Source organism: Gordonia sp. QH-12 (assembly GCF_001578675.1).
GTDB lineage: Bacteria > Actinomycetota > Actinomycetes > Mycobacteriales > Mycobacteriaceae > Gordonia > Gordonia sihwensis.
On record NZ_KQ969284.1, the window covers coordinates 57,011 to 171,715 of the forward strand.

Here is a 114,705-nt window from a genome sequence, read left to right on the forward strand (position 1 = left end):
CCGTACGCGTCACCGTGGCCTTGGACGACCACGGCGATGCGGGTAGCGGATTTGGGAAATCGAATATCTCCCAACCGTTCTCGGTCGCGTGGCGACGGAGCGCCCTGTCTGGATTCACCACGGCGGGGTGGCCGACCGCGGTCAGCATCGGCAGATCGGTGCTCGAATCGGAGTATGCGTAACACTCGTCCAGGCGGTAGCCGCGTTCGTCGGCGAGTGACCGCATGGCGATCGCCTTGGCCTCGCCGAAGCAGTAGAACTCGAGTTCTCCCGAGTATCGACCGTCGACCACGCGCATGATGCTCGCCCGGACCACATCGGCACCGAGGAGGCGGCCGATCGGTTCCACCATCTCGATTCCGGAGGCGGAGATGAGCACGATCTCGTGGCCTGCGCGTCTGTGTTGTTCGATCAGGGCTGCGGCCTCGCTGAAGATCGCTGGCCGGACCACCTCCTCGAGTGTCTCGGAGACGATCTCGCGAACCAGGCCGGCGTCCCAGCCGGTGCACATGTCGGTCACATGTTTGCGGAGCCGCTCCACCTGATCGTCGCCGGTGGAGGCGAGCAGGAATTGCAGCTGCGCAACCGCCGACCTCAGCATTGCGCGACGGGTGAGCAGCCCGCCGTCGAAGAAGGGGCGGGTGAATGCGAGGGCGCTGGATCGGGCGATCACCGTCTTGTCGAGGTCGAAGAATGCGGCGATCCGATCCGATGGCGTCGAGGTCACAGGCCGAATCCTAGGTGGAATCCGACGCCCGGGGAAGGGTGCCGGGAAGTGTGACGTAGAAAACACTGGAACCAGATAGTTGGTATTGCAATGTTCGCGTCTACGCGTGTAGCTTGTAGTTATCCGGTTCACGCCGGTAGCTTTCAGCCCGACCCCCCGGGGCTGAAACGCTGATGACCCCGGCCTCCTCCCCCCTGGCCGGGGTCGTCCCATTTCTGCGGTCGGATCTTCCGTTCGAACTCCACCCAAGCGAGACGAACATCCTCGATTGTCTCACCACGGTGTGGGCGTCGCGGTAGCTTCAGAGACCAGTGCACCCCGGAGGCGGGTGCGTGTCGTCTAGAGTTTGGACCCTCATGAAGCCCTTCGGACGTCTCGTCCTCGCGATCTGCGCGGTGCTGATCGGTGCCACGGCCCTGGTGGCGGCACCTGCTCAAGCCGCCCCCGCCCAGCCCGAGAACTACAACTTCTTCGGCGGAATCCCCTACGAGCTACAGCACCCGGGCGGTTCGTTGCCCGGATCCAACGACTTCCGCTGCAAGCCGACTGCCGCACATCCGCGCCCAGTGGTCCTGGTGCACGGTACCGGCGGAGCACGCACCACCAACTGGGGAGCCTATGTCCCCATGCTCAAGAACCGCGGATACTGCGTCTTCGCACTGACTTACGGCGCCTTGCCGGGCATGCCGTGGCCGCTGACCGCGGTGGGCGGCATGGACCGGATCGAGGTCAGCGCGGGGCAATTGCAGAAATTCGTCGCACGCGTGCTGGCGGCCACCGGCGCGAAGACCGTCGACATCATCGGCCACTCGCAGGGAACCTACATGCCGGAGTACTACGTCAAGTACCTCGGCGGCGCCGACAAGGTGACCAACTACGTCTCCCTCGCGCCCCTGTGGAAGGGGACCGGGTCGGTGAGTCCGTCCATGAATCAGCTCGGTCGGTTGCTCGGCGACGTCCCGATGCCGATGTGCATCGGATGTGGCGGCATGCTTCGCGGATCGTCGATGAACAAGAAGATCTGGCGCGGCGGAAGCCCGTATGTGAAGGGTGTGCACTACACCAACATCATGACCAGGTACGACGAGTTGCTGGTGCCGTACACCGCGGGCTTCGTCCCCGGCCGCCGGGGCGAGTCGGTGGACAACATCGTGGTTCAGGACAGCTGCGCACAGGACTACAGCGACCACCTCGCGATCGCGGGATCCCGCCGGGCGGCGTACCTGGCACTGAACGCGCTGGACCCGGCGCACCCGGTCACGGTGCCATGCGAGTTCGTGCCGCCGTTCACCGGGCAGTCGTAGCGACTGCGCCGCCGGGACCTGTGGACAACGCGATTTCCTGACTCGGCGTCTGCGGGCACGCTCGGATCATGAGCGATGTGCTGCTGGTCCTGGCTCAGGAGTCTCTCCACGACGATCTCGCGCGGTGCAGTGCGGCCGCCGGCTTCGCGATGGTGGTCGGCGATCCGGCGCGCTGCAGACACCAATGGCTCAGAGCCGCCGCGGTCGTCGCCGATTCGGCGGCTCTCGACGTCCTCGCCGGGCAGGAGTTGCCGCGGCGCGACGGTCTGTTCGCGGTCAGCGGCGCCGGCGACGACGCGCGGCTGTGGCGGTCGGGCCTGGTTCTCGGCGCCGACGGCGGTTTCGTGCTCCCCGAGGAGGAAGCCGCACTGGTCGCAACGCTGTCGCGAGCCCGCGAACCGCGTCGGCATCCGGCGCGTGCGGTCGCGGTGGTGCCGGGGCACGGCGGTGCCGGGGCCAGCACACTTGCCGCGGCAGTGGCGCTCGTGGCCGCACGGACGACCGGCGTGCTGCTTCTCGACGTCGACCAGGCCGGTGCGGGTGCGGATCTGCTCTTGGGTATCGAATCGGAGCCGGGCCTGCGGTGGTCTGACGTCAACGGGGAGACCGGTTCCATCGGCGGCGCGGCGTTGCGGTCGGCCGTGCCGCGCACGCGCGGTGTGGGGGTTCTCTCCGCCGGTCGCGAGCAGCCCTCGAGTCTGCGCCCGGAGACCGTGCTCGCGGCGCTCGACGCGAGCCGCGGTGCAGGAGACGCGGTGGTGGCCGACGTGGGACGGGAACCGGGGCCGGTCACGGCCGGGATCGTCGACTCCGTCGACCTGACCGTCGTGGTGACCACGGCGACGGTCGCCGCCGTCGCGGCCACCCGCCGCACACTCGACCGTCTGCTCCGTGAGCGCGAACCGCTGCTGCTGGTCCGCGGCCCGTCGCCGAGCGGACTGACCGCCCCTCAGGTCGCCGATGCCGTCGGACTGGAACTGCTCGGCGGTTTCCGAGCCGACGCATCGTTGCCCGGTCGATGCGAGGCGGGCGGGCTCACGCTGCGCCGGTTCTCCCCGCTGACCCGAGCAGCCGAAACCGTCTGCCGTCGCGCACGAGTGGGTGCCCGGTGACCGGGGTCGACGCCGAGCTGCTCGAACGGGTCCGGCATCGTCTCGCGGCCGAGGCGGGGCCGGGAGCGCCGTCGCCGGGACCGGAGATGATCGCGTGTGCGATCCGTGCTGAGTCCGGCGGGCTGCTCGGCGACACCGACCTGCTCGCGGCGTTGCGTTACCTGCAGACGGAGATGGTCGGCGTCGGACGTCTCGAAGTGCTGCTCGCCGACCCCGCGGTGACGGACGTACTGGTGGTCGGACCGCGGCAGGTGTGGGCCGACCGCGGTGACGGTCCGCAGCTGACCGACGTGGTGTTCGACGACGAGGCGAGCGTGCGCCGCCTGGCCGCGCGGCTGGCGCTCAGCGCGGGCCGCCGGCTCGACGACGCCCAGCCGTGGGTCGACGGCCGGCTCACGGGAGTCGGCCGCAGCGGTTCGCATCTGCGGCTGCACGCCCTCATCCCCCCGCTGGCACCCGACGGAACCTGCATCTCGCTGCGCGTGCTGCGGAGTGCCACACACGATTTCGAGGCGCTCGTCTCGGGCGGCTCGATCGACGCCGAGGTGAGCGACCTGGTCGCAGGCGTGATCGCGGCTCGGCTCGCCTTCTTGGTCGTCGGAGGGACCGGGGCGGGCAAGACCACTGTGCTGGGGAGTCTGCTGGGTCTGGTCGACCCGAGTCAGCGGATCCTGTGCGTGGAAGACGCGCCCGAACTGGAGCCGTGCCACCCGCACGTAGTGCGCCTGGTGGCTCGCGCGGCCAACGTCGAAGGCGTCGGTGAGGTGACGGTCCGGATGCTGGTGCGGCAGGCACTGCGAATGCGACCCGACCGGATCGTCGTCGGGGAGGTCCGGGGCGCCGAGGTGATCGATCTGCTCACCGCGCTCAATACCGGGCACGACGGCTGCGCGGGCACGCTGCACGCCAACTCGATCACCGAGGTCCCCGCCCGGATGGAAGCGCTCGCGGCCCTCGGCGGGATGGCGCGCGAGGCTCTGCACAGCCAACTCGGTCCCGCGATCCAGGTGATCTTCGGAATGGCCAGGACCGCGGGCGGTCGACGGTCGATGACCGAGATCGGAGTGGTGGAACGGGATCGAGCCGGGCTGGTCCGGGTGGTGCCCGCGTGGCGGGCCGGAACCGGTTTCACCGACCGTCGGGAGACTCTCGTGCGGCTCATCGGGAGTCGGTCGTGACCGTGGTTCCGCTGCTCCTCGCGGCAGCGGCCGCCGTCTTGCTGTGGCCGGCGCCGCAGGCTCACCGCAGACTCGAGGAACTCTGCGGTCGTGCCGATCGGGGCTCGCGCCGGCGGACCGACCCCTGGCTGACGGTCTGGGCGCTGCCCGCGGGCGCGCTGATCGTGTTCGGCGTCGCACCCGGTGTCGCCGGGGCGCTGGTGGCCGGTGCGATTACCCGGCAGCGGAGGCAGACGCGACGGGACGCTGCGCGAGATCGCGACATGGGCGAGCTGATCGCCGCGCTCGGAGTGATGGGAGCCGAACTGTCGGTCGGTGCCCCTGTGGTCCAGGCGTGTCGCGCCGCGGCGTCCGACCTGCTGCAGTCCGGGTCGTCCGGACCGGTCGCGGACGAACTGGCCCGGATGGCGGCCCGGGCCGAACTCGGCGGCGATCCGGGACCACCCCCGTCAACCGCGTCGAACCCGGTCCGGCGTCTGGCGCAGGCATGGGCCATGTCGCTCGAGTTCGGGCTGCCCATCGGTGAGGTGCTCGCCGCGCTGCGGTCGGATCTCCTGTCGAGGCAGGACTTCGCCGCGCGGACCAGAGCCGGGCTCGCGGGGCCACGAGCCACCGCGGCGGTTCTCGCAGGTCTGCCGATGCTCGGACTGGTACTCGGACAGGCGATGGGAGCCGATCCGGCTCGAGTGCTGCTGGGCACGGGGACGGGCGGTGTTCTGCTGGTGATCGGCACGCTGCTGGCGGTCGCCGGACTCGCATGGGCCGGGCGGATCACGAATAGGGCGGTGGCGCCGTGAGTGCGGCGCTGGTGCTTCTGGCGGCGGCATTGCTCGCGTGGCCACCGCCCGGGTGGGTGCTCGCCCGGGTCCGGGAGTCCGAGCAGACCGGTGCGGGGGACGAGGCCGGAGGATCGCCGGATCCCTTCGACATCGCAGCGGGCTACGACACGCTGGCGGTGTGCCTCCGGTCCGGACTGCCGCTGGCGACCGCGGCGGCGGTCGCGGCCCGGACGTCGCCGCCGGTGCTGGGCAGGTCGCTCACCAGAGCCGCGGAACTCCTGGCGCTCGGCTCCGATCCGGACCAGGCCTGGGCAGCCGCAGAGTCCGACAGCCCGGAGTTCGCGGAACTCGCGGCGCTGATCAGGAGGGCATCGCGAGCGGGTTCAGCGGTGGCCGACGTGGTTTCGGGATTCGCCGACGGCACACGGCGGCGTGCGGAGAACGCCGCTCTCGAAGCGGCCGAACGTGCGGGAGTCAAGATCAGCGGACCGCTGGGGCTGTGCTTCCTTCCCGCGTTCGTATGTCTGGGCATCGCGCCGGTGGTGATCGGCCTGGCGTCGGGACTCCTCGCGGGCGTGTGACGGAGGCGTGCGCCGGCGCCGGGCGTCCCGGGTCATTCAGACGACAGAATTCGGTTCTGCCGCTCTTTCCTCTTCTCGCCCGGACGCGCACGCTTCGTACATGGATACACGTGCAGTCACCCGATGGATGGCCGTGGCGGCCGGAGCGGCGCTGCTGGCGGTCGGAGTCGCGTCTTGCGACAACGGCGACCGCGCCGTGCGGCAGAGCGCCTCGTCGACGGTCGTCACGGTCACGAAGTCGGTCGCGCCCGTGACCGACAGTGGGTCGCCCACGGTGACGGTCATGCCCACTGAGTCGACGGAGACGACCGAGGCGGCCACGGAGACCTCTCCCAGGTCGGATCTGTCTAGCTATTATGGGGAGTGGACCGGGCACGGACGGCAGATGACGCTGCAGCCGGATGGGACCGCATTGGTCACCCTGGCCTCCGGCGCCGCGAATGTGGAGAAGTGGACCGCCACGTGGGGAGCGCACGGCAACGGCATCGTCGTCACGCTGGACACCATGACCTGGCACACGGGCGAACCGCTCGGAAACCAGCCCGGCACGTCGTGGACCGCGGTCCTGGCGCCGTCGGCGGAGGACGGTGTCACGGTGCTCCACATGCCCGGGTTCGCCGACTGGTGCTCGACGAGATTCGGCCAGTCGGTGGTGTGCGGGGCGTGACCGGCCGACGTCGGCCTGCGCGCAGTTCTTAGCCGACACGCCCTACCGCCGCCGTCGGAACCGGTCCGGACTTTCGCGCGTCAAAGTGATGCAGGGTTTCATCGACGAAAGGGAGACGTCATGACGATTCCGGGGACCGCGCGGCAACGCTGGACGGAGATTCGGGAGTTAACGATCCGGCTCGCGGCCGAAGAGGAGGGCATGTCGACGGCGGAGTACGCGATCGGCACGATCGCGGCGGCGGCGTTCGGGGCGCTTCTGTACACGGTGGTCACCGGCGATTCGGTGCTCTCGGCGCTGACCGGAATCATCGGCAAGGCACTGAGCACGTCGGCGGGGTGAGCCGTGCGTGGCCGGACGGTCGCGCTGATCCGGCGGTGCGCCCGCGACGAGTCCGGGATGGTGACCGTGGAGGCGGCGTATGCACTCGCGGCGATAGCGGCGTTTCTGCTCATCGGCCTCGGAGCGGTGGCCGCGGTGTCGGCGCAGATCCGGTGCACCGATGCGGCACGCGAGGTGGCGCGGCTGACGGCCGCGGGGGACGACTCGGCCCGCAGCGTGGGCGCGGAGGTGGCGCCCGCCGGTGCGGGAATCGCGGTGTCCGGTGAGAACGACCGGGTGGTGGTCGAGGTGTCGGCGGACGTCCCGCTGCTTCCTTTCGTCAGAGTCTCGGCGAAGGCGGTGGCCGCTCGCGAGCCGACCGGCGATGAGGCGGGCGGACCGGGGCACGGCGATGAGCGTTCGGGGGACGGAGGGTGACGAGGGATTCTCGACCGTCGCCGGAGCCGCGGTGATCGCGGGGTTGGGGTTCCTGCTGGTGGCGATGCTGTATTCCGGTGCAGCGGTGGTGGCGAGGCATCGGGCGCAGTCGGCAGCGGACCTGTCCGCACTGGCGGCCGCTGCGGTGCGGGTCAGTGGAGACGGGGAGGCGTGTGCGGCCGCGCGGCAGCTGATGTCGAGGCAGGAGGGGGATCCGAGGATGACCGGTTGCGTGGTCGACGGCGACGACGTGCAGCTGTCCGTCGCGGTCAGGGTTCGGTTGGGTCGCTTCGGTATTCGTGAGGCGCGTGCGGTCGCGCGGGCGGGGCCGGTCGAGTCGCCGTAGGGCCGCGGGTCGGCCCGGAGCTACGTGTGCAGACGGCCGATCAGGCGGAGCAGTTTGATCGCGTGCTCCTTGTCCAGCGGTTCGTTGCCGTTGCCGCACTTCGGGGACTGCACGCACGACGGGCAGCCGGTGTCGCAGCCGCATGAGGAGACGGCGGCCTCGGTGGCTGCGACCCACTCGGTGAACGCCTCGTACCCGCGATCGGCGAAGCCCGCCCCGCCGGGGGAACCGTCGTAGACGAACACGGTCGGCAAGCCGGTTCCCGGATGCAGCGCGGTGGAGAGTCCGCCGATGTCCCAGCGGTCGCACGTCGCGACGAGCCCCAGCATTCCGATGGCCGCGTGCTCGGCGGCATGCAGTGCGCCGGGGAACTTGTCGAGTGCGATGCCGGCGTCGATCATCGCCTCGGGCGTGAGCGTGTACATCACGGCGCGGGTCTCGAGTCGGTGCTCCGGCAGGTCGAGCGGAACCGAGTCGAGGATCTCGCCGCTGAGCGACTTGCGGAGGAAACCGACCACCTGACTGGTGACGACGACCGATGCGAGAGCGACGGTGAGGGGACCGAACTCGCGGCGGTCCACGGTTTCGAGGATCGACACGTCGCTGACCTCGCGAGCCGACGTCGTCCAATCGGGTTCCTCGGGGTGACTCAGTGCGAGGCCGTCGTCGAGATCGAGTTCGTCGACCACGAAGCTCTCGCCCTGGTGCAGGTACACCGCTCCCGGGTACACCGAAGTCATGGCGCGGGCGGTGTCGACGGTGCCGAGCAGACGGGAGGACGTGACATCGACGATCAGCACCTGTCCGCCGATGCCGCCGCGCAGATCGATGTCGCCGTGCGGGTCGAGCCCGGGTGCCGCGTACCAGCCGGCCTTGCGTCGTTTGAGCTTGCCCTCGGCGGCGAGGTCGGCCACCACCTGCTCAGCGGAGAAGGCCGCGACTTCGGCCTCGGTGAGCGGGAACTCGGTCGCCGCGCACAGCATGTGCGGACCGAGGACGAACGGGTTGGTTGGGTCGGTGACGGTGGCCTCCACCGCGCGCTCCAGGAGCGCCTCGGGGTGGTGCACCAGATAGGTGTCGAGCGGATCGTCGCGGGCCACCATCACGACGATCGACCCCTCGCCCCGCCGACCGGCGCGTCCGGCCTGCTGCCAGAAGGAGGCGACCGTTCCGGGGTAGCCTGCCACCACCACGGCGTCGAGCCCGGAGATGTCGACGCCGAGTTCGAGGGCGTTGGTGGTCGCGACACCGAGCAATTCGCCTTCGGAGATGGCCCGTTCGAGCCGGCGCCGATCATCGGCGAGGTATCCGGCGCGGTACGCGGCGACGCGGTCGACCAACTCCGGTGCCGTCTCGGCCAGGATCTGCCGGGCCCGCACCGCGGTCACCTCGACGCCGCGCCGGCTGCGTACGAAGCACAGGGTGCGTGCGCCTTCGATGACGAAGTCGGCGAGCAGTCGTGCCGCCTCCGATCCTGCGGAGCGGCGTACCGGAGCCTCGTTCTCCCCGGTGACCTCTTCGAGGAAACCCGGCTCCCACATGGCGACGGTCCGTTCACCGTGGGGCGAGGCGTCCTCGGTGACGGCGACGACGTCCTCGCCGATCAGCCGAGACAGGGCCTGCGCCGGGTTCGACACGGTCGCGCTGGCCCCGATCACGACGGGGTCGGCGCCGTACTTCCGCGCGATCCGCAGTGCCCGCTGCAGCACCAGCGCGGTGTGCGAGCCGAAGACGCCGCGGTAGTGGTGGCATTCGTCGACGACGATGTAGCGGAGCTTCGCGAAGAACGGCCGCCATCGGGGATGGGTCGAGGTGATGCCGATCTGCAGCATGTCGGGATTGGTGAAGATCCAGCGGGAATGCTGCCGCGCCCACTGACGCAGCTCCGAATCGGTGTCGCCGTCGTAAGCGCACGGCTGCAGGTGCGCGAACTCCGGCCGGCCGGCGATCAACTGTGCCACGGACCGGAGCTGGTCGGTCCCGAGAGCCTTGGTCGGGGACAGGTAGAGCGCCGTCGAGTCGGGGTCGTCGGCGAAGGTGGTGAGCACCGGGAGCTGGTAGGCGAGGGACTTTCCCGATGCGGTGCCGGTGCAGACACAGACGTGGCGACCGCCGGCGGCGAGGCTCGCGGCCTCGGACTGGTGACGCCAGGGACGCTGCACTCCGCGTTCGACGAACGCCTCGCGCACCGCCGGGTGCACCCAGTCGGGCCAATCGGTGAACTCCGCGCCGCGGGGATCGATCACCGACATGTGCGTGAGTCCCGCGGTGCCCTCCGGCGTTCCCTCGAGGGTGCGGCCGAGAAGTTCGCTGCCGTAACCACGCTGCGACATGCCGTGTTCTCGCCTCACTGCCCTCAATTCGTCTTGCCCGAAGCACCCATGGTACGCAGGGACTTTGGCGCCTTCTCCGGCGTGTCGCCGAACGACCTGCCGAATGAGGGTGTCATTGGCGTGAGGAACGTGATTAGCTTAAGGCGGTCGCATGCTCCGATCTGATCGAAGTTCGTTGCGGCCGGTGTACTGCAGTTGGTTTCATCGCCCTACGGCGAGGCTTGTTGAAGTATGGCGGTCGGAACAGGCCCCCGTCGCGGCTCCGTTGCGATGGGTGATGCAATGCAATGTAAAGGAATGCAGTAAATGGCACAGGGAACTGTGAAGTGGTTCAACGCGGAGAAGGGCTTCGGCTTCATCGCGCCTGACGACGGCAACGCCGATGTTTTCGTGCACTACTCCGAGATTCAGGGCAACGGCTTCCGTACCCTGGAAGAGGACCAGCGCGTGGAGTTCGAGGTCGGTCAGGGCACCAAGGGCCCGCAGGCCACCGGCGTTCACGCCCTCTAGTCTTCTCTGAGCCCGCCAGGGTTCGACACAAGACTTCACCGGACTCCCGGACCGCTTCGGCGGCCGGGAGTCCGGTCTTTTCGTCCCGCGTCGGCCGGAGACCTCACTGTCACATTCGGGCCGTACCATGGTCGTGTGAGTCAGATGTCGCTGTTCTCTGCGGAGATCGAGGACCCGGCCATCGCGGACCTCGCCGGATTACTTGCGGCACAGGGTCAGTCGGTGCACACGAGTTGGGGTGCACGCGTCTCCGTGGTGGTCGGGGAGCAATGGCGCGCGGAGGAGATCTGCGCGGAGATCCGCGGCGCCGGTCTCGAAGCGGAGATCGTGACCTCCGAGGAGGGCCGCCCGATCGCACGGACCGAGGCCAATCCGCGGATCACCGCGCTGCACCGTGCATGGTCTGCCGGTGCCGTGAAGGCGGTTCCTGAGGGGTGGACGCCGACCCCGCACGCGCTGCGCCTGTGGACTCTCGCGTCCGGTCGCCCGGACGGCGCTCATTACCTGCTCGGCCTCGACCCGAGTGCCCCCGACACTCACGCGCCGCTGTCGACCGCGCTCATGCGGGTCGGCATCGCACCGACCCTCGTCGGAACGCGCGGGCCGCACCCGGCGCTGCGGATCTCCAGTCGCAAGCGGGTCACCCGGTTGCTCGAGACCGTCGGCATCGCACCGGACGGGGCTCCGGAAGGTGTGTGGCCTTCCCCATAGGCCGTGAGGTGCGGCGACCCCACCGGATGTCGTCCGTTCGGACTACCCGACGTGTGTCATTCGGGACCAACGTCCCGACCCCACAATCCGAGGTGACGTGCAGAAGACGCGTTATATAAGGTACAACGGCATCGAGCAGCAATTCTCTGACTGAAGGGCACCCGTGGCCGCCTCCGACAACGCATCCTCAGCCGTCCGGCGTCTCGTCATCGTCGAGTCGCCGACCAAAGCCCGCAAGATCGCGGGCTACTTGGGCGGGAACTACGTCGTCGAATCGTCTCGCGGCCACATCCGCGATCTGCCGCGCGGTGCAGCCGACGTCCCCGCCAAGTACAAGGGCCAGCCCTGGGCTCGCCTCGGCGTGAACGTCGACGACAACTTCGAGCCGCTGTACGTGGTGTCCGCCGACAAGAAGTCGACTGTCTCCGAACTCAAGTCGCTGATGAAGGACGTCGACGAGCTCTACCTCGCGACGGACGGTGACCGCGAGGGGGAGGCGATCGCCTGGCATCTGCTCGAGACGCTCAAGCCGAAGATCCCGGTGAAGCGCATGGTGTTCCACGAGATCACCGAGTCGGCGATCCGCGCCGCCGCCGAGAATCCGCGTGAGCTCGACATCGACATGGTCGACGCGCAGGAGACCCGCCGCATCCTCGACCGGCTCTACGGCTACGAGGTGTCGCCGGTGCTGTGGAAGAAGGTCATGCCGAAGCTGTCGGCGGGCCGAGTGCAGTCGGTCGCCACCCGGATCATCGTCGAGCGCGAACGTGAGCGCATGGCGTTCGTCTCCGCCGACTACTGGGACATCGCCGCCACCGTGGACGCCGGCGAGTCCTCGTCGCCGCGGACCTTCGCCTCCCGCCTGGTGAACATCGGCGACGACCGCGTCGCCACCGGGCGCGACTTCGGTGCCGACGGCCAGCTCAAGAAGGCCACCGGGGTCACGGTGCTCGATCAGGCGCGCGCGAGAGCCCTCGCGACCGCACTGGAGGGCGCGTCGCTCACGGTGACGTCGGTGGAGGAGAAGCCGTACACCCGCCGTCCCTACGCGCCGTTCATGACCTCGACGCTGCAGCAGGAGGCGGGCCGCAAGCTGCGGTTCTCGTCCGACCGCACGATGAGGATCGCGCAGCGGTTGTACGAGAACGGTTACATCACCTACATGCGTACCGACTCGACCACGCTGTCGGAGTCGGCCATCAACGCCGCCAGGTCGCAGGCCCGTCAGCTCTACGGCGACGATTACGTCCACCCGACGCCGCGTCAGTACACGCGCAAGGTCAAGAACGCGCAGGAGGCGCACGAGGCGATCCGCCCGGCGGGCGACTCGTTCCGCACCCCCGGCCAGGTGGCGTCGGCGCTCGACACCGATGAGTTCCGGCTCTACGAGCTGATCTGGCAGCGCACCGTCGCCTCGCAGATGGCCGACGCACGCGGTACCACCATGAGCCTGCGGCTGACCGGGCACGCGACCGCCGGTCCCAGCCCCAGCGGTGAACAGGTCACCTTCGCCTCGTCCGGCCGCACCATCACGTTCCCCGGCTTCCTGTCGGCCTACGTCGAGACTGTGGACGCGCTGGCCGGCGGCCAGGCCGACGACGCCGAGAACCGGCTGCCGAACCTCCGCGAAGGGCAGACGCTCACCGCCGCGTCGCTCACCGCCGACGGACACTCCACCAACCCGCCGGCCCGCTACACCGAGGCCTCGCTGGTCAAGGTGCTCGAAGAGCTGGGCATCGGCCGGCCGTCGACCTACGCGTCGATCATCGGCACCATCCAGGACCGCGGCTACGTGGTGAAGAAGGGCAGCGCGCTGGTTCCGTCATGGATCGCGTTCGCCGTGGTGGGGCTGCTGGAGGGCTACTTCAACAGCCTCGTCGACTACGACTTCACCGCGTCGCTGGAGGACGACCTGGACCAGATCGCGTCGGGCAACGCCGACCGCACCCGCTGGCTCAGCGAGTTCTATTTCGGCGCGGACGAGGCTCAGCACGACGACGACGGAGACGCGGCGGGCGCGATGGCCCGCGTCGGCGGACTCAAGAAGCTGGTCGGAGTGAACCTCGAAGGCATCGATGCCCGCGAGGTGAACTCGATCAAGCTGTTCGATGATTCGCAGGGCCGTCCGGTGTTCGTGCGGGTGGGCAGGTACGGCCCGTATCTGGAACGCAACGTCGCGGGACCGGACGCCGAGCCCGATCTGCAGCGCGCCAACCTGCCGTCGGACATGACGCCCGACGAACTGACGCTCGACGTCGCGGAGAAGCTGTTCGAGACACCGCAGGAGGGCCGTGTGCTGGGCGTGGACCCGGCCACCGGACACCAGATCGTCGCGAAGGAGGGCCGATTCGGCCCTTACGTCACCGAGATCCTTCCGTCCGAGGACGACGAGGACGAGGACCCGGGGACGTCGGCGCCCGTCCCGACCATTCCGGCCGGGCCGACACCGCGCGGCGGCGCGGACGAGGTGGTCTCGCTCGACGACGTGCCGAGCGGCGGATCGGGCGGTGTCGCGACCGCGACGACCACGACGACGGCCAAGAAGACCGCGAAGAAGACGGCGAAGAAGGCTGCCAAGAAGGCCGGACCGAAGCCGCGCACCGGCTCGTTGTTCAAGGGCATGGACATCTCGACGATCACGCTCGACGACGCCCTGAAGCTCCTGTCGTTGCCGCGCGTGGTGGGTGTGGACCCGGAGAGCAAAGAGGAGATCACCGCCCAGAACGGCCGGTACGGTCCGTACCTCAAGAAGGGCACCGACTCGCGGTCGTTGACCAGCGAGGAGCAGCTGTTCACGGTCACGCTCGACGAGGCGCTGAAGATGTACTCCGAGCCGAAGCGCCGTGGTCGTGCGGCCGCAGCGCCGCCGTTGCGCGAACTCGGCAACGACTCGGTCAGCGAGAAGCCGATGGTGATCAAGGACGGCCGATTCGGTCCGTACGTCACCGACGGCGAGACCAACGCCAGCCTCCGCAAGGGCGACGAGGTGGCGACCATCACACCCGAGCGGGCGATGGAACTGCTCGCTGACCGCCGTGCCCGCGGTCCGGCCAAGAAGACGGCGAAGAAGACCGCCAAGAAGACCACGGCCAAGAAGACCACAGCGAAGAAGACGGCTGCGAAGAAGACGGCTGCGGCGAAGAAGACCACAGCGAAGAAGACCACAGCGAAGAAGACGGCTACGAAGAAGACGGCCGCCAAGAAGACTGCGCCGAAGACCGAGGACTGAGCGGGGCCCGAGGCTGCCGGGGCCGGCCGATCGAGGCATTGCGACCCTTGGCCGGGACCGGTCGGCCGGGGGACACTGGACTGGTGGACTCCCGATCGACGCCTCCGGATCACAGTGCCCCCGACCGCGCTGCCCGACCTGCGACGATGCGGGTCTGGCGCGTGACCGACACCGGCCCGGTGTCGACGACGTCGCCGATCGAATGGACGCGGGAACCGGTCCCGACGCCCTCACCGGGCGAGCTGCTGATCCGCGTCGACGCGTGCGGCGTGTGCCGCACCGACCTCCACGTGGTGGAGGGCGATCTACCGGTGCACCGACCGCATGTCGTGCCCGGTCACGAGGTCGTCGGCACCGTGGTGGAGATCGCGCCGGGCACGACCACCGAGTTCCGGGTGAACGATCGAGTCGGGGTCCCGTGGCTGCACAGCACTTGCGGTCGGTGCGTGTACTGCCGGCGCGGAGCAGAGAACCTGTGCCCCGACTCCACCTACACCGGATGGGACGCCGACGGCGGATACGCCGAGTTCGCGGTGGTGCCCGCCGCCTACGCGCTGCGCCTGCCGACGGGCTACAGCGTCGACGAGCTGGCGCCCCTGCTGTGCGCCGGGATCATCGGCTTCCGTGCCCTGCGCCGCGCCGAACTCCCGCCCGGCGGGCGACTCGGTCTGTACGGGTTCGGCGGCAGCGCACATCTCGTCGCGCAAGTCGCGATTCATCAGGGTGCCCGCGTTCACGTTCTCACTCAGGCTCCCCACGCGCGTCGACTGGCCGCCGATCTGGGAGCCGTGTCCGTCGGCGGCGCCTACGACAGCCCGACCGAACCGCTCGATGCGGCTATCATCTTCGCGCCGGTCGGCGAACTGATCCCCACGGCACTCGAGGCGCTCGACCGCGGCGGAATCCTGTGCCTCGCCGGGATCCATATGAGTGCGACCCCGCCGCTGGACTACCGCAGGCATCTCTTTCACGAGAAGGAGATCCGGAGTGTGGAGGCCAACACTCGCGACGACGCCGTCGCCTTCCTCCAGTTCGCCGACGACCACCGCCTGCAGGTGACGACGAGGCCGTACCGGCTCGACGAGGCGCTGCACGCGTTGCGTGACCTGAAGGCCGGCCGGTTCGCGGGGGCTGCGGTGCTGCATCCGGCCGTCGAACCGGAGCCGTGACGCCTACGGGACGACGAGCACCGGGCACCGCGCGTGATGCACCAGGTTCTGGCTCACCGATCCCATGAACGTGCCCGCCACCGACCCCATCCCGCGTGAGCCGACGATCAGGAGCCGGGCGGACGACGATGCGCCGACCAACCCTCGTGCCGCGGACGAGTCGCCATACACGATGTCGACGTCCACCTCCGGGAACTGCTCGCACGCGGGAGCGATCCGACGCCGCAGCCGTGCGATCCCGTCCTGCTCCACCAGGCTCCAGTTGACGAGGTTGAGCGCGTATCCGGCGCCGATCATGGCGGCGGCCGGGAAGTAATAGGCGACGGTGAGCTCTTCACCGAGAGCCCGAGCCTGATGCAGAGCCACGGTCAGCGCGCGGTCGGCGTGAGGTGAACTGTCGTATCCGACCACCAGTCCGTCGCGATCACTGTCGGCGGGATCGTCCTCGCGCCATGCGAGGACCGGACACGACGACGATCGGATGACCCCCATCACCTGGCTGCCGAGCAGGACGTCGCGAATGGGACCGGACCGCGTCGATCCGATGACCACCATCGACGCCCCGGAGGAGTACTCGGCGACGTGGTCGGCGAGGGTGCCGCTGTAGACCTGGGTGGCGATGTCCAGGTCCGGTGCGACCTCGCGGGCAGCGGCCAGGGCTTCGGTGAGCACCTTGGTCCCGGCTGTGTTCGCCTCTCGGCGGAGCGCTGGGTCGACGCACATCGCGAACGGATCGTGGGCGGCGAACCACACATCGTCCGGAACGGCGTACACGAGCCGGATCGGAGACCGCGTGCGGGCACACCACTCCGTAGCCCATCGGGCGGCTCCGAGCGCGCGCCGGGACCCGTCCACTCCGACGATCACGGGTCGGTCGAGGGTGTAGCTCATCGACCCATCCTCGCGCGTCGAGTCCCATCGCCGACAGTGCCGAACAGGACCGGAGACCACGTGACCAAGGACTGCCACCCCGGGTGACCTCGGGCCCGCCCCGGAACTACTCCAGCGTGGACGTCGGCTCGGCGACGTCGATGTCGGGGCGGGCGAGGAGGGTCTCGATGCCGCGGCCGCGCAATTCGACGCCCTCGCCGATCCGCCAGTGCTCGGCCTCGCCCTCGCCGGCGAGGAAGACGGCGCGGGCGGAGCCGAGCACGCGGGTCGGCTCGTCCTTCGCCAGTTCGGTGAGGCGTGCCGCCTCGTTGACCGGATCGCCGATCACCGTGTACTCGAGCCGCTGCTCCGCGCCGATGTGGCCGGCCACCGCCTTGCCCGCGGAGACGCCGATACCCATGTCCACGTCGCCGAGCCGTCGCGCGAGCTCGACGCGCAGGTCGCGTGCGGCGGCCAGCGCCGAACCGGCGAAATCGTCCTGCTCGAGGGGCGCGCCGAAGATCGCCAGCGCGGCGTCGCCCTGGAACTTGTTGACGAATCCGCCGTGCCTGCCGACCACGTCGACGACCACCTTGAAGAATTCGTTGAGCAGTTCCACCACCTCGCGCGGCGGCCGGTTCACCGCCAAACGCGTCGACCCGACTATGTCGACGAACAGCACGCCGACGTAACGCTCCTCGCCGCCGAGTTCGGTGCCCGTCTCGATCGCCCGACGGGCGACGTCCTCGCCGACATAGCGTCCGAACAGGTTGCGCAGCTGCTGGCGTTCGCGGAGGTCGGAGACCATCTCGTTGAAGCCCGCCTGCAGCAGACCGAGGTCGTTGCCGTCGTAGATCTTCACCGCGACGTTGAGGTTGCCGGCGCGGACCTGATTCAGCGCGACGCGCAGCTGTTTCACCGGATCGGTGATGGACCGGACGAGGCGGGTGATCGCGAGCAGCCCGAACACCAGGGCGGCCGCGGCCATCCACAGGATGGGCCGCTGCAGGCCGACGGCGTCGGTGTCGATGACCGCCGTGCGCTGCAGGATGATGAGCGCGGCGATGATCGTCATCGGCACGGCTACCGACACCACCCAGAACACGGTGATCCGAGTGGCGATGCCGGGTGCGTTGGAGTTGTCCGGGTCGTTGGCCATCGCGGCCACGGTGATCGGCCGCAGTACCTTCTCCGCCTGCATGAAGCTCAGCACGCCCGTGACGAGGGCGCCGATCAGGCTGGCGATGATCACGACGACGAAGTCCTTCATCGACGTGCGCAGGTTGATGACCGCGAGGATCACTCCGCCGATGCCCCACAGGCCGAGGTTCACCGCGGTCAGCAGAGTCGGGAGGTTCAGCGCCCGTTTGCGTGCGGCGTCGTCGTCGAGTCTGGTCCGCCGACGGTGCCAGATCAGCACCGGCATGCTCAGCTGGATGGAGAGATACGCACCGACGATGATGGCGATGAACAGGTACAGCCCGAAGGCCACCTGATTCTGGGCGTTGAACTCGCTGATCGAGATCGAGTCGACGCGCGGCATGCCGAAACGCAGGAAGGCGAATGTGAACAGAGCGCCGATCAGGTTCGCGCGAAGCATATCGAGTGCGAGGACCGGCCACGGTGTGTGTGCCAGCCAGCGCAGGGTGTGCGCTGCTCTGGACAACCACGACCGTCGTCTTACCATGTCATCCAAGGTAGCGGCATGCTTGCAATTGTTAAACAGCGTGCGGGATGCGTGTTGTCTGAACTGGCCTTTAGGCTGGCTGATGTGACAAATGTCTTTGACCGGATGATCGGGCAGCAAGCGCTGATCGAAGAGCTTCTGGCGGCCGCGACGTCGGCGCGGTCGGTGGCCGCTCGACTCGACGAAGCGGACGCCGGGGCGGTGTCGATGTTCGACGAGGGCCCGGGATCCGAGTCCGAGGCGGGTCCGCGCGAGTCGATGACCCACGCCTGGCTGTTCACCGGTCCTCCCGGCAGCGGCAGGTCGGTGGCCGCGACCTGCTTCGCGGCCGCGCTGCAGTGTCAGGCGGCCGACGAGGTGGGCTGCGGTGAATGCCGTGCGTGCACCACCGTGCTGGCCGGGACTCACGGCGACGTCCGGCACATCGTTCCCGAGGGGCTCACCATCTCGGTGGCGCAGATCCGCGACATCGTCCAACTCGCGGCCCGCCGCCCGACCACCGGTCGCTGGCAGATCGTGGTGGTCGAGGACGCCGATCGGCTCACCGAACAGGGCGCCAACGCGCTGCTGAAAGCCGTCGAGGAGCCGCCGGACCGCACCATCTTCCTGCTCTGCGCGCCCTCGGTGGCGCCGGAGGACATCGCGATCACGCTCCGGTCGCGGTGCCGGCATGTGGGACTGACCGCGCCCGCGGCCGCCGACATCGCCCGCGTCCTGGTGGACCGTGACGGGATCGACGCCGACCGCGCGTCCTGGGCGGCATCGGTGTCGGGCGGGCACGTCGGCCGGGCCCGCCGCCTCGCCGTCGATGGGTCGGCACGCGCACAGCGCGACCAAGCGCTCGGCCTGGCTCGGGCAGCCACCCGCGATTCCACCGCGTTCGCGGCGGCCGAGACGCTCGTCAAGACGGCGACCGAGGCAGCGAACCAGATCAGTGCCGAGCGCGACGCCGCCGAGACCGAGGAACTGATGACCGCCCTCGGTGCCGGCGGAACCGGCAAGGGCACCGCACGGCCGCCCCGCGGAACGGCCGGTGCGGTGAAGGAACTCGAGAAGCGGCAGAAATCGCGCCGCACCCGGACGATGCGAGACGTGCTCGACCGCGCGCTCGTCGACCTCGCGGCTCTGTTCCGCGACGGGCTCTCGCTGTCGATGGGAGCACAGGTGACACTGATGCACCCGGACAAGGCTCAGGACCTGACCGTCCCGATGGCGCGGCACGCGTCTCCCGAACAGCTTCTGCGGTGCCTTGAGGCGGTGCTGGAGTGCCGTGAGGCACTCGAGACGAATGTGAAGCCCAAGTTCGCCGTCGACGCCATGGTGGTGCGGATCGGCAGGCAGCTGGCACGCCGCTGAACGCCCGAAGGCGGGCTCCACCGGAGCCGGTTTCTCCGGACCGGAGAAATTCTTCAGTCCTTTGACCAGCAGGTTATCCCGATTCTCGGATCCGGCGATTTCATCCGTCACGCGCGGGCGCGTGAAATGGTTGCATGCTCACTTGGGAGAACTTGGAGGACCGGATCGGCCGGAACTGGGCCATCGTGTCCAGGCTCGTGCTGGCCACAGTCCTCTATTACGCGGTCTCCGTCCTGTACCACGGGACGGTCGGCTACGCCGGCGGCGAGGTGTTCACTCGTCCGCTGACGGGGACTGCGATCTTCGCGGGCATCATGTGCATCCCGGCCGCGGCCGGGTGGTACGTGTCGCGACGGTTCGCTACGGCGGGGGACGCCTAGCGATCAGTCGTCGCCGTCGGCGGCTTCCGCCTCGTCGTGCTCGGCGAGCGGATCGTCGCCGCCGGCACCCTCCAGCACTGTCAGCTCATTGTCGATCGCCGCGGAGACAGCTTCGGCCTTCTCTTTGATCTTGTCGATGAAGTCGGGCATATGAGTCTCCTCGGACGGTGCGGAACCTGCCTCAACTATAGGTGCGCAGGGGAGAGGGACGAGGGTCAGCCGCCGGGGAGCAGCGGCCGGCCTGTCGGGGCTTACGCCCACGGCGCGCTATGAGAGGGGTTAGCGCGTCGGGGCGTGACGTCGAGGAGGCGTCGGAGAGACTGACGGTCGGCACACGACCGTCGGCGTGACGGCCGGTGTGCCGCTCGCACTGTCGGGGATGCGAGCGGCACGCCGGCTGTCGCGTTGAGCGAGCGTCTGGTTCTTAGGCCAGTTGGGTGAGCGTGTGGTTCTTAGGCCGCTTTAGTTCTCAGGCCGGTTGAGCGAGCGGAGCGAGTCGAAACACAGCCAGCGGGAGTTTCGACTCGCTTCGCTCGCTTAACAAGCCTGGGTGGTGACTGCTCGCTCAACGAGCCTGGGTGGTGGCTGCTCGCTCAACGAGCCTGTGCGACTGCCCGCTCAACGTCCGGTACCGGCAGGCAGAGGGCGCGGGTCACGCGGTGACGATGCTGCGCTTGGCCAGTCCCATCCAGAAGCCGTCGATCGGCTGCTCGGGTACGGCGTCGGCCCGGGTGGCGGCGCCGAGGGTGACGAACAGCGGCGCGAAGTGCTCGGTTCGCGGGTGCGCGTACGGCATACCGGGTGCGCGGTGCGCGAAGTCGAGGAGACCGTCGACGTCGCCGGCGGCGAAGCGTTCGCGTGTCCATTCATCGAAGTCGACCGACCACTGCGGGGGCGTCGCGCCGGGCGACGGATCGTCGAGGAAGGGCAAGCCGTGAGTGGTGAAACCGGATCCGATGATGAGCACGCCCTCGTCGCGCAGTTCGGTGAGCCGCTCGCCGAGACGCATGAGGCGCGCGGGATCGAGGGTCGGCATCGACATCTGCAGCACCGGGATGTCGGCGTCCGGGTACATGATCGTGAGCGGCACGTATGCGCCGTGGTCGAGCCGCCGCTCGGCGTCGCGATGCACCTGCTCGCCCGACGGCATCAGCCCGGCGACCCGATCAGCGAGATCGGGTGCGCCGGGCGATGGGTACGTCGTTCGGTAGTAGCGGTCCGGGAATCCCCAGAAGTCGTAGGTGAGGGGGACTCTCGAGTCCGTGGCTCCGATGGTCAGCGGTGCGGCCTCCCAATGAGCGGAGACCACCAGGATCTGCCGCGGTCGCGGAAGGTCGGCGGCGAGTCGTTCCAACTGGCCGACCCACCGTTCGTCGTCCACCAGGGGAGGAGCGCCGTGGCTGAGGAACAGTGCGGGCATGCGGTCGGCGGTCGGAGCGTTCATGGCTTCACAATCTCATCTGCGGTGTGACTGCGAATGGAACGTCGGCCGGCCGCCGGGTATTCCGCCCGCGTCAGCTGGCCGAGAGCAGGCTGAGGATGCTCGCGAAATCGGAGCTGCCGACGCCGGACTGCATCGCCAGGCTGCCGAAGTCCAGGACCGAGCCGATGCTGCCGATGCCGCTCGGGACGATCACCGGACGCACGGTGACGCCGACATCAGTCGGGTCGAGCAGGGTGCCCAAACCGCCGCACGTTCCGAGGAACAGGTAGACGCCGTCGCCGACCTTGACGTCCGTGGAGTTGCTGTTGGGTCCGGGACTGATCAGGTTGTTGCTCGCGGCGGGACCGAACCGCAGTCCGGAGTTCAGCATGATCTTGACGATCGTCCCGTAGTCGCCGGCGTTAAAAGCGACGAAGGCCTGCAGTGCCTGAGTGCCGTCGAGCAGCGCTGAGGTGCAGGAACTCCCCAGCACGGTGGCAGGGTTCGGATTGGTCAGTGTCAGCCGCACGTTCTTGCCATTGAACGAGCCCTGCTCCGATTTCAGGGTCGGACCCTGGTAGCGGTCGGCGGCGGCGGCCTCGCCGGGAGTCGCGACGGTCACACCGGCGACGGCCGTCAGCGCGACCGCGGCGGTTAGTACGAGAGTTCGGAGATTTCGGAGCATTCGGGGCACGTCCTGTCGGGTCCGGAACGGGGAGTTCGCCTGAAATATAGCCACCGAAGGCGGATTCGGCGTCATCGACGACGGTTCGTGGCACGGATCTGCACATGGCCGGAGAGTTTCGCGGAGCCGCCTGGCGTGTGAGACTGCGACCTCGGTGGCAGTGACCTCGACGCGGTGAGCCGATGCCACGATCGGGCATGACAACCGAAGACAAACGACTCGCGAAGGACCCGCAGGGCTGGCGCGCCGGGCTCACGAGCTCCCCGTCATCGCCCCGGAACGACCCCGGCAGTGATCACCGACCGAATCATCGCACTGCGCCGACAACTGACCGCCGAAGGCGAAGACGCCGGACCAGTGACCATCGGGTGGCACCGACAACCCGCGAACCCCCGGAAAAGCAATGAGTCGCGACATCGTGTGTAAACGATGTCGCGACTCATCACACGGAGCCGCCTGGGGGAATCGAACCCCCGACCTATTCATTACGAGTGAATGATGGGCTGCAGGCCATGGAATCGAAATACACTCTGACCAGCTGAGACAGTCTGTCAGAGACGGGTCGCGTCGGTGAGGAACGGCGAGTGTGCCGACACATCACCGACACGGAGTGACCCTTGCCTCCCAGAAAGATGACCGCCCGAGCCGTGCAGGGCGCGAGCGGTCAGAGGGAGACTGATATGTCTACGAACCAGCGTACAACTTGGCAGTTCGTCAGTGAACTGAATGACCCCGGTCCCGCACGAGCGGGCCGGGGTCGCGGACGGCCAGACTTCGAAGCCATTCGGACCCGGGCCGTCACTGACAGGCTAGCTGATGCCGCGGTGCAGTGTCTGTTCCTGCATCGAGAACTTGGGCACGTGTGTTTGAGGGCAAGGATTCGGGTCGCGCTAGCGACTCGGATTCGCGGCAGCCATTACGCGGTCGTGACCACGCGGGAACGCACGGCGCTGGCGCGGCTGCAGGGGACCGGCAGAGGCGCGAGCACGGGCGGAGCCCGCGCGCAGCGTCCGATGACGGTCCCTGCGCAAGCCTGCGGCTCGGGCCGGCGAGGCGGCCCCTTGGTACTACTCAGAATTAATGCAGCCGCACGAGGTCAGAGCGTTGCGGGGTGCGGACTGTGAACGTGTCGGACCCCGAGAACGAGCGTGTGACATATGTGGAACTCGACTTTGTGGAGCGTCGACGGATCAGATTCGGTGCGCGCGCTGCGCTCTGGGAGTCGTCTTCACTTAAGGCTGTCCGATCGTGTGGACGTTTGATTGCCGCCGACCAACCTGGTCTTGGGATGGAGGGCATGGCGCGCGAAGTCGCGGTGAAACTATCCCCTGGAGTGCGGCCGGTCGCTGGATACGGTGGACTAGCCACCTGTGGGTCGGTCTGGGCATGTCCTCGATGCTCGGCCGTGATCGCTGCGGAGCGTGCAGCTGCGATGGGTGAAGCCATTCGCACCTGTGTTGAGTCTGGTGGATCGGTGTACCTGTTGACACTGACGTTGAGGCACTCGGAACATGACGCTCTGGCGGATTTGTGGAATAGCTTGTCGAGCGGTTGGCGTTCCCTGTTTGGCGTTGTGGCGTGGACGGGGAAGCGCTCACGTGTTGAACGTGGAAAGCTCCGCCCAGCCCGTATTGGTGACGCCGACATCTTCCGGGTGGCGGGCTTGACACGAACGGTTGAGGTCACTGGTGGTGGTCCGGCGGGATGGCACGTGCACATCCACTGCCTGGTATTCACTGAAGCGACGTCGTGGTCCGGCGTGATTGCCGATGACTGGCAGGACCGACTGCGGTGGATGCTTCCAGGCCTCGAGTGTTCCCAAGATTCGGAAGATCGGTATCGCGACTGGCTTGCGGGCCTGGCGTTCGCGTCACGGTGCATGATTCGTTGGAAGAATGGGCTGGCGCGCAAGGGATTTGAGTGTGGATCGGCGGGCGTGGATGTACGTAGGATTGATGATGCTGGCGCGGAATTTCTAGGCGGGTATTTGACGAAGGCGACTTATGACGCTGCGTATGAGTACGACGCTGCGGATGAGGTGACGGCTGGGCAGACGAGGAAGTCGGGTCGTGGTGGCGGTCAGCCACCGTTCCGGATGCTGTATGAGGCAATGCTTGATGAGTCGGTGGCGGGGTGGTTCGTGCGGACCCCTCGCCGGTGGGACATTTTCCAGGATGAGGAAAACTCGGGCCTCTGGCTATTGGTTGACTTGGACACTGCTGAGGTAGTACCCGTTCAACCGCCGAAGGCCTGGCGCTTGTGGTGGGAATATGAGACTGCGTCGAAAGGGCGTCGACAACTCATCTGGTCGCGACGAATCAAGAACCCCGAAACCACCCGTCACGAACTGTGGAACAAAATCCTCGATGCACGAGGGATAGAGCGCGACGACGCCGACATCGCATCTGATGAGATCGGCGGTGAAGTGCTCGGGACTATCGCAGCGTCGTCGTGGTATCGCCAGATGGTGACCCGCCCGGTATGGCTCGCTGACGCACTAGAGGCCGCGGAAACTGGCGGAGCAGAAGGAATCTCATCCTGGATGGACGACCGCGGTATCGATTGGTCGCCGGCACACTCGAGAGATGTGGTGCGAGCGGATGCCCGGAGCTCATCCAGAGCTGCCGAACTCATTTGCCGCTGCGATGAGCTGGTTAGCGTCGACACTGCCCAATTCGCATTCTCGGAGAACACGAGCAGGCGAGCGGTCGCCCAGCATCGGATTCATTCCCTGGAACCAGGCCTGGACGGTTTGAATGGAGTCACGCCGGGAGGCCAAGACTACGATCTGGTAGGCAAGTTCGAGCCGGTGACGTGTCGCGCTGTCGAGTGTTGCAGTGCCATCGATCCAGGACTGAGCTGTCCGAGTTGACTTGGCTCCGACGACGTATGCCAAGAGTTTCGCGCCGAACAGAGTTCGGAGGTTGGCGGTCAATTGCTGATCGTCATACTTGTTTTCGTAATCAGGGTCATCCATACTTCACAGCCGTTTCGAATTGTTGTGCCGCAGGATGTCGTTATTGGTTGCGGACGACGAAGACGGCGTGGATCATGCGCGCTACGTGGTCGGGACTGCCGCCGCCGATCAGCCAATCTCTCGGGGAGACGGGTTCTCCCGCTACGGTCAGATCAGGGTGCACAGCGTTCATGAATCCTGCGACCGATACTGGATGTGCGCTCTCAGGGATTGTCGGCGCGATGCGATCCCAGCCAGGAAGTTCATCGCTTTCTGTGAACTGGAACGCCGGGAGGCGGAGCGCTGAACCGACGTGCATTGCAAATAGCGTTCGGGCGCGGAGTCTCTGCTGCACGTGACCTGGTGTGACGCCGAGGCGTCTGGCGGCCTCTTCTGCGGTGAGCACTGTAGCAACCAGGTCAGCGATGCGTTGGGCCGTGCGGGTCGAAGCGCGCCGTTCGATCGGCGGCATCTGGTCAACAAACGATCCAGCCGCCCGTAACGCTGCTTCCTGCTCGATGCTTAGAAGTTTTGAAGCCGACGTGATTCCGGTTGATGATTCAGTCGCGGTGGACGGGTCGATGGTCTCGTCGAGGTGGATTCGGGTGAAATCGGCCAACGTTGGGGTCTGCCCTCTCGGTGCTAGTTGTATTTCAGGCATCTCACTGCTGGAGCGGTTGACGCGTGTGGGTTGAGCCCCTCGAAGAACACTCTTGTGTCGAGCGCCGAAACACTAGAAACGTTTCGGCGTGTTTCGGCGCTGTACCGGTCCTGAGGGAGGACCTCTACGGGATGATTCGACCTTCGGCCACCGCGACATACCACGGATGGGGTGCTTCTCCTCGGCGTTCGGCGGCTGTAACGAGCAGTTGAGCACTGGCGCGTCGTGCCTTAGCTGAACGGCCGTACAGCCTGACGCCGGCGGGCTTTACAACACCGGACTCGGGCACTTTCTCGATCATGGCTGCTTCACCTCCTGTCATTCCATTGTCGCGCGTACGTCAATGCGTCGGTCCGCCGGCAGCCTGAACCCATGGGTTCGTACTCGGCGACAGCCTGAACCCATGGGTTCGAACCCACCAGGCATGGATGTGAAACCCACCCGAGAATTTCTGTTATGAAGTCGTTATAAACGCTGTCCATCGGCGTGTCGACGGTGGACACGCCTGGACAGCCGTCGAACTCGACGGGATTCTTGTCCCCTCGCAGGTCAGGGGCCGTTTTGGTGGTTGCGGGGCGGTGTGGGCGGGGTTACGGTCGGTGTACCGCCACGGAATGGCGATGAGCGCGGAATCAATTGCGCGACAGCAGAATTCAAATCTAAACCCCATGGGAAGGGGACTATTTGTCATGGCCGAAATGACCAGTTTTTCTGTGCCAACCACGCCCGAATCGGTGGTGATCGTGGGCACCGGTGGCAGCGGCAAAATCCGCGCCGCGTACGAAAACGGCACACGTGTCGGGGACCTGAAAACCCCGGGTGGGGAACCGATTTGGCGGCTGAACGGGGTGTCGATGTCGGTGGACGGTGTCGGCGTCGACGGCGTCACGATCGACACCTCGACCCCGCTCGAAACGGTTCCGGCCGGCGTCGTGTTCCGGGCGTCGGGTCGGGTGACGCTGACGCTCCGCGCCGACGGTCGACCGGGATTCGGTGACGGGGGCCCGCGCGGTGTGCTGATCGCGACGGCGTTCGTCGAACGGCTTGACCCGGTCGGCAACGTCGCCGACCTGCTCGCGGCCGCACCGACCGCGAATCGGAAGGCCTCGTAAAATGCACAATCTGGACAACATCCTTGGCATGATCGCGTGGGTTGCGGCGCATCCGTTGCGTTTTTTGTGGCTGAACGTTCCGATCGGACCGATGCCGTGACCGGCGGCGGGTACGTCGGCGACGCTGTGACGGCGGTCGACGCGGCGGCTGCCGAATTGCACCGGGCGTGTGATTGGCTGTTCGACGCCGTGGGGATCGAATCGATGGCGTTCAAATCAGGCCCGGCGGATCGGCGTTTCCGCCTGGATGCGGCCCGTGGTGCGCTCGATTTCCACCGGCTGGCGCTGCTGTCAATCGCGGCGACGCTGCGGGGCGTGTCGTGAACGCCGGTGATCCGCTTCGATCCGATTCGCCTGAACCGGATCGGATCGAATCGGATCGACTGTGCGAACAGTGCTCCGGCTCGATGGCTGGCCGCCGAACCGATGCCCGTTTCTGCTCGGACGCTTGCCGGAATTCCGCCGGTCGGGCGGCGCGTCGCGTCGTCCGCGACCATGCTCGATCTGTATCTGCAGGCCTTTCCGATCTCGCGGGGGTGGTGGCTGAGGTCGAGACTTCGTCGACGATCGTTGACGGGGACGCGGTGAAGGCCGCGGTTCGTGCCAACCTGGCTGCGGTGCTGAACGCCCCGACCGAGCGTTCAGTTCACGCACATCTGCTTCGGATCGAGTCGGACTACCGGAATGCTCTCGCGGCGGAACAGATTTCACACGAGGAGGCCCGGACAAAACTCCATGAGGTCGGCCTCGAACGGGACCGACTCGTCGCCGAATTGGACTCGACGAACGCGGAACTCGAGCGGGTGTGCGCTGACCTTCAGCGTCTCCAATCGGTCGATGACATTGCAGCGCAATTGAATTCGATGAAACTGGTCGTCGATCGCTTGGCAAGCTCTGGTGAGCATCTTCGACGTCGTGCGGCTCGTTCGGTGACGACGGGATACACGCGCGGCCGGCTTCGGGTGGTGTCGCTATGAATGGCGTCGGTAACAATCAGAAACGTTTCGGTAACGCCCGGAAACGTTTCGATCGTTTCGCCTTCCACCTGCCGCGCTGGGGCGAGCTTCGGCTTCCTGCGCGGATGACGGTCGCGACCCTGACGGTTGCTGCCTTGTTTGGCATCGGCGTACTGGCGGGCTTCCTGGCGGTGACCGTTGGCCGCACGGACGGTCCGGTGCCGGTGGCTAGGTCCGTCGTTGCGGTGCCTGCGGTGCGCGGATTCCAGCCTTGCCCGTTCGGGGCCGGTGACTGGAGTGACGGTCGACGGTGCGTACTGATCAACGTCGTGTCGTGCCCGTCCGATCCGGATCGGGATCAGCGGGCGTGGTTGGTGCGGGTGTTCGGCACTGAGGCCGAGGCCGGTTCGTGGTGGGTCCTGTGGGGTCCGACTGACGCGCCGATCCTCGGCTCCAACTGGTGCCAGCAGCAGGCTCTAAACGCAATTCATCTCGGGACTCCGCTTGTTTCCATGGCGAGCCCGATGTACGTGGAGGGATTTCGGAAGTGAATACACGTGATCTGGCCCTGATCGGGGCCTTGGCGAAGAGTGGCCGGCGTCCTCGCCGCGAGCGGGAACCACGCTACCGACTCCAGCGGCTCGCAACAGTCTTGGGCGACCGGATCGGTTGGACGGCATGGGGATTCGGCGTCGTGCTGCTGCTGTGGTTCGATGCCCCCGCATTGCTTGTGCTGATGTGGGTCTTGATGCTTGGTGTCCTGCTGTGGGTGCCACCGGTCCGGCTCGCGCTGCGGCGCTGGCGGCTACGACGGGTACAGGCTCGTTCGTGGACCGGTACTCCATGGGGTGTGCCGTCGATGGCGCAGGGGCTCGGGCTGACGACACCGGGTGGGCAGATTCCTCACCTGGCGCAGTATCGGTTCGCCGATTCGGGGCGACGACGGGACCTGACGTTCGTTTTGCCTCCAGGTCTGACGGTTGACGATTTTGCATCGAAGCGTTCAGCGATCGTCGACGCGTTCGGAGCGACCAGAGGGAAGGTCGGCCCCGCAGGGCCTGGGCGCGTAAAGCTTTTGCTCTTCGCTGTGGACCCGTTCGGTGAGACGAGCGACGTGGACTGGGCTAAGCCAGACGAGCCACGTGCCGATGATGTCCAGGCAGCGCATGTGGATCCAGCGGCGGACGCGGCACCGTGGTGGGACGAACCGTCGCCGACCCCTGAGACGGGCACGGATGATGGGAGCGACCGCGATGATTAGCGCGGATTCCATCGTCGTGAATGTGGGCGTTGACGAGTTCGGCGCTCCGATCAACCTCGATCTGCTCACGGGCGGACATGTTCTGATCTGCGGTGAGACACGATCGGGCAAGTCGGTTGCGACCTATGTTCTGCTGGGTGCGTTGGCGGGGCGCCCTGATGTTCGGGTCGTTGGAGTTGATCCGACCTCGTTGCTGCTGTCCCCGTTCCTTGACCGCCACCCTCATGAGCGGCTGATCGAACTGGGCACGAGTGACCCTGATCGGATGGTCGGTGTCCTCACCGACGTCGTTGCTGAGATGGATCGACGGCTCGGACTTCTTCGTGAACGAGGCTGGGACAAGTTCTCCAGAGTCTGCCCCGCGGAGCCACTTCTCGTGGTCGTCCTCGAAGAGCTTCCGGGGTCGATTCGCACTCTCGCTGGTGTCGACAAGGCGCGGGCATCCAAGCCCGCGGAACGCCTGGAGCCGAAGTTCAAGCTCCTGTTCGAGCGAATCGTGTCGGAGGCTGCGAAATGCGGCATCGTGGTCTGTTCGTTGGCACAGAGACCTGACGCCGATGTCCTGGGCGGCTACGCGCGATCGCAGCACCCGACCCGGCTGGGCTTCCGCGTCTCGAACTCCGAGGAACTTCGAATGATGTTCCCCTCGCTCGACCAGGACGAAGCGAAACGCGCGATGAGCCTCGAACCGGGCTGCGGATACGTACGGATTCCCGGCCCAGAAGGTCATCGAGCGTTCCGTGCGCACTTCGTCCCGTCATACACGCAGTACGTCGAGCGTGTTCGGGCGTTCCCGATCAAACGACTGGCAGGGATGGTGAGCGGCGATGAACTTCGATGAGGCGGTGATTTCGGCCCTGCGATCAAACCTGCGTGCAGCTGCAGACGTGGTCGAGCGCGACGGAGTTGGGGTCAGTGCAGCCCTTCGCTCGACCTCGACGATCGGCGTCGATCACTACGCGAACCGTGTGGTGTTGGGACGCAATGGGTTTGGAACCGAATGGCGACACGATCAGAAGCGCACATCAGATGAGTTGGCGGCAGTGTTGCGGACGGTGGAACCGACGATCGATGACGTGGAAGCTTTGGCCGGCACTTCTTGGCGGGAAGCTGCGGAGCTTGTACTAGCAGTGGCGTCCCTAGACGGAAACCAACTGGAGGCGATGGATGGGGATCGATCGATGTTCTGGGATCGAGCATGTTCGAACGCGTATGCCTTGGGTGAACAGGCGCAGTTGCCTCTTGCGGTGTCGGTGCGTCCTCCCTGGTGTGCCTGGCGAGGGGCAGCAGTAGCGGTACTCCTTACTCCGTTGATGTCGTTGTCAGGCAGCGTCTTTCGGGATTGGGACAGGCTGGTGTTGACTGCTCCAGCGTCACAGATGGGGTTGGTGTCATGATCTCCCAGTCTGGGCTTCTCGACGAGATTTCACCGGTCCTCGAGGACCTCCTGAACATTCACTATGAGCGTTCCGTGTCCTGGACACCTGCTCTGGTCGTGCCATGGGGCCGCGGTCGAGACTTCACCGACGATGAGCCTGACGTCGACTACACGACCGAGGAATCTGCGGTCGTGTCGTCGCTGATGTTGAACACACTGGCTGAGGACAACATCGTCTCTTTCGGCATCACCGCCGATCGTTGGGCCTCTCACGATGATGTACATCGGACGTGGGTCAACCGATGGGCAGCAGAGGAACAGCGGCATTCTTTCGCGCTGCGGTCCTATCTGTCGGTGTCCAGGCTCGTCGATCCGGTGTGGCTCGAACAGACACGGATGGCCGCCGTGTCAGCTGGTGTCAAGGCTGAGGACTTTGGATTCCAGTCGACTGACATCGACGCGGTCGGTATGCCACCGGGCGTTGTGAGTCTGTGGGTTTATCAGACTGTGCAGGAAGCGGCCACGCAGCTGTCCCACTCGCGGACGGCGAGACTCGCTCGGGACCCGTCGCTTCGGCGATTGTGCGGGCTCATGGCCGGTGATGAAGGTCACCATAAGCGGATGCTCAGCGGCCTGGTCAAGGCTTCGATGGAGATCGACCCGAACGCAACGATGCTGAGCGCCGAGGCAATCATTCGCCAGTTCCACATGCCGGGCATGGTTGGCGGTCTCCCAGGCACGAGGTCGCTCGTGGTGGAAGTCGCGAAAGCCGACATCCTTTCCCCGCGCGTCCACACCGATCTCGTGCTGGAGCCTCTCTACCGCGAATGGGAGCTCCTGACTGAGTCGGTTCACGGTGATGCGGCTCGCGCGCAGGACGAACTGGGGGAGTTTCTTGAGGGGCAGCGGCGGCGTCGGGACCGATTCGTGTCGCGACATCTGTCGGCGGATACATCGAGCGGTCATTTCGATACGGACTGCGCGGACATGAAAGGAAGATCATGAGTAGCTCGACTGCGAGCGCCGCAGACCCACTGTGGAACACGTCTGAGGCGAGCGGCTACCTGGGGGTAGCAGCCGCAACGATGAAGGACTGGCGTCTCCGAGGTCGGGGTCCTGAGTGGGTCAGGCTGACCGGTCAGATCGTGCGGTACCGAAAGTCGGCGATCGATAAGTGGCTTGCTGAGCAGACGGTAGAACCGGTGCGTCGGTTCGGTCGACGGTGATTGAGAAGCTCCCGAGCGGCAAATGGCGGGTGCGACTGTACGCGGGATCGGACTATGTAGCGTCTCGTACTTTCGCGCTGAAGCGCGACGCTCGAGACTGGGAAACACGCCAGAACCTACTGATCAAGTCTGGTTCGTGGAGCCACCCCGACGATGCATCGATGCTCTACCGCGACTGGCTCGATGAATGGCTGGCGATGCAAGGAGGGGCAGGCAAGACCAGGAGCAAACGGAAGTGGGCGGCCGGGTATGCACGCGACGCACTCGGCCGCCTTCCGCTGTCAGCGGTATCCCCCTCGCGCGTGAAGAAGACAGTCGCGGCCATTCGCGATGAGAAGTCACGAGACACCGCGTACCAGGTACTCGTCGTCATTCGGGGTTCAATGCGAGCAGCAGTCGATGAGGGGCTTCTGCCCCGGGATCCCACCGCGACAGTCAAGCTGCCCAAAGCCAGGCCGAACGAACCTCGACCACTGTCACATGTGGAGCTGTGGCGTCTATCAGAGATGATGTCGACTGAGGCCGACAGGATCATGATTCTCACGATGGGCTACTCAGGTCTGCGTTGGGGTGAGATTAGCGCTCTGCGGCCTGACCAGGTGTCAGAGCGCGGGTTGCGTGTGACTCACGCCTACTCAGAGGTCGACGGCAAACTGATTCTCGGCGACGTGAAGGACCATGAGGCTAGATCGGTCCCGCTGCCCACCCGAGTGCGTGACGAACTGCTTGTATGGGCTGACAAGCGTTCACGTCGTGATCTGCTGTTCGTGACCTCGCGAGAGACGCCGTACTACAACGGTAACTGGACTCGGAGCAAGCTCCGGCCGGCTGCAGCTCGTGCGGGACTGCCGAAGGTTACGCCGCATAACCTGCGGGACACCGCCGCGTCGTTGGCAATCGATGCTGGGGCGTCGGTGATGGCTGTCTCGCGGATGCTCGGACACGAGAACGCTTCAACCACGCTCACGCATTACGCGAGCCTGTTCCCCGACACTTTCGAAGGTCTGATCACTCGGCTCGACTCCGCGATCGAAGCGACATTGAGCTTCAAGGATGAGAACGGTGGTGAGCGGAGACAAGAGAAGGCGAACTAGACGACACATCCCCGACACGAACCCGTGCCGGGGACCATCGGGAGACAAGGTCGAAACCGTGTCTGACCTGCGGAGCCGCCTAGGAGAATCGAACTCCTGACCTATTCATTACGAGTGAATCGCTCTGCCGACTGAGCTAAGGCGGCGTGCCGTCTGACGACAGCGCTCATGATGGTACCGAGTCGTCAGCCTCGCAGGCAAAACGGGTGCTAGGAGGCCGATTCCGCGATGCGTCGGGTCTCCGCTGCGATCACCGCGCGACAATAGTCCGGGTCCAGGACCACGCCGAAGACGTCCGCGAGCAGGACCGGGAGCTCCGCGGGTTCGACGTCGCGGACCTGTGAGAGGCCGTCCGGTTTCTCCGTGGTCCAGGTGACCCCGTCGAGGGTCTCGTGTGTGCGTTCGTCGAAGCGCTGAACGAAGGATCGGGTGACGAACGGTGACCGGGGTGAAGTGGAGACGAAGTGATTGCCGACCGCGTAGTCGATCGGGAACTGCGGATCGAACGTGAACGCGTTGCGAGGGATCCACTCTTCGGCCCGCTGGGCGAGGACCCAGCGTGCGGTACCGAACAGGTCGCCGACCGGTGAAGAGGTGAGGCGGAAACCCCAGCCGTCCTGCTCCACCTCCGCGCCGTTCGCCAACGGGATCGGCTCGAGGGGGCCGCGGCCGAAGCCGACGTCACACAGGTATCGACTGCCGTCGTCGAACTCGACGGCGAGGAGCGCATGCGTCGCAGGCCGCGTCTCGGGGTCGCCGCCGAGAATCACCCGCCCGGACAGGGCTGTGAAGCGAAACCCGAGGCGTTCGAGTGCGGCGGCGAACAGCGCGACGTGCTCGAAGCAGTAACCGCCGCGCGCTTGCTCGACCAGCTTGCGCTGGACGGCAGCGATGTCGAGCGGAATCGGTCGGCCGACGATGATCTCGAGGTTCTCGAACGGGATGGACGTGACGTGGGCGCGATGGAGCTCGCGCAGCGCGTCGAGCGTCGGTACGGGCGGTGCGGCCGCACCGATCCTGTCCAGATACGCCGTGAAGTCGAGGCCGTCGCTGCACCAGAGGGACATGCGCCCCAGTCTGCCGGTGCGGCGACGGCCTCGGCCAGTGGATTTCGCTATCCGGCGACGCCCTCGGCGCGGGCCGCGGCGGCGACGGCCGCGGCCACAGCGGGAGCCACCCGCTCGTCGAGTGGGCTGGGCACGATGCGGTCAGCGGCCAGATCGTCGCCTACCACCGAGAGGATCGCCTCGGCGGCGGCGATCTTCATGCCCTCGGTGATACGGCGGGCGCCGGCGTCCAGCGCTCCGGCGAAGACGCCGGGGAAGGCGAGGACGTTGTTGATCTGATTCGGGAAGTCGCTGCGTCCGGTCGCGACGATCGCCGCATACTTGGCGGCCACGTCCGGATGGATCTCCGGGTCGGGATTCGACATCGCGAAGACGATCGCGTCGTCGGCCATCGAGGCGATGAGCTTCTCGTCGACGGTCCCCGCGGAGACGCCGAGGAAGACGTCGGCGCCGTCGAGGGCTTCGGCGACACCGCCGGTGAGCCCGCGCGGATTGCTCCATGCGGCGACCTCGTTCTTGTACTCGACCATGTCGGTGCGGTCGGTGCCGACGATGCCCTTGGAGTCGAGCACCACGATGTCATCCACGCCCGCGGCCTTGAGGATCTTGGCGCACGCCACCCCGGCCGCGCCGGCGCCCGAGACGACCACCTTGAGTCCGGCGAGCTCACGGCCCAGGAACCGGACCGCGCCCTTGAGGGCGGCGAGGACGACGATCGCCGTGCCGTGCTGGTCGTCGTGCATCACCGGGCAGTCGAGCGCCTCGATGACGCGGCGCTCGATCTCGAAGCAGCGCGGCGCGGAGATGTCCTCGAGGTTCACCGCGCCGAAGCTGGGCCGCAGCCGGACGAGCGTCTGGACGATCTCGTCGGGGTCGGTGGTGTCGAGAACCAGGGGGATGGAGTTCAGGCCCGCGAAGGTGCGGAACAGGGCGGCCTTGCCCTCCATGACCGGCAGCGAGGCGCGCGGGCCGATGTCGCCCAGCCCCAGGACGGCGGTGCCGTCCGACACCACCGCCACCAACCGGTCGGTCCAGGTGTAGTCGTTGACGAGTTCGGGTTCCCGGTGGATCGCGCGCGATACCTGCGCCACGCCGGGTGTGTAGGCGATCGAGAGATCGCGCTGGGTGGCGATGGGGGCGCTCAGTTCGACGGACAGTTTGCCGCCGCGGTGCGCGTCGAAGATCTCGTCGTCGGTGATGGGCATGTCGGTGGTCTCCGGCTCGCTCGGTGCAGCGATCGTCTCGTCTGCCGTACTGGTCACTGTCTCTCCTCGATGCGGACGCCGTTGTCCGTTGTCAGATCTGCTCCGCGGATGCTGCCGACACGCGCAGAGGTGAAGGGCGCCGCGGAGTGTGTGCAGCGTATTCGTCTCGGCGGCACGGTGGCGCCGAACAGTCGCGTCGTCGCGCAAGTCACATCGCGGGGAGGGTCGCTCGGCCGTCGACGGTGGCGGTGACGCCCGCGTCGAAGAGGATGGAGCCGACGCGGCACGGATGAGATTGTGCCATCGGCGCGCACGACCGGTGCACGCGCCTGCGGGGTCGCCTCCCCGATGCGGCCGTCGAGGCCGCCGAGTGCTAACATACAACTTGTGTCTATGACGTATTCATCTGCGGACCGAGTGTACGACGAGGTCAAGGAATTGATCCTGACCTGCGACCTTCCCGGCGGGGAGATGATCAGCGAGGGCGAGGTCGCCACTCGGTTCGAGGTGAGTCGCACACCGGTCCGCGAGGCCTTCCTACGGCTGGCCGCCGAGGGCTGGATGCGTCTGTACCCGAAGCGCGGCGCGCTCATCGTCCCGATCGGCGAAGGCGAGGCCCGGGACGTCCTCGACGCCCGTGTGCTGCTCGAGACCCACGCGATGGAGTCAGTGTCGGGCGACACCGTGGCCATCGCCGCACTGGTCGGCCGACTGGAGGACAACCTCTCGCAGCACCGGCTGGTGGATCCGGCCGACGCGTCGGAGTTCGCGCGGCTCGACGCCGAGTTCCACCAGCTGATCGTCGCCGCCGGGCGCAACGGGCTGTTGGCCGACTTCTACGTCTCGCTGGGCGAACGGCATCGTCGGATGACGGCCGAGCGACTGCGTCACGATCCCGGAATCACCGAACGCATCGTGGCCGATCACGCCGACCTCGCGCAGGTGGTCGGAGCGGCCGACGCCGCCCGTTTCGCGTCGCTGCTGACCGCACACCTCACCGGTGTCCACGGCACGGACGGAAGCGCGGCATGAGCGCGGCCGAACGCGCACGCGGCGCGGTCGCCGGGTGGCCCGCGGTCTCGCTGGCGGTCTTCACCGCGGCATTGGGCGGCAATGAGTTCACACCGCTGCTGGTCATGTACCGGACCGCATCGCAGATGTCGGCGGTGGTGGTGGACGCCCTGCTGTTCCTGTACGTGTTGGGCATCGTCCCGGCACTGCTGGTCGGCGGACCACTGTCGGATCGGCTCGGCCGCCGCGCGCTGATGCTGCCGTCGCCGGTGATCGCGGCGGCCGGGTCCATCCTCCTGGCGCTCGGCGAGCACTCGGTTCCGCTGTTGGCCGCCGGCCGCGTCCTGAGCGGTGTGGCGCTGGGTCTGGCGATGGCGGTCGGCGGAACGTGGATCAAGGAACTGTCGGACCGGGCGGGCGATCCGCCGTCGGCCGGTGCCCGACGCGCCGCGTTGAGCCTGACCGCGGGCTTCGGGGGCGGTGCCGGACTGGCGGCCGTGCTCGCGCAGTGGGCTCCGCTGCCGGGACAACTGTCGTACCTGGTCAACGTCGCACTCGCGGTGGCCTCGCTCGGTCTGATCCTGCGGACGCCGGAGACCCGGCCGCGTGCCTCGGACGGTCGGCTGCGGGACGCGATGCGCATTCCCTCGGCGATGAAACCGCGGTTCTGGCTGCTCGTGGCGCCGGTGGCGCCGTGGGTCTTCGGCGCCTGCGCGATGGCTTATGCGGTGATTCCCGCGATGATGACCGAACACACGCCCGGGACCGCGATCGCGTTCGCCGGCCTCTGCTGCGTCGCGGGACTCACGGCGGGCTTCTTCATCCAGACCCTCGGCAAGCGGATCGACCGCCCGGGGTCGGTGCGCACCCTGCTCGTGGCACTGGGTCTGGTGGCGGTGGGGATGGCGCTGGCGATCGTCGTCGTGCTGCACCCGTCGATCGCGCTGGCGGTGGTGACCGCCATCGTCCTGGGCTGCGGCTACGGCATGGCGCTCATCTCCTGCCTCATGGAGGTCCAGCGTCTCGCCGGACCCGACGATCTCGCCGGGCTCACCGCCGTCTTCTACACCCTGACCTATCTGGGATTCGCCTCGCCGGCTGTGATGGCCTGGGTCGTCGAGCGTTTCCCGTCGATCAGCTACCCCGAGATGTTCGGAGCGGGAATCGCGATGACCGCACTCGGGGCCGCGGTGGTCTCCCTCGCGAACCGCACGCGAGCGGCCGGTCCGCAGACCGTGGAGCCGGCCGAGCAGACCGTGGACCTCGAACGCGTCTGAAGCGGCTCCCGTACCCGCCCCGGGAGAGGGGGTGACATGATTTCGCGCATGGTTCCGACCAAGATCACCGGACCGCTGAACGCGGTGCTCGCGCGTCTGCCGGAGAGCGCCGCAGATCACCTCGTCCTCGGGTACCGGATGGTCCGCGCGATAGCGGTCAGCAATGTCAGCGACCGTGCGATGACCCTCGCGGCGCAGGCGTTCACCTCCATCCTCCCGGTGCTGTTGCTGCTGACCACGATTCCCGGAGACGGCGTCCTGGACCGAACGATCATGATGTTCAGCCTCGACGGACTCGTCCTGGGACACCCGGATTCGCCGGGGTCGTACGCGTCGTTCGGCATCGCGGGCGCCTTCATGACCATCGTGTCCGCGACTTCGCTCGCCCGCGCCCTCGACCGCATGTACGTCGGCGTCTGGGGTGTGCGGTCCACCGGGCTGCGCGGCTGGTGGCGGTGGCTCACCGTGGTCGCGGTACTCGCCCTCGCGACCACGGCGCAGGCGGTCGTCGTCCTCGACTACAACGAGGACGGCGGACGCATGGTGTTCGCGCTGATCTGGACCTTCGTCATCTGGATGCTGGCGTGGACCGCGGTCCCGCGGATTCTGACGGTGCGACAGCTGGCCGCACCCGACCTGTGGAGCATCGGCGCCCTGGCCGGCGCCGGACTGACGGTCTTCATGGCGATCACGCAGATCGGCTACGCGCAGGTCTTCCACTCCGCGCGCGCCTCGTTCGGATCGCTGGGCATGGTCTTCGCGGCCATCGGCTGGCTGTTCGTGTTCACCGCGATCGTCGTCGTCGCGACAGTTCTGGCACAGGTGATCCGCACGCCGAACGACGCGGACGACGCTTTGGTCGAGGAACCGGTGGAGCTGCGCTCCGACTACGCGTCCGGATAACCGTTCGGATTCTGCGACTGCCAGCGCCAGACGTCGGCGCACATGTCGTCGATGCCGCGGCCGGCGTGCCAGCCGAGTTCCCGATTCGCTTTCGACGGATCGGCCCAGTTCGCCGCCAGATCGCCCGGCCGGCGTGCGACCACCTCGTACGGAATCGTCCGGCCGCTGGCGCGCTCGAAGGCCGCGACCAACTGCAGCACCGACACCGGCTCACCGCTGCCCAGGTTCCACACCGACAGCGCGTCGGCGGTCTCACCAAGCCGGTCGAGTGCGGCGATGTGGCCGGCGGCCAGGTCCTCGACGTGGATGTAGTCGCGGACGCCGGTGCCGTCGACGGTGTCGTAGTCGTCGCCGAACACCGACAGCTTCTCCCTGCGTCCGACAGCCACCTGTGCGACGAAGGGCATCAGATTGTTCGGCAGCCCGTTCGGGTCCTCACCGATGCGGCCGCTGGCGTGCGCGCCGACCGGATTGAAGTAGCGCAACAGGGCGATCCGCCAGGAGTCGTCGGCGACGGCGAGATCGCGCAGCACCTGCTCGATCATCACCTTGGTCCAGCCGTACGGATTGTTCGCCGACGTCGGCATGTCCTCGGTGCGCTGGAGCACCGGGTTCTCGCCGTACACCGTGGCGGAGGAGGAGAAGACGAACTTCCGCACGCTGCGGGCGTCCATCGCGCGGAGCACGCTGAACGCGGTGTCGAGGTTGTTCCGGTAGTACTTCAGCGGCTCGGAGACCGATTCCCCGACCGCCTTGAATCCCGCGAAATGGATGACGGCGTCGATGTCCTCGGCGGCGAAGATCGCGGCGGTGGCCGCCTCGTCGGTCAGGTCCACGCGGTGCACCTTGATCGACTGTCCGCTCAGTTCCTCGAGCCGGTCGATCACCGCGGGCTTGGCGTTGCTGAAATCATCGGCGATCAGGACGTCGTGCCCCGCCGCCAGTAGTTGCAGGACGGTGTGCGAACCGATGTAGCCGGCGCCGCCGGTGACGAGTACGCGCATGAGTGTCGGGTCTCCGATCAATCGAGGATCTGCTGAGTCCGGGCGTAGGCGGCTTCCACGCCCTCCTTGTGCGGCGCCCACCAGTCGCGGTTCTCGCGGTACCACGCGATCGTCGCGGCGAGGCCGGAGGCGAAATCGGTGTACGCCGGCCGCCACCCGAGTTCGGTGCGGAGGCGGTGGGAGTCGATCGCGTACCGGCGGTCGTGGCCGGCGCGGTCGGTGACGAAGTCGAAGGCGTCGGCGGGCTGTCCGAGCGCGGTCAGAATCGCCTCGACCACCGTGCGGTTGTCGACCTCGCCGTCGGCGCCGATCAGATAGGTCTCACCGATCCGACCGCGGTCGACGACGGCCCAGACGGCGTCGTTGTGGTCGTCGACGTGGATCCAGTCGCGGACGTTGCGCCCGTCGCCGTAGAGCTTGGGCCGCACCCCGGTCAGCACGTTCGTGATCTGGCGCGGAATGAACTTCTCGATGTGCTGATACGGCCCGTAGTTGTTCGAGCAGTTCGAGATGGTGGCGGCGATGCCGAACGACCGGACCCACGCGCGGACCAGCATGTCGCTGCCGGCCTTCGTGGAGCTGTACGGGCTCGACGGGTTGTAGGCCGTCTCCTCGGTGAAACGCGTCGGATCGTCGAGATCGAGGTCGCCGTAGACCTCGTCGGTGCTGATGTGGTGGAGGCGCACGTCATGCCTACGGACTGCTTCGAGCAGCGTGTACGTGCCGACGAGGTTGGTCTGGACGAATGCCGACGGGTCGGCGAGCGAATTGTCGTTGTGCGATTCGGCCGCGAAGTTCACCACGAGATCCGATTCGGCGACGAGCGGATCGACGGTCGCGGCGTCGGCGATGTCGCCGCGGACCACGCGGATCCGGTCGGCCACCGGTTGCAGCGTCGACGGGTTCGCGGCGTAGGTGAACTTGTCGAGAACGGTCAGCTGGGCGTCGGGCCGGGTGGCCAGTGTCCGCAGCACGAAGTTGGCTCCGATGAAACCGGCTCCGCCGGTCACCAGCACTCGCATACGGGTTCCCCCGGATCCGGGCATCGCTGCCCCGTGGCTTCGAAATCTGTCGCGGCCAACTGTACCGATAGGCTGATCGCATGCGCGGAATCATCCTCGCCGGCGGCACCGGGAGCAGGCTTCACCCGATCACGCTGGGTGTGAGCAAACAGCTGGTCCCGGTGTACGACAAGCCGATGATCTACTACCCGCTCTCGACGCTGATGCTCGCCGGGATCCGGGACATCCTGGTCATCACCACGCCCGGCGACCGCGCCGCCTTCGAACATCTCCTCGGCGACGGCGAGCGGTTCGGCGTCTCGATCAGCTACACCGTTCAGCCCGAACCGGAGGGCCTCGCGCAGGCCTTCCTGCTCGGTGCCGATCACATCGGCGACGATTCCGTCGCGCTGGTCCTCGGCGACAACATCTTCTACGGTCCGGGGCTGGGTTCGCAGCTCAAGGGGTTCGATGGGCTCGAGGGCGGTGCGATCTTCGCCTACCGGGTCGCCGATCCCAGCGCGTACGGTGTCGTCGAGTTCGACTCGGCGGGGAACGCGGTGTCGTTGGAGGAGAAGCCCGCGAGGCCGAAGTCGCGCTACGCGGTGCCGGGGCTGTACTTCTACGACAACGACGTGGTCGACATCGCCGCCGGCCTACGGCCCTCCGCGCGCGGCGAATACGAGATCACCGACGTCAACGCGGAGTACCTGCGGCGCGGAAAGCTCCGGGTCACGGTGCTGCCGCGCGGCACGGCCTGGCTCGACACCGGCACCTTCGACGGTCTGCTCGACGCGGGGAACTTCGTCCGGACGGTGGAGCAGCGGCAGGGGCTCAAGATCGCGGTGCCCGAAGAGATCGCTTGGCGGCTGGGATACCTCGACGACGAGCGGCTCCGCGCGACCGCCGTACCCCTTGTGAAATCCGGTTACGGAAGTTATCTGCTCGACCTGCTCGAGCGCGGACGGGAGTTGTGAGCGTGGATGTACGACCGCTGAGCATCGACGGCGCGTGGGCCTTCACCCCCGTGCTTCACGGCGACGATCGCGGAGTGTTCCTGGAAGCCTTCAAAGCCGACGTGGTCGCCGAGACCATCGGCCGACCGTTCCAGCTCGCCCAGGTCAACACCTCGGTGTCGGCGGCGGGCGTGGTCCGGGGCATCCACTTCTCCGATGTGCCGCCGAGTCAGGCCAAGTACGTGACCTGCTCTGCGGGGGCGGTGCTCGACGTGGTCGTCGACATCCGCGTCGGCTCGCCGACCTTCGGCCGCTGGGACACGGTGCTGCTCGACGACAACGACCGCCGCGCCGTCTACCTGTCGGAGGGATTGGGCCACGCCTTCTGCTCCCTGCAGGACGGATCGGTCGTCACGTATCTGTGCTCCACCGGATATCGGCCGGGCAGCGAGCACGGCATCGACCCGATGGACCCCGAACTCGGCATCGAATGGCCGAAGATCGCGCGCGACGGCTCTCCGCTGGAGTACGTGCTGTCGAAGAAGGACTCCGCCGCGCCGGGCCTGTCGCAGGCTCGGGAGTCGGGATTGCTGCCGAGTCTCGATGACGTGCGCGAGTTCCTGACGGACTGAGCTCGAGTCAGGAAATTTTGGCTCCCGGAAGGGTCTGAGAGACCGTTCCGGGAGCCAAAATTTTCGGCGGAGGTCAGCCCAGGGACGGGAATGGCGGGAGCGCGGGGGTGAAGAGCCAGTCCTGCCAGATGTCGTTCAGCGACGATGTGGAGAAAGTGGAGGCGAGCGCGATGAAGTCCTCGGTGGTCACGCAGCCGTAGGCGTACTTCTCCGTCCACCGGCGGAGGAGAGCGAAGAACTCGCCGTCGCCGATCCGCAGACGCAGCGCGTGCAAGGTCATCGCGCCGCGCTTGTAGACCCAGTCCTCGAACATCTCCTCGGCGCCGGGGTCGGCGAGCGGGACGCGGACCGGCGCGGCGGCGAGCTTGGCGTAGTAGTGCCGCGCCCACTCGTCGGTCGACCTGCCGCCGGAGTGCTGGCTCCACAGCCACTCGGCGTAGCAGGCGAAGCCCTCGTGCAGCCAGATGTCGCGCCAGCGCGCGACCGTCACCGAGTTGCCGAACCACTGATGCGCGAGCTCGTGCGCGACGAGGCGCTCGTGTTCCCGAGTGCCGTCGCAGTGGTTGGCGCCGAAGGTGGAGAGGCCCTGAGATTCGAGGGGGATGTCGAGGTCGTCCTCGGTCACGACGGCAGTGTATTCGCGGAACGGATACGGGCCGAACATCTCGATGAAGGCGCGCATCATCTGCGGCTGCCTGGCGAAGCTCACGTCGAACCGAGCGCGGAGCGCGGGCGGGACCAGCGCATGCACCGGCACCGGTTCCTCCGCCATCGTCCGGTGTTCGTACTGTCCGATCTGAATAGCGGCCAGGTAGGTCGCCATCGGCTCCACCTGTTCGTACACCCAGGTGGTCTGCGCGGCGCGGCGGCGTTTGGACGCGAGCCGGCCGTTCGCGAGCGCAAAGTACGGGCTGTCGGTGGTGATCTCGATGCGGAACGGCGCCTTGGCCTCGGGATGGTCGTCGCAGGGGAACCACGACGGCGCGCCGTTCGGCTGATTGGCGCACAGCGAGCCGTTGTCGAGTTCCTCCCATCCGACGTCGCCGAAGGGACCCCGTATCGGCCGGGGACTGCCGCGGTAGCGCACCTCCACCGTCAGCGCACCGCCCGGCGGCACCGGCGCCGGCGGCGTGATCGACAGCTTGCCGAGCCGGTGGGAGAAGCGTGCGCGCCGGTCGTTGACCGTCACGCGGTCCACGCGCATGCCCGTCGCGAGGTCGAGGCTGAACCGGCTCAGTTGCTGGTACGACGACGCGGTGATGACCGCGGTCCCGGACAGCCTGTTGCTGCTGACCCGGTACTCGAGGTGCAGATCGTAGCGGGAGACGCGGTACCCGAGGTTGCCGTTGCGGGGAAGGTACGGATCCAATTCATGGGAAGCCGCACTGAGTTTGGGGGTGTGCCACGCGGACTTCTCGATCTTGCCTGGCACAGACAGCCTTCCCGTTGGTCGATTGGCGCGGCAGTTCGAGCCTACCGCTGAACCTGCGACGCCGCGTGACGACGGTCAGCGCGGCCACGGCGTGATCGGATTGCCCTGCCAGCGCGTGTGCGCCGGAACCACGTCGCCGCGCATCACGAGCGACGCGGGCCCGACCGTCGCCGACGTCTCGATGCCGGAGGCCGGCAGCGCCACGCAGTGCGGGCCGAGTGTGGCACCCGCCGCGAGGGTCACCGAGTCGATCGCCATCACGCGGTCGTGGAACAGATGCGTCTGCACCACGCAGCCGCGCTGGACTGTCGCGCCGTCGCTGAGCGTCACCAGGTCGGCTTCGGGCAGCCAGTACGACTCGCACCACACGCCGCGGCCGATGCGCGCGCCCAGCGCCCGCAGCCACAGGTTGAGCACCGGGGTGCCGGCCGCGGCGTTGGCGAACCAGGGGGCGGCGACCGTCTCGACGAAGGCGTCGGAGAGTTCGTTGCGCCAGACGAACGAACTCCACAGCGGATGCTCCGATGCGCGAATGCGCCCCACGACCGTCCATTTGGCGATCGCCGCGATCACGCCCGCGACCGCTCCCGCCGCCAGCAGGATCAGCCCGCTGCATGCGGCGGCCACCAGCACGTTCGTCGTCACGGCCAGCGACTGCAGCGCGAACAGCACCCCGACCCCGATACCGAACGAGACCATCACCGCGATGATCCGCAGAGTCTCGACCACCCCGCGCGCCACGCGGAGCCGGGTGGGCGGGGCGAAGGTCCGTGACGTGTCGGACTCCGACGCCGTCCGCCGCAACCGCACCGGCGGGCTGCCGAGCCAACTCGACCCGCTCTTGGACTTCGTCGGCGCGGACGACAGCACCGCCACCAGCGAATTCTTCGGCAGCTTGCGCGAGGGCGCCACCATGCCGGAGTTGCCGAGGAAGGCTCGCTTGCCGACCTTGGCCTCGCCGACGCGCATCCAGCCGCCCCCGAGTTCGTACGACGCCATCAGCGTGTCGTCGGCGAGGAACGAGTCGTCGCCGACACTGGTGAACTTCGGGATCACCAGCGCGGTGGAGATCTCCGTCCCCCGGCCGATCCGGGCGCCCAGGGCGCGGAACCACCAGGGGGTGAGCAGGCTCGCGTACAGCGGGAACAGGTAGGTTCGCGCCGAGTCCATGAGCCGTTCGGTGGCCCACACCTGCCACCCGATGCGCGACCGGACGGGGTACACCCCGGCGCGCATTCCGATCGACAGCAGCCGCACCGCCACCAGGATGAGCAGCGCGAACGCGGCCATCGCGGCCACGGCGGCGACCGGCGCCATCGCCAGGCCGCGTGCCGCGGCGGCGCCCATCGAGTCCGCGGGCAGCGCCCAGGAGCCGATCACGGTGAGCCCGACGGCCAGCGACACCAGCGGTATCCCGGAGATGAGGAAGGCGCTGCACGCATATACCGGCACCCACCGGCGACGCCGCGGGGGCCGGTGCTCGGGCCAGTCGGCTTTCGCTTTGCCGACTTTGGCGGCCGGCGAGCCCGCCCATCGCTGTCGCGACTTCACCTTCCCGCGCACCGCCGATCCCGGGTCGACGATCGCGTCGCGTCCCACGGTGGCGCCCGGGAACAGCGTCGAGCGCGATCCCACGGTGGCGCCGGGCTTGATCGCGATCTCGCCGATCACGAGCTCGTCTCCGTCGATCCACCAGCCCGCGAGGTCGACCTCCGGCTCCACGGCGGCGCCGTCGCCGATCTCCAGCAGCCCGGTGACCGGCGGCAGCGAGTGCAGGTCGACGCCGCGGCCGATGCTCGCACCGAGCGCCCGGGCCAGCGTCGGGAGCCACGGGGCTCCCGAGAGATTGTGGGCACCGCTGGCCTGCATCAAGCGTTCGGCGGCCCACAGGCGCACGTGGACGGATCCGCCGCGCGGATACGTGCCGGGACCGACCCCCGCGAGCAGGGCGCGAGCTCCGGCGGCGGCGATCACCAACCGGCCGAAGGGAGTCACGAACACCAGGAACGCGACGATCAGCAGCCACCAGTTCACCGACGCCAGCCACGGCGCGGAGTAGCCGAGGGCGTCGGCGGCGGCGCGACCGACGTTGTTCGCGACGCCCAGCCAGGTGATCCACTGGATGCCGGTGAGCGTGGCGAGTGGGATGGATGCGGCCGCCTGCGCGAATCCGGTGGACCGCGGCACCGGCGTCACCGACCGCGGTGCGACGGTGGCCCCGGGTGCCAGGGAGTCGAGGAGCTCGGCCAGCGAGCCGAGCCGGGGGTGGTCGTAGAGGTCGGCGACGGTGATCTCGGGGTAACGGGCGCGCAGTGCCGTCACCAGTTGAGCCGCGGAGAGCGATCCGCCGCCCTCGGCGAAGAAGTCGGCTTCGGCCGAGTCGACACCGACGCCCAGCACCGCCGTCCACTGTTCGGCGAGCCACGCCTCGGTGGGTGTGAGATCGCCGCCGCCGTCCGAGGAGTCCGTGCCCGGCACCGGCCAGGGCAGCGCGTCGCGGTCGACCTTGCCCGAGGTGCGGGTGGGCAGCTCGTCCATGAGGAACAGCCGGGGCACCAGCGCGGCGGGCAGGTCCTCGCGCAGCAGCGCTTGCGCGGCCGCGACGTCGAAACTCGGGTCGGCCGACGCGAGATAGCCCACCAGCAGGGCGTTCCCGGTGGCTGTCTTGCGGACGGCGGCCGCCGCACCGCTGACCCCGGGGAGATTCTGGAGCGCGTTGTCGACTTCGCCGAGTTCGATGCGCCGACCGCCGATCTTGACCTGATCGTCCGCCCGGCCGACGAAGTCGAGACCGTCGTCGCACATCCGCACCAGGTCGCCGCTGCGATAGGCGCGATCCCAGCCGAGCGAGGGCATCGGCGAATACTTCTCCGCGTCCTTGACCGGGTCGAGGTAGCGGGCCAGCCCCACGCCGCCGATCACGAGTTCGCCAGTCTGCCCCGGCTCCACCGGCTGTTGGTCGGCTCCCACCACCGCGAGGTCCCAGCCGCGCAGCGGCAGACCGATCCGCACCGGCCGTCCCCGGTGCATCTGCGCGGCGCAGGCCACCACGGTGGCCTCGGTGGGCCCGTAGGTGTTCCACAGTTCCCGGTCGTCCGTCGCGAGACGGTCGGCCAGTTCGGGAGGGCACGCCTCACCCCCGAAGATCAGCAGACGGACGGCTTCGAGGGCCTCGGCCGGCCACATCGCCGCCAGGGTGGGGACGGTCGAGACGACGTTGATGTCGCGCTTCACCAGCCACGGACCGAGGTCCATTCCGGAACGGACGAGCGCCCGCGGCGCGGGTACGAGGCAGGCGCCGTTGCGCCACGCCAGCCACATCTCCTCGCAGGACGCGTCGAAGGCGACCGAGAGGCCGGCGAGCACGCGGTCGCCGGGTCCGAGCGGTTCGTCCTGCAGGAACAGCTGGGCCTCCGCGTCGACGAACGCGGCGGCGTTGCGGTGGGTCACCGCCACGCCCTTCGGCTTCCCGGTGGAGCCGGAGGTGAAGATGATCCACGCGTCGTCGGCGGTGGTCGCCGGGGACGACAGGAGTGCGGGGTCGTGATCGGTGCGGGTCTCGCGGTCGGTGCGCCGATGGACGCCGTCGGCGTCGATGATCGCGTCGACGTCGGCCTCGCCGAAGACCAGTCGCGCGCGTTCGTCGGGGTCGTCGGCGTCCACCGGCACGTAGGCCGCGCCCGCGTACAGGGTCGCGAGAATCGCGATGTACAGATGGCGATCGCCCGAGGGCATCCGGATACCCACCCGGTGCCCGCGTCCGATGCCGATCGACGCGAGCCTGCGGGCCACTCGACGCACCAGGACGGCGAGTTCGGAGTACGAGACCATGCGGTCGCCGTCGTCGACGGCCGGCGCGTCCGGGTACCGCTCGGCGGTGGCGGCGAGGATCTCGCACAGGGTGCGCGGAGCCGGTGCCTGGGACGAGAGCAGGTACTCGGGCGGGATCGGCACGGGTGATGGACCTCCGGGAGGCGACGCGAACGAGCAACGGGCCACCACGGCACGTCGAGGTAATTGTGCAACAGGGCGAACAATCGCGCTGGGCGGCACACTGCGGGTCCGAGCCGGTTTCGCCTGCTCGACGAGCTCACCGGAGCGGACCGTAAGCTGGATCACGTCGGGCCGGCGACGCTCGATCACCGGCACGTATCGATGCTTGTATCACCAGCGCTCAGGAGATGAAACATGGCGGCACCGCTCAAACTCGGACTGAAGGCGTCGGCGGAGCAGTTCGACCCGCGCGAACTGGTCGAGGTCGGCGTGATGGCGGAGGAGTTCGGTCTGGACTCGGTGACGGTCAGCGACCACTTCCAGCCGTGGCGGCACAACGGCGGACACGCCCCGTTCTCCCTCGCGTGGATGGCCGCGGTCGGCGAACGGACGCAGCGACTGCAGATGGGCACCTCGGTGCTCACCCCGACCTTCCGCTACAACCCCGCTGTGATCGCCCAGGCGTTCGCGACGATGGCGTGCCTGTACCCCGGCCGGGTGATGCTCGGCGTCGGCACCGGTGAGGCGCTGAACGAGTACGCCACCGGGTTCCAGGGCGACTGGCCGGAGTTCAAGGAGCGCTTCGCGCGCCTGAGGGAGTCGGTCCGCCTGATGCGCGAGCTGTGGACCGGCGAGAAGGTCGACTTCGACGGCGATTACTACCGCACCCAGGGCGCCTACATGTACGACATCCCCGCCGAGCCGGTGCCGGTGTACATCGCGGCGGGCGGTCCGGTGGTGGCCCGGTACGCCGGACGGGCCGGCGACGGTTTCATCTGCACCTCCGGCAAGGGTATGGAGCTGTACACCGAGAAGCTCATCCCGGCGGTGAAGGAGGGCGCCGCCAAGGCCGAGCGGGAGTTCACCGACATCGACCGGATGATCGAGATCAAGATCTCCTACGACCGCGACCCGGAGACGGCCCTCGAGAACACCCGCTTCTGGGCGCCGCTGTCACTGACCCCGGAGCAGAAGCACAGCGTGAACAGCTCGGTGGAGATGGAGCGGCTCGCCGGCGAACTCCCGATCGAACAGGTCGCCAAGCGGTGGATCGTCGCGTCGGATCCGGACGACGCGATCGCGCAGATCAAGCCCTATCTCGACGCCGGGCTCAACCATCTGGTCTTCCACAACCCCGGGCACGACCAGCGCCGGTTCCTCGAGTCGTTCACCGCCGACGTGGTGCCGAAGCTGCGCGCGCTGGCCTGACCGGCCGAGGCGTTCCGGGGCACAGACGCCGAACCGTGCCGTCTGTGTCCCGTTTCGTGCCACTGGTCCGATACTCCCGCTTGGTCGGACCTGTGGCGACGATGAATGTTTGCAGGTAGGAGGATTTTTCCGGGGCCGACGGTTCTCGTTGGAGGCCCGATTTGAGAAAGTGCATTGCCTCCCGCGGGGCAAGGCTCTCGGATAGCGTTCCGAAATATGGGCAATGCGAAGGATTCTCGTAGAACTCTTATCAAGAATGCACGGGTGTTCGACGGTCTCGCCGACCGAGCCGCGGACGGAGTCGACGTCCTGATCGACGGACGCACGATCGCCGCGGTGTCCACCGATCCGATCGATGCGCAGTCGGCCGACGCCACGGTGATCGACGCGGGCGGCAAGTTCCTGATGCCCGGTCTGTCCGACGCGCACGTGCATCTGATGGGCAATGCGAACGGCTACCTGGACTTCGTGGCCGGGCCCACCGGCAGCCTGTACACGAACACCCTCGCCGAGGCGAGGCGCATGCTGCACCGAGGGTTCACCACCGTCCGCGACATGGGCGGCGACGTGGCGCCGATCAAGACCTCCATCGACCGCGGCGACTTCGAGGGCCCGCGGATCTTCCCCAGCCAGGCGATGATCTCGCAGACCTCCGGTCACGCCGACTTCGCGTTCGTCTATCAGACTCCGCAGGAGTTCGGGGGCGGCCCCTCGCGGACCGATGAGATCGGCTTCACGCGGGTGGCCGACGGCGTCGACCGGGTGCTGGCCGCGGTGCGCGAGCAACTCCGCAAAGGCGCGAGCCAGATCAAGCTCACCGTCGGAGGTGGCGCCGCGTCGATGTACGACCCGCTGTACACCCTGCAGTTCACGCCGGACGAGATCCGCGCCGCCGTCGCCGCGGCCGCCGATTACGGCACCTATGTGGCGACCCACGTCTACACCGTCGACGGAGTGCGCCGGGCGATCGAGGCCGGTGTGCGGTCCATCGAGCACGGTCACCTGGCGGATGAGGCGACCGTCGCGCTCATCGGGGAAAAGGGTTTGTGGCTGTCGATGCAGCCCTTCGCCGAGGCCGATCACCACTATCCGGACCCCGCGAGAGCAGCGAAGAACACACAGATCTGCGCGGGCACCGAAGCGGTGTACGGCTGGGCGCGCAAGCACGGTGTGCAGGTGGTCTTCGGCACCGATCTGCTGCTGGAGCCCGAAGCGGCGCCCCGGCAGAGCGTGATGGCCGCGCGGCTGGGCGACTACTACTCGAATGTCGAGGCGCTGAAGATGCTCACCTCCGGCAACGCCGCCCTGTTCGAGATGGCCGGTCCGCGCAATCCGTACGCGTCGGCCCGGCTCGGCGTGATCGCCGAGGGCGCGTGGGCCGACCTGCTGTTGATCGACGGCGATCCGATCGCCGACCTCTCGGTGATCGCACAGCCCGACGAGAAGTTCGTCCTGATCGTCAAAGACGGCGTCGTCGTCAAGAACGCGGTGTGAGGACGGACGTGACGATCCAGTACGAGACCGCGGCGTTCGACACCGATCCGCTGCTGCACGGCATCGACCTGGGGGTCGACGCGTCGTGGGGACACATCTACGGTCCCGTCGAAGTGACGGTGCCACGCGGCGGCGTCACCGTTCTGCAGGGGTCGGGCGGCCGCGGCCGGACGGCGTTGCTGCTGACGCTGTGCGGGCGGATGCGCCCGACGAAGGGAACGCTGACGGCCTTCGGCCGCACCGACGACGCCCACCATCTGTTCAATCACTCCGCGATGGCGTTCATCGACGAGGTCGACGGCATCGAGCAGACGATTCGCGTCCGGGACGTGCTCACCGAACAGCTGCGCTGGCACGCGCCCTGGTACCGCTGGGTGAAACAGGCGCGTGAAGACGACCTGGAACGGATCTGCCGTCCGGTGTTCGGGGACGATCTGCAACTGCCGCCGCTGATGTCGTACGTCGAGGAACTGCCCGAGCTGACCGCGGCGCTCTTCCGGATCGCGGTCGCGAACATCGGGAGGTCGGAGCTGCTCGTGGTGGGCGGGGTCGACAACCTGACGCGGGTGGAGAACTCGAACCTGTTGCTCGACCGGCTCGTCGCGCTCGGGCGCGAACAGACGGTGGTGACGGCCGACGTGAACGGCGCGCCGGCGCACCGGGGACTCGTCCGAGTGGAGCGAGTCGACAATCTGACGGACCGCGAATTCGTCCGGCTCGAGCCGGCAGATCGGAACATCTGACATGCTCGCCGCCTTTTCGCCGGGAAGCGATTTCAAGCGTTACTACCGCGGGCGGATGCCACGGCTCGCGCTGGCCGTCATCATCCTGATGCCGCTGCTCTACGGTGCGCTCTACCTGTGGGCGTTCTGGAACCCGTTCAACGCCGTCGACAAGATCCCGGTGGCTCTGGTGAACCTGGACAAGGGCGCCGAAGTGATGGGGAACAAGCTCGACGCCGGCGACCAAGTGGTGCAGGGGCTCATCGACTCGAAGCAGCTCGACCTGCACGTGGTGTCCGAGGATGAGGGCGCCCAGGGTGTCGCCGACGGCAAGTACTACTTCTCGATCACCCTGCCCGAGGACTTCAGCGCCAAGGTGGCCTCGCCGACGTCGAGCGAGCCCGGCTCGGCCGAGCTGATCTTCACCTACAACGACGCGAACAACTACCTCGCGACCATCATGGGCCAGGACGCCGCGCAGCAGGTGGTCAACAAAGTGTCGGCGCAGGTCGGTTCCCAGACCTTCGAGATCGTTCTGAACGACGCGGGGTCGATGGTCGGGAAACTGACCCAGGCGGCCGACGGGGCCAACGAGCTGAGCGCCGGACTGGTCACCGCGCACGACGGCTCGGCGAAGCTGTCGTCGGCGTTGAACGAACTCAACGACGCGATCGTCGAGGCGACCGATCCGCTGATGGCGCTCTCGGAATCGCCGGGCCGCGGAATGAGCGCGGCCGAGTTGAGCGCGGCGGCCGACCGGATGAGTCGGACGGCGGCCGGACTGAGCACGATCAGCGGCGGCGCGGCCACCGCGGAGAGCGACGCCTCGCAGGCTCTCGCCCGCGTCACCGCGCAACTGAAGGGACATCCCGACCCCGCGGTCCGCGCTGCAGGTCAGGCGCTCGAGGGCGTGCGCCGCCAGCTGGCGACTCCGCAGCGACCCGATCTGCCGAGCTCGGCTGAGCTGGCGCAGTTGAGCACCGACACCGCCGCGGTCAGCCGCGAGCTCGCCGATCCGTCGAGTCCGGTGCGCATGGCGATGACTCTTCTCGAGCCGGGCGTCATGCACGACGATCTCGTGAAGGTCCGCGCCGGATCGGCCGAACTCAGTTCCGGCGCCGACCAGCTCACCGCCGGTCTCGTCGAACTGTCCTCCGGCTCCAAGGAACTGGCGTCGGGCCTGAACCAGGGCGTCGAAGCGATACCGCACTGGTCCGCCGCGCAGAAGAAGGAACTGGCCGACACCCTCGGGCAGCCGGTCAAGCTCACCGAGAACACCGAGCACGAGGCCGCGACCTTCGGTACCGGTTTCGCACCGTTCTTCTTCTCGCTCGCGCTGTTCGTCGGCTGCATCATCGCCTGGATGCTGTTCACCCCGATCCAAGCTCGGCCGGTGGCGCAGGGACTCGACTCGCTGCGGGTGGTGCTCGCATCCTATGCGCCGACCTTCGCCGTCGGTTTCCTCCAGGCGGCGATCCTGTACGCGGTGGTCGTCTTCGCGATCGGGATGCGCCCGGCGTATCCGGTGGCCACATTCGGCTTCATGCTGCTGATCGTCGCGATGTTCCTGGCGATGATCCAGATGTTCAACGCGCTGTTCGGGCCGGCCGTCGGGCGGGTGGTCACGCTCGCGTTCCTGATGATCCAGCTGACGTCCGCGGGCGGCATCTATCCGGTGCCGACGACGACCCTCCCGTTCCAGTACATCCACTGGGTGGACCCGATGACCTACACGGTCAACGGTCTGCGCCAGCTGACGCTCGGCGGAATCGACCATCGACTGTGGATCGCGATCGCCGTGGTGGCGGGCCTGACCGCGCTGTTCATGGCAGGGTCCACATGGGCGGCACACCGCAACCGCCAATACACGATGGACCGCTTGTATCCGCCAGTCGAGGTCTGACCGGCGCCGAGTTCCCGCGCTGTACCCACCGCTGTTGAAGGAGAAGAGATGCCCAACTCGCGTTCGACCGACTCGATGATCGTCAGTCCCGTGTTCACCCGCGGGGGAGAGGCGACCGAACTGCCTCGGTTCGAGATGCCCGACGAGATGATGCTGCCGGAGACGGCGTATCAGATCGTGCACGACGAGGCGATGCTCGACGGAAACGCCCGGCTCAACCTGGCGACCTTCGTCTCGACCTACATGGACAAGGAGGCGCAACTCCTGTACATGCAGACGGTCGACAAGAACATGATCGACAAGGACGAGTACCCGGCGACGGCGGCGATCGAGGACCGCTGCTGGCGGATCCTCGGCAACCTCTGGCACAACCCCGACGTCGACCAGGCGATCGGCACCTCGACCATCGGGTCGTCGGAGGCCTGCATGCTCGGCGGCCTGGCGCTCAAACGCCGGTGGCAGGCCAAGCGCAAGGCCGCGGGTGAGTCGATCGAGAAGCCGAACCTGGTGATGTCGACAGCGGTGCAGGTGTGCTGGGAGAAGTTCTGCAATTACTTCGAGGTGGAGCCTCGCTGGGTGCCGATCACCGAGGAGCATCTGTTCCTCGACGGCTATGAACTCGAGAAGTACGTCGACGAGAACACGATCGGCGTGGTGGCGATCATGGGCCAGACGTACACGGGCGCGTACGAGCCGGTGAAGGAGATCTCCGCCAAGCTCGACCAGATCCAGAAGGACACCGGCCTCGACGTGCACATCCACGTCGACGGTGCCTCGGGTGCGATGATCGCGCCGTTCTGCCAGCCGGATCTGGAGTGGGACTTCCGCGTCGACCGTGTCGCATCGGTCAGCACCTCCGGCCACAAGTTCGGTCTGGTGTATCCGGGCGTGGGCTGGATCGTCTGGCGCGACGCCGAGGCGCTCCCGGAGAGCATGATCTTCCACTGCAGTTACCTGGGGGGAGACATGCCGACGCTCGCGCTGAACTTCTCGCGGCCGGGCGCCCAGGTGCTGCTGCAGTACTACCAGTTCCTGCGGCTGGGGCGGGCGGGCTATGCCGCCGTCCAGCAGGGTTCGCTCGACGTGGCGCAGTACCTGTCGTCGGCGATCGCGGAGATGGGCCCGTTCGAGTTGATCAGCAAGGGCGACACCATCCCGGTGTTCGCGTGGCGGCTCACGAAGGACGCGAACCCGAACTGGAACCTGTACGACCTTCAGGACCGGCTTCGGATGAAGGGCTGGCAGGTGCCCGCCTACCCGCTGGCCGACGATCTCGCCGACATGACGGTGCAACGGATCGTGGTGCGGGCCGGGCTCAGTCACGATCTCGCCGACAAGTTGCTCGACGATCTGCGCGCGGAGGTCGACTTCCTCGAGAAGCTCGACGCGCCGATGCCGCGTGAGGGCAACAACTCGCACTTCCACCACTAGACGTCCGTGGTCCGCTGCTCGTCTCCTCAATGTGGGAGGCGAGCGGCGGGGAGTCGCTCAGGAGACACGTACCGTCCATGACCAATCGCAACGCCACCACGGCGCTGACGAGCCGGATCCTGACACCCTCGGTGGTTCATCAGTGCATCGGCTTCATGATCGGCTCTGCGCTGTTCGCGATCGGCTCGGCTCCCGGTTTCGGGAACTGGGCCGGCGCGTCCGTCGTGAACATCTGCTATTTCGCCGGCTCCTGGTTCTTCACCGGTGCGGCGTTCATCCAACTGGTGCTCAGCGGCAGTCCCACCGTCCCCGTCTCGTATGCGCCGGGGGTGATGGTTCGCGCCGAGTGGTTCGCGGCGGCGACGCAGTTCTTCGGCACACTGCTGTTCAACGTCAGCACCGGCGGGGCGCTCATGACGCACACCATCCGCGGCGAGAAGCATCTCGTCTGGACTCCGGACGCGGCCGGCTCGGTGGCGTTCCTGGTGAGCGGGTTCTTCGTCCTCGTCGCCTTCTCCCACGCCACGGGACGGATGTGGGCGCCCGGTGACCGGAACTGGTGGTCGGGCCAGATCAACTTCATCGGGTGCGTGGCATTCGGCGTCTCCGCCGTCGCCTCCTACATCACGGTCGGCGGCATCACCGTCGATGCCGTGGCCGCCAACGTGGGCACCTTCGTCGGCGCGATCTGCTTCTTCCTGGCCTCGGCCGTCGTCCTCCCACGGGCATCGGCGGCACGATGACTGCCCGGCCCGCCCCGGACGAGATCAGGGACTGGAGCCGGTCGGTCGGCGTGTGCGACGACGATCCGCCGCTCGTTCTCGGCGGGCGGCAGGGACTGGCGGCCTACCGGGACATGGTGGGCGTCGACCGGCTCGCGAGCGCTGACCCGGAGACTTTCGGCGCAGCGATCCACCAGCGCAGGCTGTCGGTGGTGACGGCCACACGGGCGCTGCGCACACCGCTGACGTGGCACGCGGAGGTTTCCGAACCCCCACCGGACGGCGACTTCCTGTTGATCGCGATGCCCGACGCCGCGGGATCGTCCGGCGACCACGTCGTGGTCGTGACCGGCGGCTCGCCGGAACCGCCGTCGTCCGGTGACCTGGCGGACGTGGCCGCGCTGCGGATCCCGGCCGACGAACTGGGAGTCGGGGCGAGGACGCTCGCCACGGCCGGTGTACTCATTCCCGACACCCTGTTGGCGGCGGTCGCGGCGCGGAGTGTCCGCGGGTTCGTCTCATCGGTCCTCGCGCGCGATGTGCGGACGCCGACCCTGGCCGCCGAGATCGCGATGATCGACATGCTCTCCGCGGTGGTCGCCGAGACGGGCTGCCGGTCCGGTGACGTGTCCGGCACCACCGCCTACGTCCGGGAGCAGACTCACGAACTCATCGAGCGGCACTTCCGCGATCCGTCGCTGTCACCGGCGGTGCTGGCCGGGCGCCTTCACCTGTCCCGGCGCCAGTTCTACCGTCACTTCGAGGACTGCGACCGGAGCGTCGCCGAGATGATCGCCGACCGACGACTGCAGGCCGCGCGGGCGCTGCTGATATCGAACCCGGCGGCGTCGATCGCCTCGGTGGCCCGAGCGTGCGGGTTCGCGTCGCTGGGCGCCTTCCGCTTCCGGTTCCGCCGCGCCTACGGTCTGGGCCCCAATGAGTTCCGTGATCGGCTGGCGCAGTCGAGGGCGGGAGGGGCGCCCGCGTCCGCGGAGACCTCGCGTCCGGTGGGCTAACCCGACTTCGCAGGCGGGGCGACGGTGTCGGTCACCGTCTTGGTGTCGGTCTCGGTCCGCGTCCTGGTGACCGTGTCGGTCACGGTGCGCGTGGCCGTGGCGTTCGACGTCGCCGTCTCGGTCGCGGTCTCGGTCACGGTGTCGGTCGCGGTGCGCGTGGCGGCGCTGCCGGTGGTCGTCGAGATCACCGTGGTGGTGTCGACGACGGTCTCGGTGACCGGAGCCTGGCTGTCGGACGATCGGCTCTGGCCGACGAGGAAGAAGCTGACGATGACGAGAGCGGCGGCGAGGCAGGCGACCGCGGTGATGATCCGCCAACGCCGGACGGCCGCGGTCTCCGCGGCGGCGGCCGTCACGGGTTCCGGAGGGCCGGTCGGCGGGCCGTACCCCGCTGGCTGGTTGCTGTAGGCGGTCTGTCCCGCAGACGCCGGGTACTGCGGCTCGCTCGACGGGGGTGTCGTGGGGCCGTCGTTCGGCGGCTGGGTCACGGGCGCTCCTAGGACGAGACGATGCGGGCCGCGGCGGGTCGTCGCGCCGCGGTCTCCCAGAACAGTACCGCGCCGGGTATGCCGCGATACCGGCCTGCTAGCAGTTACCCCCAGGTAGTGACAGTTGCGACGCAAGTTTGCCGATCGGACCCGCCCGATGTGACCCGAATATCACCTTGGCGCTTTTGGTGATTCGCTCGACACTGATAATTGGGTGTGCAAGTATGTCAGATGAGAAAGCAAGGCTCCCTCCCAAAGCCAGGCCCATCTCGCCATGTCCCCCATGCGTAGAAGGTCTCCTCATGCCCCATAGTGCAACCCTGCCCAAGACAAGTCTGTCCAATACGCGCGCTTCGTTCCCTCAGGCGGCACGTCCCGGACTGGCGACCCGGCTCACTCCGCGCACCGTCGCCGAATGGGAAGCGCGGCTCGGCGTCGGCAGTGTCCCGACGCGCCCGCGTCCGGACCGGTTCACCGGCCATTCCGGCACCACCGCCTACAGCCCGACGGTCGACGTCCGCATCGCGGAACCGGAGACCTTTCATGCGATGCGCTTCGCACAGAGTCTGTCGTCGATCGTGACCTACTGCGCACTGCAGCCCGCGATGACGATGGAGCGCACGGCGGAGCGGGTGCGGAACGAGCCGTCGGACTCTCTGGTGGTCAGTGTCAGCGGTATGCGCGGACAGTCACTCATCCGGCAGAACGGCCGGGAGTTCGTCTACGGCCCCGGCGACCTGGTGTTCGTCAGCAACGCGACCCCGTACAGCCTGGTGACCAACGCCGTGGCCGACCCGTCCGGACTGCTCATCCCGTTCAATCGGCTCGGCAAGCACCGCCACATCGCCGAGCGGCTGCAGCGTCCCATCGCGGCCAACACCCCGCTGGCCCGCGCGGCCGCGGTCTTCGTCCGCCGATTCGCCGCCGAGACCTCGGCGCTCAATGCGGGGCAGGCGACGGGCACCGTCTCGGAGCAGGCCGCCGTCGATCTGATCGTCGCCGCGCTGTCGGAACTCGACGGTTCTCCGACCGGCACCGAGGACAACGCCCTGTTCGTCCAGGAGGCCGCTCGCGACCTCATCGACCGCCACCACCGCGATCCCAGCTTCTCCCCGGACGCGATCGCCGAGCGGCTGCACCTCTCGCGCCGCCAGCTGTACCGCTACTTCGAGAACTGCGACACCTCGCTCGCGAGCCGGATCGCCGATCGCCGGCTGCAGACCGCCCACGAGATGCTCATGCAGAACGCGGGCGCCTCGATCAGCACCATCGCGCTCTCATCGGGCTTCCCGACGGTCGCGACCTTCCGGAACCGGTTCAAGCAGCGCTACGGCGTCGGACCGGTGGAGTATCGCCACCGCGTGCGCGGATAGCGGCGGGGCCGGCACCGGTCACGGCGGGGAGTCGGCCGCCGGATCGAGCCGCCACAGCGGGTTCACCGGGCCGTGGCCGGCGCCGAGCGGATAGGCGGCGGCCAGGCCGCGGGTGACCCACCGCTTCGCGAAGGCCACGGCGTCGGGCACGCGGTAGCCGTGGCCCAGCGCGCCGGTGATCGCCGCGGCCAGGGTGTCGCCCGCACCGTGGTCGTGCGGGGTGTCGATGCGTCTGCCCGGGAACTCCAGGAACTCTCGGCCGTCGTACAGGATGTCGGGGCTGTGTTCGCTGCCCCGCAGGTGGCCGCCCTTCACCAGGGCCCACCGGGCGCCCGTCTCGCGCAGTGCCGCGGCGGCCGCCCGTTGGCTCGCACCGTCCACGACGTCGATCCCGGTCAGTAGGCGCACCTCGTCCAGGTTCGGCGTGACGACCGTGGCGAGCGGCATCAACCGCTCGGTGAGCGCACCGAGGGCGTCGGACGCCAGCAGGGGATCGCCGTGCATCGACGCGCAGACGGGATCGACCACCAGCGGCACTCCCGTGTCACCGCCGATGCCGAGCTGCGTCGCGGCCTCGGCGATCGCCGTGATGATCGGATCGGAGGCCAGCATCCCCGTCTTGACCGCACAGACGCCGATGTCGGGAACCACCGAGTGCATCTGCGCCGCGACCACCGCCGGATCGATCTCCTGGATTCCGGTGACCCCGGTGGAGTTCTGCACGGTCACCGCGGTGACCGCGACGCAGGCGTGCAGGCCGAGCATCGCGAAGGTGCGCATATCGGCCTGAATGCCCGCGCCGCCGCCGGAATCGGAGCCGGCCACGGTCATCACCCGGACCGGGGTGACGCCGGGGCCGGCCTGCGGAAGCCGCAGGGTCACGGCGCGGCGGCCTCGGAGATCGGCAGGTACACCTGGTTTCCCGCCGCCGCGAACTCGGCCGATTTGGCCGCCATGTCCTGTGCCAGCCGCGCGTCGATGTCCTCCTGCGTGACGAGCCCGTTCTCCTGTGCATAGGTGCGGACGTCGGCCGAGATCCGCATGGAGCAGAACTTGGGGCCGCACATGGAGCAGAAGTGCGCGGTCTTCGCCGGCTCGGCGGGCATCGTCTCATCGTGGTACTCGCGTGCCGTGTCGGGATCGAGCGCGAGGTTGAACTGATCGGTCCAGCGGAACTCGAAGCGCGCCTTGCTGAGGGCGTCGTCGCGTTCCTGGGCGCGCGGATGACCCTTGGCGAGGTCGGCCGAGTGTGCCGCGATCTTGTAGGTGATGACGCCGACCTTCACGTCGTCCCGGTTCGGCAGCCCCAGGTGCTCCTTCGGCGTCACGTAGCAGAGCATCGCCGTGCCGGCCTGCGCGATCATCGCGGCGCCGATCGCGGAGGTGATGTGGTCGTAGGCCGGCGCGATGTCGGTGGCGAGCGGGCCGAGCGTGTAGAACGGGGCCTCCTCACACAGCTCTTCCTCGAGCCGGACGTTCTCGGCGATCTTGTGCATCGGGACGTGCCCGGGGCCCTCGATCATCACCTGTACGCCGTGGCTCTTGGCGATCTTCGTCAGCTCGCCCAGGGTCCGCAGTTCGGCGAACTGCGCCTCGTCGTTCGCATCGGCGATGGACCCGGGGCGCAGGCCGTCGCCGAGCGAGAAGGTGATGTCGTACCGCGCGAAGATCTCGCACAGCTCGTCGAAGTGCGTGTACAGGAACGACTCGGTGTGGTGGGCCAGACACCATGCGGCCATGATGGAGCCGCCGCGCGAGACGATGCCGGTCACCCGCTTGGCGGTCAGCGGGACGTAACGCAGGAGCACGCCGGCGTGCACGGTCATGTAGTCGACGCCCTGTTCGGCCTGTTCGATGACGGTGTCGCGGTAGATCTCCCAGGTCAGGCGCGTGGGATCGCCGTTCACCTTCTCGAGCGCCTGGTAGATCGGCACGGTTCCGACCGGGACGGGGGAGTTGCGCAGGATCCATTCGCGAGTGAGGTGGATGTCCTTGCCGGTCGAGAGATCCATGATGGTGTCGGCGCCCCACCGGGTGGCCCAGACCATCTTCTCCACCTCTTCGGCGATGGACGAGGTGACGGCAGAGTTGCCGATGTTCGCGTTCACCTTCACCGCGAAGGCCTTGCCGATGATCATCGGCTCCGACTCGGGGTGGCGGTGATTGACCGGAATCACCGCGCGTCCGGCGGCCACTTCGCTGCGGACCAGCTCGGCGTCGACGCCCTCGCGCGCGGCGATGTATCTCATCTCCGGCGTCACGATCCCGGCGCGTGCCCAGGCCAGCTGGGTGGCCGCGTCGTGTCCGCCCACGGGCACCGGTGCCGGCCGTTCCCAGGAGTCGCGCGTCTTCGCCAGCCCCTTCTCGAGGTCGATGGTCGCCGACGAGTCGGTGTACGGACCGGAGGTGTCGTAGAGGTCGAGGTGCTCGCCGTTCGTCAGATGCACTCGACGCTGGGGAACGGCCATGCCGTCGACGTCGAGGTAGACCTTGCTGCTGCCCTCGATGGGGCCGCAGGTCACCTCGGCGGTGGCGTCGTCACGTGTGGTTCCAGGCATGGATGTGCCCATGATGATCCTCCCTACGCCGGCATTATCCGGACAGGTTCAGGCGGTCGACGACCGCCTGTCGCCATCTCAGCCCCCGGTTCCGTGGGAGCCCCCGCGTGTGAAGTTGTGCGGTGCCCACCATACTCACGTCGTCCGGTCGCGTCGCATCGTGATGCAGATGTGACAGATGTGACTTGCGTCTCCCCGTCGAACGAACGTAATCTTGTGACGCTGGTCACAGGAGGTCAACGAATGCATCGCAAAGTCCGTCACTCGCATCCGCCGCAGTCGGCGCGCTCGCTGCTGCACCAGATCTCCGAGGTCTCCCACAATCCGGAGCGGGAGCGCTTCGAGTTGCGGGTGGGCGGCGACCTGGTCGGCGTGCTCGGCTATCGCATCGACGACGGTCCCGACGGCGAGGTGGTGACGATCCTCCACACGGTCCTCTACGACGAGTACAGCGGCCACGGGCTGGCCACTCGGCTCACCGGCGGCGCCATGCAGTACATGCGCGACAACCAGCTCAAGGTGCGGCCGCTGTGCACCTTCACCAAGCACTTCCTCGACGCCCATCCCGGCATGGTGGCGATGGCCTCCGCCTGAGGCGGACCGACCGGCGCACCTGCCGGGATCAGCTCAGGTCGAACACGAGGGGGGCGTGATCGCTGGCGCCCTCCGCGGCGCGGGCGTCGCGGTCGATGAAGGCGTCGTGGATACGGTCGTCCAAGGCGGGGGAGCAGAGCGCGAAGTCGATGCGCATGCCCTCGTTGCGGGCGAAGCGCCCGGCCTGGTAGTCCCAGAAGGTGTAGGTCCCCGGACCGGGGGTGAAGGGGGCCGCGCTGTCGACGAATCCGCCTTCGACGAAGCGGCGGAAGGCGGCGCGCTCCTCGTCGGAGGTGTGCGTGCGGGACGCGAAGTACTCGGGGTCCCACACGTCCTCGTCGGTCGGCGCCACATTCCAGTCTCCGGCGAGAGCGACCTGGGCGGCGGGATCGTGCGACAGTTCCAGCGATGTGACATCGGCGAGGGCGCTGAGCCAGTCGAGTTTGTACTGGACGTGATCGTGTCCCGGCTCGCGCCCGTTGGGGGCGTACAGGCTCCAGACGCGCACGCCTCCGCAGGTCGCCGAGATGGCTCGCGCCTCCCGTTCACCGGCGTAGAGCGGCTGCCCGTCGAATCCGATGTGGATGTCGTGCACCCCGATCCGGGACGCGATCGCGACGCCGTTGTATCCGCTCGACCCGTGGAACGCGACGTCGTAGCCGTGGGCCAGAAAACTCATCACCGGGAACTGATCGTCGGTGCACTTGGTCTCCTGCATCGCGAGCACATCGATCGCATGCCGATTCATCCATGCCACGACCTGCTCGGATCGGGCGCGGATCGAGTTCACGTTCCACGTCGCCAGGCGCATGGCGTCAATCCTGCCGCAACCGCATCAGGGGCGCACCGGCGCCCTCCCACCGGCCTGCGACGGCGGCCGCGTCGTCGGCGGACGTGAGCAGGACGAGTCCGAAGCGGCGGCCCGATCGGCGCAGCCGCTCCCGCCAGTGCGCGGGGGAGGTGGCGAACCACTCGAAGTCGCCTTCCGGAGCGTCGGCCAGGAGTCGGCCGGCATCGGAGACGACGGTCAGCAATGCCGTCGCCCGCGCGCCGGTGGGGGTCCGCAGACCGGTGGGGAGGTCGCCCATGCAGTCGTCGAACGCGTCTTTGTTGTGCCCGAAGTGGCCGGGGAAGTCCCATGCGGCGGCGAAGAGATCGTACAGTCCGTCCAGCGTGCGCATCCGGTCGCCCGGCAACCGCCGGACCGCTGCGCCGGTGCGGTACGTGGTGACGTCGCCGACCGCGAGCGCTGTCGCCGGGCCCTCGCCGGCGAGGAATTCGGTCAGGGAAGCGGTGGTCACGCCGACGGCCCCCGGATCTGGACGAAGGTCCGATAGTGGTCGAGGGTGTACCAGGCGGACCCGTCGCTGCCGGTCACGATGCGTTCGGCGTCACGTCCGCGTCCCGGCTTCTTGGGGTTGACGTCCCATTCCTTGTAGACGATGCGCCGCCCGTCTGCGGACTTGACCGGCAGCTTGCGCTCGTTGTTCCGGAAGGTGTCGCCGCCGTGGGTGCCCGGGGCGTTCGCCGCCTCCGGCCACCGGCCCGAATCGATCTCGTTCAGCGTCTTGGTGACCCGGGTGGGAGCGTCGCCGCCCCTCGCCTCGACCGTCGCCGGGCCGGGCGCAGCCGTGGACGTGCCGAGGAGCGGGCCGGCGGCCGTGGACGTCGGTGCGGACGACGCGTCGTCGGGGCTGTCGCGGCCGTCGATCCACCACGTGAACGCCGCGATGGCGAGCAGCGCGATGACGGCGAGCGCCGAAGCGATGATTCGTCGCCTGGTCAGGTCGGGGTCGGTGGAGTTCGACATCGCCGTCCACCGTAATTCATCGCGCCGCCGCTACAGAGCCAGCAGGCGACACGTGTGGTGCAGTTCGAAGTCCAGTGCTCGCCACGCCGCGCGGGCCGAGTCGTCGGACGCCGCCACCGTCACCGCGACCACCCCGTCGGCGATCGGCGCCCAGTCGCCGGGCGGGGTGGGGGCCGTCGGCTCGGGGCCGACCAGCACCTCGTAATCGGCCGAACTCGCGATCGCCGCACCCAGCGAGGCGACGCGCATCAGCCGGTCGGCGACGATCACGCGGCGCGGCAGCCCCCGGCCGTCGAGCCAGCGCAGCGCCGCGGGCAGACCGGCCGCGGTGGAGCCGAAGTCGACCGGTGCCGCGGCTCCCGACCGCAGAGAGTCGCCGGCGCCGTTGACGAGCCACCCGTCGGTCTCGGTTCGCTCGGCGGCCGGTGCGGCGCGCATCAGTGCTCGCTCCACGCCGCGGATCTCGGAGTTGCGCACCACCCGTCGCGAGAGCAGTCGCACCGACGTGATCGCATCGGTGCGGATGCGGTGGCGGACGCCGTCGCGCTCGACGACGACCGCCTCGCCGGTCCGCTCCCGGAGCAGCCCGGTGATGTCCGACAGGCTGGGGGAGCGATCGGTCGGGGGATTGGGTGAGGCCCGCCAATCGGCGGGCGCGTCGGCGCCGAGCCGGTACCGGACCACCACTCGATCGCCGACCGCGGGCTGCGGTCCGCGAGACACGGGCGACGGGTCCGGCGACGGCACGGCGGGCGGGTCAGTCGTCGTGGCCGAACGGATCGGTGACGGTGCCCGGCAGCCAGGTGAGGCCGGGCACGCCCCAGCCGTTGCGCTTGATCGCCTTCTTGGCCGCCCGCGCGTTGCGCCCGATCAGCACGTCGACGTACAGGAATCCGTCGAGGTGTCCGGTCTCGTGCTGCAGCATCCGGGCGAAGAATCCGGTGCCCTCGATCTCGACGCGGTCGCCGTTGCGATCGGTGCCGACCACCTTGGCCCAGTCGGCCCGCCCCGTCGGAAAGCCCTCACCGGGCACCGAGAGACAGCCTTCGTCGTTGTCGTCGGGATCGGGCATCGTCTCGGGGATCTCGGAGGTCTCCAGGATCGGATTGATCACCTCGCCGCGCCGGCGCACGCCGGCATCGGGGCAGTCGTAGACGAACATCCGGAGCGGCCGGCCCACTTGATTCGCCGCGAGTCCGACGCCGTTGGCGGCGTCCATGGTCTCGTACATGTCGTCGAGCAGAGCGACGATCTCGGCCGAGGGCTTCGAGTCGGCGTCGAGCTCGACCGGGGTGGTCGGCTGGTGCAGCACGGGTTCGCCGATGATGCAGATCGGGAGAATTGCCATGACAGAGCAGTCTACTGCGCGAGAGGTCCGGTTTCGCTGCGGTGCGTCGGCACGGACGGCGGCCGCGATCGTGGTTAGATGTTCGACGGAACCACACTGATGTCATTCGTGCGCCGAGGCGGCGTGCGAGCCGGTGTGAATGCACGGTCCAGCTGTTTGAGGAGCGAGATGAACGGCGCAACGGCGAGTAGCCCGCAGGGCGACGACCCCTCGGCGATCGACGGAGCCCGCGACCAGGCTGCGAACCTCGACCCCCACGAGGTGGGTCCCGACGGACTGACCCGGCGTGAGCGGGAGATCCTGAACTTCGAGCGGCAGTGGTGGAAGTACGCGGGATCCAAGGAAGACGCGATCAAGGAACTGTTCAACCTGTCCGCGACCCGTTACTACCAGGTGCTGGGGGCACTGGTGGACCGCCCGGAGGCGCTCGCCGCCGATCCGATGCTGGTGAAGCGTCTGCGCCGGCTCCGCGCCTCGCGCCAGAAGGCCCGCGCGGCACGACGGCTCGGGTTCGAGATCACCTGACGCGGGCACGGCCTGCGCACGGGCTGCGCGGGTGGCCGGTGGGTTAGAGTTGCCGTGATGAATGCTGAGCGAGAGAACAACCGACTTCCGCTGCGTGCGGGTGCCATGCTGCTGTTGGCGATCGCGGTCGTCTGCCTCGGCCTCGGCATCCATCAGTTGACGACCAGCGGTGAAGATCCCGACGCCGGCCTCAAGGCCGCCGGGCAGAGCGCACAGGCCGCCGCCGAGTCGGAGAAGCAGCAGGAGCAGGCGACGTCGAGCAAGTCTCCGTCCAGCAGCACCGCGCCCGCCGCGGACACCGAAGGCGTGCCCGAACTGTGCGTCCTCAATGCCGGCAACGTGACCGGTCTGGCCGGTTCGGTCAGCAAGGAGCTCACGGCCGCCGGATTCAAGGTCGGTGAGACGGCGAACCTGAGCACGTCCAGCGTCAGCGAGAACACCATCTTCTACTCCCCCGAGCAGGAGGAGGCCGCCAAGAAGGTGGCCGCGGCCGTTCCGGGCGGTGCCGCCCTGAACCCCCGGCCGACGGCTTTCACGCGTTGCCCGGAGGGCCTGCCGGTCGTGGTGGTGAGCCGGTAGCACGCGGACCGGACGCACCCGTCATAATCATTGGCGAACAGTAAACATCAGCGAACACGGCAACAGCCCCAACGTGCACGCGAAGCGGATGGAGATCCGCCCAGCCGACCACAGCGCCGACGACTAAGGAGCACACATGACCGTCCGTAGCACCAATCGCGCTTCGACCGTCCGGGTCATGGCGGCCGTGGCCGCCGCGGGCGGCGCGGCCCTGGCACTCTCGGCCTGCACCCCGAACGAGCAGCCGAGTGACGTGCCCGGCACCACCCCCGCGGTCGTCACCGGCGACCAGGTGGCTCCCGGCGACGTCGTGAACGCCGACGGCATCCCGGCGAGCGCGCAGTCCGCGTCGACCACCCTGGTCAACAAGGACGGCAACCGCGTGGGCTTCGTCAGCTTCTCGCAGGAGGGCGAGGCCGTGAAGGTGTCGATGCGGGTGGCCGGTGTGAAGCCGGGCGAGCACGGCATCCACATCCACACGGTCGGCAAGTGCGAGCCCGCGACCGGGTTCTCCACCGCCGGCGGTCACTTCCAGGCCGACGGTCACACCGGCAAGCCGGAGTCGGGCGATCTGGCCACGCTGAACGTCCTCAAGGACGGCACCGCCAGCGCCAGCACCACCACCGACGCGTTCACCGTCCAGGACATCCGCGGCAAGGCCGTCATCCTCCACGATCTCGCCGACGGCGGCTCCGAGGCACCGCGCCTGGCCTGCGGCGTGATCTCGCAGACCAGCTAGCGCCGACCCGAGGCAAGGAGCCGCGGTGACCACTCCGGCGGCGATCCCGTTCCACGGGTCGCCGAAGCCGACGCTCGGGGTCGAGTGGGAACTCGCCCTGGTCGACAAGTCGAGTCGCGACTTGTCGAACGCCGCAGACCGGCTCTTCGAGCTCGTCGATGCGCGCGCCGGCGATCAACGCGACAAGATCCATCGCGAACTGCTGCGCAACACGGTGGAATTGGTCACCGGCATCTGCACCACCGTCGGCGAGGCCATGGACGATCTCGGCGGGTCGCTCGACGTTGTGCGCGGGCTGTGCGACGAGATCGGCATCGATCTGTACGGCGCGGGCACCCACCCCTTCGCGGAGTGGTCCGCGCAGCAACTCACCGAAGGCCACCGGTACGCCGAGTTGATCGAGCGGACGCAGTGGTGGGGCAGGCAGATGCTGATCTGGGGCGTGCACGTGCACGTGGGCATCGACAGCCGCGACAAGGTGCTGCCGATCCTGTCGTCGCTGCTGAAGTTCTATCCGCATCTGCTCGCGCTGTCCGCGTCGTCGCCGATGTGGGCCGGACGCTCGACGGGGTATGCGAGCAACCGCGCGATGATGTTCCAGCAGTTGCCGACGGCGGGGCTGCCGTTCCAATTCGAGTCGTGGTCGGAGTTCGAGGGCTTCGCGCAGGACCAGAAGACCACCGGGATCATCGACCACCTCAACGAGATCCGCTGGGACATCCGGCCGTCGCCCCATCTGGGAACCATCGAGGTGCGGGTCTGCGACGGAGTGTCGAACCGGCGTGAACTCGCGGCGATCGTCGCCCTGACCCATTGCTTGATCGTCGACCTCGACCGGCGCCTGTCGGCGGGACAGACGCTGCCGCAGATGGCTCCGTGGCTGGTGCAGGAGAACAAGTGGCGCGCCGCCCGCTACGGGCTCGATGCGATCATCATCCAAGACGCCGAATGCTCGGAGCGCCTCGTGACCGAGGACCTCGCCGAACTGCTGGTGCGTCTGGAACCGGTGGCGGCGTCGCTGGGCTGCCTCGAGGAATTGGGTACGATCGCCGACATCATCGCCGGCGGCGCCAGCTACCAGCGGCAGCGCCGGGTCCTCTCCGAGACCGGCGACATGCGCAAGGTGGTCGACTCGGTGGTCGCCGAACTCGGTTAGCGGACGCGTCCGCGACCGCGGTGGCGCTACCCGCCGTTTCGCGAGGACAATTCGTCCTCGTCCAGAACGTCCTCCCCCAGGGCCTGCTCGCGATACACGAGGCGTCCGACGCGCTGGGCTACCACCGGCGCGGTGATGAGTGCGAACAAGCCGGTCAGGACCAGCATTCCGCCGTCCGGGTGGCTGTCGAGCCTGATGAAGGTGCCCGCGAGCACCAGGATCATGCCGAACGTCTGAGGCTTGGTCGCGGCGTGCATCCGGCTCAGCGTGTCGGGGAATCGGACGATCCCGATGGCGGCGGTGAGGGCCAGCAGCGAGCCGAGCAGGATCAGCGCCGCGGCCACGACGTCGAGGATCACTGGTCGTCCCTCACTCGGAAACGGGCCACGGCGATCGACCCGATGAAACCCACCAGGCTCAGCGCCACGATGCCCGGGACCACGGTGGTGTCGGTGGTGTAGGCCACCCACACCGACAGACCGGAGATCGCGATGGCGACCAGCGCGTCCACGCCGACGAGCCGATCGAGGGTCGAGGGCCCGCGAAGCGTGCGATAGACGGTCAGGAGCACGGCGGTGAGCAGCATCGCGGCACTGATGATCCAGACGACGGTCATGCCTTCTCCTTCCGTGAGCGCTCCTGCTCGACCACCCGACGGCGGTCGGCGAACGGGACGTGATGGTAATCGTCGTCGATTCCGTGGAACGGACTCGGATGCCACTCGTCGTCGCGCTCGAAGGTCTTGATGAACTGTCGCTCCACGTAGGCCATCTGCTTCAGGAACTCGTCGATGTACTTCTGTTTGCGCACGTCGAAGACGTGGATGTACAGCATCCGCTGGTCTTGATCGATCTCGACCACCATGGTGCCGGGCACCAGGTTGATGTAGTCGACGGCCAGCGTGAGCGTGAGGTCGGATTTGATGGCCATGTGCACGCGGACCACCGCACCGAGCGGCGGATCGCCCGGCTTCACCGCGGCCCACGCCACCTGAGCGCTGGAGAGGAAGAAGTTGTAGATCATCGTGCCGACGAGTTTGAGCGCCGAGAGCGGGTGAAACCGACCCTCCACCGGCACCCGCGGCAGCGGCAGCAGGACCATCACCAGCAGGGCGATCAACGCGCCGACCACGATGTTGGCCCAGGTGACGTCGCCCCAGAGAAGCACCCAGACGAAGGTGAGCCAGGCGAAGCCCCACAGTCGCAGGCCGAACTCGCGCAGCGAGCCGCCGGCCCAGGCCGGTGCGTGCAGGTTCTCGTTCAGCCAGACGTAGGTCCGGACCGCGGGCCAGGCCAGGTGCACCAGGGTGACCCGCCACAGGTTGCCGAAGAATGCGGCCACCGGGCGCTTTCCGACGGGTTTCGCGTGCGGCTTGTCTGGGAACGGCGTGTTGCTCATGGCCGGCCTCCGGCGGTGGCGTGTGCGGGGTCGGGCCCGTGCAGAACCGTCGAGATGTACTCGCTGCGGTCGAGGACGCCGTGTGCGGCGTCGTCGGTGAAGTGGAAGATGGGCCCGCCCCACAGCGTCAGCGCCAGACCGGCGGCCACCATCGCCATCGTGGGCAGCACCATGGCCACCGGCATCCGGCCCACGTCCTCGCGTTCCTCGAGCAGGACGTCGGTGCCCTCTTCGATGAGCGCGGACGCGGTGCTCGACGCCATGGCGCCGTCGGGCGCGTCGGCGCGGGCCCGCCAGAACGCCTTGGTCCAGATACGGGCCATCACGTACAGGGTGAGCAGGCTGGTGACGACCGACCCGGCGACCAGCACCCACGCCAGCACCGATCCGTCCTGGGCACCGGCCTCCAGCAGTGCGACCTTGCCGATGAATCCCGAGAACGGCGGAATGCCGCCGAGATTCAGCGCCGGGATCAGGAACAGCCCGGCCAGCAGCGGACTCGCGATGAGTCCGCCGAGGCGCCGCAGCGACGCCGACCCCGCCTGCCGTTCGATCAGTCCCACCACCAGGAACAGCGTGGTCTGCACGAGGATGTGGTGGGCGACGTAGAAGATCGCCGCCGAGGTGGACAGCTCGGAACCGACGGCGATGCCGAACACCATGTAGCCGATGTGGCTCACCAGCGTGAACGACAGCAGTCGCTTGATGTCCGACTGCGCTATGGCGCCGAAGATGCCGACGAGCATGGTCAGCAGTCCCGCGATCATGAGCACGTTGTCCATCGATCCGCCGGGGAACAGCAGGGTGTGCGTGCGGATCAGCGCGTACACGCCGACCTTCGTCAGCAGACCCGCGAACACCGCGGTCACCGGGGCCGGAGCGGTCGGATAGGAGTCGGGAAGCCACGTCGAGAGGGGGAACACGGCCGCTTTGATGCCGAAGGCCACCAGCAGGACCGCGTACAGCGCGTTGCGGGTGCCGTCGGGCACGTCGTCGAGCCGGACGGCCATCTCGGCGAGATTGAGGGTTCCGGTGGTCGCATAGGCGAAGGCGATGCCGGCCAGGAAGATCAGCGACGACACCATCGACACCATGATGTACGACGCGCCGGCTCGCACGCGCTCGGCGCTGGCGCCCAGGGTGAGCAGGACGAAGCTCGCCGCGAGGAGCACCTCGAACGAGACGTACAGGTTGAACAGGTCGCCCGCGAGGAACGAATTGCAGACGCCCGCGGTCAGGATGAGATAGGTCGGCAGGAAGATCGACACCGGCTGCTCGGTGGTTCCGTCCCTGATGCCCTGCCCGATCGCGTAGACCACGACGCACAGCAGCACGGTCAGCGAGATGACCAGCATCAGTGCCGCGAGGCGGTCGACCACCAAGGTGATGCCGAGCGGCGTACCCGCGATGCCGCGGCCGTCCCAGCCGCCGACGTTGACCGCGAAGGTCCCGTGTGCGCTGGTGAGGTAGAGCATCAGGCCGGACGCGATCAGCGCGACGCCGATGGCGGACACCGAGACCGCGCGCTGGATGGTGGGGCTCCGGCCGGCCAGCAGCGTCACGGCGGCCGCCAGCAGCGGAACCATCGTCGGCAGCACGATGAGGACCGGGATCCAGGACGTCTGCGGCGTCATCGTGCCCCCTTCGCGTGCTCGTCGTCGTTCGGTTCGTCCGCGTCCCGCGGCATCTCGTCGCCGTCGTAAGGCAGGTACTCCAGGACCTCGGCGTCCTCGGGCATCAGGTCCGGCTCGTGGACGTTGAGGTGCGCCGCGATGAACTCCTCCGGCGTCAGCGGGTTGCCGTACTTGTCGAACAGGTCGCCGGCGACGGTGTCGGCGCCGGTGGCCGGATCGTCGCTGAGATCGCGATCGGGCTGGGACTCGGGTGTTCCCGTGAGGATCTTGATGTCTTCCTCGTCGTCGCCGAGTTCGTCGTCGGTCGCTGCCTCCGCACCCGGCGGCAGCTTCTCCTCCTCGGCGGCCTGATTGATCTTGAAGAGCCGGTAGGTGACGGCCAGGACGAAGGCCGCGATGCCCAAGGTGATGACGATCGCGGTCAGGATCATTCCCTGCGCCAGCGGGTCGGTGTCGAAGCTCGCCCCGTCGGATTCGCGCCCGCGGATCGGCGGATGGCCGGGCGGCCCGGCGAGGACGAGGATCATCAGATTCAACGCGTTGCCCGCCAGCAGCAGGCCGAACAGCATGCGGATGAGGCTGCGCTCGGTCAGCAGGTAGACGCCCGCGGCGGCCATGGCTCCGGCCACGATCAACAGGCCCAGGTTCACCGACATCACCTCACCTCCTCGGGCTCGGGAGCGGCCGGTTCGGCGGGCTCCGGCGGGGCGTCGGCCACGTCGAGCCGGGCGCCGAGGCTCCGGAGGATGTCCAGGACCAGCCCCACCACGATCAGGTAGATGCCGAGGTCGAAGAACAGGGCGGTGACGATGTGGAACTCGCCGAAGACCGGCAGGCTCAGATCGATGACGGCGGACGAGAGCGCCGGAGCACCGAGCGCCAGGGACACCGCCGCGGTGGTCGCCGAGATCGCGAGCCCGGCGCCGAGGATGGTGCCTGCCTCCACTCTCATCGCCTCGCCGAGTTCGTAGCGGCCGCCCGCGAGGTAGCGGAGCACCAGCGCCAGGCCCATCACCAGACCGCCGGCGAACCCGCCTCCCGGTGCGTTGTGTCCGGCGAAGAAGAAGTAGACCGAGAGCACCACCAGGGTCGGGAAGACGAGCCGCGTGGTGGCCTCGAGGATCAGCGACCGCTGCGCCGGATCACGCATCTCGCTGCCGCGCAGCCACGTGGTGCGTCCGTGTGCGGCGTCGTCCCCGTTGCGGCGCTGAGCGAGTGCCGAGTCGGTGACCCGGGGGACGGCGCCGAACCGGCGGCTCCGGAACACCATCGAGGCCACTCCGGTCGCCGCGACGATCAGGACGGAGATCTCGCCGAGGGTGTCCCAGGCGCGGATGTCGACGAGCAGGACGTTGACCGCGTTGGCTCCGTGACCGAACTCGTACGCGGCGTCGCCGAGGTAGACGTGCAGTGGCTCGGTGGACCGTGCCGCTGCGGCGAACAGCCCGATCACCACCAGCATCGCACCGAAGGCGACGGAGATCGCGATGCGGATGGGGCGATGACCGGTGCGCAGCTTCGGGGTCGCCTCCGACGGAAGTTTGCGCAGGACCAGCACGAACACGACCAGTGTCAGGCTCTCCACCAGAAACTGGGTCAGGGCGAGATCCGGGGCGCCGTACATGGCGAACAGGGCGCCGCAGCCGTATCCGGTGATGCCGAGGGTCAGCAGGCCGGCGAGGCGGTTGCGCAGCACGGCCGTCGCGATCGCCGCGGCGACCATCACGAAGCCGATGACGATCTCTTCGACGGTGTCGAATCCCGCCAGGTGCAGCGACTGCCTGCGTCCCAGGAACAACACGCTGACGGGCAGGATCACCGCGGTCGAGAGGATCACGCCCTGGGTGATGGGCAGTGAACCGCGTTGGGTGTTGCGGGTGACCCAGAGGGAGACGGTGTCGGCGGTGCGCAGCGCGCCGTCGTAGATCCGGTCGGCGTTGAGCCGCGGCGGATGAACGAAGACGTGCGCGCGGCGCGCACGCAGGAACAGGAACAGGCCGGCGCCGCCGGCGACCACGATGATCGAGAAGACGACCGGGAGACCGAAGCCGTGCCACTGCGCGAGATGCTCGATCTCCTCGCCGTAGGCGGGCAGCGACTGCGCATAGGGCTCGAACAGCGAGCCGATCCATCCCGACGCGAACGCCGCGACCACGCCGGCCGCCGACAGCAGTGCCGGAGGGACGAGGAACATGACGGCGGGCTGGTCGAGCTGTGCGACGGCCCTGGTCGGCAGGCGGCGGACCTTGCGTCCGAACGCGCCCCACAGGAAGCGCGTGGTGTACGCGAACGTGATGACCGAACCCACCAGCAGCACCACGTCGACTGCGTGCCGCTGCATAGGGGAGAGCGCGCCGGTGTCCCAGACGCTGCCGAAGGCGGTCTCCTTGCCGACGAAGCCGAAGGTGAACGGCAGGCCGGCCATGCTGGCGCCGGCCACCGCGGCGACCGCGGCGAGCCCGGGCAGTCGTGCGCCGAGGCGTGCGAGCTTGCGGATGTCGCGGGTTCCGGTGGACTTGTCGATGATGCCGACCACCATGAACAGGCACGCTTTGAACATCGCGTGCGCCACCACCATGGCCAGGCCGGCCATGGCGACGTTGGCGTCGCCCACACCCACCAGCACGGTGATGAAACCGAGCTGCGACACCGTGCCGAAGGCGAGGACGAGTTTGAGGTCCAGTTCGCGCAACGATCGCCATCCGCCGAGCACCATCGTGAGCAGACCGAGTCCGATGACCGGTATCTGCCAGCTCAGAAGGGGTGCGAAGGCCGGTGCGAGCCGGGCCACGAGGTACACGCCCGCCTTCACCATGGCCGCGGCGTGCAGGTACGCGCTGACCGGGGTGGGAGCGGCCATCGCGCCGGGAAGCCAGAAGTGGAACGGGACGATGGCCGACTTCGAGAGGGCGCCGATCAGCACCAGGATCACGGCGACGTCGATGTAGACGCTGCCGGCCGGCGGATGGGCGACGAGGTCCGACAGCAGGTAGCTTCCGGTCCGCTCGCCCAGCACGATGATGCCGACGAGCATCGCCAGTCCGCCGAAGGTGGTGACCAGCAGGGCCTGGGTCGCGGCGCGGCGCGAGGTGGCGCGAACCGTGTTGAATCCGACGAGCATGAACGACAGGACCGTCGTCGCCTCCCAGAACACGTACATGACCAGCGTGTTGTCGCTGACGACGAGGCCGAACATCGCGCCTGCGAAGGCCACGACTTCGCCGCCGAAGACCGCGACTCTCCGGCGCATCTGCTGGAAGTAGTTGGCGCAGTAGATCAGCACCAGTGCGCCGACGCCCAGGATCAGCACCGACATGACGGCCGACAGAGTGTCGAACCGCAGCACGATGTCCATCTGCAGGCTGGGGATCCACTCGATCGTCTCCACGCGGGGCGGTGCGCCCGGGGCCGGCCAGTTGGCGACCACCCATGCCAGCCCGGCCGCCGGAGCGAGCGCCAGGACGTAGAAACCGCGGGAGCCGAGAGTCTTGATGATCGGTGGTGAAATGAGCGCACTGACGGCCAGGGCGATCAATACCAGGATCAAAATGGCACTCCGACTTGTGTCGAGGACGGGCGGGCGGGGTGTCGTGGTGACGAGAACTTGAGGTCTACCTTACCGTTTTCGATATGAAGGATTTTCGCAGACTGCTGGCAGCAGCGCTGATCATGGTGTGTGCGGGTGCGCTGTTCGTCGCATGCGGTTCCGATGACGAGCCGTCGCGGCCGGGTGTCGCGCTGCCGTCCGACTTCCCCGAATCAGACGTGCCGATGGTCGACGGAGCGGTGCTCACCGCATCGGGTGAATCGCCCCAGTGGCAGGTCACGGTGCAAGCGCACGCCTCCGACGGCAACCCGTTGACCAACGCGGTCACGAAGCTCACCGATGCCGGTTTCGCGGAGTCCTCCCGGGTCGACGACCCCCAGTCGAAGTCGGTGCTGCTGAGCAAGGACGTCGACGGCAGGCAACTGTGGGTCAACGTGGGACTGTCGTCGACGGCATCGGCCGGGGCCTCGACAGTGATCTATCAGGTGAGCTTCGCCGGCTGAGCGCCGTGCGGGTGAGAGCGGTATCGGTGCGGGCCGCGCCTCGCCGAACCCGAAGCGAACCGGTACGGGCGTCCCAGCGACCTCACAGATTCGGCGGGTTCCCTCGATGGTCGACGGCGACGACTGCGTCGCCACCGGACACGAGGATCGACCAGGATGACTGACCCCAACCGACCCCAGCACGACGACTCGGAGGCCCCCGGCGGGCAGACCGAGCCCCAATCCGACCACCAGCCCGACCCGCAGGCCGGACCGGACCCCACGAGCACCACGGCCCCGACCGAGCCGATCACACCGGTCGCCGGAACGCCGCCCGCCGACCCGGCGGCCGCGCCGGGACAGCCCGGGGCGGCCCATCACCGGCCGCCTCTGGTCGCGGCTCCGGCATCCACCGGCCCGCAGACCGTCGAGGTGCGGCGCAAGTGGCTCGTCGGGGGAGCGGTTGTCGGAGCCATCGCGTGTCTGGGACTCGCCTTCGGTGCCGGCTACGTCACGGGTGACCACACCGGCGGCCACCACAGGCAGAACGAGGCGCGATACGAGCGCGGCGCGACCATGCGCGGATTCATGGGGCAGGAGCGCAACGGTCTCGGTGGTCAGCGGTGGCGCATGATGCCGCCGGGATCGGCCAACGGCGACGGCCAGACGCCGGGGCAGCAGAACCAGACCCCCGATCAGAACCAGACTCCCGGGCAGCAGACGCCGGGCCAGTCGGGATCGGCGACCACGACGCCGGGAACCTCCAGCTGAACCGACGGCCCGCACGGGCCCGCGGCGAGACCGCACAGACGACGATGGCGGCGTCCGCACCCCTCGGGGTGGCCGATGCCGCCATCGTTCTGCGGTCGTCGCCTCGGCGACTCCCTGCCGGAATTACTTGCCGGGGCGCTTCTTCCCGGCGGCCAGACCGAAGCCCTTGGCCTTCGACGCACCGGTCTCCGTGATCGTCCGGCTGTCGGACGAGCCGGCCGCCGGAGCCGGAGCCTCGGCGGGCTCGTCGGTCTGAGCGGCGGTCTCGCCGGCCGCCGGCGCGGCGGGCTCTTCCGGCGCAGCAGGCTCCGGTGCGGGTGCGGTCTCCGCGGGGGCCGAGGGCTCCGCCGCCGTCGCTGCAGCCTTCGGGGCGCCGGGCTTCTTGGCGCCCGGCTTCTTCAGGCCTGCGGCCATGCCGAACCCCTTGGCCTTGCCCTCGGTGCCCGACGTGGTGGCAGCGGCAGCGGGGGCCGCCGTGCCGGTGTCGGCGCTGGTTGCATCGGCCGGGGCTTCGTCGGCCGGCTCGGTCGCAGCCGACTCGGTCGCCGCGCGAGCCGTCGGCTCGGCCGGTGCTGCGGCTGCGGGCTTGGCCGCGCCCGGCTTCTTGGCTCCGGGCTTTTTGAGCCCGCCGGCCATGCCGAAGCCCTTGGCCTTGCCCTCGGTGGCCGTGGTCTCGACCGGCGCCGCTGCCCCGCTCGTCGCTGACTCGGTTGCCGCTGACTCGGTCGCAGCGTCGTCGGTCGCGGGTGCCGCCGATGCCGCTGCCGCGGGCTTGGCCGCGCCCGGCTTGGGAGCGCCGCCGGGCTTCTTGAGTCCGCCCGGCTTCTTCAGCCCGCCGCCCATGGCCAGTCCCTTGGCGGGAGCTGCCTGGGTGGTCTCGGCCGCCGGTGCGGCCGGGGCCGTGGCACCGCCGGGCTTGGGGGCGCCGCCGGGCTTCTTGAGTCCGCCCGGCTTCTTGAGCCCGCCGCTCTTCGGTGCAAGACCCACCGCGGGCTTCGCTTCGGCCGGGGCCGCGGTGGCGGCGGGAGCTGCGGGCTTCGCCGCAGCGGCGACCGGCTCGGGCTCGGGCTCGGGGGCGCGCTCGGTCTGAATCGGCCCGAGGAAGTTGCCGCCGCGCTTGACCTCCGGACGGCCGCGCTTGACGCCCTCCAGGATCAGCTGGCTGACGTCCACGACCTCGACCTGCCCCTCGTCCTCGGTGCCCGAGGTCTGAGCGGTCACGCCGTCGGTGAGCATCACGCGGCAGAACGGGCAGCCGGTCGCGATCTTGCGGACCTGCTTGTTGCCGTCCGCGTCGGTCGGCCGGGAGTTCAGCGTGCTGAGCGCCTCGTCGACGCGGTCGACGTTGATGCGCTTGCCGATCTGCTCCTCCATCCACATCCGGGCGCCGCCGGCGCCACAGCACATGGAGCGTTCGCCGTGGCGAGGCATCTCGGTGAGCGTGGAGCCCGAGGACTCCATCAGTTCACGCGGAGCGTCGTAGACCTTGTTGTGGCGGCCCAGGTAGCAGGGATCGTGGTAGGTGACCTGCTCGCCCGCCGGTGCGGCGACCGGCACCAGACGCTTCTCACGGACCAGCCGGTTCAGCAGCTGGGTGTGGTGGACCACCTCGTACTTGCCGCCCACCTGCGGGTACTCGTTGCCGATGGCGTTGAAGCAGTGCGCACAGGTCACCACGATCTTCTTGCGCTGCTCGGGCGCGGTCGCGAACACCTCGTCGAAGGTGTCGATGTTCTGCTGTGCCAGCATCTGGAACAGGAACTCGTTGCCCGCACGACGAGCGGAGTCACCCGTGCAGGTCTCGCCCTGGCCCAGCACCATGAAGTCGACGGCCGCGATGTCGAGCAGTTCGGCAACGGCCTTGGTGGTCTTCTTCGCGCGGTCCTCGTAGGCGCCTGCGCAACCGACCCAGAAGAGGTACTCGTAGCCCTCGAACGAGTCGACGTCCTGGCCGTAGACCGGGATGTGGATGTCCATCTCGTCGATCCAGGCAGTGCGCTGCGAGGCGTTCTGGCCCCACGGGTTGCCCTTGTTCTCGAGGTTCTTGAACATGCCCGCGAGCTCGGACGGGAAGTCCGACTCGATGAGGACCTGGTACCGGCGCATGTCGATGAAGTGGTCGACGTGCTCGATGTCCACCGGGCACTGCTCCACGCAGGCGCCGCAGGTGGTGCAGCTCCACAGAGCCTCGGCGTCGATGACGGCACCGGTGGTGCCCTCGGACTCGCCGACCAGCTTGCGCTCGGCCTCGGCGCGAGCGGCCGCGGGGACCTTGTTCAGGCGGGCCTCGTCGACGTTGCCGTCGGCGTCGACGATGCCGACCTCGTCGCCGCCCATGTCCTTGCGGCCGCCGGCGAACAGGTACGGCGCCTTGGCCTGGCCGTGGTCGCGCAGCGACATGATCATCAGCTTCGGCGACAGCGGCTTGCCGGTGTTCCAGGCCGGGCACTGGCTCTGGCAGCGACCGCACTCGGTGCAGGTGGTGAAGTCCAGCCAGCCCTTCCAGCTGAAGTCCTCGATCTTGCCCGCGCCGAACGCGTCCACGTCCGGGTCGGCGGTCTCCATGTCCAGGACCTTGCCCTGGCTCATCATCGGCTTGGCCGCACCCAGTGCGACGCCGCCGTCGCTCTCACGCTTGAAGTAGATGTTGAAGAAGGCCGCGAAGCGGTGCCAGGCCACACCCCAGTCGATGTTGAGGCCGACGACGGCGAGCCAGACCATGCCGCTCATCAGCTTGACGACGGCCGCGGCGGTGACCCAGTAGACGGAGCTGCCCTCGAAGAGCTGGGCGAAGTAGTGCGTGAAGAACGAGGTCCAGACCGGCGGGTTCTCGATGCCCGACGAGATCTTGAAGGTCTTCACGAAGATCATGCCGAGGCCCTCGATCAGGACCACTGCCTCGACGAAGTAGGCGGCGCCGAACCGCGAGCCCGAGAAGCGCGACAGCCGGGCAGGGACGCGGGGATGGTTCAGCTGACGGATGACCATCAACACCACGATGCCGATGACGGTGGCCAGACCCAGGACCTCGTCGGCGAAGATGTAGATGTTCCAGGCACCGATGACGGGCCAGTGGAATTCGGGATCGAAGATCTGACCGTACGCCTCGAACCAGAAGACGAAGCCGATCAGGAAGCCGAACATCACCAGCCAGTGGGCCCAGCCGACGGTGCGGAACTTGACCATGCGGGTGTGCGCGACGAATTCCTTCATCATCGTCGCGAAACGCTTCCCGGGGTAGGCGAACCGCGAGGGCTCCACCTTCTGGCCCTGGGCGATGGATCGGACCATCGTGCCCACGCCGCGAAGGAAGAGCGCCCAGCATACGAGGCTGAGTAATACGGCGATGGTTCCGATCACGGCGGTAGTCGTCGTCACTGGAAGTACCGGCCTTTCTGTCCAGGTCGTACCAAGACGTCAAAGCGCTCGGGTCATAGCACTCCGCGTCAACCTTTATTCCCTGGTTACCGTAAAGGTTCGACCCTGCTCGGGTCTGCCAAGGTTTGCCTAACTTCGCCTGCAGATCGGCCGTCACGGTTTCCGTTCACCGGTATGTTACTCGCGAGTAATAAGAGGGTCCAGTCCGTATCGAGAGTGTGCTGAGGCGCACGAATCTGAGTCGACACGCCGAATTCGTGCCGTGAATCTGTGTCACCTGATCGGTTGAAAGTGGTGCTTATCACTAGAAAGTTACCGTTCGGTACGAGTCCGGCGGCGGGAGGCGGCAGCCCCGCGCGACGGGGGTGCCGGGCTCCTGTGTGAGCCATTCCCTTCGATTAGAGAAGAGTCCCAGGTGACCTCGATGGATACCCGATCTCGAAGCCGTCGGCAGCGACGCACCCGTCTGACGACGGGCCTCACCGCGGTCGCGGCGTCGGCCGCACTCCTCGCGGGCGGAGTCGGCGCCGCGCCGGCGAACGCCGCGAACGGCCTGCCGGATTTCCCCTCGTACAAGTGTGCGCCGGGGCAGCAGACCGCGCCCAGCCCCGTCGGCGACACCGTCGACTGCGGGGCTGCCCGCCCCGCGGTGCTCGCGAAAATCGGCGACGGCCTGATCGGCCTGGTGCTGCCCGATCTGGGCCTGAACCTCGCCGATATGAATTCGGCCACTGCCATCAGCCTGGCGCCGCTGTTCGGCACCTCGTACCCGGGCGCCGCGACGATCGCGGGCACCGGTCTGGCGTCGGCGCTCGCCGTCGGCGGCACCGCCAACGCGCAGGCCGACGCCTTCCTGTCCGGCGCCATCTCGGTCGGCAGCCTCGGCGCGGTCTCCGATTCGCGGGCCACCGGCGGCCTGGGGCTGTCGATCGGAGCGGGAGTGTCGGAGACCTCGGTCCGGGCACTGCCGCTCGGCGTCGCGATCGCGATGGGGCTGGGCGAGAACGCGACCGCCACGGCGCTCGGCGGCGTCGCGGTGGCGACTGGCTTCCTCGACGGCATCGCGAACGCGCCGGACCCGACCAAGAGTTCGGTGGTATGCACCGCGCTGTACGGAAAGGCGCAGGTCACCGACGGGGAGACCGGAGAGAACTACTCGTCGTGCACCAGCGTGGCGTTCATCTTCCAGAAGTCGCAGCAGGGCGACGGGCCGGTGGTCTACTCGATCAAGAATCCGTTCTCGCTGACGCTCGGCTCTCCGCTGGCGCCGATGACGACCCTGCTCGACATGGTGGGTGCGCTCGGCATTCCGGCGCCCTTCCCGGACTCGGTGACCGGCATCCTCACCGGCAATGTGATCCCGACCTTCTCGCAAGACCTCATCCGTATCGTGATGACCGACCATGGGCCGCGGATCGAGACCGACCTGTTCGCCAAGAAGCCGGCTCCCACGCCGCCGGCGACCGAGCCGTCCACCGCATCGACCGCGGCACGGGTCGCCGATGTGCAGGCGACGAGCACCTCCGCGGCAGCCGACTCGGCGCAGACGACCGTTGGTTCGGAGGCCACTGAGAACACCTCCGCTGAGACCACGGCACCGTCCGGGGAGCCCTCGGCCACCGAGCCCGCCCCGGCGGCCGACGCCGCGCCCGAGCCTGCGCCGACCTCCGAGGCGCCGGCCGTCACCGACGAGCCCGCCGCCGAGCCGTCGCAGGATTCAGCGGCCGAGCAGCCCTCCGACGACCAGTCGTCGGAGCCCGCCGCTGAGCCGTCCGCGAACGAGAGCGTCGCTGACACCGCGGATTCCGCACCGGCCGCCGAGGCGCCCGCGGCGTGACCGATTCGGGCGATTTGCTGTGACCACCGTCACTGCGAACTACCATGACGGTGTCGCAAACCGTCCGCGTTGGAGGGAGCAGTCCGATGATGAACAGCTGGAACAGAATCCGCCGGAGCCTCGCCGAGTACTTCGCGACGGGATCGGCTGTCGCACTGATCACCAGCGGCCTGACCTGACTCGGTAGCGCGATCAACAGCCCGCCCCGCCACCGCGGGGCGGGCTTCGCGCTGCCGGTCACCGTGCCGGAGGCAGTGCCTCCAACTCGGCCAGCGACGTCTCCAGGTGGGCCAGTATGCGCTGGAGGCTCGGCAGCTGGGCCCGCGCACCGATGACGCCGAACCCGGCCTTGCCGCCGATCGTCGTGACGGTGATGTTCATGGCCTGCCCCTCCATCGGAATGGAGACCGGGTACGAGCCGTCCAGCCGGGCGCCGTTCCAGTACAGCGGCTCCTCCGGTCCGGGCACGTTCGAGATGATCAGATTGAACGCGCGCGGTGTGTACTCGACGAACCCGGGGACCGTCGCGAAGGCCAGCGGCCAGATGGTCGCGGCGCCCAGGGCGAGAGCCTGCAGCGGTTTGAGCCCGCGCACCACGTTCTTGGCGCCGTGGGTGGACGCCTTGATGGCAGCCACCCGGTCGGCGGGAGACTCGATGTCGGTGGCCAACCGCACGGTGATCGCGGTGACCGCGTTCCCGTCGGAGTCTCCGTCGCTGTGCAGCGACACCGGCATCATCGCCACCAGTGACTCATCGGGCAGGCCGTCGTGATCGCTCAGGTAGCGGCGGAGCGCTCCGGAGCACATGGCGAGGATGACGTCGTTGAGCGTCATCTGCTGCGCCCGAGCCACCGCGCGAAGCCTGGTGACCGGCCAGTCCTGCGCGGCGAAGCGGCGCGCCGAGCCTATCGACTGGTTCAGGATCGTCGACGGCGCCATCTGCATCGGGGCCGCGTAATCCTTGTCGAAGACGCCCGCGGCGGCGATCCGGGCGGCGGCCGGCGCCATGCCGACCACCTGGCCCGCGGTGTCGGCGATCGCTCCGGCCACGCCCGTCACCGCACCGAGCAACCGCGACGAGCCCTTCGGCGGCCGTTGCTCCCGCCGCCGGCGGCGCCGTCGACGCACCAGCTCCATATCCCAGAAGGCGGTACCGGAACGGTCGTCGGGATCGGTGGAGAGGGAGCGCTGCAGCAAGCGCAGGGCGGAGACGCCGTCGACGATCGAATGATGGATCTTCGTGTAGAGCGCCACGCGGCCGTCCGCCAAGCCCTCGATGATGTGGATCTCCCACATCGGGCGACGGCGGTCGAGGAGGGCGCCGTGATTCAGCGACACGTAGCGGAGCAGGTCTTTGATCTCACCCGGACGGGGCAGAACGATGTGTCTGATGTGATAGTCGAAGTCGACCTCGTCGTCCTGCGTCCACGCGGTGTATCCGGCGATCTGGGCGGGTGTGGCCGGGCGCTTGAGGAACATCGGCGAGACGTCGGTCGCGGCGTGGAAGCGTTCGGATATCTCGTCGGCCAGATCCTCGGCCGACTGGCCTTCGCGGGGTACGAACAGTTGCAGCCCGCCCACGTGCATCGGCTGATCTCGCGTCTCGGCGATCAGGAACATCGATTCGGTCACCGGCATGTACTGCATCGGTGTCTCCCCTCCCTGCGCGACCGCGCGTCCCGCTTGCGAGAGATTGTGACAGCCTTCCGGTCGGGATGACCGGGGGACCCGGGACCGGGTCGGTGTGCCCGGGTGGCCGGCGCTGCGTCTAGGTTGGACCGGTGCCCCTGCGTTCCCCCGCGATCCGGCGTCTGATTCCGGTGATTCTGCTGTCAGTGATCGCCGTCGAAGCGGTCGTCACGATCGCGTCGGTGTGGATGGCAGTGGGTGCGCGGGGACGAGTGGTGCAGGCCTCCGAGATCCCGGACGACGCGCCCCGCACCATGATCGTGCTCGGAGCCAAGGTCCGCGACGGGCAGGTCGGCGACTACGTCGGGCCGCGGCTCGACGTGGCGGTGAACGCCTACCGGTCCGGCCGCGTGGACCGCATCGTCGTATCCGGCAACGACGCCGACTCCGCGGGCAACGAGGTACGGGTGATGCGCGCGTACCTCCAGGCCCTCGGAGTGCCGTCGACGAGCATCGTCGACGATCCGCTCGGGGTGAACACCAACGCCACGTGCCGCCGGGCCGCGACGATGTACGACGTCCGCTCCGCGATGATCGTGACGCAGAACTTCCACGTGGCGCGCGCGGTGACGCTGTGCCGCGCGTGGGATGTCGACGCGCTGGGCGTGGTGGCGGCGTGCGACCGCTGCTCGCCGCTGAGCCTGGTCCGCAACCAGCTCCGCGAGGCGCTCGGCTCACGGCCGCGCGCGGTGATCGACACCGTCCGCGCACGCCGCTGAGCCGCGGGCTGCGGCGGTCATTCGGACGGCGTATCGCCGCCGTCGCCCGCCGTAGCGTGAGTCCATGCCTGACAACCCCGCCCGCAGCGGCGCGAGTGCGGCCGCCGCATCGGCCGGCCAGGTCCGGGTCTCGGGTCTGGCGGTCGCGACCGGCGCGTCGCACGACCGCCGTCTCGGACCGGCGCACGCCGCGCTCGGCGACGCGGGGCTCGAGGTCCGCGACGTGGTCGCGGTGATCCACGTGAGGCCGCCGGCCGGCGACACCTGGTCGGCCGAGCGGGTGCGCGACGAACTGGGACTCGGGGGAGCCCCTGCGGTGCGCGCACTCGATGTGGTCGACGACGGCTGCGGGGTGCCGTCGTCGATCGCGGTGGGATCGTCGATGCTGGCGCAGACGCACGGCGCGGTGCTGGTGGTGGTCGCGGGAGCGGCCGCGGTGCTGACCGGCACCCCGCAGCCGGGACACCGCCGCGGCGACCGGAACGGTTCGGCTCTGCGGTCGAGCGCCGACTCGGACGGTACGCATGCCGCAGTCGAGCGGGTGCTGACCGCGGTCGGTGACGATCTGCCGATCGTGGCCGTGGCGCCCGGAGGCATCCGGCTCGCGGCCGGCCGTCGGTTCGTGGCGACGAGCCTGTCGACGCACGCCGCCGCGCCGATCGAGGGGCTCATCGACGCGCGCGCCGGCGGGCACTCCGAGGTGGTGCTGGTGACCGCGAACGGGTCGGGCCACGCTGCCGCCGTGGTGTGCCGGTTGCGCGATTGAGTCCGAGCCGCGCCGACGACGGTCGGTCCGGCGGGTCAGATCGTCGGCCGGAACGGAAGCCGCGGGCGTCCGGTGAGGTACAGCGACCCCGGGAGTCGGCGCAGTACTTCGACGACGGCGAGCGAGATCGCCAGTGTGCTGACGTACACCGTCAACGTCGCGAGCGGCTGCGGGATGTGGGCGACGAGCCACTTCTGGCCGTCGTCGGTGACCGGGCGCAGCAGGAAGAACAGCACCATCACGTGTACCAGGAACACCGGGAACGACCGGTTGGACGCGTAGGCGACCACTTTCGCCATGATCGGCGTCCGCTCACGGTGGAACGTGGCCCAGTGCAGTCCCGTCGCGTACACGCTGATGGCCGCGACCACGATGAACGGGAGCAAGGTCAGCTCGAACGGACTGCCCGGATCGTTGATCGGCGCACCGGAGAACAGCACCCGGTGCACGTAGGCGCCGACGGCGAGCAGACCCGTGCCCAGCAGGAGCCAGCCGAGCAGTTCGCCGCGCCCTCGCAGCCACTGCCCGATGCGTTCCCGGTGGTCGGCGGCCAGCGCACCGAGGATGATGAGCAGCTGGTAGGGCACCACGGTGGCGTACAGATGGCTCCACAGCTCGGCCATCCCGGTCGGCGGAGTCCAGTAGCAGATGAGACTGAAGACGGTGATCTGGAGCGCCGCGCTCGCGCCGAGCAGCCACCAGTGCCGGCCGCGGGTACGCGCCACCAGCCGGCGGATCAGCGGGAACAACAGGTACACCTGCAGCATCACGAACAGGAAGTACAGGTGGTAGGCGGCCGTCCCCCATTTGATGCGGTCGAACAACTCATCCAGGCTGCCCGGGACGTCACCGAGGCGTCCGCTCGCCCACATTCCCTCGATGGTCCAGTACAGCACCGACCACACCAGGTAGGGCACGATGACCAGCTTGATCCGGCGCCGCCAGAACGACGTGGCGCGGAAGTCGGGACGGTCGAGGTACTGGTACATGAGCACGAAGCCGGTGAGCGCGAAGAAGATGTTCCGGGTGGAGTGGAACAGCAGCGCGGTCCCGTTGGTGCCCATGCTGGTGAACTCGGCGGTCGTCGACGTGAGCGTGTGCACGAAGATGACCAGGGCGAAGGTCATCGTGCGCACCAGGTCGACGTGATGCAGGTAAGGGCGTTTGGCCGGCGCCGGCGCCGGCGCCGGCGGCGCGGAGCCTACGGCGGGAACGGTCGGGGTAGCCGCCTCGGGGAGGACAGCTGTGGACGACATCGGGTGACCTCACGGTTGCGGGGGAGCGGATCAATCGGACACGCTAACAGCCCACCCTGTGCACTCACTGTGTGCCCGCTGCCGGGCCGGTGTCGGTCCCGCTACCACCAGCCGGTGGCTTTCTGCAGGTCACGGTCGAGGAACGGCGCCAGGCTGCGCATGAAGGCGGTGGAGACGTGGTGGTAGTCGTGCCACACCAGGATGTTGCCGACCACAGCCGGGCAGTAGGTGTCGTTGCAGAAACCGTCGCTGTAGTCCAGGAAGGTCATGTTCGGGAAATCCGGGATCAGCGCGTCGGCCGGGTTCACCGGCGACAGCGCCCGTGACCGCTCCACGCCGCACACACGCGGCAGCTTGCCGGAAGCGATGCACTCCGGAGGCGAGAGCGGTCCGTGCGCCCACGGGGTGTCGCGTACGGCGACCACCTTCTGCCCGCGGTCGCGGAACTCCTTGAAGTAGTCGACGTAGCCGCGCGGCACCACGTCGCCGTTCTGCCCGGTGGGGGCGGGCCGGGTGGCGGTGGTGAAGACGACGTCGGGCCGGTCGACGGCCAGCTTGTCGACCACCGCCCGCGACCACTCGTTGCATTCGGTGAGGGTGCGGCCGTCGAGTTCCACCTCGGCCTCGGTCGAGAGCGCGCAGCCCGCTTTCATGTACGTCGTGACGCGGAAACCGCGGTTCTTGCCGATCTTGTCGAGCGCGGTCATCCAGTGCTCGGAATGCGAGCCGCCGACCACGGCGACGGTGTGCGCGCCCTGCGGATCGCCGTACACGCCGACCTTGATCGCGGGATCGCCGAAGTTGGAGAAGTGGTCCCAGTGGCTCAGCGGCCAGTCCTCCGCGGCGGCCTCCGGCGACGGCGCCACCGGCACGGCCGGACTCGGCGCACCCTCCAGGAGGGCCCGGGCACCGGGATACTCGCGGGGGTCGAGATTGGTGGTGTCGACGATCATCTGACTCTGGCGGTGCTGCCAGTAACCGGCACTCGCCACGGCGAAGACCGAGGCGACGACGAGGATCGCGGTGAGCCCGCGCCGGTAGCCCGCCGAGAAGCCGCCGCCGCGTCCCGCGCGCAGCGGCGTCTCGACGAACTTCGTCATCAACCAGGCGAGAATCACCGAGACCACCAGGATCGCGGTGCCCTCGGCGAAGTTCACAGCGTCGACGAATCGCCAGTTCATGTAGAAGATCAGCAGCGGCCAGTGGATCAGGTACAGCGAGTACGCGATGGAACCGAGCCAGACGATCCACGGGTGGGCCAGGACCAGGCCGCCGGGGCTCAGGTCGTTGCCGGGGACCGCCCGCGTCGCGGTGGCCGACGAACCGACCCAGACCAGCAGGAGCGTCGATCCGACCGGCACCAGCGCCATGACGGCCGGGTACTCCTGGACGCCCGCGATCCAGAATCCGGACGAGGCGATCATCGCGACGGCGAACACCGTCAGCAGCGTGCGCAGCCAGTTCGTCAGGCGCAGCCTGGGCATCCAGACGGCGAGCAGACCGCCGGCCAGCGGCTCCCACATGCGGGCCACGGTGTCGTAGTAATTGAACGGCTGGTTGATCCCGTGCCGGTAGTTGGCCCACGCGAAGGACACGAGCGTCACCGCGAGCAGCGACGTCCCGACGATCGCGCGGATCACGTTCGGGCGGGCCAGTGCCTCCCAGCGTGCGGCACCCCATTTGAGGAGGCCGCCCAGGGCGAGCGCGGTGAGGAGGGTCAGAACGAAGAACTGGCCCTGCATCGACATCGACCACAGATGCTGCATCGGGCTGATCGCGGAGTCTGCGGCGCCGTAGTCCTGCGAGAGGAAGGCCAGGTGATAGTTCTGGTAGTAGAAGGCCGAGGCGATGATCTCCTCGCCGAGCGGACCCCAGCGGGTGCTCGGCATGAGCCACCAGACGCCTGCCGCGATGAAGGCGAGCAGCAGGAACATCGCCGGAAGCAGGCGCCGCAGCAGCCGGCTTAGCCGGGGCCACGGATCCACCGCCGCGCGCCAGGAGACATCGGCCGGCTGGGTTCGGATCACGTGCTTGAGCAGCGAGGCGACGAAGAAGTAGCCGGACAGCGTGAGGAAGACGTCCACGCCGCCGGACACGCGGCCGAACCAGACGTGGAAGACGGCGACGAGGAAGATCGCGATGCCGCGCAACCCGTCGAGGTCGGGCCGGTAACCGGAGGTGTTCCCGGTGGCGGCGTCTTCGTTGTGTCGAGTCGGCGGTCCCGCCGTAACGTCGGTTCCAGCAGACTTCACACGCCGGATGCTACTGGGATCGTCCCGGCGATTTCCATTCGCAACGCGCGGCGGCGGCCGGCTGCGCCAGCGGTCATGGACGAAGCGCTTCTGCGGCGATCAAGTCGATCAGTGAACGGTAGGCAGCCGAATGCGCCTCGAACATCGATGTGTGCGTCGCACCGGGCAGCAGTTGCAGTCGACCGTGCCCCCGGTGCAGCAGGTACTCGGCGACGAATCGTTCGGAGTTGACCGCCGACACGAGTCGGTCGGCAGTGCCGTGCACCGCTACGATCTCGGGCGCGGACGCCTCGTCGCCATCAGCGGCCAGTTCCAGCGGGTCCACGGCGCGGTAGCGGTCGGCGACCGCGCTGGGCGGTCCGCCGAGGGCGCGGATCACACGGGAGTCGCCGTGCGTGGCGGAGAACACCATGTCGAGCGGCCCGGACACGCTGATGACCGTCGACGGCCGCCAGCGCGGAGGGCCGAGACCGAGACCGGGATCGTCGGCAGTGCGGAGTGCGGACCACACCGCGAGTTGGGCGCCGGCGCTGTGGCCGGCGAGCACCGAGTTCCGCAGAGTGATCTGCGGATGCGCGCGGATCACGGCGGGCAGATCGTCGAGAGCGGCAGCGACGTCGGTGAACGTGGCGGGCCAGCCGCCGCCGCTCCCCAGGCGCCGATACTCCACGTTGTAGACGGCCAGGCCGCGGGCGGTGAGGTCGCGTGCCAGACGGTCGAAGCTGTGCGCACCGACACCGCGCGCCCAGGCGCCTCCGTGAACCAGCACCACCAGCGGAAGCCTCGGGTGGGCAGGTGAGACGGTCGGCAGATAGAGGTCGGCGTAGTTCTGAGTGGGGTCGGCGTGCGCGGCCGGATACGCGATGCGCTGGAGGAAGGGCTCGGCCGACGTGACGACGGCTCGATGCGCCGCCGGGGTGATGGTCGAGTCGCTTCGGTGCGCTGCCGGTGCGCCGTGCGGCGATGAGCCGGGCCCCGCTTGCCACAGCAGAACGCCGAGCAGCGCGGCCGCCGCGAGCAGAGTGGAGACCACGCCGACGATGACGGGGTGGTCGCGCTTGAACTTCATCGCCTCGATTCTCTGCGTCGCCGCTGACAGTTCGCAGACGAGTACCTCTCGTCCCGCAGGAGATCGCGGAAGAATCCGCAGTCGTTACCACCGATACGCCCAATCTCGCCTGACGGCACCGAGTCCGACGCACCATGGAGTCAGCCGCGCGCAGGTGACGCGCGGCACAGTCGAGAAGAAAGCGTGACGCGATGAAGACGAAGGCCGCGGTTCTGCACGGTGTCAACGAGGACTGGAAGATCGAAGAAGTCGAGTTGGGCGACCCCGTCGCGGGTGAAGTCCAGGTCCGGCTCGTCAGTTCGGGACTGTGTCACTCCGACCATCACCTGCGGACCGGCCAGAGTCCGGCGCCGATGCCGGTGGTCGGAGGCCACGAGGGTGCGGGCGTCGTCGTGAAGGTGGGAGAGGGCGTCACTCGTTTCGCGGAGGGCGACCACGTGGTCACCGCTTTCATCCCCGCCTGCGGTGTGTGCGGACCGTGTTCGCGGGGCCAGCAGAACATCTGCGACGAGGGAGCCGGCCTGCTCACCGGCAAGGCGATCTCCGACAAGACCCACCGGGTGACGATGAACGGTGAGGGCCTCACCCAGATGTGTCTGCTCGGCACCTTCTCTCCGTACATCACCGTCAATCAGGCGTCACTGGTCAAGATCGAGGACGACATCCCGCTTCAGCAGGCCGCGCTCCTCGGCTGCGGCATCGCGACGGGCTGGGGTTCGGCCACCGAGATCGGCGGAACCAAGGTCGGCGACACGGTGGTCGTCGTCGGCATCGGCGGAGTCGGAATCAACGCCGTCCAGGGCGCCAGTGCGGCCGGCGCCCGGCACGTCGTCGCCGTCGACCCGGTGAAGTTCAAGCGAGACATGGCCGAGAAGCTCGGCGCCACGCACACCTTCGAGAGCATGGAGGAGGCGATCCCGGCGGTCGGAGAGATGACATGGGGAACCATGGCGAACACGGTCATCCTCACCGTCGGCGAGATCAAGGGCGAGTACATCGCGCCCGCGATGGCCATGACCGCCAAGGGCGGCCAGACCGTGGTGGTCGGCATGGGCGACTTCCAGGCGATGGACGTCAAACTCAACCTCTTCGATCTGACGCTGATGCAGAAGCGGGTGCAGGGGGCCATCTTCGGCGGCGCCGGCCCGCGCACTCAGGTGCCGAAGCTCCTCAACGAGTACCGGGCGGGCAAGCTGAACCTCGCCGACCTCGTCACCCAGACCTACCGCCTCGAAGAGATCAACAAGGCCTACGACGACATGCTCGAGGGCCACAACATCCGCGGCATGGTGGTCTTCGACGAGGCCGACTGGTAGTCGCGGCTGGTTGAGCGAGGACCCTCTCAGGCCGGTTGAGCGAGCGCCCTCTCAGGCTGGTTGAGCGAGCGGAGCGAGTCGAAACCACCACCGCCGCCCCGCTCGCCCACCCACCCCACCCCATCGAGCAGTTTTCGAGAAGCATCGCGAACCGTGCACTCGTAGCGTCAGTCGTATGACGAACATCAACACACTCACCCTGCAGGTCGCCGACGTCGAGGCGGCGAAGTCCTTCTACGACGAGGCGTTCGGGATCGGCGACCGTCTGCGCTTCGAACAGGCCACGCCGCCGACGTCGGGCTTCCGCGGATTCGTGATCTCCCTCGTGGTCGCCGACCCCGCGGTCGTCGATTCCTTCATCGAACCGGCGATCACGGCGGGCGCGCGCGTCGTCAAGCCCGCCAAGAAGTCGTTCTGGGGATACGGCGGTGTGCTTCAGGCACCGGACGGCACCCTGTGGAAGATCGCGGCGTCGTCGAAGAAGTCCACCGGTGCGCCCTTGCGCGTGGTCGACTCCCTGGTACTGCTGCTCGGCACCTCCGACATCACCGCCAGCAAAGCCTTCTACGTCGACCACGGGCTCACGGTGGCGAAGAGCTACGGCCGCAAGTACGTCGAGTTCGAGGCCGCCGACGGCGCCGTCACCCTCGCCCTGTACGGCAGGAAGGGCGCGGCGAAGGACGCGGGTGTGCCGCCGGAGGGCAGCGGTTCGCACCGGCTCGTCGTCGGTTCCGATGCCGACGCATTCGTCGATCCCGACGGTTTCGCCTGGTCACCGGCGAGTCTGACATCGGGTCAGCCGCTGTCGGCGCAACCTCGCCGTGCCGACGCCGGAGGGGCCACGGCCTGATCGCCCAGGGCGAACACCGTTCCGGAACAAACAAAGGGCACCCTCGGTTGAGTCGAGCAGACTGAACTTTGGAGGTGTGATGTCTGAGAACATTTCCGTTCCCGTGCTGTTCGTTCCCGATCTCGTGGTGCTGCCCGGGATGGTGGTGCCCGTGCCGCTCGACGATGCCGCGCAGGCCGCCGTCGACGCGGCCCGCGCGAGCGACAGCGCAGAACCCGGTGCGGGCAAGATCCTGATCGCCCCGCGCCTCGACGGCCACTACCCGACACACGGCGTGATCGCCTCGGTGGTGCAGGTCGGTCGCATGCAGGGCCGAGACGGCCACGTCGCGGTGATCCGCGGCGAGCAGCGCGCACACATCGGTGCCGGAACCACCGGTCCGGGTGCGGCGCTGTGGGTGGAGGTGGAGCTGGTTGAGGAGACCGAACCCACCGAGACCACCCGCGAACTGGCCGCCGAGTACCGCAAGGTGGTGCTCGCGATGCTGCAGCGCCGGGAGGCGTGGCAGGTGATCGACGCCGTCAACCGCCTCACCGATCCGTCCGCGCTCGCCGATACCTCGGGCTACGCGTCGTGGATCAGCGATGAGCGCAAGCGTCGGTTGCTGGAGACCGAGAACGTCGACGAGCGGCTGCGGCTGTTGATCGACTGGACCGGGGAGCACCTGGCGGAGACAGAGGTCAGCGACAAGATCGCGGCCGACGTGCGCGAGGGCATGGAGAAGACGCAGAAGGAGTTCCTCCTGCGCCAGCAGCTCAACGCCATTCGCAAGGAACTCGGGGAGGACGAGCCGGACGGTGCCGAGGACTACCGGACTCGCGTCGAGGGCGCCGATCTGCCCGAGAAGGTCCGTGAGGCCGCTCTTCGGGAGGTCGGGAAGCTCGAGCGAGGAAGTGATCAGAGCCCCGAATCCGGCTGGATCCGGACCTGGCTCGACACGGTGCTCGACCTTCCGTGGTCGGTCCGGACCGACGATTCGACCGACCTGATCGAGGCAAGGGAGATCCTCGACGCCGACCATCACGGTCTGGAGGACGTGAAGGACCGGATCGTCGAGTACCTGGCGGTCCGCGCCCGGCGTGCCGAACGCGGATTGTCGGTGGTGGGCGGTCGCGGTTCCGGTGCGGTGATGGTGCTGGCCGGACCTCCCGGGGTCGGTAAGACGTCGCTCGGCGAGTCGGTGGCCCGCGCGCTCGGTCGCAAGTTCGTCCGCGTGGCGCTCGGCGGTGTCCGCGATGAGGCCGAGATCCGCGGTCACCGCCGCACCTACGTGGGCGCGCTGCCCGGACGGATCGTCCGTGCCATCGGCGAAGCCGGTTCGATGAATCCCGTCGTCCTGCTCGACGAGATCGACAAGGTGGGCTCTGACTACCGTGGCGACCCCGCGGCGGCGCTTCTGGAAGTCCTGGACCCGGCGCAGAACCACACGTTCCGCGACCACTATCTGGATCTGGACCTGGACCTTTCGGACGTGGTCTTTCTCGCTACCGCGAACGTGGTGGAGAACATTCCGTCGGCGCTGCTGGATCGTATGGAGCTGGTCACGATCGACGGCTATACCGAGGACGACAAGGTCGCCATCGCGCGTGACTACCTGGTTCCGCGACAGCTGGAGCGGGCTGCGCTCACGGCGGACGAGGTGAGTGTCACCGAGGGCGCCTTGCGTGAGATCGCCGCGAACTACACCCGTGAGCCGGGTGTTCGGCAGTTCGAGCGGATGCTGGCGAAGGTGGCGCGGAAGGTCGCGGTGCAGGCCGGCGCCGGGAGCGAAGCGAGCGGGCCGGATTCGCACGGCGCCGGGAGCGTAGCGAGCGGGCCGGATTCGCACGGCGCCGGGAGCGAAGCGAGCGGGCCGATCGTCGTCGACGAGACTGCGCTGGTGGAGTACCTCGGGCGACCGCGGTTCACTCCGGAAACCGCCGAGCGCACCGAGGTTCCGGGCGTCGCCACCGGTCTGGCCGTGACGGGAATGGGTGGCGACGTGCTGTTCATCGAGGCGCTGAAAGCGGCGGGCACGTCGGAGAAGGGCGAGCACGCGGCCGGACCGCAGCTGAAGCTGACGGGCCAGCTGGGTGATGTGATGAAGGAGTCGGCGCAGATCGCGCTCTCGTACGTGCAGGCGCACGCCGCCGATTTCGGCATCGATCCGGCTGATCTCAACGGCACGGTGCACATCCACTTCCCGGCCGGTGCGGTTCCTAAGGACGGACCGTCCGCGGGTGTCACGATGGTGACCGCGTTGGTGTCGATGCTGACCGGCCGGCGGGTGCGCAGCGATGTCGGCATGACCGGCGAGGTGACCCTGAACGGGCGCGTGCTGCCGATCGGCGGCGTGAAGCAGAAGCTGCTCGCCGCGCAACGGAACGGGTTGAAGACGGTCTTCATCCCGCAGCGCAACGAGGCCGATCTGGACGAGGTTCCGGCCGAGGTGCTCGAGGCGCTCGAGGTGAAGCCGATGACGGATGTCGCGGTGATCGTCTCGGAGGCCCTTGAGCCTGTGGAACAGGCGCGCGCCGCGGCGTGATGAGAATTTTTGGCTCCCGGACGGGTCTCACAGGCCTGTCCGGGAGCCAGAGTTTTCAGAGGAGTTCGGCGCGGCGGGCGGCGAGGGCATTGGCTAGCTCGCGCATGCAGTCGCCGGGCGCCAGATTGAGCTGCTTCCACGAGTAGGCCAGCGGGATCCAGCCGAGGCAGGCGATCGAGTTCGCCTTCGCGAGATCGCGGTTCCACCGGTCCTCGTGCCGATGGAAGGCGTAGCCGTGGATCTCCACGCCGACGCGCTCGGCGGGCCAGGCGAAGTCCCACGGCCGACCGCAGATCGGGAACTGCTGCTTCCATCCGGTGATCTGTTCGCTGCGGAGCATCCGCACGAAGAGTCGTTCGGCCTCGGACTCCGAGCCGTCGGCGGAGACACCCAGCAGCTTGCGCACTCGGGCGAGTCCGTGGACGCCGCGGTTCCGGTCCAGCGCGGCGACCAGTTCGGGCACGGTCACCACGCGCTTCTGAATCATCCGATCGAGGAAGACCAGACCCTCCTCGTGTTCTGACGCCGCGCCGAGAACCGAGAGAGCGGTGCCGGTCACCTGGATTCCACGGACCTCGGTGATGTCTTCGTGCGGGTAGGTGCGCCGCTTGAGGTCGGCAGCCACCCCGCAGGTCGCATTCGGCTTCGCCGAGCGCGGCACCGCGGCGGTGATCGGCCCGGGAACGTCCCGGACCAGTCCGTGCCACCAGGCGGCAGCGGTGCGATCGATGGTGGCCGCCCTCGCGTGCGCGACCACGCGTATTCGCGCGGCGGCCTCCAGCGGGTGGGCGAGGGAGAGGAAGACTTCGCGGGCCTGCCGTACCCACAGGCCTCGCTCCACCTGCGAACGGATCTGGCCGACGGTGAGTCCGCAGGCCAGTGCTTGTCCGGTGGTGATCACGCCGTCGTGAGCGGCGAGATGGTGTGCGACCGCGATCTCCGGATGCTCCGACCACCGGCTGTTCGCCCGACGATCGGCTGTCGACTGTGCTTCCCCCACCTTCAATTAGACGCACGTGCCGGGCTATCGGTTCCGGTCTGCAAAATTTTGGCTCCCGGAACGGTCTGTGAGACCGTTCCGGGAGCCAAAATTCTCGGCGGGTCAGTGCGCGGGTTCCTCGGAGGTGAATCGCTGCGCGTAAGCCACGCCGAGCGAGAGCAGAACCATTCCGGCGACGATGAAGGCGATCACCCGGAACATTCCGTCGAGGGCGGCGAGATCGAACAGGAAGAGTTTCGCGACCGCCGCGGCGATCACCGACAATCCCGTGGCGAGGGTGAGGGTGCGGCTCGCTCCCTGCAGCCTCCGCGCCCACATCAGGGCCGCGGCGGCGGAGCCGAACCAGACGAGGGTCGCCGCGAGGTGACCGGCGCGGAATCCGGTGGTCGAGCCTCCGGTGGCGACTCCGGCGACGCCGACGCACAGTTCGGTGGTGAGCCACAGGCCGATGAGGCCGCCGATCAGCCAGATCTGTTGTGCGCGGCTCGGCGCTGCGGTGCCCCATTCGCGGGCCAGCACCATGGTGGCGGCCAGGCCGAGGAGTGAGCCGACGAGGAGGGTCGCGTGGACCGAGTCACTCAGCCCGCCGGGATACAGGAGCTGTTGCGCCCCGCCCGTCTCCAGCAGCGACGACAGTCCGAGGCCCGCGAACACGGTGGCCGCGATCCGCACTGCGCCCCGCAGATCGTCGGCCCAACGGGCCGCGAGACCCATGATCACCGCACCTGCCAGGAAGCCGAGCGAGATCGTGGAGGCGTCGAGTGCGACTCCGAGCGCCATCGAGATCAGCACCGCTCCTGCGGCCAGCCACACCACCCGGCAGACGAAGGGCACCGACGCCGGTCCGCGGGTAGCCACCGCGGCGACGACGAAGAGCACGGCGCCCAATCCGATCACCGCCGTCGACGATCCGGCCCCGGCGGTCCACTGACCTGCGATCATCGGCAGCGGGATCGCCGCGGCCACCGAAGTGAGTCCGAGCACCACGGCGCGACTGCTTGCGGGCGCCAGCATGATCGCCGAGCAGAGCGCCAGGGCGAGCCCGGTGAGCGCGGTGACCGCAAGGAACCACGCAGGGCCGTCGCCGATCACCACGAACACGGTCATCGGAAGCGTGGTGGCGACAGTGTTGACGACGAACAGCGGGGTCCAGTCCCGACCGGCCTGCAGCCACAGGGTGGCCGCCGCGTACGTCAGCATGAAGCAGACCAGGAGTTCGTCGACGCCGCCCGCGACCACCGGCGCGAAGACCAGCAGCGGCACCGACACCATGAGTGCGAGCGCCTGACTGTCCCACCGGTGCGCCGACCACAGTCCGCCGCCGCCGATCAGTGCGCCGGCGACCAGCGCTGCCGACTCCGGCAGCCAGCCGTAGATCGCGGTGGCGGCGAGGACGTCGAGTAGGGCCGCGGCGACGCCGGTCGCGACCAGGGCGACGGCGCCGGGACGCTTCTCGGGTCGGCGTCCGACCCGCGATCCGACGCCGACCAGTGCGGCGGCGAAGACCGCGCCGCCGGCGACGCGAAGCTCGGGCCGGAGCAGACCGGCCTGTGCGGCCAGAACCAGCAGCAGCACGATCCCGATCAGCGTGATCGCGACGCCGACCGCCGCCAGAACCCGGCCGACCAGCCCGCGTTCGGCGGCGTCGGAGAGTCGTTTGCCGAGGCTGGGCGCCGGCGTGGCCGGCGGTGCCGGGAACGGGCGCGGAGCGTACGACGGCGGGCCGTATGGAGGAGGCGGGTAGGGCTGCGGGGCGTACGACGGGACCCCGTACGACTGGGGACCGAAGGGCTGTCGCGTGAACGGCGTGCCCACCGTCGGCGGCACCGTCGCGTACTGCAAATGCGGCTGCGGCTCAGGCTGCGGCTGGGGCTCAGGCTCAGGCTGGGGCGCGGGCTGCGGTCCCGTCGCCGCGACCGGGGGCGCATCCGCGTCCTGCGGCGTCTCCGACTCTCGGGCGAGCGACGCGGTGAACGCCTCGAAGTCGGCCGACACCGCCGACATCCGGCCCGCGATGCTCTTCAGCTCGTCGCCGAGGCGGGCCGCCGCGACTGCTGGATCGTTGTTGTTCGTCATGCCTTCCAGCGTCGCGGTGCGGCGCCTCGCGGACATGCGCAGAATTACGCAGAAGGTGTGGGGAGTTGGCCGTGGGGTCGGCGGTTACTCCTGGTCGAGGCCGTGCTCGATCGCGTATCGCGCCAACTCCACCCGGTTGCCGAGCTGCAGCTTCCGCAGCGCGGCGCCGACGTGGTTCTCGACGGTGCGCGGACTGATCGACAGCCGCGTCGCGATCTGCCGCGACGACAGCCCCTTCGCGACATGCCGCAGCACCTCCGTCTCGCGCTGCGTCAGCGTCGGTGCGTCGGGTTCGGGCGAGCGGGCGATCCGCCGGTACTCGCCGAGTACCAGTCCGGCGAGGCCGGGAGTGAACACGGCCTGCCCGTCGCCCGTCGCGCGGACGGCCGCGACCAACTCCGACCGCTGCGCGCTCTTCACCAGATACCCGGTGGCCCCGGCCTTGATGGCCTCGAGCACGTCGTCGCGCTCGTCGGACGCCGAGAGGACCAGCACGTGCGCGCCGGGGTGCGCCGCGAGGACGGCCGCGGTCGCTTCGGCACCCGAGCCGTCGGGCATCTGCATGTCCATCAGGACGACGTCGGGCCGCACCGCCGCGGCACGCGCGGCCGCGCTCGCGCAGCCGTCGGCGGTGGCGACGACGTCGAAGCCCTCCTCCGACAGGTCGCGCGCCACGCCCTCTCGCCACATCGGGTGGTCGTCGACCACCATCACGCGCAGTGCGGCATCGCTCATCGGGACTGCGCCTCTCTTTCGCCGGCCGGGACCGTCAGCTCCCATTCTGTCCCGGCACCGGGCGCCGACTCCAGCCGAGCGGTGCCGCCGAGTGCCTCGATCCGCCCGATGATCGACCGCGAGATCCCCATCCGCCCTTCCTTCACCGCCGCCGACAGCCGGCCGGGCTCGATCCCCACACCGTCGTCGCGGACGCTGACGACGATCTCGGTGTCGAGGTCTTCCAGCAGGACGAAGGCGTGCGCGTCGCCGCCCGCGTGGCGTTCGACGTTGTCGAGGATGTTGCCGACCGCGGCGAGCACCTCGCCGGCGACCGCGGCGTCGATCAGGACCCGCTCGCCGGGTGTGCTGACCCGAACACGGTCGGTCGCCAGGGCGCGCAGGCCCGGTCCGAGGTCGAGGAGGGCGCCCCCGTCTGCCACCGGCGCCGGCGTCGCCGCGATGAGCTGCCGCAGCACGCGTTCCTGTTCGGCCGCCAGACTCGCGAGTTCGTCAGTGGGACCGCCGATCTCGCGCCCGCGACGAGCGATCAAGGGCGAGGACCTGCAGCACGCCGTCGTGCACCTCGCGGGCGAGCCGTTCGCGTTCGGCCGATGCCGCGGCGAGTTCGACGGCCGCGGTGAGCCGGGAATGCATCAGTCGGGCGCGGGAGGCGGCCATGCCGAGGGCGATCGACGCGGCGGCGAGCAGGATGGCCGTCGCGTTGCGTCCGAAGTTCAGCAGGAATTCGCCCTTGACGTAGTAGTTCGTCAGTCCGATCACCGCTGCGGCCGCGAAACCCCAGCGCGCCCCGCCGAGCAACGCCGCGGACAGTGCCGCGTTGGTCATCCAGAGAGTGGTGGGCCAGGTCTGGTTGTCGGCGATCCACTGGCCGGAGGCGACGAACTCGGTCGAGAGCATCATCGCGGCCGACACGATCACCTCGCCCGCGACGAACCACCGGCGGCGACCGAATCCGGCGAGGTAGCCGGTGGTCCACCAGACGTTGGCCGCGGTCAGGACGGCGAACAGGATCCAGGTGACGGCGGGATGTTCCAGGTCGCCGTTGATCGCGACCTGGAAACCGAGTGCGTAGACGAAGGCGACGAGACGGAAGATCTGCGCCGCCCGCCACATGGGGCCGACTGGGTCGGCGTCGTCCAGACCCCGCCAGAGGGCGGTGGGATCGGCGGCGGGCAGGGCGCGGCGGTCCACGGTTCAGAACTGCCGGTCGCGGAACGGGGACGTCGTCATGGCTCCATCTAACAAGGGGCGCGTCACAGCGGCGACGGCTCTCGACGTTTCGTCGGTCGGAGTCGACCTCCTGATCGATGTCCTACGCTCGGCACGTGATCTTCTGGCCGCGACGACGGCGCCGCCCGCCGGCGCAGCAGCCTTCGCGGGTGCCGTTGCCCGGACTGTGGTCGCGCGGCGTGGAGTTCGGCGACGACGCCCTGACCTTCGTCGACTACGTTCACCCGGCGGCCTCGGTGTGTGCCGAGCCGGTGCTGTCGGTGGGCGGGATTCGCGACGTCGACCCGGCTGGATTCCCGCCGGAGATCCGCACGACGGCGGGCGAGACGCTGTTCGTGTCCAAGCTGCGTGAGGGCGACCTCCGGCAGTTCGCCGAGCGTCACCGGATTCCGCAGATCGCCCGCCCCGACATCTGGATGCGGCTGCTCGAGCCCTTTCTCGACACTACGATCGGCCACGGTCGGCAGGCCGATACCGACGGCTGGCTGCGGGAGCGCGGGTTGTCGGAGGCGGACATCGCTCGGGCCCGCGCCCGCGTGGGACCGATGATGACCGCCTACAACGAGCTCCTGTGGGAGGGGAGGATCTGAACCTCTCCGACCTCGTTCTGGCCTCCGCATCCAGTCCCGACGCGGGTCTGTATTGGTGGGCGATGGGGATCGCCGACCGCGCGGCCGTCGAGTAGGGCGGGTTCAGCTCGCCACGTACACCTTCATCGCGACGATCTGCCTGCGTTCGAAGGTGGCCATCGCCACCGCGTGTTCTTCGCCGCGCGTGAGGCTCACTGTCACGTATCGTCCGGCAGCCAGGCACTTGCCGGTCTGCCAGCCGTCCAGTTCGTCGCGCAGGTCTGCGACCGGCCCGACGCGCCCGGCACCGTACTCGACCCGTACGTCGGACCCGGACCGCTCTGCGCACGCCGCGTCTAGGAACGCGAGCGTCCGCCGCTTCTCCGCAGCACCCGCGCGAACGAACCCTCGGGCGAAGCCGGCGGCTCCGCCGAGTCTCTGGTTCCGCAGCAGCGCCCCGGTCAGCCGCGTCGAGATGGGGAGCGCGTCGAGGCCTTCGGCGAGGAGTTGTCGCACCATGGTCGGCAGTTCCCAGTGGGCGAACAGGCCCGCGATCAGATCGGCCGACGCCATCTCGTACCGCAGGTGCACAGGCACCGTCAGCGTCACGGCGTCGCTCATGCGGATCTCCAGCGTGAGGTCGCGGATCACGGTGTCGCCGCAGACGATGTCGTGCGCCGGATGGAAGACGATCGTGTTGGGGGCGATGAAGGTGTCGTAGAAGCGGGAGAGCTGCTCGTCTCCGCGGTGCGGGCTCGACCCCACGGGGTCGTTGACTATCGCGTCCGGCGCGAACAGCGACAGCCACCGCTGTCTGTCGTGCGCGGCAACGGCTGCCGGCGACCCTTCGACGGTGGCCAGCATCTGCTCTCGCAGTCCCATCCCACTCCGTTCCTGAGTCGACCATCGCAATAGAACGCGTTCTAGTCTAACCGTCGGTCCGTCGCCCGGAAATGGGGAAGGCGCGTCCGGGTCGGGGTGCACCGGACGCGCCTTCGCATGGGTGGGTCAGGAGACTGCGCAGGTCTCCGTGTCGACCTTCTTCACCGTGGTCCCGTTGGTGATCGAGACGGTATTGGTGGCGGAGTTGACGCTCGCGACGTCGCCGTCCTCAAGCGGGGTCCGGCACTTCTCGACACCATCGGCGTTGAGGATCAACTGACGATCGGTGCCCGCCACTTCGAGAGCGATCGTGAGCTTCGGCTTGGCCTCGGTACTCGGCTCGGTGGCTTCGGCACTGGTGTCGGGTGCCGACGACGGAGTGGTCGACTCGACAGACTCGGACTCTGACGGCTTCGTCGACTCTGATGGCTTCGTCGCCGACGTGGTGGGGTCGGCTTCTGATTCTGGCGCATTGCTGGTCGACGGGTCCGATGTCGTCGACGGTGCAAGTTTCTCCATCGCGCTTCGCATCCTCGACAGGGCGCCCGGTGCGTCGTTGACGATGTTTTGGGGTGCGGCGGGAGTCCAGTCGGACTGTTCCTGCCAGGTGGAGATATTGGATCGACCTCGGTCACCGCCTCCGTTGGAGGTGCAGTACGTGACGCCAGACCAGTTGGTGATGTCCCACTGTGCGTATCCGTTGGACAATTCGCCGTTTTGGCCGTATCGCGTCCGGACACGAACGGAATAGACCTTCTTCAGAACTGAGTACGGGAGGGAAATGCCATTGTAGTTCGCGTCCGGGGTCGCGCCTGACCAAGCCGGACTGCTTCCGCCCTCCCACCGTTCCACTTGGTACCAGTATCCGGGGCCGGCGCTGGTCCATTGGAGATCCGCTTTGGAGCCGAGTCCGCCACTGCACGACATGCCCTTCACCACGGGTACCGGTGTGAAGTTCTGACTAGCGATCTGGGACACATTGGCTGTCGCCGCATCAGTTCCGGCGGCCATGGTGTCGGTGGTCTGTACCAGTCCGACCGCGGCGACGGCCGCGCCGCCGATGGCGAGGAGCGCACGAGTGGACGGCAGCTTCTGGCGAATTGATTGACGGAGATTAGCCACAGTTGGCCTCCTGGAGCTTGGCCTCGCTGCTGTCGGCGGGCTCATCGAGTGTTTCGGTCTGGTGTGCGTCATTCGACGCGTCGCTGCTGGATCGGCGTAGGGGGCCGAAAGCGAGCATCAGCAAGGCCCCGGCGAGGACGCCGCCGAGGAAGATCGCCGTCTTGCTCGAAAGCCAAGCGGCTACGTACCCGGCGAACGGCACGCTTGTGATCACTCGATCTGCGTGATCGACCAGGTACGGCGTGGGATCCGCAACTCGGTTCGCATCGCCCTTCATGATCAGCGCGACCTTGTCGCCACCGGCGGGGTCGACTGCAACGACGCGATGGGTGATTCGAGTTCCGGCCTCGTTGTCGACACTGACGACATCGCCGACACTGATCTGCGCTGCGGGAACGGTACGGGCCACTGCGAGAGAGCCGGTCGGGATCTGCGGCGACATCGACCCCGATCGGAACACCAGTGGCTTGATCCCGAACGTCATCGACACCACTGCGATCACGATGCAGACCAGACCCGCGACGGCGCCGAGATTGAGGGCGAGCTCGCGGCGGCGGCGTCGCTGCGTAGTCCTTGCTTGCTGCTGACTCATTGCGAGATCACGCTTGGGTCGCTGCGAAGTTGAATTTGACTGACAGAGCTGACATCCGCGCACTATTCGGGGCGTTGGAGTCGAGAGTGATTTGGAAGCACAGATTGTCGGTCGTGTTCTTGTTCACTCGCTGGTTGGTCGTGATGATGTCGGTTGTGCCGAGCGTCAGCGCCTTGCCCGTTGCGATGGCGGTGCCGCCGCTGCAGACGGTTCCATTGCTGCTACCACCCCGGTAGACGTTCACCCTCAGATTCTGCGCGAACGTGCCGGCGTTCGCGTCGCCGTATGTCGCTGTGCCGCTGTCGGCGCTGACTGCCTTCATCGTGTAGTCGAAGTCGCTGCCGCCGATGTTGTTGACCGGGAGCATACCCGCGACTGTGGCTCCCTTAGCGAGGTTGAGCTTCGCCAATGACGCGAATTGGTGTGTTGGCCGGTCGCCGTGAAGATCCATTCGCACGTCGACGGCCGCCGTGCTGAACATTCCGGTAGTCGCGGTCGCGGTGTCCGACCACGCGGCCATCGTGCCGACGGCGCCGAGACCGAAGACCATTCCGAGTGAGGCGATCGCTCGGGCGCGCGTCCAACCGGTGTCGCCGAGGCGCCCGCGCAGTCGCGACCCCGACCGCTCGCGGTCGTGAGTTTCGTTGGATGAGGACATCTGTTTCTGCCTAATCATTCGGGAGGGAGTCACTTGATGAAAGGAATCGGTTGGGTGATCTCGGCACTGGGGATCACCGGCGCCGCCGACGGCGGATCGGGGACCGCCGAGTAGGCGAGCGGCGGACGTCCGGACTGATCGGCGCCGCACGCATAGCAGCGGTTCTCAGATCCTGCGGGGTGCCGGCCGCCGACCTCGGCGTGCGCCGGAACCGCCTGCGTGGGAGCCGGCGGCATCGGCGGATCGGGCGGAGCGGCGCCGGGTTCGGGGTTCTCGGGAGGCTTCGGCTTCTTGCGGTCGCGGATGCTGCTGATCCACATCCACAACGCGTACGCACCGAGACCGCCGGCGATCACGAACACCGCGATGCTCCGCGACGAGCCGGAGATCAGGGAGTTGATCCGGCCGAGGTAGGGAACCGAGTACAGCAGTCTGCCTCGGACCTGCTCTTCGACGAGTTGAACCGGGTCCGTCGCATTGTTGGCATCGCCCTTGGTGATGAACCGGCGCTTACCGCTCGCGTCGTAGACGATGCTGATGATCCGATGCGTCGTGACCGACGGATTGCCCGACTCCGGCTGGAACGTGATGACGTCGCCGGCCTTCAATTGATCGCCCGGCGTCGGCTTCACCACGATCAGCGTTCCCGGCGGGTACGTCGGCTGCATCGACCCGGTGAGCACCGTGTACGCGGTGGAACCGGTCAGCCGCGGAACCACCACGAGCACAGCGAGCACGCCGACCGCGACGAGCAGCAGCGTCCACGAGGCGATCGTCTTCACCCACCAGATGGGTGGAGTCGCGTCGGAGTTCTCCGCGTCGCTTGCGGAGGGAAGCGCCTCCGTCTCGCTGGTGTGATGGGTTCCGCGACTGAACATCATGAGTTGCTGACCGACTGGGCGCCGAAGGTGAACGTCGCGTTGGCCGACTGCGACGTCGATGCGTTGGTCGCGATGGTGGTACGCAGGCACAGCACTTCGGTAGTACCCGCCGCGACGTTGCGGGCTGCGGTGGCAGCGGTGTTCATCGCACCCGAGTAGATCTCCTCACCGACATCGCCGGTGGGGGTGCATGCGGCCTCGCTGCCGACTACTGCGACACGCAGCTTCAGCGGGGTGGTGCCGGTGACGGCCACCGAGTTCAGCTTGTACTGCATCGTTACGTTGCCGGAATTGATGACCGGCAGCGGCTTTTGGACGCTGTCACCGGGGTTCGCGTCAGTCAGCGTCAGGCCGTCGAGCGTGAACTGCTTGACGCCGCCCTGGTTCACCGAGATGTCGAGCTTGCCTGCGGTGATCGTGCCACCGTTGCTCGTTGCTTCCGAACGCCAGAGGGCGCCGGTCTGCTGGAGGGAGATGAATCCCACCAGCAGAACCGCCGCCGCTGCGAGCGCCCATTTGATTTGGGGCTTCACGAAATCCTCTTAATCACGGGAGGAGTGGTTTAGTTCTGCTGCAGAGTGACCGTGGCGCCGGAGAGGTCAGCGGTCTTGTCCTGTCCGTCCTTGTTGCTTGTGTCTGCTCTGAATGTGATGTCGGTCGAGACCTTCTTGGTCGTGTTGTTGTCGGCAGGGGTCACAGTGATTCCGGGGCCACCACCTGCGGTCGTCGGATCGAGGTACTGTGCGAGATCGCCGGAGACACCGCCCACACTGGGAGTCAGGGTCGCCGTCAGGTTGGTTCCTACGGCCGTGATCTTGTAGCTGGCCGTGTACCGGACGGTGTCGCCCGGCACGAGACGGTCGGTGCCAGGGTTGAAGGTATCGCCATCCTTCGTGCCGCCGACCCACGTCCAGGTACCGGTGTCGACCGCGGTGAGGTTCAGCTGACCGGCGGTGACAGTGCCGCCGTTGGTGTTGACGTTGCTGTTCCAAGCCGCCATGGTGCCTGCGCCACCAGCCAGGATGGCTGCGCCGGCGGCTGCGGCGAGAGCGCCCTTCGTAACCTTGTTCATGTCTTCCCTTAATTGAATCGGGACACCCGAAGGTGTGGGAAAGGGTGACCCGCGCGGCGGGAGATGCCCGCGCGGGGGCGGTCACCGAAGTGACCGTCTACGGCCGGGATTCACCGGGGTGGATGGCCGAAGTCTGTGTGATCGGCCGGCGTACGACGGGTGCGCGAGCTGGCCGATCCGCCGTTCAGCGCCCGCCGGCGTGGATGGCCGGGGCGTTCAGGCTCACCTGAACGCTCTTGGCGGCATCACTGCTGCCGCCTCCGAGGCTGCCGAACATGCTGCCGAGCGAACCGGAACCGAGCGAGCCCGAGTCGAGAGATCCGGAACCGCCATCACCTCCGGGATCAGTCGGGTCCACGGGATCCACTGGAGCGTCGCCTGCGACCTCTTCGAGAGAGGTGCTCCAGTCAGGTTTGATCGTGAAGTTCTGTTCGGTCTCCCCTTGTGGAATGCCAACGAACAGTTCCACGTCGATCGGTGTGTTCTGGATGAGCCGACCAGTCTCGACGACGAGGATTCCGGGGCCGCCTGCCAGGCTGTGCTTGCTTCCCTTCACCGAGCCGGCGTTCGCGCGGACGGTGGCCGAACCTCCGCCCGGGAGTTCCCAGTTGCCGGCGAACACCTGGAATTTGGCGGGCGTGTCGCAGGAGTTCTTGATCTTGAACGAAGCCTGCTTCACCTCGTGGCCCGGGACCGGGCGGTCGGTGTTCCACGAGAGGACGTCCAAATTCCCCCACGTGGTTCCGCCGTCCTGCGAGTACTTGGTGCAACTCTGGTCGAGATTCTCGCCGACCGCAGCATGAGCGCTGCCGGCGCCGATGGCAGCGAGCGACACTGCCGCTGCTCCGGCGGCAGTGACGACGACTGCGCGTCGAGCGGTTGAGGTCAATCGTGCGATGGGTGCCATGCCGAGAATGATGGGACGCCGCAGCGCCCCACGGTGCCACTAACTCTGGGGACACAGTGCGAGGGAGCACTTCTGTGCCGGAAATGCGGCGTCGCGGGCGAATGTGTAACGAGGGATGTTTCCGCAGGTCGACGGGATCGAGGGGCCTCTGCTCAGGTCGTTCTCAGGTATCCGGTGACGCGCGTCACCATTTGTTCGTATGAATGGAACAGGTCATGGTTTTGACGCTCGATACGTGCCCGGCTGGTCTGCCGATGGCGCAGATGCTGACTTCACGTCCGACCGTCTCCCTGCGGTGACGGACATCACCCAGGATTGAGTCAACTTCGCTCAACTCTCCGGAATGAATCGTCCCTGCGTACAGTTGAACCCATCGAGAAACTTGAGTGAAAGCGGCTCAACAAGGTTGACGGGGTGAACATCCTCGATTAAACCTGAGTCGAAGGCGCTGAGGTTTCACAGACCAACAAGGCCCTCCCGGCCCAAAGAACTACCCGGCCCCCACCAGCAAGCCGGAACTAGGAGGAACACACATGTCACGTGCTGTCGGAATCGACCTCGGCACCACCAACTCCGTGGTGTCGGTTCTCGAAGGCGGCGAGCCCGCCGTCATCGCCAACGCTGAGGGGTCGCGGACCACTCCGTCGATCGTCGCGTTCGCGCGCAACGGCGAAGTCCTCGTCGGACAGCCGGCCAAGAACCAGGCCGTCACCAACGTCGACCGCACCATCCGCTCGGTGAAGCGCCACATGGGCGACACCGATTGGACCGTCGAGATCGACGGCAAGAAGTACACCCCGCAGGAGATCAGCGCCCGCACGCTGATGAAGCTGAAGCGCGACGCCGAGGCCTACCTGGGTGAGGACGTCACCGACGCGGTCATCACCGTGCCGGCGTACTTCAACGACTCGCAGCGTCAGGCCACCAAGGAGGCCGGCCAGATCGCGGGCCTCAACGTCCTGCGCATCGTCAACGAGCCCACCGCGGCCGCTCTGGCCTACGGTCTCGACAAGGGCGAGAAGGAACAGACCATCCTGGTCTTCGACCTCGGTGGCGGCACCTTCGACGTCTCGCTGCTCGAGATCGGCGACGGAGTCGTCGAGGTCCGCGCCACGTCGGGCGACAACAACCTCGGTGGTGACGACTGGGACGAGCGCATCGTCGAATGGCTCGTCGACAAGTTCAAGGCCAGCTCGGGCATCGACCTGACCAAGGACAAGATGGCCATGCAGCGTCTGCGCGAGGCCGCTGAGAAGGCGAAGATCGAACTCTCGTCCTCGCAGAGCACCTCGATCAACCTGCCGTACATCACCGTCGACGCCGACAAGAACCCGCTCTTCCTCGACGAGCAGCTCTCGCGCGCTGAGTTCCAGCGCATCACGAGCGACCTGCTCGAGCGCACCCGGACTCCGTTCCAGGCCGTCATCAAGGACGCGGGCATCGCGGTCAGCGACATCGACCACGTGGTGCTCGTCGGCGGTTCCACCCGCATGCCTGCCGTGACAGACCTGGTCAAGGAGCTCACCGGTGGTCAGGAGCCCAACAAGGGCGTCAACCCGGACGAGGTCGTCGCCGTCGGCGCCGCCCTGCAGGCCGGCGTCCTGCGCGGCGAGGTCAAGGACGTGCTGCTGCTCGACGTGACCCCGCTGTCCCTCGGCATCGAGACCAAGGGCGGCGTGATGCACAAGCTGATCGAGCGCAACACCACCATTCCGACCAAGCGGTCGGAGACCTACACCACCGCTGAAGACAACCAGCCGTCGGTGCAGATCCAGGTGTACCAGGGTGAGCGCGAGATCGCCTCGCACAACAAGCTGCTCGGATCGTTCGAGCTCGGCGGCATCGCGCCTGCACCGCAGGGCGTTCCGCAGATCGAGGTCACCTTCGACATCGACGCGAACGGCATCGTTCACGTCACCGCGAAGGACAAGGGCACCGGCAAGGAGAACAGCATCCGCATCCAGGACGGCTCGGGTCTGTCGAAGGACGAGATCGACCGGATGATCAAGGACGCCGAGGCTCACGCCGAAGAGGACCGCGTCCGCCGCGAGGAGGCCGAGACCCGCAACCAGGCGGAGTCGCTGGTCAACCAGACCGAGAAGTTCCTGAAGGAGAACGAGGACAAGGTCCCCGCCGACGTCAAGGACAAGGTCAACGCGGCCATCACCGGAGCCAACGAGGCGCTGAAGGGCACCGACACCGGCGCCATCCGCAGCGCGATCGAGAAGCTGTCGGAGGAGTCGCAGGCCATGGGCCAGGCGATCTACGCGGCGGCTCAGGCCGAGGGCGAGGCCGGTGCGGCCACCGGTGACGCCGGAGCCGACGACGTCGTCGACGCCGAGGTCGTGGACGATCCCGCCGAAGGTGAGAACAAGTGACAGCCGGTAACAACGCCGGGGAGAACACCGCCGAAGAGCCGGTGACGGTGACCGACAACCGTCGCGTCGACCCGGAGACGGGTGAGGTGCGCGACGGCGCGGGAACCCAGCAGGCTGAAGCCGCCGCGGACGACGCGGCGGCCCAGCCGGCCGGCGACCAGGCCACCCCGGCCGATGCGCAGGTGGCGGAGCTGACCGAGGCCCTGCAGCGGGAGCGCGCGCAGTTCGCGAACTTCCGTCGCCGCAGTGCCGAGGAGCAGCTGCAGGCCGTCGACCGCGGTAAGCAGATTCTCGTGGAGAAGCTGCTGCCCATCCTCGACGACCTCGACCGCGCCCGGGACCACGGAGACCTCGACGAGGGCCCGCTGCGGGCGTTCGCCGACAAGCTGGTCGACGTTCTCTCGGGTGAGAAGCTGGCGAAGTTCGCGGAGCCGGGCGAGGAATTCGACCCGGAACTCCACGAAGCCATTCAGAATGATGGCAGCGGGGACACCCCTGTCATCGGCAACGTCTTCCGGACGGGCTACCGCCTGGGAGACAAGGTGATCCGTCACGCCATGGTGACGGTCACCGACCCGGCGCCGAGCGACGCTGCGCCGGAGCAGTGATGCGAGCGCGGGGTCGCCGTTGCACGGCGGCCCCGCGGCCCCACTGCCACCGTGTGTCCGAACAGGAGCGACACATGACAACCACAGACTTTTTTCAAGGAGGTGACGCCTGATGGCTCCCCAGCGTGAATGGCTGGAACGCGATTTCTACGCAGACCTCGGCGTTTCTTCCGACGCCAGTGCCGACCAGATCAAGAAGGCTTACCGGAAGCTCGCCCGTGAGTTGCACCCGGACGCCAACCCGGGCGACACGGCGGCCGAAGAACGCTTCAAGAGAGTGTCGGAGGCGCACAGCGTGCTCTCCGACGAGACCAAGCGCCGCGAATACGACGAGGCCCGGACCCTGATGGCCAGCGGCCGGTTCCGCGGCGGCAACGGTTTCGGCGGCGGAACGCCGGGCGGTGCCGGCGGATTCGACTTCGGCGACCTGTTCGGCGCGGCCGGCGGTGCGGGCGGGGGCGGTGGCCTCGGCGACATGCTCGGCGACCTGCTGGGCGGACGCGGCGGCGGCTTCGGCGGGTCGGCCGGCGGACCCCGCCAGCGACGCGGCAACGATCTCGAGACCGAGACCACCCTTGCATTCCGCGACGCGGTGCAGGGAACCACGGTGACGCTGCGCGTCACCAGCCCGTCGCCGTGCACCAAGTGCCACGGCAGCGGCGCACGGCCGGGCAGCAGCCCGCGCACGTGCCCCACCTGCAACGGCACTGCCTTCGTCACCCGCAACCAGGGGCACTTCGGATTCTCCGAACCCTGCCCCGACTGCCAGGGCACCGGCACCAAGATCGACGATCCGTGCCCGGACTGCCAGGGCACCGGCATCACCGTGCGCCCGCGGACCATCAACGTCCGCGTCCCGCAGGGCGTCGAGGACGGTCAGCGGATCCGGCTCGCCGGGCAGGGCGAGGCCGGGATGCGCGGCGCGCCGTCCGGCGACCTGTACGTGACCGTGCACGTGATGGCCGACAAGGTGTTCACCCGCAGCGGCAACGACCTCAAGGTCTCACTGCCGGTGTCCATCTCGGAGCTGATTCTCGGAGCGACCATCTCGGTTCCGACGCTCGACGGTTCGGTCGGCGTCAAGATCCCGGCGGGCACCTCCGACGGACGGACCCTGCGGCTGAAGGGCCGCGGTGTGCCGAAGCGATCCGGCGGATCCGGTGATCTGCTGGTGACGGTGAAGGTCGCGGTGCCGACCAAGCTCGACGACGCGGCGACCGAAGCGATGAAGAAGTATGCGGAGGCCGAACGGGCCAGTGGATTCGACCCCCGCGCAGGATGGGGGCGGTGATGACCCATGGCAGTCGACGATCGAGGAGACCGGTCGCGCAATGACGACGTCGGCGACGCCGCCACGTTCATGATCTCGGTGGCGGCGGAGCTGGCCGGCATGCACGCCCAGACCCTCCGGACCTACGATCGGCTGGGTCTGGTGACCCCGCAGCGCACGCGCGGCGGCGGGCGTCGCTACTCCAACCGCGACGTCGAGATGCTTCGCGAGATCCAGCGGTTGTCGCAGGACGAGGGCGTGAACCTCGCGGGGATCAAACGGATCATCGAACTCAGCGACGAGGTGGAGGCCCTGCGCCGACGGGTCAGTGACCTGACTCGGCAGATGGAGTCGGCGTCGCGGGCACGTCACGGAGAACTGGTTCCGGTGCCCCGCACCAACGCCCTCGTGGTGTGGCAGCCGCGGGGAAAACGGAGCCGCTGACGCGGTAGCACCACGACGCGATAGAACCACAACGCGATAGAGCCACAAGGCCGCCGACTGCCGTCGGCGGCCTTGCCATATCGGTTCCACTATCCTCGGCGGCGTGTGCCCCGAGCACCCACCGTCTATCCAGAGGTCCCCATGAATCTGATCCACGCCGCAGGCCGTGCCCTCACCGGCATCCCGTACATGATCCTGGGCTACGACGCCGCCACGGCGCCGGGTGCCCGCGTCGAAGCGGCGTCGCCGCTGCTCGACAAGATCCGGACCGTGATCCCGCTGCCGACCGACAACGAGACGATCGTCCGGGCCAACGGTGCCGCCCAGGTGCTGGGCGGCGCGATGATCGCCACCGGTCTCGGTGCACGGCCCGGTGCGGTCCTGCTGGCGGCGTCGCTGGTTCCGACCACCTTCGCCGGGCACGCCTTCTGGGAGATCGACGATCCGATGCAGCACAAGATGCAGCAGATCCAGTTCCTGAAGAACGTGTCGATGCTCGGCGGTGCGTTGGCAGTGCTGGTCGCGTCCCGGCATCAGTCGTAGGCAGTGCCCGGTCCCGGGCGGTCAGTTCAGCGGGTCGTGCTGGATCGCGTCGGGATTCACGCCTGCGGCCCGTAGTCGCAGCGCGGTGTGGAAGACCATCGGGGCCGGGCCGGACAGCAGCACCTGGCGGCCCCGCCAGTCGGCGTACGTCGCGGCCACCTCGCCGACGCGGCCGTAGCGCACTTCGAGCCCCCAGCCGCGCGGATCGGTGCCGCCGGTGAGCCACCACGGGTCCTCGGTGTTCTCCGTGACGGCGGTGACGCGCAGCCACGGATTCGCGCCGGCCAGCTGTGCGAGCACGCCGAGCTCGTACAGTTCGCCGGGATTCTGTGTTCCGTAGAAGAGGTGGACCGGAGCCGGCTCGCCGAAGCGGGCGTGGTCGATCAGCAGCGCGCGCAGGGGAGCGAGCCCGGTACCGCCGGCGATCAGCAGCGCCGGTCGCGCCGGATCGATGTGCATGGTGCCGTGGCGCTGTGCGAAGGTCCACACGTCTCCGACCGCGGTGTCTCGCACGATGGAGCCGCTGACCCGGCCGCCCGGCACCGCTCGGACGTGGAACTCCAACTCGCCCTGCGGTTTCGAGGGAATGGCCGGGGAGAAGTTGCGCCAGGTCCGGGGCCACTGCGGGATCTGCGTCTCGAGGTACTGGCCGGCGGCGTACGGGGGGTGCGGTCCATCGGCGATCAGCCGGATCACGGCCCGTTCGCGCGTGATCCGGAACTTCTGCACCACGCGGGCGTGCCAGCGCGGGGGACCCTCGGCGCTTTCCGCGGCGCCGCGCATCACACCGGTGGTCAGGAGCATCGCCTGCCCGACGGTCTCCTCCACCTCCGGTGTCCAGCGGTTGCCGAAGGCGAACTGGAACTCCGACATCAGGGCGTCGTAGATCAGCCAGTAGTGCTCGCTGACGACGCCGAACTTGCGGTGGTCGCGGCCCAGCTGCGCGAGGAACTCGACCAGCTCGCCGTGGCCGTCCGGTGCCCCGATCGCGTCGAGCACGTGGTCGATCACATCCACGAATGAGGCTCGGAGAGTGCCCATCGCGGCCGGAAACAACTCTCGGAGGCTGGGCCGCATCGCGAACAGCCGGGCGAAGACGCTGCTCGCGAAACGGTCGGGATCGCTCGCCAGGAGTGCCCGGGTCTGCGCCAGGATCGGCTGCTCGGGCTGAGTCACTCTTCCTGCTCGCTTTCCGCGTCGTCGCTGGTGTTCACGGGCCGCCCGGTGCCGGGCGTGGTCCACTGTAGTCGGCGTGACCGACTGGCCCCGATATTGTTCGGCGTGCCGCTTGTGGGTTGTGGCACGCTAGCGGTGTGACGATGCTCGGTGGACTGCTCCCTGGAATCGTCGACGCGCACGTCCACTACTTCAACCCCACCCGGTCGTCATGGGCGCTCGCCCGCTTCGCGCGGCTGTCGGCGCCCCGGCTGCGACGGTTCGTGCCCACGCCGGCCCTCTCGCTCGCCGCCCGCGTGGGCACCAGCGCCGACCGCCTGTACGGTCTCGATTCGAGCATCCTGACCTCAGCTTACGAACCGGCGCAGTATTCCAGCGACGCCGTCGCACTGCTCTCCATCGCGGGCGTCGGTGTGGAGAGCGTGGTTCAAGTGGAGTCGCACTGGCGGCCGGCGAGGGACCCCGAGTCGCTGATGAACTCGTCGTTCGACGAGCTGAAGTACCTCACGGCGCTTCCGCACGGTCAGAAGGGTCCGGCGCTCGGCGCCACGGTCACGGCAGCCGACCCGCGACATCCCCTGTTCGGCGCCGCTCTCGACCGTCAGCTCGCGTACTCCGACCGCGTTCGCGCCGTCCGGTTCAAGTGGGCGCGGCACGCCGATCCCGAACTGCCGGACTGGTGCGACGAACCGGATGTGGTCGCTTCGACCAGCTTCCTCAAGGGATTCGAGGAGCTCGCCGAACGTGATCTGGCGTTCGTCTCGGTGGCCTACTCCCATCAGCTCGGGCAGCTGGACATGCTCGCCCGGCGGTTCCCCGACACCACGATCATCGTCGAGCACATGGGGATGCCCGCGGGTGCGTTCGGACCGGTCGGCGCGCAGACCGGCATGACGGCTGCCGCGCGTGCCGAGATCCTGAGTCTGTGGCGCGAACGCACCGCCATGATCGCGAATCGGCCGAACGTGGTGGTCAAGGTCTCGGGACTGGGCCTCGCGCTCCTCGGCTACGGCCGGGAGACGTCGGGCACCATCGCCAGCCGAGCGGTACTGGCCGACATGGCCGGGCCGCTGGTACTGCATCTGGTCGACCGGTTCGGTCCCGACCGCGTGATCTTCGGCTCCGACTCCCCGGTCGACCGCCCCAACTCGCCGATCGGCATGACGGTCGGCGCACTGCTCGACGTCCTCGGCGACCGCGGCGACCACCTGTTGACGCAGCTCTTCGCGGGGAACGCCAAGCGCATCTACCGATTCTGAGACGTCAGCCGGCGCGTCGACGAGGTGCCGAAGGGTGTGCCGCCGGATAGAACGTGTTCTAGAGTCGGGGGCGAGATCACACCTGAGAGAGGTATTCGTGGGCAAGTACGTGGTGACCGGCGCGGCGTCGGGAATGGGACACGAAGTGGCGCGACGCCTGCAAGCGGACGGGCACGAGGTGATCGGCGTCGACCTCGCGGACGCCGACGTGGAGGCGGACCTCTCGACGAGCGCAGGCCGGGCACATGCGGTTCGCGCGATCATGACCCGGGCCGGCGGCAGGCTCGACGGCGCCGTGTTCGCCGCCGGGGTGGGCGCGCTGCGCGGCAAGGAACGGCTGACCGTCGAGGTCAACGTGCTCGGCGTCACCGAACTCCTGATGGGTCTGCAACCCGAACTGGCCGCGGCCGACAAAGCCAAGGTGGTGGTGTTCGGCTCCAATTCGACGACGTCGACGCCGTTTGTGCCGCGCCGGGCCGTCAGACTGCTGGAGGCGGGCGAGACCGAGAGAGCTGTGCGCATCGTGCGCCGGATGGGGCCGCTGTCGGGACCCGCGGCGTACGCGGCGTCGAAGATCGCGGTGAGCCGCTGGTGCCGGCGGCACGCGGTGTCCGATCAGTGGGCCGCCGCGGGTATCCGCATCAACGTCATCGCTCCGGGGCCGGTGCTCACGCCTCTGCTGCGCAAACAGCTCGCCAGTTCGACGGCCGCTCAGGTGCGCTCGTACCCGGTGCCGGTGCGTGAGTACGGCACGCCCGAGCAGATCGCCGACTGGGTGATGATCATGCTCTCGCCCGCGGCCGACTTCATGACCGGTTCGGTGGTCACCGTCGACGGCGGCACCGAGGCGCTGCTGCGGACCGACGACTGGCCCGCCCGTCTGCCGCTGCGGCGCGTCCCGCGGATGCTGTCGGCGTTGCGCAACGCACCGAGGAAGGGGCGGGTCGCGGACTACTCCGACGTCTGATCGGCCTTGCACGGAAGACTGAGAGTGCGGTCGACGATGCGGCGCATCGCCCATTCGAACTCTTCGGGGCCGGCATCCGAGCACTGGTAGCCCACCAGGACCATCAGCGAATGCGCGGCGATCTGCTCGGGCTCGTCGGGGTCGGCGATCAGGTCGCCGACGAACTCGGCGACGGCCTCGCACCGGGTCCGGTCCACCTCTCGTACCGCGGCGGCGACGTCGGGGTCTTTCGACGACCAGACGCGCAGCGCCCGCTCGGTGTGGTGCGGCAGATTCCGCGACGCCTCGACCACTGCGAGTATCCGGTCCACCGGGCTGCCGATGGTGCGCAGCTGTGCCACCACGTTGGCCGTCGCCTCGGTCTTCCAGTGCTCGATGAGCGCGGTCTCGAAGTCCCTCCAGCTCTTGAACGAGTGGTAGAAGCCACCGGTGGTGAGACCGGTCTCCGCGCACACCGTCGACTGTTTGAAGCCGCCGTAGCCGTCGCGGGCGAGGACGCGCAGGCCGGCGTCGAGGAACCGGGAACGGAGCGGGTCGAGCGCGGACGGTGATTCGGACATGGCCCGATTGTCGCACGTCGCCGGTGCCCTACAGTCGTGGTGACCTCGGCCGTACCACGGCCGCACCCGCAGGCGAAGGGAACCGCAGCGATGATCTCCGACCACCGAGGCCAGGTATTCACCACAGTCGAGGACCTGGTGGAGGCGATGCTGTCGTCACGGCCGCCGGTGGTGCTCGACGTGCGCTGGCAACTCGGCGACGACGCCGGCCACGACCACTACCGGACCGGGCACGTGCCGGGCGCGGTGTACGTCGACCTCGACACCGAACTGGCGGCACCGCCCTCGCCTGCCGCGGGCCGACACCCGCTGCCCGACCTCGCCGACCTGCAGGCCGCGGCCCGTCGGTGGGGCATCGACGTCGGGTCCCGGGTGGTGGTGTACGACGACTGGGAGGGCAAGGCGGCGGCGCGCGCCTGGTGGCTGCTGCGCTGGGCCGGGCTGGCCGACGTCACCGTTCTGGACGGCGGTCTGGCGGCATGGAAGTCCGCGGGCATGCGCGTCTCCACCGGAGATGCGACCCCGCGCGTCGGCAATGTGGTGCTGTCGGGCGGGCATCTGCCGGTCGTGACGATCGACGAGGTCGCGGCGCGCGACGGTTCGGCCGTCCTGCTCGACGCCCGTGCGCCCGAGCGTTACCGCGGCGACGTCGAGCCGGTGGACCCGAGGCCCGGGCGCATCCCCGGTGCGGTGAACGCCCCGGCGGGCGCCAACGTGACCGCCGACGGCAGATTCAAGCCGTACGGCGAACTCGCCGACCACTTCCGGGCACTCGGCGCCGACCGGGACGCCGTCGTCTACTGCGGCTCGGGCGTCACCGCCGCGCACACGATCGCCGCCCTCGCATCGATCGGGGTGTCCGCGGCGCTGTATCCGGGGTCGTACTCGCAGTGGTCGGCCGATCCGGACCGCCCGGTGGAACGCGGCTGAGCGCGCTATCGCGCCTGGCTCGCACCCGCCAGGCGCGAACGCAGTGCACTCTTGTCGATCTTGCCCACCGAGGTCACCGGTAGGGCGTCGACGGTGTGCAGACGGTCGGGCAGCTTGAACGACGCGAGGCCGCGCTCGGAGAGGAAGGCGCGGACGTCGGGCAGCGAGGGTGCGGTGCCGTCGCGCCCGGGCACCACCACCGCGCAGATGAGTTCACCCAGCGCGTCGTCGGGCAGGCCGACGACGGCGGTGTGCGCGATCCGCGGATGCGCCAGCAGGTGCTCTTCCACATCGTCGGCGGCCACGTTCTCGCCGGCTCGGACGATGGTGTCCTTGATGCGACCGGTGACGGCGAGGTGCCCGGACGGAAGCCGGCGCACCAGATCTCCTGATGAGTAGAAGCCGTCGTCGGTGAACGACCGCAGGTTGTGTTCGGGCGCCCGGTAGTAGCCACGGATCGTGTACGGTCCGCGGACCTGCAGTTCGCCCTCCTCGCCGTCGGGCACCGGCCGGCCGGCGTCGTCGACTATCCGGACCTCGTCGAGCGGACTCATCGGCAGCCCCTGGCTCACGTGCACCAGATCGCGTGGATCGTCGGCCCTCGTGTAGCAGATCAGACCCTCGGCCATGCCGAAGACCTGCTGCACCACCGGGCCCATCGCGGCGTCGATCGCGGCCGCATCGGGTGCGGCGAGTTTGGATCCGCCCACCTGCAGCAGTCGCAGCGAGGAGATGTCGGCGGGCTCCCATTCGGTTG

Annotated in this window: 108 protein-coding genes, 1 tRNA gene, 2 pseudogenes and 1 riboswitch (2 of these 112 only partly in view); of the genes and pseudogenes, 62 read left to right on the plus strand and 49 right to left on the minus strand. The window is 68.2% G+C overall.

The genetic code is table 11. The features are described from left to right. Positions 1–727, minus strand: the 5' portion of a protein-coding gene (locus tag Y710_RS03755; RefSeq protein ID WP_062366394.1) for an HAD family hydrolase. Its footprint begins 92 nt before the window's first position; the window shows 727 of its 819 coding nt (coding positions 1–727); the start codon lies at positions 725–727; its stop codon lies beyond the left edge, outside the window. A 356-nt stretch (positions 728–1,083) separates the two neighbouring features. Between Y710_RS03755 and Y710_RS03760 the strand changes: the two genes are divergently transcribed. From Y710_RS03760 to Y710_RS03800, 9 genes are all read left to right on the plus strand, one after another. Continuing rightward, entirely contained in the window at positions 1,084–2,031 is a 948-nt protein-coding gene (locus Y710_RS03760) for an esterase/lipase family protein (protein WP_062366396.1), read from the plus strand. Between the two features lie 68 nt (positions 2,032–2,099). After that, the gene (gene ssd / locus Y710_RS03765) at positions 2,100–3,143 is read left to right on the plus strand and encodes a septum site-determining protein Ssd (protein WP_062366397.1); all 1,044 of its coding nucleotides are present in this window, start codon (positions 2,100–2,102) and stop codon (positions 3,141–3,143) included. Further along, positions 3,140–4,321, plus strand: coding sequence for a TadA family conjugal transfer-associated ATPase (locus tag Y710_RS03770; RefSeq protein WP_062366399.1), 1,182 nt, complete (start codon positions 3,140–3,142; stop codon positions 4,319–4,321). Before ssd ends, Y710_RS03770 begins: the two co-directional genes overlap by 4 nt. Continuing rightward, positions 4,318–5,118 carry a type II secretion system F family protein gene (locus Y710_RS03775; RefSeq protein WP_045538944.1) on the plus strand — a complete coding sequence of 267 codons (801 nt, stop codon included), beginning with the start codon at positions 4,318–4,320 and terminating at the stop codon, positions 5,116–5,118. Before Y710_RS03770 ends, Y710_RS03775 begins: the two co-directional genes overlap by 4 nt. Further along, entirely contained in the window at positions 5,115–5,681 is a 567-nt protein-coding gene (locus tag Y710_RS03780) for a type II secretion system F family protein (RefSeq protein ID WP_006898135.1), read from the plus strand. The genes Y710_RS03775 and Y710_RS03780 overlap by 4 nt, the downstream gene beginning before the upstream one ends. Before the next feature lie 100 nt (positions 5,682–5,781). Further along, positions 5,782–6,348: a hypothetical protein gene (locus Y710_RS03785; protein ID WP_156479397.1), complete on the plus strand. Its 567-nt coding sequence runs from the start codon at positions 5,782–5,784 to the stop codon at positions 6,346–6,348. Between the two features lie 120 nt (positions 6,349–6,468). Then, positions 6,469–6,690: a DUF4244 domain-containing protein gene (locus tag Y710_RS03790; RefSeq protein WP_062366405.1), complete on the plus strand. Its 222-nt coding sequence runs from the start codon at positions 6,469–6,471 to the stop codon at positions 6,688–6,690. 3 nt (positions 6,691–6,693) lie between these two features. Then, positions 6,694–7,107: a TadE family type IV pilus minor pilin gene (locus Y710_RS03795; protein WP_082781251.1), complete on the plus strand. Its 414-nt coding sequence runs from the start codon at positions 6,694–6,696 to the stop codon at positions 7,105–7,107. Next, a complete protein-coding gene (locus Y710_RS03800) occupies positions 7,082–7,453 on the plus strand; it encodes an Rv3654c family TadE-like protein (RefSeq protein ID WP_062366407.1) in 372 nt (123 codons plus the stop codon). Before Y710_RS03795 ends, Y710_RS03800 begins: the two co-directional genes overlap by 26 nt. 20 nt (positions 7,454–7,473) lie before the next feature. Here the strand turns inward: Y710_RS03800 and Y710_RS03805 are convergent, their stop codons facing one another. Beyond that, complete coding sequence (locus Y710_RS03805) at positions 7,474–9,786, minus strand: DEAD/DEAH box helicase (RefSeq protein ID WP_062366409.1); 2,313 nt, start codon at positions 9,784–9,786, stop codon at positions 7,474–7,476. 306 nt (positions 9,787–10,092) lie between these two features. Here Y710_RS03805 and Y710_RS03810 point away from each other — a divergent pair, with 306 nt between their 5' ends. From Y710_RS03810 to Y710_RS03825, 4 genes are all read left to right on the plus strand, one after another. Next, positions 10,093–10,296 carry a cold-shock protein gene (locus Y710_RS03810; protein ID WP_006898129.1) on the plus strand — a complete coding sequence of 68 codons (204 nt, stop codon included), beginning with the start codon at positions 10,093–10,095 and terminating at the stop codon, positions 10,294–10,296. A 135-nt stretch (positions 10,297–10,431) separates the two neighbouring features. Further along, complete coding sequence (locus Y710_RS03815; RefSeq protein ID WP_039868129.1) at positions 10,432–11,007, plus strand: hypothetical protein; 576 nt, start codon at positions 10,432–10,434, stop codon at positions 11,005–11,007. Between the two features lie 163 nt (positions 11,008–11,170). Continuing rightward, positions 11,171–14,236 carry a type I DNA topoisomerase gene (gene topA / locus Y710_RS03820; RefSeq protein WP_062366412.1) on the plus strand — a complete coding sequence of 1,022 codons (3,066 nt, stop codon included), beginning with the start codon at positions 11,171–11,173 and terminating at the stop codon, positions 14,234–14,236. Between the two features lie 146 nt (positions 14,237–14,382). Next, entirely contained in the window at positions 14,383–15,405 is a 1,023-nt protein-coding gene (locus Y710_RS03825) for a zinc-binding alcohol dehydrogenase family protein (protein ID WP_006898125.1), read from the plus strand. A 3-nt stretch (positions 15,406–15,408) separates the two neighbouring features. Here Y710_RS03825 and Y710_RS03830 read toward each other — a convergent pair whose 3' ends face one another. Beyond that, complete coding sequence (locus Y710_RS03830) at positions 15,409–16,296, minus strand: universal stress protein (protein ID WP_062366414.1); 888 nt, start codon at positions 16,294–16,296, stop codon at positions 15,409–15,411. Between the two features lie 106 nt (positions 16,297–16,402). Further along, complete coding sequence (locus tag Y710_RS03835) at positions 16,403–17,962, minus strand: adenylate/guanylate cyclase domain-containing protein (protein WP_062366416.1); 1,560 nt, start codon at positions 17,960–17,962, stop codon at positions 16,403–16,405. Between the two features lie 84 nt (positions 17,963–18,046). Here Y710_RS03835 and Y710_RS03840 point away from each other — a divergent pair, with 84 nt between their 5' ends. Both Y710_RS03840 and Y710_RS03845 read left to right on the plus strand, forming a co-directional pair. Then, entirely contained in the window at positions 18,047–19,318 is a 1,272-nt protein-coding gene (locus tag Y710_RS03840) for a DNA polymerase III subunit delta' (RefSeq protein WP_039868125.1), read from the plus strand. 134 nt (positions 19,319–19,452) lie between these two features. Then, entirely contained in the window at positions 19,453–19,698 is a 246-nt protein-coding gene (locus Y710_RS03845; RefSeq protein WP_006898121.1) for a hypothetical protein, read from the plus strand. Between the two features lie 3 nt (positions 19,699–19,701). Here the strand turns inward: Y710_RS03845 and Y710_RS18885 are convergent, their stop codons facing one another. The 3 genes from Y710_RS18885 to Y710_RS03855 form a co-directional block, all read right to left on the minus strand. Then, positions 19,702–19,848: a hypothetical protein gene (locus Y710_RS18885; protein WP_197462905.1), complete on the minus strand. Its 147-nt coding sequence runs from the start codon at positions 19,846–19,848 to the stop codon at positions 19,702–19,704. 502 nt (positions 19,849–20,350) lie between these two features. After that, positions 20,351–21,142, minus strand: a complete 792-nt coding sequence (locus tag Y710_RS03850; RefSeq protein WP_006898120.1) for a dioxygenase family protein — start codon at positions 21,140–21,142, stop codon at positions 20,351–20,353. A gap of 70 nt (positions 21,143–21,212) precedes the next feature. Then, positions 21,213–21,806: a hypothetical protein gene (locus Y710_RS03855; RefSeq protein WP_006898119.1), complete on the minus strand. Its 594-nt coding sequence runs from the start codon at positions 21,804–21,806 to the stop codon at positions 21,213–21,215. 223 nt (positions 21,807–22,029) lie between these two features. Between Y710_RS03855 and Y710_RS19035 the strand changes: the two are divergent. After that, positions 22,030–22,187, plus strand: a pseudogene (locus Y710_RS19035) (IS481 family transposase); the annotation flags it as partial. A 1,024-nt stretch (positions 22,188–23,211) separates the two neighbouring features. Further along, positions 23,212–24,678, plus strand: coding sequence for a hypothetical protein (locus tag Y710_RS18660; protein WP_156479398.1), 1,467 nt, complete (start codon positions 23,212–23,214; stop codon positions 24,676–24,678). 145 nt (positions 24,679–24,823) lie between these two features. Here the strand turns inward: Y710_RS18660 and Y710_RS18665 are convergent, their stop codons facing one another. Next, the gene (locus Y710_RS18665) at positions 24,824–25,381 is read right to left on the minus strand and encodes a helix-turn-helix domain-containing protein (RefSeq protein WP_156479399.1); all 558 of its coding nucleotides are present in this window, start codon (positions 25,379–25,381) and stop codon (positions 24,824–24,826) included. Between the two features lie 731 nt (positions 25,382–26,112). Between Y710_RS18665 and Y710_RS18670 the strand changes: the two genes are divergently transcribed. From Y710_RS18670 to Y710_RS18405, 10 genes are read left to right on the plus strand one after another with little or no spacing between them, the layout of a single operon-like run. Continuing rightward, entirely contained in the window at positions 26,113–26,535 is a 423-nt protein-coding gene (locus Y710_RS18670) for a hypothetical protein (RefSeq protein ID WP_156479400.1), read from the plus strand. Positions 26,536–26,571: 36 nt separating this feature from the next. After that, on the plus strand, positions 26,572–26,859 hold the full coding sequence (locus Y710_RS03875; RefSeq protein ID WP_156479401.1) for a hypothetical protein: 288 nt from the start codon (positions 26,572–26,574) through the stop codon (positions 26,857–26,859). Continuing rightward, a complete protein-coding gene (locus tag Y710_RS18675) occupies positions 26,856–27,512 on the plus strand; it encodes a hypothetical protein (protein ID WP_156479402.1) in 657 nt (218 codons plus the stop codon). The genes Y710_RS03875 and Y710_RS18675 overlap by 4 nt, the downstream gene beginning before the upstream one ends. Next, complete coding sequence (locus Y710_RS03890; protein ID WP_156479403.1) at positions 27,509–28,042, plus strand: hypothetical protein; 534 nt, start codon at positions 27,509–27,511, stop codon at positions 28,040–28,042. The genes Y710_RS18675 and Y710_RS03890 overlap by 4 nt, the downstream gene beginning before the upstream one ends. After that, positions 28,039–28,752: a hypothetical protein gene (locus Y710_RS18890; RefSeq protein WP_197462906.1), complete on the plus strand. Its 714-nt coding sequence runs from the start codon at positions 28,039–28,041 to the stop codon at positions 28,750–28,752. The genes Y710_RS03890 and Y710_RS18890 overlap by 4 nt, the downstream gene beginning before the upstream one ends. Continuing rightward, the gene (locus Y710_RS03895; RefSeq protein WP_062366439.1) at positions 28,727–29,593 is read left to right on the plus strand and encodes an FtsK/SpoIIIE domain-containing protein; all 867 of its coding nucleotides are present in this window, start codon (positions 28,727–28,729) and stop codon (positions 29,591–29,593) included. The genes Y710_RS18890 and Y710_RS03895 overlap by 26 nt, the downstream gene beginning before the upstream one ends. After that, a complete protein-coding gene (locus tag Y710_RS18680; RefSeq protein WP_156479405.1) occupies positions 29,580–30,149 on the plus strand; it encodes a hypothetical protein in 570 nt (189 codons plus the stop codon). The genes Y710_RS03895 and Y710_RS18680 overlap by 14 nt, the downstream gene beginning before the upstream one ends. Then, positions 30,146–31,135 carry an acyl-ACP desaturase gene (locus Y710_RS03900; protein WP_062366441.1) on the plus strand — a complete coding sequence of 330 codons (990 nt, stop codon included), beginning with the start codon at positions 30,146–30,148 and terminating at the stop codon, positions 31,133–31,135. Before Y710_RS18680 ends, Y710_RS03900 begins: the two co-directional genes overlap by 4 nt. Beyond that, positions 31,132–31,356, plus strand: coding sequence for a helix-turn-helix transcriptional regulator (locus Y710_RS19230; protein WP_082781254.1), 225 nt, complete (start codon positions 31,132–31,134; stop codon positions 31,354–31,356). The genes Y710_RS03900 and Y710_RS19230 overlap by 4 nt, the downstream gene beginning before the upstream one ends. Then, positions 31,353–32,450 carry a tyrosine-type recombinase/integrase gene (locus Y710_RS18405; RefSeq protein ID WP_082781255.1) on the plus strand — a complete coding sequence of 366 codons (1,098 nt, stop codon included), beginning with the start codon at positions 31,353–31,355 and terminating at the stop codon, positions 32,448–32,450. The genes Y710_RS19230 and Y710_RS18405 overlap by 4 nt, the downstream gene beginning before the upstream one ends. Positions 32,451–32,523: 73 nt before the next feature. On the opposite strand, the gene Y710_RS03910 is transcribed toward Y710_RS18405, so the two are convergent. The 3 genes from Y710_RS03910 to Y710_RS03920 all read right to left on the minus strand — a co-directional run bounded on the left by Y710_RS03910 (position 32,524) and on the right by Y710_RS03920 (position 34,722). Beyond that, a tRNA-Thr gene (locus Y710_RS03910) sits at positions 32,524–32,596 on the minus strand. A 63-nt stretch (positions 32,597–32,659) separates the two neighbouring features. After that, on the minus strand, positions 32,660–33,517 hold the full coding sequence (locus tag Y710_RS03915) for an arylamine N-acetyltransferase family protein (RefSeq protein ID WP_062366444.1): 858 nt from the start codon (positions 33,515–33,517) through the stop codon (positions 32,660–32,662). Positions 33,518–33,564: 47 nt separating this feature from the next. Beyond that, positions 33,565–34,722: an NAD(P)-dependent malic enzyme gene (locus tag Y710_RS03920; RefSeq protein WP_231875672.1), complete on the minus strand. Its 1,158-nt coding sequence runs from the start codon at positions 34,720–34,722 to the stop codon at positions 33,565–33,567. Positions 34,723–35,115: 393 nt separating this feature from the next. On the opposite strand from Y710_RS03920, the gene Y710_RS03925 reads away from it, so the two are divergent. From Y710_RS03925 to Y710_RS03935, 3 genes are read left to right on the plus strand one after another with little or no spacing between them, the layout of a single operon-like run. Continuing rightward, positions 35,116–35,754 (plus strand): GntR family transcriptional regulator, encoded by a 639-nt coding sequence (locus Y710_RS03925; RefSeq protein ID WP_006897970.1) that lies wholly within the window; start codon positions 35,116–35,118, stop codon positions 35,752–35,754. Beyond that, positions 35,751–37,010 carry an MFS transporter gene (locus Y710_RS03930; protein ID WP_045539638.1) on the plus strand — a complete coding sequence of 420 codons (1,260 nt, stop codon included), beginning with the start codon at positions 35,751–35,753 and terminating at the stop codon, positions 37,008–37,010. The genes Y710_RS03925 and Y710_RS03930 overlap by 4 nt, the downstream gene beginning before the upstream one ends. 48 nt (positions 37,011–37,058) lie before the next feature. Beyond that, entirely contained in the window at positions 37,059–37,913 is an 855-nt protein-coding gene (locus Y710_RS03935) for a YihY/virulence factor BrkB family protein (protein WP_006897972.1), read from the plus strand. On the opposite strand, the gene galE is transcribed toward Y710_RS03935, so the two are convergent. Beyond that, positions 37,898–38,917, minus strand: coding sequence for a UDP-glucose 4-epimerase GalE (gene galE, locus Y710_RS03940; protein WP_045539640.1), 1,020 nt, complete (start codon positions 38,915–38,917; stop codon positions 37,898–37,900). The genes Y710_RS03935 and galE overlap by 16 nt on opposite strands. 17 nt (positions 38,918–38,934) lie before the next feature. After that, a complete protein-coding gene (gene rfbB / locus Y710_RS03945) occupies positions 38,935–39,939 on the minus strand; it encodes a dTDP-glucose 4,6-dehydratase (RefSeq protein WP_006897974.1) in 1,005 nt (334 codons plus the stop codon). Positions 39,940–40,019: 80 nt separating this feature from the next. On the opposite strand from rfbB, the gene rfbA reads away from it, so the two are divergent. Together rfbA and rfbC are read left to right on the plus strand one after the other, a co-directional pair. Continuing rightward, positions 40,020–40,895, plus strand: a complete 876-nt coding sequence (gene rfbA, locus Y710_RS03950; protein WP_006897975.1) for a glucose-1-phosphate thymidylyltransferase RfbA — start codon at positions 40,020–40,022, stop codon at positions 40,893–40,895. A 2-nt stretch (positions 40,896–40,897) separates the two neighbouring features. Continuing rightward, positions 40,898–41,506, plus strand: a complete 609-nt coding sequence (gene rfbC / locus Y710_RS03955) for a dTDP-4-dehydrorhamnose 3,5-epimerase family protein (protein ID WP_045539642.1) — start codon at positions 40,898–40,900, stop codon at positions 41,504–41,506. 73 nt (positions 41,507–41,579) lie between these two features. Here rfbC and Y710_RS03960 read toward each other — a convergent pair whose 3' ends face one another. Both Y710_RS03960 and Y710_RS03965 read right to left on the minus strand, forming a co-directional pair. Continuing rightward, positions 41,580–42,926 carry a M1 family metallopeptidase gene (locus Y710_RS03960; protein WP_156150506.1) on the minus strand — a complete coding sequence of 449 codons (1,347 nt, stop codon included), beginning with the start codon at positions 42,924–42,926 and terminating at the stop codon, positions 41,580–41,582. 87 nt (positions 42,927–43,013) lie between these two features. After that, the gene (locus Y710_RS03965) at positions 43,014–46,892 is read right to left on the minus strand and encodes a Pls/PosA family non-ribosomal peptide synthetase (RefSeq protein WP_062366448.1); all 3,879 of its coding nucleotides are present in this window, start codon (positions 46,890–46,892) and stop codon (positions 43,014–43,016) included. Between the two features lie 234 nt (positions 46,893–47,126). On the opposite strand from Y710_RS03965, the gene fgd reads away from it, so the two are divergent. From fgd to Y710_RS04000, 7 genes are all read left to right on the plus strand, one after another. Further along, positions 47,127–48,140 (plus strand): glucose-6-phosphate dehydrogenase (coenzyme-F420), encoded by a 1,014-nt coding sequence (gene fgd, locus Y710_RS03970; protein ID WP_006897979.1) that lies wholly within the window; start codon positions 47,127–47,129, stop codon positions 48,138–48,140. Positions 48,141–48,356: 216 nt separating this feature from the next. Continuing rightward, positions 48,357–49,634 carry a metal-dependent hydrolase family protein gene (locus Y710_RS03975; protein ID WP_062366450.1) on the plus strand — a complete coding sequence of 426 codons (1,278 nt, stop codon included), beginning with the start codon at positions 48,357–48,359 and terminating at the stop codon, positions 49,632–49,634. A gap of 8 nt (positions 49,635–49,642) precedes the next feature. After that, positions 49,643–50,377: an ATP-binding cassette domain-containing protein gene (locus Y710_RS03980; RefSeq protein ID WP_006897981.1), complete on the plus strand. Its 735-nt coding sequence runs from the start codon at positions 49,643–49,645 to the stop codon at positions 50,375–50,377. A 1-nt stretch (position 50,378) separates the two neighbouring features. After that, positions 50,379–52,259 (plus strand): YhgE/Pip domain-containing protein, encoded by a 1,881-nt coding sequence (locus Y710_RS03985; protein WP_062366453.1) that lies wholly within the window; start codon positions 50,379–50,381, stop codon positions 52,257–52,259. A gap of 48 nt (positions 52,260–52,307) precedes the next feature. Next, positions 52,308–53,690 carry a glutamate decarboxylase gene (locus Y710_RS03990; RefSeq protein ID WP_006897983.1) on the plus strand — a complete coding sequence of 461 codons (1,383 nt, stop codon included), beginning with the start codon at positions 52,308–52,310 and terminating at the stop codon, positions 53,688–53,690. A gap of 77 nt (positions 53,691–53,767) precedes the next feature. Next, positions 53,768–54,433: a hypothetical protein gene (locus Y710_RS03995; RefSeq protein WP_006897984.1), complete on the plus strand. Its 666-nt coding sequence runs from the start codon at positions 53,768–53,770 to the stop codon at positions 54,431–54,433. Beyond that, positions 54,430–55,428: a helix-turn-helix domain-containing protein gene (locus Y710_RS04000; RefSeq protein WP_062366455.1), complete on the plus strand. Its 999-nt coding sequence runs from the start codon at positions 54,430–54,432 to the stop codon at positions 55,426–55,428. Before Y710_RS03995 ends, Y710_RS04000 begins: the two co-directional genes overlap by 4 nt. On the opposite strand, the gene Y710_RS04005 is transcribed toward Y710_RS04000, so the two are convergent. Next, positions 55,425–55,916 carry a hypothetical protein gene (locus tag Y710_RS04005; RefSeq protein ID WP_062366457.1) on the minus strand — a complete coding sequence of 164 codons (492 nt, stop codon included), beginning with the start codon at positions 55,914–55,916 and terminating at the stop codon, positions 55,425–55,427. The genes Y710_RS04000 and Y710_RS04005 overlap by 4 nt on opposite strands. A gap of 302 nt (positions 55,917–56,218) precedes the next feature. Between Y710_RS04005 and Y710_RS04010 the strand changes: the two genes are divergently transcribed. Further along, the gene (locus Y710_RS04010) at positions 56,219–57,289 is read left to right on the plus strand and encodes a helix-turn-helix domain-containing protein (protein WP_006897987.1); all 1,071 of its coding nucleotides are present in this window, start codon (positions 56,219–56,221) and stop codon (positions 57,287–57,289) included. An 18-nt stretch (positions 57,290–57,307) separates the two neighbouring features. Here Y710_RS04010 and thiD read toward each other — a convergent pair whose 3' ends face one another. Together thiD and thiC are read right to left on the minus strand one after the other, a co-directional pair. Then, positions 57,308–58,120 (minus strand): bifunctional hydroxymethylpyrimidine kinase/phosphomethylpyrimidine kinase, encoded by an 813-nt coding sequence (thiD, locus tag Y710_RS04015; protein ID WP_062366550.1) that lies wholly within the window; start codon positions 58,118–58,120, stop codon positions 57,308–57,310. Between the two features lie 47 nt (positions 58,121–58,167). Beyond that, positions 58,168–59,859 carry a phosphomethylpyrimidine synthase ThiC gene (gene thiC / locus Y710_RS04020; protein WP_082084081.1) on the minus strand — a complete coding sequence of 564 codons (1,692 nt, stop codon included), beginning with the start codon at positions 59,857–59,859 and terminating at the stop codon, positions 58,168–58,170. Further along, a riboswitch (TPP riboswitch) is annotated at positions 59,851–59,964 on the minus strand. It overlaps the preceding gene by 9 nt. Before the next feature lie 126 nt (positions 59,965–60,090). On the opposite strand from thiC, the gene Y710_RS04025 reads away from it, so the two are divergent. Next, complete coding sequence (locus Y710_RS04025) at positions 60,091–60,441, plus strand: GNAT family N-acetyltransferase (RefSeq protein WP_006897990.1); 351 nt, start codon at positions 60,091–60,093, stop codon at positions 60,439–60,441. 28 nt (positions 60,442–60,469) lie between these two features. Here the strand turns inward: Y710_RS04025 and Y710_RS04030 are convergent, their stop codons facing one another. The 5 genes from Y710_RS04030 to Y710_RS04050 are packed head-to-tail and all read right to left on the minus strand — an operon-like array spanning position 60,470 to position 63,599. Next, complete coding sequence (locus Y710_RS04030; RefSeq protein ID WP_006897991.1) at positions 60,470–61,252, minus strand: exodeoxyribonuclease III; 783 nt, start codon at positions 61,250–61,252, stop codon at positions 60,470–60,472. A 4-nt stretch (positions 61,253–61,256) separates the two neighbouring features. Then, positions 61,257–61,742, minus strand: a complete 486-nt coding sequence (locus Y710_RS04035; protein WP_006897992.1) for a barstar family protein — start codon at positions 61,740–61,742, stop codon at positions 61,257–61,259. Continuing rightward, on the minus strand, positions 61,739–62,251 hold the full coding sequence (locus tag Y710_RS04040) for a guanyl-specific ribonuclease (RefSeq protein WP_062366459.1): 513 nt from the start codon (positions 62,249–62,251) through the stop codon (positions 61,739–61,741). Before Y710_RS04040 ends, Y710_RS04035 begins: the two co-directional genes overlap by 4 nt. A gap of 30 nt (positions 62,252–62,281) precedes the next feature. Next, positions 62,282–62,974 (minus strand): GNAT family N-acetyltransferase, cg3035/Rv0428c family, encoded by a 693-nt coding sequence (locus Y710_RS04045; RefSeq protein ID WP_231875666.1) that lies wholly within the window; start codon positions 62,972–62,974, stop codon positions 62,282–62,284. Between the two features lie 34 nt (positions 62,975–63,008). Beyond that, complete coding sequence (locus tag Y710_RS04050) at positions 63,009–63,599, minus strand: peptide deformylase (protein WP_045539684.1); 591 nt, start codon at positions 63,597–63,599, stop codon at positions 63,009–63,011. A 168-nt stretch (positions 63,600–63,767) separates the two neighbouring features. On the opposite strand from Y710_RS04050, the gene Y710_RS04055 reads away from it, so the two are divergent. The 4 genes from Y710_RS04055 (at position 63,768) to Y710_RS04070 (ending at position 66,598) form a co-directional block, all read left to right on the plus strand. After that, complete coding sequence (locus Y710_RS04055) at positions 63,768–64,124, plus strand: DUF3263 domain-containing protein (RefSeq protein ID WP_006897996.1); 357 nt, start codon at positions 63,768–63,770, stop codon at positions 64,122–64,124. A gap of 57 nt (positions 64,125–64,181) precedes the next feature. After that, entirely contained in the window at positions 64,182–64,703 is a 522-nt protein-coding gene (locus Y710_RS04060; protein WP_006897997.1) for a LytR C-terminal domain-containing protein, read from the plus strand. A 136-nt stretch (positions 64,704–64,839) separates the two neighbouring features. Then, the gene (locus Y710_RS04065; protein WP_006897998.1) at positions 64,840–65,442 is read left to right on the plus strand and encodes a superoxide dismutase family protein; all 603 of its coding nucleotides are present in this window, start codon (positions 64,840–64,842) and stop codon (positions 65,440–65,442) included. Between the two features lie 25 nt (positions 65,443–65,467). Then, positions 65,468–66,598, plus strand: coding sequence for a glutamate--cysteine ligase (locus Y710_RS04070; RefSeq protein ID WP_062366461.1), 1,131 nt, complete (start codon positions 65,468–65,470; stop codon positions 66,596–66,598). 26 nt (positions 66,599–66,624) lie between these two features. Here Y710_RS04070 and mnhG read toward each other — a convergent pair whose 3' ends face one another. Genes mnhG through Y710_RS04100 form a run of 6 tightly spaced genes read right to left on the minus strand, consistent with a single transcriptional unit; the run spans position 66,625 to position 73,177 of the window. Then, on the minus strand, positions 66,625–66,957 hold the full coding sequence (gene mnhG, locus Y710_RS04075; RefSeq protein WP_006898001.1) for a monovalent cation/H(+) antiporter subunit G: 333 nt from the start codon (positions 66,955–66,957) through the stop codon (positions 66,625–66,627). Further along, positions 66,954–67,214 (minus strand): monovalent cation/H+ antiporter complex subunit F, encoded by a 261-nt coding sequence (locus tag Y710_RS04080; protein WP_006898002.1) that lies wholly within the window; start codon positions 67,212–67,214, stop codon positions 66,954–66,956. The genes mnhG and Y710_RS04080 overlap by 4 nt, the downstream gene beginning before the upstream one ends. Next, positions 67,211–67,996, minus strand: a complete 786-nt coding sequence (locus tag Y710_RS04085; protein WP_006898003.1) for a Na+/H+ antiporter subunit E — start codon at positions 67,994–67,996, stop codon at positions 67,211–67,213. The genes Y710_RS04080 and Y710_RS04085 overlap by 4 nt, the downstream gene beginning before the upstream one ends. After that, the gene (locus tag Y710_RS04090; protein WP_062366463.1) at positions 67,993–69,630 is read right to left on the minus strand and encodes a Na+/H+ antiporter subunit D; all 1,638 of its coding nucleotides are present in this window, start codon (positions 69,628–69,630) and stop codon (positions 67,993–67,995) included. The genes Y710_RS04085 and Y710_RS04090 overlap by 4 nt, the downstream gene beginning before the upstream one ends. Continuing rightward, positions 69,627–70,286, minus strand: a complete 660-nt coding sequence (locus Y710_RS04095) for a Na(+)/H(+) antiporter subunit C (protein ID WP_062366465.1) — start codon at positions 70,284–70,286, stop codon at positions 69,627–69,629. Before Y710_RS04095 ends, Y710_RS04090 begins: the two co-directional genes overlap by 4 nt. Continuing rightward, entirely contained in the window at positions 70,286–73,177 is a 2,892-nt protein-coding gene (locus Y710_RS04100) for a Na+/H+ antiporter subunit A (protein WP_062366467.1), read from the minus strand. The genes Y710_RS04095 and Y710_RS04100 overlap by 1 nt, the downstream gene beginning before the upstream one ends. 83 nt (positions 73,178–73,260) lie before the next feature. Between Y710_RS04100 and Y710_RS04105 the strand changes: the two genes are divergently transcribed. Further along, on the plus strand, positions 73,261–73,680 hold the full coding sequence (locus Y710_RS04105) for a hypothetical protein (RefSeq protein ID WP_006898007.1): 420 nt from the start codon (positions 73,261–73,263) through the stop codon (positions 73,678–73,680). 156 nt (positions 73,681–73,836) lie between these two features. Next, complete coding sequence (locus Y710_RS04110; protein WP_062366469.1) at positions 73,837–74,430, plus strand: hypothetical protein; 594 nt, start codon at positions 73,837–73,839, stop codon at positions 74,428–74,430. A 123-nt stretch (positions 74,431–74,553) separates the two neighbouring features. Here the strand turns inward: Y710_RS04110 and Y710_RS04115 are convergent, their stop codons facing one another. Beyond that, positions 74,554–77,808, minus strand: a complete 3,255-nt coding sequence (locus Y710_RS04115) for a (Fe-S)-binding protein (protein WP_062366471.1) — start codon at positions 77,806–77,808, stop codon at positions 74,554–74,556. A 424-nt stretch (positions 77,809–78,232) separates the two neighbouring features. Between Y710_RS04115 and Y710_RS04120 the strand changes: the two genes are divergently transcribed. Continuing rightward, a complete protein-coding gene (locus tag Y710_RS04120; RefSeq protein WP_062366554.1) occupies positions 78,233–79,645 on the plus strand; it encodes a hypothetical protein in 1,413 nt (470 codons plus the stop codon). 237 nt (positions 79,646–79,882) lie between these two features. Here the strand turns inward: Y710_RS04120 and Y710_RS04125 are convergent, their stop codons facing one another. Then, entirely contained in the window at positions 79,883–81,292 is a 1,410-nt protein-coding gene (locus Y710_RS04125) for a WS/DGAT/MGAT family O-acyltransferase (RefSeq protein ID WP_062366473.1), read from the minus strand. 134 nt (positions 81,293–81,426) lie between these two features. Here Y710_RS04125 and Y710_RS04130 point away from each other — a divergent pair, with 134 nt between their 5' ends. Together Y710_RS04130 and Y710_RS04135 are read left to right on the plus strand one after the other, a co-directional pair. Next, the gene (locus tag Y710_RS04130; RefSeq protein ID WP_062366475.1) at positions 81,427–82,053 is read left to right on the plus strand and encodes a SanA/YdcF family protein; all 627 of its coding nucleotides are present in this window, start codon (positions 81,427–81,429) and stop codon (positions 82,051–82,053) included. Positions 82,054–82,117: 64 nt separating this feature from the next. Next, the gene (locus tag Y710_RS04135) at positions 82,118–82,819 is read left to right on the plus strand and encodes a hypothetical protein (protein WP_062366477.1); all 702 of its coding nucleotides are present in this window, start codon (positions 82,118–82,120) and stop codon (positions 82,817–82,819) included. A gap of 35 nt (positions 82,820–82,854) precedes the next feature. Here the strand turns inward: Y710_RS04135 and Y710_RS04140 are convergent, their stop codons facing one another. From Y710_RS04140 to Y710_RS04150, 3 genes are all read right to left on the minus strand, one after another. Continuing rightward, positions 82,855–84,075, minus strand: a complete 1,221-nt coding sequence (locus Y710_RS04140) for an acyltransferase (protein ID WP_062366479.1) — start codon at positions 84,073–84,075, stop codon at positions 82,855–82,857. 101 nt (positions 84,076–84,176) lie between these two features. Next, positions 84,177–86,327, minus strand: coding sequence for an acyltransferase family protein (locus Y710_RS04145; protein ID WP_062366481.1), 2,151 nt, complete (start codon positions 86,325–86,327; stop codon positions 84,177–84,179). Between the two features lie 73 nt (positions 86,328–86,400). After that, positions 86,401–87,396 (minus strand): alpha/beta hydrolase family protein, encoded by a 996-nt coding sequence (locus Y710_RS04150; protein ID WP_062366483.1) that lies wholly within the window; start codon positions 87,394–87,396, stop codon positions 86,401–86,403. A gap of 191 nt (positions 87,397–87,587) precedes the next feature. Between Y710_RS04150 and Y710_RS04155 the strand changes: the two genes are divergently transcribed. From Y710_RS04155 to lon, 3 genes are all read left to right on the plus strand, one after another. Continuing rightward, positions 87,588–88,712 carry an NDMA-dependent alcohol dehydrogenase gene (locus Y710_RS04155; RefSeq protein WP_006898017.1) on the plus strand — a complete coding sequence of 375 codons (1,125 nt, stop codon included), beginning with the start codon at positions 87,588–87,590 and terminating at the stop codon, positions 88,710–88,712. 175 nt (positions 88,713–88,887) lie between these two features. Beyond that, positions 88,888–89,562 (plus strand): VOC family protein, encoded by a 675-nt coding sequence (locus Y710_RS04160; RefSeq protein ID WP_006896043.1) that lies wholly within the window; start codon positions 88,888–88,890, stop codon positions 89,560–89,562. A gap of 79 nt (positions 89,563–89,641) precedes the next feature. Continuing rightward, on the plus strand, positions 89,642–92,086 hold the full coding sequence (gene lon, locus Y710_RS04165) for an endopeptidase La (RefSeq protein ID WP_062366484.1): 2,445 nt from the start codon (positions 89,642–89,644) through the stop codon (positions 92,084–92,086). Between the two features lie 55 nt (positions 92,087–92,141). On the opposite strand, the gene Y710_RS04170 is transcribed toward lon, so the two are convergent. The 4 genes and pseudogenes from Y710_RS04170 to Y710_RS04185 all read right to left on the minus strand — a co-directional run bounded on the left by Y710_RS04170 (position 92,142) and on the right by Y710_RS04185 (position 97,013). Next, a complete protein-coding gene (locus Y710_RS04170) occupies positions 92,142–93,086 on the minus strand; it encodes a hypothetical protein (protein WP_062366486.1) in 945 nt (314 codons plus the stop codon). A gap of 102 nt (positions 93,087–93,188) precedes the next feature. Then, the gene (locus tag Y710_RS04175) at positions 93,189–95,162 is read right to left on the minus strand and encodes a DUF2339 domain-containing protein (protein ID WP_197462907.1); all 1,974 of its coding nucleotides are present in this window, start codon (positions 95,160–95,162) and stop codon (positions 93,189–93,191) included. 84 nt (positions 95,163–95,246) lie between these two features. Then, positions 95,247–95,897 (minus strand): response regulator, encoded by a 651-nt coding sequence (locus tag Y710_RS04180; RefSeq protein ID WP_006896047.1) that lies wholly within the window; start codon positions 95,895–95,897, stop codon positions 95,247–95,249. Next, a pseudogene (locus Y710_RS04185) lies at positions 95,894–97,013 on the minus strand (DUF5931 domain-containing protein). The gene Y710_RS04180 and the pseudogene Y710_RS04185 overlap by 4 nt, the downstream one beginning before the upstream one ends. 212 nt (positions 97,014–97,225) lie before the next feature. Between Y710_RS04185 and Y710_RS04190 the strand changes: the two are divergent. Beyond that, positions 97,226–97,720: a hypothetical protein gene (locus Y710_RS04190; protein WP_062366490.1), complete on the plus strand. Its 495-nt coding sequence runs from the start codon at positions 97,226–97,228 to the stop codon at positions 97,718–97,720. A 102-nt stretch (positions 97,721–97,822) separates the two neighbouring features. Here Y710_RS04190 and Y710_RS04195 read toward each other — a convergent pair whose 3' ends face one another. The 8 genes from Y710_RS04195 to Y710_RS04230 all read right to left on the minus strand — a co-directional run bounded on the left by Y710_RS04195 (position 97,823) and on the right by Y710_RS04230 (position 103,813). Continuing rightward, the gene (locus Y710_RS04195) at positions 97,823–98,581 is read right to left on the minus strand and encodes a nuclear transport factor 2 family protein (protein ID WP_062366492.1); all 759 of its coding nucleotides are present in this window, start codon (positions 98,579–98,581) and stop codon (positions 97,823–97,825) included. A 126-nt stretch (positions 98,582–98,707) separates the two neighbouring features. Further along, positions 98,708–99,703 (minus strand): hypothetical protein, encoded by a 996-nt coding sequence (locus Y710_RS04200; protein WP_062366494.1) that lies wholly within the window; start codon positions 99,701–99,703, stop codon positions 98,708–98,710. Next, positions 99,696–100,295, minus strand: coding sequence for a signal peptidase I (locus tag Y710_RS04205; RefSeq protein ID WP_062366496.1), 600 nt, complete (start codon positions 100,293–100,295; stop codon positions 99,696–99,698). The genes Y710_RS04200 and Y710_RS04205 overlap by 8 nt, the downstream gene beginning before the upstream one ends. 7 nt (positions 100,296–100,302) lie before the next feature. Then, on the minus strand, positions 100,303–100,971 hold the full coding sequence (locus tag Y710_RS04210) for a SipW-dependent-type signal peptide-containing protein (protein WP_006896057.1): 669 nt from the start codon (positions 100,969–100,971) through the stop codon (positions 100,303–100,305). A gap of 11 nt (positions 100,972–100,982) precedes the next feature. Next, positions 100,983–101,834 (minus strand): signal peptidase I, encoded by an 852-nt coding sequence (locus Y710_RS04215; RefSeq protein ID WP_039867285.1) that lies wholly within the window; start codon positions 101,832–101,834, stop codon positions 100,983–100,985. Continuing rightward, complete coding sequence (locus Y710_RS04220; RefSeq protein ID WP_006896059.1) at positions 101,831–102,367, minus strand: hypothetical protein; 537 nt, start codon at positions 102,365–102,367, stop codon at positions 101,831–101,833. Before Y710_RS04220 ends, Y710_RS04215 begins: the two co-directional genes overlap by 4 nt. A 29-nt stretch (positions 102,368–102,396) precedes the next feature. Beyond that, entirely contained in the window at positions 102,397–102,906 is a 510-nt protein-coding gene (locus tag Y710_RS04225; RefSeq protein WP_006896061.1) for an alternate-type signal peptide domain-containing protein, read from the minus strand. A gap of 184 nt (positions 102,907–103,090) precedes the next feature. After that, complete coding sequence (locus Y710_RS04230; protein ID WP_006896062.1) at positions 103,091–103,813, minus strand: hypothetical protein; 723 nt, start codon at positions 103,811–103,813, stop codon at positions 103,091–103,093. A 533-nt stretch (positions 103,814–104,346) separates the two neighbouring features. Here Y710_RS04230 and dnaK point away from each other — a divergent pair. From dnaK to Y710_RS04255, 5 genes are all read left to right on the plus strand, one after another. Next, on the plus strand, positions 104,347–106,191 hold the full coding sequence (gene dnaK / locus Y710_RS04235; RefSeq protein WP_006896063.1) for a molecular chaperone DnaK: 1,845 nt from the start codon (positions 104,347–104,349) through the stop codon (positions 106,189–106,191). Continuing rightward, entirely contained in the window at positions 106,188–106,799 is a 612-nt protein-coding gene (gene grpE, locus Y710_RS04240) for a nucleotide exchange factor GrpE (protein ID WP_006896064.1), read from the plus strand. The genes dnaK and grpE overlap by 4 nt, the downstream gene beginning before the upstream one ends. A 112-nt stretch (positions 106,800–106,911) precedes the next feature. Next, positions 106,912–108,090 carry a molecular chaperone DnaJ gene (dnaJ, locus tag Y710_RS04245; protein WP_006896065.1) on the plus strand — a complete coding sequence of 393 codons (1,179 nt, stop codon included), beginning with the start codon at positions 106,912–106,914 and terminating at the stop codon, positions 108,088–108,090. A 6-nt stretch (positions 108,091–108,096) separates the two neighbouring features. Next, positions 108,097–108,513 carry a heat shock protein transcriptional repressor HspR gene (locus Y710_RS04250; protein WP_006896066.1) on the plus strand — a complete coding sequence of 139 codons (417 nt, stop codon included), beginning with the start codon at positions 108,097–108,099 and terminating at the stop codon, positions 108,511–108,513. Between the two features lie 141 nt (positions 108,514–108,654). Then, on the plus strand, positions 108,655–109,056 hold the full coding sequence (locus Y710_RS04255) for a DoxX family protein (RefSeq protein ID WP_006896067.1): 402 nt from the start codon (positions 108,655–108,657) through the stop codon (positions 109,054–109,056). 21 nt (positions 109,057–109,077) lie between these two features. Here the strand turns inward: Y710_RS04255 and Y710_RS04260 are convergent, their stop codons facing one another. Then, positions 109,078–110,232, minus strand: a complete 1,155-nt coding sequence (locus tag Y710_RS04260) for an FAD-binding oxidoreductase (RefSeq protein ID WP_062366498.1) — start codon at positions 110,230–110,232, stop codon at positions 109,078–109,080. Positions 110,233–110,375: 143 nt separating this feature from the next. Between Y710_RS04260 and Y710_RS04265 the strand changes: the two genes are divergently transcribed. Both Y710_RS04265 and Y710_RS04270 read left to right on the plus strand, forming a co-directional pair. Continuing rightward, on the plus strand, positions 110,376–111,491 hold the full coding sequence (locus Y710_RS04265; RefSeq protein ID WP_006896069.1) for an amidohydrolase family protein: 1,116 nt from the start codon (positions 110,376–110,378) through the stop codon (positions 111,489–111,491). Positions 111,492–111,588: 97 nt separating this feature from the next. Further along, positions 111,589–112,458 carry an SDR family oxidoreductase gene (locus tag Y710_RS04270; RefSeq protein ID WP_062366500.1) on the plus strand — a complete coding sequence of 290 codons (870 nt, stop codon included), beginning with the start codon at positions 111,589–111,591 and terminating at the stop codon, positions 112,456–112,458. Here the strand turns inward: Y710_RS04270 and Y710_RS04275 are convergent. Beyond that, on the minus strand, positions 112,443–113,018 hold the full coding sequence (locus Y710_RS04275; RefSeq protein WP_006896071.1) for a TetR/AcrR family transcriptional regulator: 576 nt from the start codon (positions 113,016–113,018) through the stop codon (positions 112,443–112,445). The two genes, Y710_RS04270 and Y710_RS04275, sit on opposite strands and share 16 nt — an antisense overlap. 90 nt (positions 113,019–113,108) lie before the next feature. Between Y710_RS04275 and Y710_RS04280 the strand changes: the two genes are divergently transcribed. Further along, a complete protein-coding gene (locus Y710_RS04280; protein ID WP_006896072.1) occupies positions 113,109–113,948 on the plus strand; it encodes a sulfurtransferase in 840 nt (279 codons plus the stop codon). A 5-nt stretch (positions 113,949–113,953) separates the two neighbouring features. Here the strand turns inward: Y710_RS04280 and Y710_RS04285 are convergent, their stop codons facing one another. Further along, positions 113,954–114,705, minus strand: partial view of a (2,3-dihydroxybenzoyl)adenylate synthase gene (locus Y710_RS04285; protein WP_006896073.1) — the final stretch only. It continues 886 nt past the right edge of the window; only the last 752 of its 1,638 coding nucleotides appear in the window; the start codon falls outside the window, past its right edge; its stop codon occupies positions 113,954–113,956.

Bases quoted from the DNA above. Each gene is read 5' to 3' on its own strand.
- Y710_RS04195 (WP_062366492.1), bottom strand. From the start codon at position 98,581: ATGGGACTGCGAGAGCAGATGCTGGCCACCGTCGAAGGGTCGCCGGCA.
- Y710_RS04175 (WP_197462907.1), bottom strand. From the start codon at position 95,162: ATGACGAACAACAACGATCCAGCAGTCGCGGCGGCCCGCCTCGGCGAC.
- Y710_RS03930 (WP_045539638.1), top strand. From the start codon at position 35,751: ATGAGCGCGGCCGAACGCGCACGCGGCGCGGTCGCCGGGTGGCCCGCG.
- Y710_RS03990 (WP_006897983.1), top strand. From the start codon at position 52,308: ATGCCCAACTCGCGTTCGACCGACTCGATGATCGTCAGTCCCGTGTTC.
- Y710_RS04000 (WP_062366455.1), top strand. From the start codon at position 54,430: ATGACTGCCCGGCCCGCCCCGGACGAGATCAGGGACTGGAGCCGGTCG.
- Y710_RS04080 (WP_006898002.1), bottom strand. From the start codon at position 67,214: ATGACCGTCGTCTGGATCATCAGTGCCGCGATGCTGCTCACCGCCGTG.
- Y710_RS03935 (WP_006897972.1), top strand. From the start codon at position 37,059: ATGGTTCCGACCAAGATCACCGGACCGCTGAACGCGGTGCTCGCGCGT.
- thiC (WP_082084081.1), bottom strand. From the start codon at position 59,859: ATGGGCACATCCATGCCTGGAACCACACGTGACGACGCCACCGCCGAG.
- Y710_RS04120 (WP_062366554.1), top strand. From the start codon at position 78,233: ATGGATACCCGATCTCGAAGCCGTCGGCAGCGACGCACCCGTCTGACG.
- Y710_RS04255 (WP_006896067.1), top strand. From the start codon at position 108,655: ATGAATCTGATCCACGCCGCAGGCCGTGCCCTCACCGGCATCCCGTAC.
- Y710_RS03975 (WP_062366450.1), top strand. From the start codon at position 48,357: ATGGGCAATGCGAAGGATTCTCGTAGAACTCTTATCAAGAATGCACGG.
- Y710_RS04095 (WP_062366465.1), bottom strand. From the start codon at position 70,286: ATGTCGGTGAACCTGGGCCTGTTGATCGTGGCCGGAGCCATGGCCGCC.
- Y710_RS18670 (WP_156479400.1), top strand. From the start codon at position 26,113: ATGGCCGAAATGACCAGTTTTTCTGTGCCAACCACGCCCGAATCGGTG.
- Y710_RS04160 (WP_006896043.1), top strand. From the start codon at position 88,888: ATGACGAACATCAACACACTCACCCTGCAGGTCGCCGACGTCGAGGCG.
- Y710_RS03785 (WP_156479397.1), top strand. From the start codon at position 5,782: ATGGATACACGTGCAGTCACCCGATGGATGGCCGTGGCGGCCGGAGCG.
- Y710_RS04085 (WP_006898003.1), bottom strand. From the start codon at position 67,996: ATGAGCAACACGCCGTTCCCAGACAAGCCGCACGCGAAACCCGTCGGA.
- Y710_RS04275 (WP_006896071.1), bottom strand. From the start codon at position 113,018: ATGTCCGAATCACCGTCCGCGCTCGACCCGCTCCGTTCCCGGTTCCTC.
- Y710_RS03825 (WP_006898125.1), top strand. From the start codon at position 14,383: ATGCGGGTCTGGCGCGTGACCGACACCGGCCCGGTGTCGACGACGTCG.
- Y710_RS03985 (WP_062366453.1), top strand. From the start codon at position 50,379: ATGCTCGCCGCCTTTTCGCCGGGAAGCGATTTCAAGCGTTACTACCGC.
- Y710_RS04155 (WP_006898017.1), top strand. From the start codon at position 87,588: ATGAAGACGAAGGCCGCGGTTCTGCACGGTGTCAACGAGGACTGGAAG.
- Y710_RS03900 (WP_062366441.1), top strand. From the start codon at position 30,146: ATGATCTCCCAGTCTGGGCTTCTCGACGAGATTTCACCGGTCCTCGAG.
- fgd (WP_006897979.1), top strand. From the start codon at position 47,127: ATGGCGGCACCGCTCAAACTCGGACTGAAGGCGTCGGCGGAGCAGTTC.
- Y710_RS04110 (WP_062366469.1), top strand. From the start codon at position 73,837: ATGACTGACCCCAACCGACCCCAGCACGACGACTCGGAGGCCCCCGGC.
- Y710_RS03800 (WP_062366407.1), top strand. From the start codon at position 7,082: ATGAGCGTTCGGGGGACGGAGGGTGACGAGGGATTCTCGACCGTCGCC.
- Y710_RS04090 (WP_062366463.1), bottom strand. From the start codon at position 69,630: ATGACGCCGCAGACGTCCTGGATCCCGGTCCTCATCGTGCTGCCGACG.
- Y710_RS03920 (WP_231875672.1), bottom strand. From the start codon at position 34,722: ATGCCCATCACCGACGACGAGATCTTCGACGCGCACCGCGGCGGCAAA.
- Y710_RS03850 (WP_006898120.1), bottom strand. From the start codon at position 21,142: ATGAACGCTCCGACCGCCGACCGCATGCCCGCACTGTTCCTCAGCCAC.
- galE (WP_045539640.1), bottom strand. From the start codon at position 38,917: ATGCGCGTACTCGTCACCGGCGGCGCCGGCTACATCGGTTCGCACACC.
- dnaJ (WP_006896065.1), top strand. From the start codon at position 106,912: ATGGCTCCCCAGCGTGAATGGCTGGAACGCGATTTCTACGCAGACCTC.
- ssd (WP_062366397.1), top strand. From the start codon at position 2,100: ATGAGCGATGTGCTGCTGGTCCTGGCTCAGGAGTCTCTCCACGACGAT.
- Y710_RS04140 (WP_062366479.1), bottom strand. From the start codon at position 84,075: ATGTCGTCCACAGCTGTCCTCCCCGAGGCGGCTACCCCGACCGTTCCC.
- Y710_RS04125 (WP_062366473.1), bottom strand. From the start codon at position 81,292: ATGCAGTACATGCCGGTGACCGAATCGATGTTCCTGATCGCCGAGACG.
- Y710_RS04050 (WP_045539684.1), bottom strand. From the start codon at position 63,599: ATGGCAATTCTCCCGATCTGCATCATCGGCGAACCCGTGCTGCACCAG.
- Y710_RS04250 (WP_006896066.1), top strand. From the start codon at position 108,097: ATGGCAGTCGACGATCGAGGAGACCGGTCGCGCAATGACGACGTCGGC.
- Y710_RS04205 (WP_062366496.1), bottom strand. From the start codon at position 100,295: ATGAGTCAGCAGCAAGCAAGGACTACGCAGCGACGCCGCCGCCGCGAG.
- Y710_RS04280 (WP_006896072.1), top strand. From the start codon at position 113,109: ATGATCTCCGACCACCGAGGCCAGGTATTCACCACAGTCGAGGACCTG.
- Y710_RS04040 (WP_062366459.1), bottom strand. From the start codon at position 62,251: ATGTCGAACTCCACCGACCCCGACCTGACCAGGCGACGAATCATCGCT.
- Y710_RS04105 (WP_006898007.1), top strand. From the start codon at position 73,261: ATGAAGGATTTTCGCAGACTGCTGGCAGCAGCGCTGATCATGGTGTGT.
- Y710_RS03810 (WP_006898129.1), top strand. From the start codon at position 10,093: ATGGCACAGGGAACTGTGAAGTGGTTCAACGCGGAGAAGGGCTTCGGC.
- Y710_RS04010 (WP_006897987.1), top strand. From the start codon at position 56,219: ATGCCCCATAGTGCAACCCTGCCCAAGACAAGTCTGTCCAATACGCGC.
- Y710_RS03995 (WP_006897984.1), top strand. From the start codon at position 53,768: ATGACCAATCGCAACGCCACCACGGCGCTGACGAGCCGGATCCTGACA.
- Y710_RS03925 (WP_006897970.1), top strand. From the start codon at position 35,116: ATGACGTATTCATCTGCGGACCGAGTGTACGACGAGGTCAAGGAATTG.
- lon (WP_062366484.1), top strand. From the start codon at position 89,642: ATGTCTGAGAACATTTCCGTTCCCGTGCTGTTCGTTCCCGATCTCGTG.
- rfbB (WP_006897974.1), bottom strand. From the start codon at position 39,939: ATGCGAGTGCTGGTGACCGGCGGAGCCGGTTTCATCGGAGCCAACTTC.
- Y710_RS03845 (WP_006898121.1), top strand. From the start codon at position 19,453: ATGCTCACTTGGGAGAACTTGGAGGACCGGATCGGCCGGAACTGGGCC.
- Y710_RS03830 (WP_062366414.1), bottom strand. From the start codon at position 16,296: ATGAGCTACACCCTCGACCGACCCGTGATCGTCGGAGTGGACGGGTCC.
- Y710_RS04055 (WP_006897996.1), top strand. From the start codon at position 63,768: ATGAACGGCGCAACGGCGAGTAGCCCGCAGGGCGACGACCCCTCGGCG.
- Y710_RS18885 (WP_197462905.1), bottom strand. From the start codon at position 19,848: ATGCCCGACTTCATCGACAAGATCAAAGAGAAGGCCGAAGCTGTCTCC.
- Y710_RS04265 (WP_006896069.1), top strand. From the start codon at position 110,376: ATGCTCGGTGGACTGCTCCCTGGAATCGTCGACGCGCACGTCCACTAC.
- dnaK (WP_006896063.1), top strand. From the start codon at position 104,347: ATGTCACGTGCTGTCGGAATCGACCTCGGCACCACCAACTCCGTGGTG.
- Y710_RS04025 (WP_006897990.1), top strand. From the start codon at position 60,091: ATGCATCGCAAAGTCCGTCACTCGCATCCGCCGCAGTCGGCGCGCTCG.
- Y710_RS04230 (WP_006896062.1), bottom strand. From the start codon at position 103,813: ATGGCACCCATCGCACGATTGACCTCAACCGCTCGACGCGCAGTCGTC.
- Y710_RS03790 (WP_062366405.1), top strand. From the start codon at position 6,469: ATGACGATTCCGGGGACCGCGCGGCAACGCTGGACGGAGATTCGGGAG.
- Y710_RS04065 (WP_006897998.1), top strand. From the start codon at position 64,840: ATGACCGTCCGTAGCACCAATCGCGCTTCGACCGTCCGGGTCATGGCG.
- Y710_RS03895 (WP_062366439.1), top strand. From the start codon at position 28,727: ATGATGGGAGCGACCGCGATGATTAGCGCGGATTCCATCGTCGTGAAT.
- Y710_RS04030 (WP_006897991.1), bottom strand. From the start codon at position 61,252: ATGCGCCTGGCGACGTGGAACGTGAACTCGATCCGCGCCCGATCCGAG.
- Y710_RS18680 (WP_156479405.1), top strand. From the start codon at position 29,580: ATGAACTTCGATGAGGCGGTGATTTCGGCCCTGCGATCAAACCTGCGT.
- Y710_RS04150 (WP_062366483.1), bottom strand. From the start codon at position 87,396: ATGAAGTTCAAGCGCGACCACCCCGTCATCGTCGGCGTGGTCTCCACT.
- rfbA (WP_006897975.1), top strand. From the start codon at position 40,020: ATGCGCGGAATCATCCTCGCCGGCGGCACCGGGAGCAGGCTTCACCCG.
- Y710_RS03760 (WP_062366396.1), top strand. From the start codon at position 1,084: ATGAAGCCCTTCGGACGTCTCGTCCTCGCGATCTGCGCGGTGCTGATC.
- Y710_RS04135 (WP_062366477.1), top strand. From the start codon at position 82,118: ATGCCTGACAACCCCGCCCGCAGCGGCGCGAGTGCGGCCGCCGCATCG.
- Y710_RS04210 (WP_006896057.1), bottom strand. From the start codon at position 100,971: ATGATTAGGCAGAAACAGATGTCCTCATCCAACGAAACTCACGACCGC.
- Y710_RS03805 (WP_062366409.1), bottom strand. From the start codon at position 9,786: ATGTCGCAGCGTGGTTACGGCAGCGAACTTCTCGGCCGCACCCTCGAG.
- thiD (WP_062366550.1), bottom strand. From the start codon at position 58,120: ATGACCGTGGCCGGCTCCGATTCCGGCGGCGGCGCGGGCATTCAGGCC.
- Y710_RS04215 (WP_039867285.1), bottom strand. From the start codon at position 101,834: ATGATGTTCAGTCGCGGAACCCATCACACCAGCGAGACGGAGGCGCTT.
- Y710_RS04180 (WP_006896047.1), bottom strand. From the start codon at position 95,897: ATGAGCGATGCCGCACTGCGCGTGATGGTGGTCGACGACCACCCGATG.
- Y710_RS03855 (WP_006898119.1), bottom strand. From the start codon at position 21,806: ATGCTCCGAAATCTCCGAACTCTCGTACTAACCGCCGCGGTCGCGCTG.
- Y710_RS03890 (WP_156479403.1), top strand. From the start codon at position 27,509: ATGAATGGCGTCGGTAACAATCAGAAACGTTTCGGTAACGCCCGGAAA.
- Y710_RS04060 (WP_006897997.1), top strand. From the start codon at position 64,182: ATGAATGCTGAGCGAGAGAACAACCGACTTCCGCTGCGTGCGGGTGCC.
- Y710_RS04225 (WP_006896061.1), bottom strand. From the start codon at position 102,906: ATGAACAAGGTTACGAAGGGCGCTCTCGCCGCAGCCGCCGGCGCAGCC.
- Y710_RS19230 (WP_082781254.1), top strand. From the start codon at position 31,132: ATGAGTAGCTCGACTGCGAGCGCCGCAGACCCACTGTGGAACACGTCT.
- Y710_RS03835 (WP_062366416.1), bottom strand. From the start codon at position 17,962: ATGGTAAGACGACGGTCGTGGTTGTCCAGAGCAGCGCACACCCTGCGC.
- Y710_RS03915 (WP_062366444.1), bottom strand. From the start codon at position 33,517: ATGTCCCTCTGGTGCAGCGACGGCCTCGACTTCACGGCGTATCTGGAC.